Below are 115,343 nucleotides of genomic sequence, written 5' to 3' on the forward strand. Positions count from 1 at the left end.
CCGATGTGCGGGTGCGGTCGCACGTCGATGCCCTGGCCGGTGATGAATTCCGCCGGCCCCATCTGGTCGAGGAAGACGAAGGGCCCGACCATGCGCCGGCCGGCGGCGGGCAGGGCTCGGCGCACCTCGAAGCCGCCGAGGTCGCGGGCCCGCGGGACGATCACCGTCTCGATGGCCGGGTTGGGCTGGGGCAGGCTGGACCGCTCGTCGGTCGGCGTCATGGCGGGCTCCTCGCTCGTTGCGGGTCTGACACCAAGATAGGTCGGTCCGCCGCCGTCGTCTGGAGCCCGATCCGGTGCACGTATTGTTCACGGCTCGTGGCCAATACCTGCTCGCCCCAAGGCCTGCGAAAGCCGCGCGGCGCAGAATGGGGTCGCGCGGTCGTCCGAAATACGTTTGCTTTAAGCAAATACACACTCCTGCATATTACACATCGTATGGTCGCCTGAATGACGTGGAGTGGCCGAACATGCGCTGGATCACCGGCTGGATTGCGGATCGCCGGACGACGACCAAGATCGTGTCGTCCTTCGTGCCGATCCTGGCGCTCGGCGCCGCCGTCGGAATGACCGGCCTCCACTTCGTCGACGGTCTCCAGACCCGCATGGAGCGGACCGCGCGCACCACCGACAGCGTGAGCGGGCTCCAGAAGCTGGCGACCGACGTGAACCGTTTCGCCATGGCGCCGGACGCCGCCCTGGCGCGCGGCATCGACCTCGCCATTCGGGAGCAGGCGGTGCGCCTCGACCAGCTTCGCGCCCTGATGCCGAACGCCGAGGAGATGCGCATGCTCGACCTGGCGGCGAGCTCCGTCAGCGCCCTGAAGGCGCGGACCGAGGAGGCGGGCACAGCCCGCGCCGACCTGATCCGCGCCACCAACGCAATGGAGGACGCCGCCGCGGCCGCCCAGCGGGCGAGCGTCGCCCTGTCCGACGCCGCGACCCGTTTCGACCGGGACGGCAGCCGCAAGGATCAGGTCGCCCGGGACGCGGTGAAGAGCGCGGCCCGCCTGGTCGCCGCGGCGACCGAGATCGAGACCGCCAGCCGATCCCTCGCGGTCCGTCTGGTCGGACCCGAGGATCCGGCGGATGCCGCCGCCCTGGAGGGCTACGGCCCCGCGGCCGGCAAGGCGGTCCGCAAGGCGCGCGCCGTCGCCGGTTCCGCGGCCGACGACCTGAAGGAGACCGAGGCGCTGATCGCATCGGCCAAGGACGCGCTCGGCCGCGCCGGCTCCGGCGATGTCCTCGCCCGTCTGGCCGCCGCCGGAACCCTCGCGCGGGTGGAGACGGCGGCCGCCGGCCTTCGCATCACCGCGACCGCCGCGCTCGTCGGCGCCCTCGACGGCGCGGCCACCGCCGACGGGCTCGCCGTCGCCCGAAAGGGGATCGTGGACGGCGCCAGCAAATATGCCGCCGCGAGCCAGAAGCTCGTGCTCGACGCCCTCCTGCACGCCACCACGCGCACTGCGGAGACCCGCGCCAGCCTCGGCGCCCAGGTGGACCAGGTGCGCCAGATCGCCGACGTCGTCTCCACCGACGCGGCCGCCGTGCCGGAGATCGCCGGCCTGTCGACCATGGTGCGGCCGCATCTCGACGCGGTGATCGCCGACGCCGACGCGCTTCTCGTCGCCGACAAGGCCGCAGAGGCGAGCCTGCAGGCGGTGAACAGCGACCTCGCCCGCGCGTCCGCCGTCCTCACCCAGCTCGCCGCCCTCGAAAAGGCCGCCGCCGCCGCCGATCGGACGGCGGCCGTCACGGGCATCGGCGCGGCGCTCGGCGCGGCCGTTGTGCTCAGCCTTCTGATCGGCACCGCCCTCGTGCTGATGATCCCCCGCCCGCTCCGCACCCTGACGGGCGCCATGGAACGTCTCGCCGCCGGCGACACCGACATCGCGCTCGCCGGCGAGCGGCGGCGTGACGAGATCGGCGACATGAGCCGCGCCGTGGCGGTGTTCCGCGACAACGCCCTGGAGCGCCAGCGGCTGGAGGCCGACGCCGCCCGGGACCGCGAGGCGCGCGAGGCCCGGCAGCAGACCGTCGAGGCCCTCGTCCGCCGGTTCGAGGAGCAGGCGGAGGACCTGCTCGGCTCCGTCGGGGCCAGCGGAGCGGCCTTGCAGGCGACCGCGGACCGGCTCGGCGGCATCGCGTCCGCCACGGCCGCCCGGGCCGTGTCGGCGCGGAACGCCTCCGAGGAGGCGTCCGTCAACGTCCAGACCGTGGCGAGCGCGTCGGAGGAACTGTCCGCCTCCATCGAGGCGATCTCGTCCGACGTCCAGCGGACCATGTCGATCGTGGAGGCGGCCCGGTCGCGGGCGGCCCGCACCAACGAGCAGGTGGAGGCCCTCTCGAACGCCGCGACGCGGATCGGCGACGTGGTAAAGCTCATCTCGTCCATCGCCGAACAGACGAACCTGCTCGCCCTCAACGCCACCATCGAGGCGGCCCGGGCCGGCGAGGCCGGGCGCGGCTTCTCGGTCGTCGCCGGCGAGGTGAAGAGCCTGGCGGGGCAGACCGCCAAGGCCACGGAGGAGATCGCCACCCAGGTGGCGGCCATCCAAACCTCCACGGCCGACGCGGTCGGCGCCATCGAGGCGATCGTCGAGACCATGCAGGAGATCGACCGGCGCACGGCGGAGATTTCCGCGGCCGTCGCCCAGCAGGGTTCGGCCACGGTGGAGATCTCCTCCAACGTCCACCACGCGGCCGCCGGCACCTCCCGCGTCGTGGCCGACATGGACGACCTCAACACCGCCGTCGAGGAGACGTCCGAAAGCGCGGAAGCGGTCCAGAAGGCCTCTGCCGGCATGCGGGCCACCGCCGACGAGCTGAAGGCCGCGATCGGCGGCTTCCTCAGGGGCGTCGCAGCCGCCTGACAGGCGATCCCGCCGGTGCTGGAGCATTCTCCGATCAAGTTGCACGACTTGATCGCCGAGAGAATGCTTCAGCTTATTCAAGCTGGAGCGATGTCTTATCAACCTGACATTGTCGTCAGGTCGGAAAGCGCTCCAGGCTGCCCCGGCGGGCCACCTGGACGGCGCGCCTAATGGCCAAGCCGAAGCTCCGGAACAATCCGCCGGCCTTTGTGTTCATCCCTGCGTCGCCACCGACGCAAAGAGGGATACGCACATGGCCAACACCGGCCCCATCAACCGCGGCACCGAATCGGCCGCCGTCACCGGTACCGGCACGAGCGCCGACGCCGACACCCGCCGCCTGCAGGATGAACTCGCCGAACTCCGCCGCGAGCTGACGCGCGTGTCGTCGCTGGTCGGCGACATCGCCACCAACCGTTACGAGGCCGCCAAGGAGCGCGCCGCCGGCTATGCCGAGGAGGCCGTCCGCCAGGGCGCCGTGCTGCGCGACGAGGCCTATGCCCGCGCCGGCGCGCTGGAGGCGGAAGCCGAGCGCACCATCCGCGAACGGCCGCTCGCCGCCGTCGCGATCGCGGCCGGCGTCGGCTACATCATCGGCCTCATCTCACGCTCGCGGTGACCTCATGCTGGGACCGCTCGTCTCCGCCCTTGCCCTCGCCCAGGCCAAGCAATCGGCCGAGCGGGCCGTCCGGTCCCTGGTGCTCGGCGTCGCCATGGCCGTGGTCGGCCTGGCGGCGGCGGGCTTCCTCGTCGCCGCCATCGTGATCGCCCTTTCCCGGGCGGTCGGACCCATCTGGGCCTGCCTGATCGTCGCCGTCGTGTTCGGCCTCATCGCGGGCGTCCTTCAGATGGTGCGCTCGTCCATCAGGCGCCAACGTTCGACCGGACCCGGGGCGCTCGCCATGCTGGGCGGCCTCGGGGCCGGCGCCGCGGCGGGCTCGCGGGCCGGCGAGGCCGCGGCGGACGACGCCCTGCCGTTCCGCCGCCGCACGGCCGGGCGCAGCCCCTTCCTCACCAGGAAGGCGCTGCTGGTGCCGGCAGCAGCCTTCCTGGCGGCGCTCTTCGTCGCCCGCCGCTGACCGGCGGGCCGGCGCAGGACCATGGTCGAGCGTCCAGGACGTCAGGGCATTCTGCGATCGAGTTGCACGACTGATCGCCGAGAGAATGCTCCAGCTTGCTGAATCTGGAGCGATTTCTCGTCGACCTGACGATACCGTCAGGTCGGAAAGCGCTCTAGACGATGTCCTGGACGCTCTCCTTGGCGACCGTCTTCTGCCGTTCGAAGATGAAGAGCCCGGCCGCTATGATGATGCCGGCGCCGATGAGCATGTTCGTCTTCGGCACGTCGCCGAAGATCAGATAGCCGAACACGATGGCCCAGAGCAGCAGCGTGTACTGCAGCGGCGCCACGACCGCCGCCGGGGCGAGCTTCAGCGACCGGTTGATCAGGATGTGGGCCGACATGGCCACGATGCCGAGGCCGGAGAGGAGCGCCATGTCGATCGCCGTCGGCGTCACCCAGCCGAACGGCGCCATGACGGCGCCGGCCACCAGGGCGCCGGCCGTCTGCCAGAACACGAGCGTGGTGTCGGGCGTCGCCCTCAGCTGACGGCTCTGCACCACCATCAGGGCGTAGCAGAGGCTGCCGACGATCGAGATGATCGACGGCCATGACAGCGTCTCCCCGGACGGCGCGAGCACGACCAGGACCCCGATGAAGCCGACCAGGATGGCGGTCCAGCGCCGCCAGCCCACGCGCTCGCCGAGCAGGAAGGGCGACATGGCGGCCACATAGATCGGACCGGCCAGATAGAAGCTCATCACGTCGGCGATCGGCAGATAGACCACCGCCCAGTAGAAGAGCGTCACCTCCACGGTGGAGCAGATCACGCGCACCACCTGGATCCCGGGACGCTCCACCTCCACGAGCCGGCGCACGCCGGTGCGCAGGATCATGGGCGTCATCACGACGAGGGCGGCGAGGCTGCGGATCAGAAGCACCTGCCCCACCGTGTAGGTGGCGACCAGCCACTTCCCCATCACGTCGTTGAGGGCGAACATGAAGTCGCCGAGGAGCATCAGCACCACGCCGAGCGCGATGGTGTTCTTCTGGCGGTCGAGGGAGGTGGCGATCTGGGCGAGCACGATGGACGGATCCCGCGAAACGGCGGTCCGCGCGGCGCGGCGGACGCCCCGCCGCACCTATCAGGTCTTAGTGCCTCGCGCGAGCGGTCAGTTTTGCTCAGGCCGGGTCAGGGTGCGGCGCACCGCGTCGGCCCAGCCGGCGAGCTTCAGCGAGCGCACCTCGTCGTCCATGACGGGCAGGAAGCGGCGGTCGAGCCGCCAGCTCTTCGAAAAGCCGTCCCGGTCCGGCCACACGCCGGCTTGCCGCCCGGCCAGCCACGCCGCCCCGAGGGCGGTCGTCTCCAGCACCGTCGGCCGGTCCACGCAGGCGTCGAGGAGATCGGCGAGGCGCTGCATGGTCCAGTCGCTCGCCACCATGCCGCCATCCACCCGCAGCACCGTGTCGGCGCCGCCGGACCAGTCGCGCCGCATGGCGTCGAGAAGGTCGCGGGTCTGGTAGCAGACCGCCTCCAGGGCCGCCCGGGCGATTTCGTTCGGGCCCGTCGCGCGGGTGAGGCCGTAGATCGCCCCGCGGGCGTCCGCGTCCCACCAGGGCGCGCCGAGGCCCGTGAAGGCCGGCACCAGGTAGACGTCCTGGCCCGGGTCGGCCGCGTCGGCCATGGGGCCGGTCTGGTCCGACCGCTCGATGATGCGCAGGCCGTCGCGCAGCCACTGGACGGCGGCGCCCGCCACGAAGATGGAGCCCTCCAGAGCGTAGGTCGTCCGCCCGTCGAGCCGATAGGCGATGGTGGTGAGGAGGCGGTTGCGGGAGGGCACGAAGTCCGGGCCCGTGTTCAGCACCGCGAAGCAGCCGGTGCCGTAGGTGGACTTCATCATGCCCGGCTCGAAGCACGCCTGGCCGACGGTCGCGGCCTGCTGGTCGCCCGCGATGCCGAGCACCGGCACGGCGGCGCCGAACAGCCCCGGATCGGTGGTCCCGAAGGCGGCGGCGCTGTCCATCACGTCCGGCAGCATGGCGCGGGGCACGCGCAGGAGCCTCAGAAGGTCGTCGTCCCAGTCGCCGCGACGGATGTCGTAGAGGAGCGTGCGCGAGGCGTTGGTGGCGTCGGTGGCGTGCACCTTGCCGCCGGTGAGCCGCCACAGGAGGAAGCTGTCGACGGTCCCGAAAGCCAGGCGCCCGGCCTCCGCCCGGGCGCGGGCGCCGGACACGTGGTCGAGGATCCAGGCCACCTTGGTGCCGGAGAAATACGGGTCGAGGATGAGGCCGGTCCGGTCCGAGACGGTCGGCTCCACGCCGTCGGCCTTCAGCCGGTGGCAGATCTCGGCGGTGCGGCGGTCCTGCCACACGATGGCGTTGTGGATCGCCTTGCCGCTGTCCCGATCCCACACGACGGTCGTTTCGCGCTGGTTGGTGATGCCGATGCCGGCGAGGTCCGCCGCCGACAGGCCCGCGTCCGCGAGGGCGAAGCGCACCGTCTCCACGGTCGTCCGCCACAGGTCCTCCGGATCGTGCTCCACCCAGCCGGACGCCGGGAAGTGCTGCGGGAACTCCTGCTGGCCGAGGCCGCGCACCCGATAGGCGTCGTCGAACACGATGGCGCGGGTCGACGTGGTGCCCTGGTCGATGGCGAGAATGAAGCCGCTCATGGTGATCCTCCCCGAGCCGGCGGGGGACTCCCCTCCCCTCGCCCGCCGCTGCTTTTGCTTCTTGAGTCGAACTGTCAGTCGGGCTGAAACGAAAGTCAATCGAAACTGAAGCGAAAGTCTGCCGGGCGGGGGAGCATCACCGGTCGATGCGGGTGGAGAGCAGGATCGATGAGGTGGTCCGATCCACGCCCTCCAGGGCGCCGATCCGATCGATGATGGCGTCGAGCTCGCTGACGGAGGGGGCGGACACCACGGCGATCATGTCGAACGGTCCGCTTACGGAATGAAGTTGCCGCACCTCCGGCAGCCGCCGCAGCGCCGCCTCCACGCCGGCCGACGCCTTGGGGTGGCACGCGATGGTGATGTGCGCCCGCACGGACCGGCTCTCCACCTCGCCGGCGAGCTTCACCGTGTAGCCGACGATGATCCGGCCGCTCTCCAGACGGGCGAGCCGGGCGGTCACCGTGGTGCGCGACAGGCCGAGCCGCCGGGCGATCTCCACCGTGGAGGCCCGGGCGTTCTCCCGCAGCAGCGCGAGCAGCGCCTTGTCGGTGTCGTCGATCTGCATAACGACAACTCTAGCTGGACAGACTGCACAGATCCAGCCGCGTCTTCGTCCATACGCGCCTTGCAATTCGACAGCACCCTCGCTGAGGCTCAAGGCTTCGACAGATCATTCGAGGAGGACGGGATGAAGAAGGACGTGGTGGTCATCGGTGGCGGCAAGATCGGGTCCACGATCGCCGGCATGCTCATCGGCAGCGGCGACTATGCGGCGACCGTGGTGGACCGGTCGCGCGAGGCTCTCTCCCGCATCGACGTGCCGGGCGACGTGGAGACCGTGGCGCTCGACATCGAGGACACGCTCGGCCTGACCCGCCTCCTCAACGGCCGCTTCGCGGTCCTGTCCGCCGCCCCGTGGCACCTCACCATCCGGGTGGCCGAAGCGGCCCGGGCGGCGGGCGTGCACTACCTCGATCTCACCGAGGATGTCGCCACCACCCGACGGGTGAAGCAGCTGGCGACGGACGCCTCGACGGCCTTCGTGCCCCAGTGCGGGCTCGCCCCCGGCTTCATCTCCATCGTAGCGTCGGACCTGATCAAGCGCTTCGACGCGGTCGACAGCGTGCGGATGCGCGTCGGCGCCCTGCCGCAATTTCCGTCCAACGCCCTCAACTACAATCTCACCTGGTCCACGGACGGGGTGATCAACGAGTATTGCGAACCCTGCGAGGCGGTGGTGAACGGGGTTCTCCGCGAAGTGCCTCCGCTGGAGGAGCGCGAGGAATTCTCCCTCGACGGCGTCGCCTACGAGGCCTTCAACACCTCCGGCGGGCTCGGCACCCTGGCCGAGACGCTGGCCGGCACGGTGCGGACCCTCAACTACAAGACCATCCGCTACCCGGGCCACGCCGCCATCATGAAGGCGCTTCTCAACGACCTCCGTCTGCGCGACCGACGCGACATCCTGAAGGACATCCTCGAGCAGGCTGTGCCGACGACGCTCCAGGACGTGGTGATCGTGTTCGTGACGGTCAGCGGCACCCGCAACGGCCGGCTGGTGCAGGACACCTACGCCCACAAGGTCTACGCCCGGCCGGTCAACGGCATTCTCCACTCGGCCATCCAGGTGACCACCGCCGCCGGCATCTGCGGCGTGCTCGACCTTCTGGCGGACGGCGCGATGCCGTCGCGCGGCCTCGTCCGCCAGGAGGACGTGCCTTTGAAGACCTTCCTCGCCAACCGCTTCGGCCAGGTCTACGCTGCCGAGGACGGTCTCGCCCACGCGGCTTGAGGCGCAACGGATTGGATCGCGAACGGGGCGGGTCAGGAGTTTTCCTGACCCGCCCCGTTTCTCGTTGTGAGGGACCGGAACCGTCGGCGCTGGGCGCGTCCGTCAGGAACGCTAGAGACAGCCAAGCCGTCGCGACGCTGCGGAGATCCCGCACGACATGTCGTTCGGATGCACATCGCAAGCACATTCCACCGTCAGGCTAAAGCTTCCGCCTGCTACTCTGGTGTTCTTTACTGGAACGGCAAATCACCTTAGGGTCCCGCCCGATCGAACTGCCGCCAGTATGAGCGTTAGACTATGCCGTGCATGCAACGAGCCTTGACCCGTGTCGTCATTTACGTCGGACTGTTGGGATTGGTGGCTGGTTGTTCCGGTGGCGGTGGCGGAGGAGGTGATGGCGACAGCACCGCGTCCACGCCCGCGCTCCAGGCCGTCCTCGATCGGTTCGTCAGCGCGGGCGCCGCGTCGGCGTCCTATCTGAGCGCCTTCAACGAGACCGCGGCCGACCAGGTCCGGTCGTCGGCGGAATTCGCCGCGCAGGATCGCAGCGTCCTCATTCAGAGCAGGCCGTACGACACCTTCTCCTACGACGCGATCAACGCCGAATATCCGCTGTCCGTCAGCCTGACCGGCGCCGGCCAGACCATTGCGGTCGTGGACAGCGGGTTCCGGCTGACGCATGACGAACTGGCGGGGAAGACCCTTTCCACCTTCGGCAGCTTCAACGCCGAGGACCATGGCACGGGCGTCGCGGCGGTCGCGGCGGGCAGTTGGGACGGTCGCGGCATGATGGGCGTCGCTCCAGGGGCGAGCCTTCATCTCTCCTCCTACCGGCTTGGCTTCGCCGGCCGCGCCGACGCCACCCTCGACGCTCTGAACAAGGGCGCGGTGGTGCAGAACAACTCCTGGGGCTTCGTGGACCAGAGCGGCCGGACGATACCCATCTCGTCCGTCCAGGCATACCTTGCGGCCAATCCGGGCGAGAGCGTCGCCGCCGCCATCAGTGCCACGGTCGGCGGCTCGGAAGCGGACATCACCAGGTATATCGACGCGCTCCGCGCCTTCACCGACCGGGGCGTCGTGGTCTTCGCGGCCCCGAACGAGACCGACACCGCCAGCCTCTCGGTGCTGGACGCGCTTCCGATCGTCGTGCCGGATCTTCAGAAGGGCTGGCTCGTCGCCACCAGCAGCGACGCGAGCCTCTCCGGCGACGAGGTGGTCTCGGCCCGCCGCCTGTCGGCCGCGTGCCTGGAGATGGCGCACAGCTGCCTGGCCGCGGAAGGCGTCGTCTACACGGCGGACGCCACCTCCGACACGGGCTACAGGCTGGCGTCCGGGACATCCTATGCGGCCCCGCAGATCTCGGCCGGCGTCGCGCTCCTGGCACAGGCCTTCCCGAACCTGCCGGCGAGCGATCTCCGCCGCCGGCTGCTGGCGAGCGCCAACAACCGGTTCTATGGCCACACGGGCGAGACCGACTTCGGCAACGGGGTCGTCCACGGCTTCAACGAGGAGTTCGGCCACGGCTTCATGGACCTGAAGGCCGCCCTCCTGCCGATCGGCGGCGTCGGCCTGCCGACCGGCAACAGCGCCTATGGCGGGATCGCACCACTCGGCTCGGCCCAGGTGTCGGCCGGGCCCGCCTCGGGCGACGCGCTGGAACGGGCTCTCGAAGGCCAGTCGATCACGGTGTTCGACCGGTTGGGCACGGACTTCGCGGTCTCCGCCATGGCGCTCTACGGCGGCACCACCGCCTCCACCCTCTCCGAGCGCCTGGACCGGTTCGCCGCGCCGGAGCGCCGGGTCGGCGGCACGGCGCTGGCCTCCTTCGCGCTGTCGGCGGGCGGGGACGACGCGGGCTGGGGCTGGAGCCTTCATGCGGGCGAGAGCACCGACCTCCTGCACCACCTCGGACTCGTGGCGTCCGAGACCGCCCTTCCGGTCGGCCCGGCGTCGCTCGCGGCCCTTGCGCCCGACGCATCGGCGGTCGGCATCAAGGCCGAGCTCGACGCCGACACCTCCGTGTCCGTGTTCAGCGTCTCCAGCGCGTTTACCGAGGAGAGCTGGTCGACGGAGGCCGACGGCGTCACCGCGTCGGGCGGCGGCGTTTCGCTGTCCCAGACCATCGGCGCGTCGACGCTGTCCTTCGGCGCCTCCTTCCTGACCGAGTCCGACGCCCTCCTGGGCTTCGCGGTGGACGACCCGTCCGGCGATCTCGACGCCCTGTCCGGCAGCCTCAGTCTGGGCTTCTCCACGCCGCTGCCCATGGAGGACACCTCGCTCATCCTGTCGGCGGAATTCGGCATGGGCGAAAGCAGCGGCGACGGCATGGTCCGGCAGACCGGGACGGCCGCGTTCAGCACCTTGGGGGCGGCGATCCGGACCAGGTCCGTGTTCGGCGTGAACGACGCCCTGACGCTGTTCGCCCGCCAGCCGCTGCGGATCGAGAGCGGCTCCGTGGACGTGATCGTGCCGAGCGGCCGGACCCTCGACGGCACGGTTACCGAACGGGCGCTTTCGGTGGACCTCACCCCGTCCGCGCGCCAGGTCGACCTCGGTTTCGAGTATTCCGCGGCTCTCGGCGACCGGACGCAGGTGCGCTTCGGCGCGGCCCTGTCCCACAACGAGGAGCACGTGGCGGGCGAGACGGGCCTCAGCATCATGGGGGCGCTCCGCCAGACGTTCTGACGACCGGGCGGTCGCTCCCGCACGCGCCAAGGCCCGGAGCGGACCATCTGTCGCGTTCGGGCCGGCTCGGCTATGGTCGCCCGCCCTGCCCCCGTTCGGATGCCAGCCGATGACCGCCTCGTCCCTCGACGCCCTTCTCGCCGACCTCCTCGACCAGGAGCGGCGGCTCGTCTTCCCGAGCTTCGACAACGACACGGCCATCGACCTCGGCCTCGCCATCGTGGCCGAGGCGCGCCGGCGGGGCCTCGCCGTCACCGTGGACGTGACCCGGGTCGGCCAGCAGATCTTCCACATGGCCCTCCCCGGCACCAGCGCCGACAACGACCAATGGGTCGCGCGCAAGACCGCCGTCGTGATGCGGTTCGGCCACTCCTCCTACTACATGGGCCGGAAGGCGGTGCAGAAGGGCGTTCCGTTCCACGAGGCCCACCTGGTGGACCCGCTCGCCTATGCGGCCCATGGCGGCTGCTTTCCGGTCACCGTGGCGGGCACCGGGCTCGTCGGAACGGTCACGGTGTCGGGCCTGCCCCAGGAGGAGGACCACGCGCTCGTTGTCGCCGTCCTGGAGCGCTTCCTCGTAGACCGGTTCGGCGGCTGACACCATTTCCCGGCGCCGGCGGGAATGACAGCTCCCGTCGGGCCGTTCTCTACCGGGGCGTCCGCCGGCGGTCTAACCGTCCGATTGGCGCGCCGGCATACGGCCGGAGTTGAAGCGGCGCGAGCCGCCCGACGCGTCGTGTCTTTTGCGGGGCACTGCCGCTCCTTCGGCGTGCATTCATCCAGTATTCATCTTCGTCATACTTGGCGCGCCTCGGCCTGCGTCTTGCCGCAATCGGCCTTTTTGCAGCGCCGATGGCGCCGTCGCGCGCGCTCTTTTTCCTCCGACGCTCGCTCTTCTCTGCACGGCTATCGATCCGTCAGGAACCAACCGACAGGTCTGCGGTTCTTTCCGCACTGTTCGTCCGAGTTGAGAAAGCGAAGACCATGGACAAGAAGAAGCAGCGCCTGCTCGCGGGCGTGTTCGCACCCGTGATGCTGTTCGGCGGCGTCGCCGCGGCCGGTCCGGCCGAGGGTCCCCTCCTGTTCGCCCAGGCCGAGGATCCGCTCCTGGTGCCGCCGCCGGGCGCCGACGAGCCGGAGGAGCAGAACCGCCGCCAGTCCGAGCCCGAACCGGAGGCCGAGGCACCGGCCGAAAGCGAGGCGCCGGCCGAGGAACCCGCCGCCGAGGAACCGGCTGCGGAAGAGCCGGCCGCCGAAGAGCCTGCAGCGGAAGAGCCTGCTGCCGAAGAGCCTGCTGCCGAAGAGCCAGCCGCTGAAGAGCCTGCTACGGAAGAGCCCGCTGCCGAGGAGCCTGCTGCCGAGGAGCCCACCGCGGAACAGCCGGCCGCCGAGGAGCCCGCTGCCGAACCGGAGGCGGAGGAGCCCGCCACGGAGGCGCCCGCGTCCGACGAGCCGCCCGCGCAGAACCGGACCGGCGAGCAGCCGGCCGAGGATGCCGGCGAGACCGAGGGCGACGCCCCCGCGACCGAGGAGGCGCCCGCCACCCAGTCCTCCCCGGAGGAGTCCGAAACCCGGTCCGAGGATCCCGCGGCCGATGCGCCCGAGGGCGAGACGAGCGGCGAATCCGACCGCGACGCCGGGACGACGAGCGAGCCGGAGGCCGGGACCGAGCGCACCGGCGAGGCCGATCCGTCCGAACCGGAAGCCCAGCAGCGCCGGAGCACCGTCCGCGAGGAGCTTCGCCGGCGCCAGCAGGAAGGCGAGCCGACCGATCAGGCCGAGGACACCGAACGGGCCAACGAGCCTGCCGCCGAGACCGATCGCGCCGCCGACCAGCCGGAAACGGACACGGAACGCACGGCCGACCAGCCGGAGACCGATACGGACCGGACCGACACCGAGCGCGCCGGCGACCAGCCGGCCGATGCGCCGTCCGCCGCCGCCGCGGACGAGGACCCCGCCCGCACCGAGGAACGGCGAGACCGGATCCAGGTTCTGGAAGACCGGCGCGAGCAGCGCCTGGAGGAATTGGAGCGCGACCTCGACGAGGATGAGCGCACAGCCCGAAGGGAGGAACGCCGGCGCGACCGCGAAGCCCGCATCCGCGACCGCGAGGAGCGCCTGCGCGCTTTCGAGCAGCGGGACGTGGAGCGCCTGGAGGACATCCGCCGCAGCCGCGAGGAGCGGCGCGACGCGGCCGGCCGGATCATCATCGAGGAGCCGGGCGACCGCCGGATCATCCGCACCGAGGATCGCACGATCATCCAGTACAACGAGATCGACCGGCTCGGCTTCGGCGCCGAGGACGTGACCACTGACCGCGACCGGGACGGTCGCACGGTGACCACCATCGTCCGGCCGGGCGGCGTGCGGGTCATCACCGTCACGGACGAGGAAGGCCGCGTGCTTCGCCGCGTCCGCCGCGCGCCGGACGGCGACGAGTACGTCCTCTTCGACAACACCCGCTTCTACGAGCGCGACCGTGATCGGGATCGGGACTACGAGGACTACTATGTGGTCGACGTGCCGCCGCCGGTGATCGACATCCCGGAAGACGAGTATATCGTGGAAGCGGACGAGGCCTCGCCCGACCTCATCTACGACGCCTTCGCGGCGCCGCCTGTCCAGCGCGTCGAGCGGCGCTACAGCCTGGAGCAGGTGGTGAACACGCCGGCGCTCCGCGAGCGGGTGCGCCGGGTGGACATCGACACCATCACGTTCGACACCGGGTCGGCGCGGGTGAACGAGGACCAGATCGGAGCCCTTGAGACGATCGCCGACGCCATCCTGAACGTCCTGAAGAAGAACCCCAACGAGGTCTTCCTCATCGAGGGCCACACGGACGCGGTCGGCGCCGACATCGACAACCTGTCGCTGTCGGACCGGCGGGCCGAGGAGGTGGCGTCGCTCCTGACCGAGTACTACGACGTTCCGGCCGAAAACCTGACCACCAAGGGCTACGGCGAGCAGTACCTTAAGGTGGACACGGAGGGCGCCGAGCGTGAGAACCGCCGCGTGACCATGCGCCGGATCACCGACCTTCTGCAGACCAGCCAGGCGCAGTAAAGCCGGCGCGCCGAAGCCGCACGGGAAGGCCGTCCGCTCCGGCGGGCGGCCTTTTTGGCGTTGTCCGGCGTTCTTGGGCGATCAGGCCGGTCGGGACTCGACAAGTTGTCGCGGCCGTCCCACAAAGACGCTTTGGAAGTGGGCGACGGCCGTCGCCCGGGAGGCCGATCTTGGAAATCAAGTGGCTGGAGGATTTCGTCAGCCTCGCCAACACGCGCAGCTTCTCCAAGTCGGCGGTGGAGCGCCACGTCACCCAGTCGGCGTTCAGCCGCAGGATCCAGCAGCTGGAGCAGTGGCTCGGCGTGCCGCTCGTGGACCGGTCCACCTACCCGACCACCCTCACCGCCGAGGGCCGCCGGTTCCGCGAGACCGCCGAGGAGGTGCTGCGGCTCCTCTACGTGGAGCGATCGCAGCTCCGCTCCGGCCGCCTGCCGACCCAGAACACCGTCACCCTCTCCACCCTGCACGCCCTCTCGATCAACTTCTTCCCCACCTGGCTGAAAGCCGTGGAGGAGGGCTTCGGGCCGATCAACGCCCGGCTCATCACCGACAATTTCCACGATTCCGTGCGGGTGTTCGCGGAGGGCGACTGCGACTTCCTGCTCACCTACGTGCACAACAGGGTGCCGGTGCTCCTCGACCCGGAGCGCTATCCGTCCCTGGAGCTCGGGGCCGACCGGCTGGTTCCCGTCTCCGCGCCCCTGGAGGACGGCCGGCCGCGCTACACCCTGCCGGGCACGCCGGACCGGCCGGTGCCGACGCTCAACTACCTGCCGGAGACCTTCCTCGGCAAGCTCGTCGGCATCCTGGTGGCGGAACGCGGCGAGACGCTGCATCTCGCCAGCATCTACGAGAACGCCATGGCCGAGGCGCTGAAGATGATGGCCATCACCGGCCGCGGCGTCGCCTGGCTTCCGGAGAGCAGCGTGCGCCAGGAGATCAAGGCTGGCGTCCTGGTGGCGGTGGACCCGAGCGTGTCCGTGGAGATGCGCATCCGCATCTACCGTTCCATGGACAAGGTCCGGCCCACGGTGGAGCGCCTCTGGCGCTTCCTGAAGGACCGCGCGGCGGTGCCGGCCGTCGCCTGACGGGAACGGTGAAGATTCTGCTTCCCATCCAGGCAGGCCTTATATTTAATCAAGCTTCACGCCGATGTGGACAAGCTGCGCTTGCACAGCGGCCGACTGGTTTCCCATGAAAATTCGGAATTGGAAATATCTAAATCGAATTGGATACGGAAACCGCTGGCGTACTATCCAACCTGGTCCCTTGAGGACCGAAGCAAGATCAAACCGGCAGGGAAACTTTCATGGTGTATCGTAAGTGGAAGACGGCAGCGCTCGGGGCGGCGATGATCCTCGGTACGGCCGCCGCGTCGTCAGCGGCGACCCTTGACGAGGTTAAGGCGAAGGGCTTCGTCCAGTGCGGCGTGAACGCGGCGGGCCTCCAGGGCTTCGCGGCGCCGAACGACAAGGGCGAGTGGAGCGGCTTCGACATCGACATCTGCCGCGCGGTCGCGGCCGCTGTGTTCGGCGACGCCACCAAGGTGAAGTTCACGCCGCTGACCGCCAAGGAGCGGTTCACCGCGCTCCAGTCCGGCGAGATCGACGTCCTGTCGCGCAATTCGACCTGGACCATGTCCCGCGACACCCAGCTCGGCATCGTGTTCACGGGCGTGAACTACTACGACGGCCAGGGCTTCATGGCCAAGAAGTCCCTCGGCGTCTCGTCCGCCAAGGACCTGAACGGCGCGTCCATCTGCGTCCAGTCCGGCACCACGACCGAACTGAACCTCGCCGACTGGTTCCGCGCCAACAATCTGCAGTTCAATCCGGTGGTGTTCGAGAAGCAGGAAGAAGCCGACGCCGCTTATGATTCCGGTCGCTGCGACGCCTACACCACCGACGCGTCCGGCCTCTACTCAATCCGTCTGAAGCTCGCCAATCCGGACGAGCACGTGGTGCTGCCGGAGATCATCTCCAAGGAGCCGCTCGGCCCGTCCGTCCGCCAGGGCGACGACCAGTGGGCGCTCATCGTCAAGTGGGCGCTGTTCGCCATGGTCAACGCCGAGGAACTCGGCGTCACCCAGGCCAACGTGGAGGAGCAGAAGACCGGCTCCGCCAATCCGGAGGTCAAGCGCCTGCTCGGGACCGATGGCGACTTCGGCAAGTCGCTCGGCCTCACGCCCGATTGGGCCGTGAACGTCATCAAGGCCGTCGGCAACTACGGTGAGAGCTTCGAGCGCAACGTCGGCCAGGGCTCGCCCCTGAAGATCGCGCGCGGCCTCAACGAGTTGTGGTCCAAGGGCGGCATCCAGTACGCGCCGCCGGTCCGCTGAGCAGGCCGGATCCTTCCGTACGACGTCCAGGCATCGTCGCGACCACCCTGCTGCGGGTGGTCGCGACGACACCGCCCGGGCATCCCTTGATCGTCGCCCGGTTCATCGCGCGCGGGCGGCCGCCGACGAGGTCGAGCCATGACGCTGCGTGACGCTGCCCCGTCCACTCCGTTGTCCGGCCAGAGGGGGTCCGGATCATCCTGGCTGTACGATCCGACGATTCGCGGCATCGTCTTCCAGGTGCTCCTGGTCGTCGGTCTGGCGCTGTTCGGCTGGTGGGTCGTCCACAACACGATCGTCAACCTGCGCGCCGCCAACATCGCGTCCGGCTTCGACTTCCTGAGCACGCGGGCGGGCTACGACATCGCCCAGAAGCCGATCGACTACACGATCGACGACACCCACGGCCGCGCCTTCCTGGTCGGCCTCCTCAACACCCTCGTCGTCGCGGCGATCGGCGTCGTCCTCGCCACCGTCCTGGGCTTCTTAGTCGGCATCGCCCGCCTGTCGCCCAATTGGCTCCTCGCCAAGGTGGCGTCGGTCTACGTGGAGACCTTCCGCAACATCCCGCTGCTCCTGCAACTGCTGTTCTGGTACAAGGCCGTGCTGTCGGTGCTGCCGGGACCGCGCCAGGGCCTCGCGCTGCCCATGGGCAGCAACCTCTCCAACCGCGGTCTGATCATCCCGCGTCCGGTCATTGGCGAGGGCTTCGAGTTGGTCGTCGGCGCCGTAGCGGTCGCCCTGGCGGCGGCCTTCGGCCTGTCGCGCTGGGCGCGGGCCCGTCAGATGGCCACGGGCCAGAGCTTTCCGTCCGGTCTCGCGGGTCTCGCCCTCGTCGTCCTGCTGCCGACCTTCGCCTACGTGCTCGCAGGCATGCCGATCACGCTCGAATATCCTGAACTGAAGGGCTTCAACTTCGCCGGCGGTCTGGTGCTGAAGCCGGAGTTCATGGCTCTGCTGCTCGGCCTCACGATCTACACGGCGTCCTTCATCGCCGAAGTGGTGCGCGCGGGCGTCCTCGCCGTTTCGCACGGCCAGACGGAAGCAGCCTACGCGCTCGGTCTGCGGCCCAGCCGGACGCTGCGCCTCGTGATCGTCCCGCAGGCCATGCGGGTGATCATTCCGCCGCTCACGAGCCAGTATCTGAACCTTACCAAGAATTCCTCGCTAGCGGTCGCGGTCGGTTATCCGGATCTCGTCGCGGTCTTCGCCGGGTCGACTCTGAACATCACCGGCCGCGCCGTGGAGGTGATCTTCATCACCATGTCGGTCTACCTGGTGATCAGCCTCCTGACAGCCGCTTTCATGAATTGGTTCAACGCGCGCGTCGCACTGATCGAACGCTGAGGCACCGATGACAGACGTAGCCTCTCCCGGCCCGGACGCCCGCTCCGCCATCTACGTGCGCGGCACCTTCGTTCCGCCCTCGCCGCCGCCGGGGTCCACCGTCGGCCCGTTCGGCTGGGCCCACAAGAACCTCTTCTCGTCGCCGTTCAACATCGCGGCGACGATCCTGACGGCGCTGTTCCTGGCCTGGGTGGTGCCGCCGCTCCTCGACTGGCTCATCTTCGACGCCGTCTGGACGGGTGAGAACCGGGAAGCCTGCCTGCCCGTGGACGGCCGGGAGGTCGGCGCCTGCTGGGCCTGGGTGCAGGCCAAGTTCGGCCAGATCCTCTACGGCCGCTATCCGCTGGACCAGCGCTGGCGGGTGGACCTCACCGCCCTCCTCTTCGTCGCCGGTCTCGTGCCCCTGGCAATACCGAAGGTGCCGTACAAGCGCGAGAACACCATCCTGATGCTGACGGCCTTTCCGGTCGCCGCCTTCATACTACTCTACGGCGGCTTCGGCCTGCCCGTGGTTGAAACCGCTCTCTGGGGCGGCCTTCTGGTGACCCTGGTGGTGGCTGTCACGGGCATCGTGGCGTCCCTGCCGCTCGGCATCCTGCTCGCGCTCGGCCGCCGGTCCAAGCTGCCGATCGTGAAGACCGTCTCGGTGATCTTCATCGAGTTCTGGCGCGGCGTGCCGCTCATCACCGTCCTCTTCATGGCGTCGGTGATGCTGCCCCTGTTCCTGCCGTCGGGCGTGAACTTCGATAAGCTGCTGCGGGCGCTGATCGGCGTCGCGCTGTTCTCGGCCGCCTACATGGCGGAAACGGTTCGCGGCGGCCTACAGGCCATTCCAAAGGGCCAATACGAGGCCGCGGCCGCCATGGGCCTCGGCTACTGGCAATCCATGCGGCTCGTCATCCTCCCGCAGGCCCTCAAGATCGTGATCCCGGGAATCGTGAACTCCTTCATCAGCCTCTTCAAGGACACCTCGCTGGTGCTGATCATCGGTCTCTTCGACGTGCTCGGGATCATCCAGCTGAACTTCAGCGATGCGAACTGGTCGGCGCCGACGGTTCCGGCGACCGGATTCGTGTTCGCCGCCATCGTTTTTTGGATCTTCTGTTTCGGCATGTCACGCTACTCTCAGTACATGGAGCGCCGACTCGAGACCGGCCACCGCCGCTGACGGACCCTAGCGGACCGCAAAAGGCGTGAATGACCAACAAGAACGCAGGGAACAGGACGTCATGACCAACATCGCCGCCGAAGACCTCTCCGCCGACCGCTCCAAGATGACCGTCGGATCACAGGTCGCCGTGGAAATGATCGGCGTCAACAAGTGGTACGGCGAGTTCCACGTGCTTCGGGACATCAACCTGACGGTCCGCAAGGGCGAGCGCATCGTCATCTGCGGTCCGTCGGGCTCCGGCAAGTCCACCATGATCCGCTGCATCAACCGACTGGAGGAACACCAGAAGGGCCAGATCATCGTGGACGGCACCGAACTCACCAACGATCTGAAGAAGATCGACGAGGTGCGCCGCGAGGTCGGCATGGTGTTCCAGCACTTCAACCTGTTCCCGCACCTCACCATCCTGGAGAACTGCACCCTGGCGCCGATCTGGGTGCGCAAGATGCCGAAGAGGCAGGCCGAAGAGGCCGCCATGGAGTATCTCGCCAAGGTGCGGATCCCCGAGCAGGCGCACAAGTATCCGGGCCAGCTGTCCGGCGGTCAGCAGCAGCGCGTGGCGATCGCCCGCTCGCTCTGCATGAATCCGAAGATCATGCTGTTCGACGAGCCCACTTCGGCGCTCGACCCGGAAATGGTCAAGGAAGTGCTGGATGTCATGATCTCGCTTGCCGAGAGCGGCATGACCATGCTGTGCGTCACCCACGAGATGGGCTTCGCCCGGCAAGTGGCGAACCGGGTCATCTTCATGGACCAGGGCCAGATCGTCGAGCAGAACGACCCGGAGGCCTTCTTCACCAACCCGCAGCACGAACGGACCCGGCTCTTCCTCAGCCAGATCCTGCACTGACCGCGGACCGCGCCGCAAGGACGAACGGAAAGGGCCGGAGCGATATCCCGCTCCGGCCATTTTCTCATCGGGGTCCGGCGCCTTCGGCTCACCCGTAGCGCTTCTCCAGGATGTCGAACAGGGCGCGGATCACCTGGGCCTCGCCGCCGTCCGGCTGGCCCGGCTTGGCGGACGGGGTCCAGGCGAAGATGTCGCCGTGGAGCCAGGTCTTCGCCTGCTCCACGAAGCGGCCGAGGAAGAGGGCGGCCGTGATCGAGCCCGCGAACCCACCGGCCGTGACGTTGTTCATGTCCGCCACCTTGGACGACAGCAGCTGGTCGTAGGCCGGCCAGAGCGGCATCCGCCAGAGCGGATCGTTGACCCGCAGCGACGCGGCCGCCAGATCCGCCGCGAAGGCGTCGTCGCGGGTGTAGACCGGCGGCAGGTCCGGCCCGAGGGCCACGCGGGCGGCCCCGGTCAGGGTGGCGAGATCGACGAGAAGGTCCGGCGCCTCCTCGTCGGCGAGCGCGAGCGCGTCGGCGAGGATCAGCCGCCCTTCCGCGTCCGTGTTGCCGATCTCCACGGTCAGGCCCTTGCGGCTGCGGTAGACGTCGCCCGGCCGGAAGGAGCGGCCCGAGATGGCGTTCTCCACGATCGGCGTGATCACCCGCAGGCGGACCCGCAGACCCGCCTCCATGATCATCTGGGCGAGGCCCAGCACGTTGGCGGCGCCGCCCATGTCCTTCTTCATCAGGAGCATGCCGCCGTCGGACTTGATGTTCAGCCCGCCGCTGTCGAACACCACGCCCTTGCCGACCAGGGTGACCTTCGGGTCGCGCTCGTCACCCCACACGGCGTCGACGATCCGCGGCGCCGAAGCGCTGCCGGATCCCACCGCGTGCACCAGCGGGAAGCCGTGGGCGAGGAGGTCGTCCCCGACGATCTCGTTCACCCGGGCTCCGTGCCGATCCGCCACGGCCCGCACGGCCGCCGCGAGATCCTCCGTGCCCAGGTCGTTCGCCGGCGTGTTGACGAGATCGCGGACCAGGTAAACAGCCCGGGCCGCCCGGTCGAGCGCGCGGGCGTCCACCGTGGAGGGCACGACGAGCCGCGGCGCGCCTTCCTTCGGCTTGACGTAGCGGTCGAACCGATAGCTGCCGAGCGCGAACGCGAGCACCGCCAGCGGGAGATCGCCCTCGAAGGTGGCGAGGCGATAGAGCCCCGGCGGCAGCGCGGTCGCAAGCTTGCCGACCAGGAAGGGCGAGCGTGCCTTGTCGCCGGCCTTGCCGAGGCCGAACAGCACCGCGGCGGGAGCGCCCGATCCGTCCGGCACCATCAGGTGACTGCCGGCCGCCGCCTTGAAGCCGTTCGCCGACACCCAGCCGGCAGCCCTCTCGCCAAGCGCCGCCACGGTCTCCGGCAGGGCCTCCTCGGTGATCACGTGGACGGACATGGCGGGTTCGACAGTATCGGCGGCGACAAGGGCTGGCAGCAAGATCGATCTCCTCACGGGGGGCGGGTCGCCAGGGCCGTGGGGCCGGCGGCCGGGCGGCGATCATGACGGTGCGGACGCCCGCCCGCAAGCCGCCGCGCTCCCCCGCCGCCAGCGCGACCATCGGCAGAAGCGACAGGTCGGGCGGCCGGGTTAACCAGTCATTAGGGTTAACGGATTATGCCTGAGAGCCACAGACCGCCGCTCCGGATCGACCGATGCCCATGCTCGCCCGCCGTCGCCTTCCCACTCTCGCCGCGCTCCTCCTGCCGGTCGCCGCGGCCCTCGCCGGCTGCCAGTCGGGATCGGCGGTCGGCAGCCACGGCGGCGTCACGGTCACCGGCTCGACCAACCTCTCCGACCAGCAGATCGCGGAAGCCACCCGGATCTGGGGCGGTCGCTACGACAAGGACCCGAAGGACAAGGCCACCCTCCTGAACTTCGCCGCCGCCCTTCGGCTGAACGGCCAGGCCGACCAGGCGGTCGCGGTCATGCGCCGGGGCGTGCTGGCGCACCCGAAGGACCAGGAGGTCGCCGCCGCCTATGGCAAGGCGCTCGCTGCCAATGGCGAATTCGAATCGGCCCTGCGGGTGATTCGGGACGCCCAGACGCCCGAGCGTCCGGACTGGAAGCTGCTGTCGGCCGAAGGCGCCATCCTGGACCAGATGGGCCAGACCATGGAGGCCCGCACCCTCTACGAAAAGGCGCGCGTGCTCGCACCGGAGGAGCCGAGCATCCTCAACAACCTGGCGCTCAGCCATCTTCTCGCCGGCGATCTCACCCCCGCCGAAACGCTGCTCCGGCAGGCGGCCGCCTCGCCGCGCGCGAACAGCCGGATCCGCCAGAACCTCGCCCTCGTGATCGGCCTCCAGGGGCGCTACGCGGAAGCCGAACAGGTTGCCGCCGCCGAGATGGACCCGACCCAGGCGGCGGCGAACGTCGCCTATCTGAAGAGCATGATGGCCCAGGCCAACACCTGGAACCAGATCAAGGCTGCGGACAAGAAGAAGACGTCCTGACCCTCGTCCCGGACGGAAGGCACCAAGGCTTCGCCGGGCCGCGCTCAAGCGTCTCGCTCAAGCGCTCCGGACCGGGGCGGCGCACCCCGCCGCAGCGGGCGGAGCTTGATCCGCCGGCCCGGCCTTGCGAAAAGGCCGCCATGCCGCCCGCCCTTCCCCGCCTGCCGATCGACGACGCGCTCCCGGAGCTTCTGCGCACCCTCGCGTCCCGCCCGCGCGCCGTGCTTGTGGCGCCGCCCGGCGCCGGCAAGACGACCCGCGTGCCGCTCGCCCTTCTCGGGGAGCCCTGGCGCGGCGACGGGCGCATCCTCCTCGTGGAGCCGCGCCGCATCGCCGCCCGGGCCGCCGCCGCCCGCATGGCCGACAGCCTGGGCCAGAGCGTGGGCGAGACGGTCGGCTACCGGGTGCGCCTCGACAGCCGGGTTTCCGCCCGCACTCGGATCGAGGTGGTCACCGAGGGCGTGTTCACCCGGATGATCGTGGACGATGCCGCCCTCGACGGGGTGGCGGCGGTTCTCTTCGACGAGTTCCACGAGCGAAGCCTCGACGGCGACCTCGGCCTCGCGCTCGCGCTCGACAGCGCGGAGGCCCTGCGCGACGACCTTCGCCTCCTCGTCATGTCGGCCACGCTCGACGGCGCCCGCGTCGCCGGCCTCCTCGGCGACGCGCCGGTGGTGGCGAGCGAGGGGCGCGCCTTTCCGGTGGAGACCCGCCATAGCCCCCGCGACCCGCTGGTCCGCTTCGAGGACCAGGTGGCGAGCCTCGTCCTGAAGGCGCTCGCCGAGGACGCCGGCTCCGCCCTCGTCTTCCTTCCCGGCCAGGGGGAGATCCAGCGCGTCGCCGAACGACTGAAACAGCGCCTGCCGGCGGATGCGGAGCTCGCCCCGCTTTACGGCGCCCTCACGCCCGCCGAGCAGGACCGGGCCATCCGCCCGGCGCCGCCGGGCCGGCGCAAGGTGGTGCTCGCCACCTCCATCGCCGAGACCTCGCTCACCATCGAGGGCGTCCGCATCGTGGTGGACGGCGGTCTCGCCCGGGTTCCCCGCTTTGAGCCGGGCACGGGCCTCACCCGGCTGGAGACGGTGCGGGTCTCGCGCGCCGCGGCGGACCAGCGCCGGGGACGCGCCGGGCGCACGGAGCCGGGCGTCTGCTGGCGGCTCTGGGCCGAGGGCCAGACCGCCGCCCTGGAGCCGTTCGACCGGCCGGAGATCCTGGAGGCCGACCTTGCCTCCCTCGTGCTGGATCTCGCCGCCTGGGGCGTCCACGATCCGGCCGCCCTCGCCTTCCTGGACCCGCCGCCCCGACCGGCCTGGGACGAAGCCGTGAAACTCCTGAAGGGCCTTGACGCCCTCGACGACGATGGCCGACCCACCGCCGCCGGTCGGGCGCTCGCCCGCCTGCCGCTTCATCCGCGGCTCGCCCACATGGTGGTGGAAGCGGCGCGGGAGGGCGAGGCGCGGCTCGCCGCCGACATCGCGGTCGTCCTCACCGAGCGCGGCCTCGGCGGCGACGGCACCGATCTCGCGGACCGGCTCCGGCGCTTCCGGTCGGACCGCTCCCCGCGCGCGGAGGACGCCCGCCGGCTGGCGGTCCGCTGGGTGGCGGCCGCCGGCGGCGGACGGGTCCAGGATGGAGGCCGTCTCGAGGACGCCGGCCGCCATCTCGCCAGGGCCTATCCGGACCGGGTGGCCCAGGCCCGCGGCGCGCGTGGCGGTTTCCGACTCGCCAACGGCCGGGGCGGGTCCCTGGAGGACCACGACCCTCTCGCCCGCGAGGCCTTCCTGGTGGTGGCGGATCTCACCGGCACCGCCGAGAAGGCGCGCATCCGGCTTGCCGCCGCCCTCGACCGGGCGGACGTGGAGGCGGTGTACGCCGGCCGCATCCGCGACGGCGTGGTGGTGGCGTGGGACCAGGCGGCCCGGGCCGTCCGGGCACGCCGTGTGCGCCGCGTGGAGGCGCTGGTGCTCGCCGAGGAGCCGGCCCCCGTGCCGGCCGGGGCCGGGACGGCGGAGGCGCTCGCCCTCGGGATCAAGGACATCGGGGTGGACCGGCTGCCCTGGTCGAAGGACCAGAAGGCGCTCCGCGGCCGCGCCACCTTCCTGCGCGAGACCGTCGGAGAGCCGTGGCCGGACCTTTCGGACGACGCGCTCCGGGAGGCCCTGCCGGGCTGGCTGGCGCCACACCTTTTCGGCCTGTCGCGCTTCGACGAGGTGGATGCGGGCGTCCTGGCGGCGGCGCTCGACGGCCTCCTGCCCTGGTCGCTCCGCCAGGAGATGGACCGCCTGCTGCCGAGCCATTTCGAGGCGCCCACGGGCAGCCGCGTGCCGATCGACTACGGGGCGGAAGGCGGCCCCGCCATCACGATCCGGGTGCAGGAACTGTTCGGCCTCGACCGGCACCCGAGCGTCGCCGGCGGGCGCGTGCCCCTCGCGGTGGTGCTGACATCCCCCGCCCATCGGCCGATCCAGACCACCAAGGACCTGCCGGGCTTCTGGCGCGGCTCCTGGCGCGACGTCGCCAAGGACCTCAAGGGCCGCTACCCCCGCCACCCCTGGCCCGACGACGCCCTCGCCGCGCCGGCGACGACGCGGGCAAAGCCAAGAGGCACGTGAGGCTGGCGATTTCCGGGGACGACGGGCCCGGAGACGTGCGCAGTCTTGAAGTCCGCTTCCGTCATCCCGGCGAACGCTGGGAGCCGATTGAGGCCGGCATCATCCGCGACGGCTCGCCCAATCCCGCCGCCAGCTGGATCCCGACCTTAGCCCGGATGGCGGTCACGCACGAGCGCCGTCCGGAGGAGCGCTTCCGCCGCTTAACAAGTCCCGCTCTCACACCGTGATCTTCGCCCGCACCGCGTCCTCGTCCATGGTGTCCTTGGTGCCGGACATGATCACCTCGCCCCGGTCCATCACGACGAAGCGGTCGGCGAGGTCCTTGGCGAAGTCGAAATACTGCTCCACCAGCACGATCGCCATGGTGCCCTGGTCGCGCAGGTAGCCGATGGCCCGGCCGATGTCCTTGATGATGGACGGCTGGATACCCTCCGTCGGTTCGTCCAAGACCAGGAGGCGCGGCCGGGTCACGAGGGCGCGGCCGATGGCAAGCTGCTGCTGCTGACCGCCCGAGAGGTCGCCGCCGCGCCGCTTCAGCATGTCCTTCAGCACCGGGAAGAGCTCGAACACCGTCTCCGGCACATGCCGATCCTTGCGGGCGATCGGCGCATAGCCGGTCTCCAGGTTTTCCTTCACGGTGAGAAGCGGGAAGATGTCGCGGCCCTGGGGCACGATGGCGATGCCTTTGCGGGCGCGGTCGTGCGGCGTGAGACGGGACACGTCGGCCCCTTCCCAGACGATCCTGCCGCCGGAAATGCCCTGCAGGCCGACGATGGCCCGCATCAGCGACGTCTTGCCGACGCCGTTGCGCCCCATCACGCAGGTGACCTTGCCGGGTTCGGCCACCAGCGACACGCCGCGCAGCGCCTGAGCGGCCCCATAGTGCAGGTTCACGGCTTCAACGTTCAGCATCGGGTCTCACCTGCGGTTCTCGTCGGTCTAACCGGATGGGCGGGAATCGAACGTCGCGCCCGCCCCACCCACCCCCACCCTGCCCTCCCCCGCAAGGGGGGAGGGGGGAGCCTCTTTCCCTATCGGTGCACGCAGCAGAAGGGGCGCCGCAATCGACCGAATGAGCGCCCGAACAGGCCCTCCACCCATCCACCCATCGTCCCCTCCCCCCTTGCGGGCGAGGGACAGGGTGGGGGTCGCCGGCCGCATCCGCACCCGGTCTCCGGCTGCACCGGCATCCGGTCGTCGACCGAACCCGCCGCCCCTCACCGTCCCAGATACACTTCCACCACTTTCGGATTGCTCGACACCACGTCGAGCGAGCCTTCCGCCAGCACGGACCCCTCGTGCAGCACCGTCACTTTCACGCCGAGATCCCGCACGAACGTCATGTCGTGCTCCACCACCACCACCGACTGGGTCTTGGCGATCTCCTTCAGCAGGAGGGCGGTCTCGGCGGTTTCCGCGTCGGTCATGCCGGCGGCCGGCTCGTCCACCAGCAGCAGGCGCGGCTCCTGGGCGAGCAGCATGCCGATCTCCAGCCACTGCTTCTGGCCGTGGCTGAGGCGGGCGGCCAGCATCGCGCGCTTGTCGGTCAGGCGGGTGGTGGCGAGGAGTTCGTCCACCCGGGCGGCCTCCGCCTTCGTGGTCTGGTGGAACAGGGTTGCGAAGGCGCCGCGCTTGGCCTTCAGGGCGAGGACGATGTTGTCCTCCACCGTGTGGCTCTCGAACACGGTGGGCTTCTGGAACTTCCGGCCGATGCCGAGATTGGCGATCTTGGCCTCGTCCAGCCGGGTCAGGTCCGTCGAGCCCTCGAACAGCACGTCGCCGGTGTCGGGCTTCGTCTTGCCGGTGATGATGTCCATCATGGTGGTCTTGCCGGCGCCGTTCGGGCCGATGATGGCCCGCATCTCGCCGGGCTCCAGCACCAGGGACAGGTTGTTGATCGCCTTAAACCCGTCGAACGCCTTGTTGACGCCGTCGAGATAGAGGAGCGTGCCGGCGGCTTTGTCGGTCATGGGTCGGGCTCCTTACTCGGCCGGTTCCGCCGCGAGGGCGGCGGGGGTGGCGGGCCGGCGTCGGTTCGCCCAGAAGGCCTGCACGGTCCCGACGATGCCCTTCGGCAGGAAGAGCGTGACCACGATGAAGAGGGCGCCGAGGGCGAACAGCCAGAGCTCCGGCAGGACGCCCGTGAACCAGGTCTTGCCGAAGTTCACCGCCACAGCGCCCACGATCGGGCCGATGAGGGTGCCGCGGCCGCCGACCGCCACCCAGATCACCGCCTCGATGGAGTTGGCGGGTGCGAACTCGGACGGGTTGATGATGCCGACCTGCGGCACGTAGAGCGCCCCGGCGACGCCGGCCATCATGGCCGAGAGCGTCCAGACGAAGAGCTTGTAGTTCTCCACACGGTAGCCGAGGAAGCGGGTGCGGCTTTCCGCGTCGCGCACGCCGACCAGCACCTTGCCGAGCTTGGACCGGGCGATCGCGGAGGCGATGAAGAAGGCGAGCGCCAGGAAGAGCACCGTCAGGGCGAACAGGGTGGCGCGCGTCGTGTCGGCCTGGACGTTGTAGCCGAGGATGTCCTTGAAGTCGGTGAGGCCGTTGTTGCCGCCGAAGCCCATGTCGTTGCGGAAGAAGGCGAGCAGCAGCGCGTAGGTGAGCGCCTGCGTGATGATGGAGAGGTAGACGCCCGTGACGCGGGAGCGGAAGGCGAACCAGCCGAACACGAAGGCGAGCGCCCCGGGCACCAGCAGCACCATCAGGGCGGCGAACCAGAACATGTCGAAGCCGTACCAGAACCAGGGCAGCTCCTTCCAGTTCAGGAAGACCATGAAGTCCGGCAGGATCGGGTCGGCGTAGACGCCCCGGGTGCCGATCTGGCGCATCAGGTACATGCCCATGGCGTAGCCGCCGAGGGCGAAGAAGGCGCCGTGGCCGAGGGAGAGGATGCCGCAATAGCCCCAGACGAGGTCGACCGCGAGGGCGAGCAGCGCATAGGCGAAATACTTGCCCATGAGCGTGACCGCGTAGGTGGGCACGTGCAGCGGATGGTCGGCCGGAAGATAGAGGTTGGCGGCCGGCACCAGGAGCGCGATGGCGACCAGGATGGCGACCACGATCCGCGCCCGGGTGTCGAAGCCGTTGAGGAGGAAGCCCGTGATCATGCCTCGATCGCCCTTCCCTTGAGCGCGAACAGGCCGCGCGGTCGCTTCTGGATGAAGAGGATGATGAAGACGAGGAGCAGGATCTTGCCGAGCACCGCCCCCGCGTAGGGCTCCAGGAGCTTGTTGGCGATGCCGAGCGTCATGGCGCCGACGAGCGTGCCCCAGAGATTGCCGACGCCGCCGAACACCACCACCATGAAGCTGTCGATGATGTAGCCCTGGCCGAGGTTGGGCGAGACGTTGTCGATCTGGCTGAGGGCGACGCCCGCGATGCCGGCGATGCCGGAGCCGAGGCCGAACGTGAAGGCGTCCACCCACGGCGTGCGGATGCCCATGGCGCTCGCCATCTGGCGGTTCTGGGTCACGGCCCGGGTCTGCAGGCCGAACGGCGTGCGCTTCAGGACGAGCATCAGGCCGGCGAACACCACGAGGGCGAACACGATGATCCAGAGCCGCGACCAGGTGACGGCGAGTTCTCCCACCGTGAAGGAGCCGGACATCCAGGACGGATTGCCGACCTCCCGGTTCTGGGCGCCGAAGATGGTGCGCACCGCCTGCTGCAGCATCAAGGAAACGCCCCAGGTGGCGAGCAGCGTCTCCAGCGGCCGGCCATAGAGCCAGCGGATCACCGAGCGCTCGATCAGGACGCCGACGCCGCCCGACACCAGGAAGGCGAGCGGCAGGGCGATCAGGAGCGAATAGTCGAACAGGTCCGGCGCGGAGGTGCGGATCACCTCCTGCACCACGAAGGTCACGTAGGCGCCGATCATCACCATCTCGCCGTGGGCCATGTTGATCACGCCCATCACGCCGAAGGTGATGGCGAGCCCGATGGCGGCGAGGAGGAGCACGGAGCCGAGCGAAAGGCCGTAGGTGATGTTCTGCGCCGCGTCCCAGAGGAGAAGGCTGCTCTCGATGGAGGTCGAGGCCTTGCGGGCGGCCTCGCCGACGGCGCCGTTGGCGCCCGTGTAGGACGCCAGCATGGCGAGGGCGTCGCGGCCGCCGAGATCGCCGATGGTCTCGATGGCGGCCAGCTTGTCGGCCTCGGGCAGGTCGGATTCCAGCACCGCCGCGGCGCGGGCGGCGACCATCACGACCTTGATCCGCTCGTCCGTCTCGGCCGCGATGGCGGCGTCGAGCGCCGGGATGGCGGCGGCGTCCTTCGACTTCATCACCGCCTCGGCGGCGGAGCGGCGGACAGCCGGGTCGTCGCTGCGAAGGGTCAGCGTGCCGACGGCCGCCGCGATGGTCCGGCGCAGGCGATTGTTGACCCTGATCTTCTCCACGGCCGCCTTCGGCGCCGTGCCGAGGTCGGCGCCGGTCACCGGGTCGGTCAGCTTGAATTCCCGCCCGGCGGCCTCTGCCTTCACGACCGCCTTGTCGGTCTTGCGCACGAAGAGGTCGCCCTCGCCAAGCGCGTCCAGGATGGCGGAAACGCGGCCGTCGCCGGTGGCGGCGAGGGACCCGATGGCCGCGTCGGCCTCGTCGAAGCCGCCGACGCCCAGCTGGTTGACGAGCCGGGTCAGGTCGGCGTCGGCGATCACGGTCGCGGCCGGCGCCGCGACGGCGGACAGCATCAGCCAGAGGGCGGTGATCAGGACCGAAAAGTAGCGCATGGGTTCACCCGCTCCTGCTTCCCCCGCCGCAGCCTCGGCGGACGGCGCGACACCGGGCGGGGCGTTCACCCCTCCCGGCGCCATGAGCCATGCAAGCGGCCCGCCACGAAGCGGGCCGTCGCTCGTTCAGGTCGGCCTCAGCCGCCGCACTTGCCGGTGACGACGTTGAAGTTGCCGCACGACATGGGCTTGCGCCAATCGGAGATCAGGTCCTTGGAGCCGTCCAGGTAGTCGGACCACTCGTCGCCGACCACGAGGCCGTCGGTCTGCGAGACGATGTCGAACTGGCCGTCCGCCTGGATCTCGCCGATCAGCACCGGCTTGGTGATGTGGTGGTTCGGCATCATGGCCGAGTAGCCGCCGGACAGGTTCGGCACGGAGACGCCGATCAGGTTGTCGATCACCGGGTCGGTGTCGGTGGTGCCGGCCGCCTCGACCGCCTTCACCCACATGTTGAAGCCGATGTAGTGGGCTTCCATCGGGTCGTTGGTGACGCGCTTGTCGTTCTTCACGTACGCCTGCCAGCCCTCGATGAACGTGGCGTTCACCTCGGCGTCGACCGACTGGAAGTAGTTCCAGGCGGCCAGATGGCCGACCAGCGGGCCGGTGTCGAGGCCGGCGAGCTCTTCCTCGCCCACCGAGAAGGCGACGACCGGGATGTCCTCGGCCTTGATGCCCTGGTTGCCGAGCTCCTTGTAGAAGGGCACGTTGGCGTCGCCGTTGATGGTCGAGACGACGGCGGTCTTCTTGCCGGCCGAGCCGAACTTCTTGATGTCGGCGACGATCGACTGCCAGTCGGAATGACCGAACGGCGTGTAGTTGATCATGATGTCCTCGGCGGCGACGCCCTTGGACTTCAGGTAGGCTTCCAGGATCTTGTTGGTGGTGCGCGGGTAGACGTAGTCGGTGCCGGCGAGCACCCAACGCTCCACGCCCTCTTCGGCGGCGAGATAGTCCACCGCCGGGATCGCCTGCTGGTTCGGGGCGGCGCCGGTGTAGAACACGTTGCGCTCGCTCTCCTCGCCCTCGTACTGGACCGGGTAGAAGAGGATCGAGTTCAGCTCCTTGAACACCGGCAGCACGGACTTGCGCGACACCGAGGTCCAGCAGCCGAACACGACGGAGACCTTCTCCTTCTCGATCAGCTCGCGCGCCTTCTCGGCGAAGAGCGGCCAGTTCGACGCCGGGTCGACCACCACCGCCTCGAGCTTCTTGCCGAGGACGCCGCCCTTCTTGTTCTGCTCCTCGATGAGATAGAGGATCGTGTCCTTGAGGGTGGTCTCGGAGATCGCCATGGTGCCGGACAGCGAGTGCAGCACGCCGACCTTGATGGTGTCCTCCTGGGCGGACGCGGCGGACAGCCCCGTCGCGGCCATGAGCGAGAAGGCAAGGGCGCCGACGAGGCCCTTGGACGGACGAATGCTCTTCATCTGATGTCCCCCTGTTGTGCGATCCTCATGGCAGGTCGGCTGGGCCGCGCTGCTCGAGGGGGGACTTTGGACAAGGGGACCGTCGCCGGGTATACGTCGATTGCCGCAAATCGTGACCTGCCCCAAAAGCAAGCAACTGCACAGATGCGCGCCAGCTCGTGCCCAAACCGCTCCCTTGCCGGGGCGGAAGGCCGGGGCGGCATCTTGCGCGGCTCTTGCATGGGGGAATGCCCCCGCGGGGCCTGCGGCGACGACCGGCGCGCCCGCCGGCGCCGCGGCGGGACACGGCGGACGTTCCCGCCGCGGACAGATCCGGGCGGCCGGTGGAGACCTTGGAAAGCGGCATGGCGGGACGGCAGCGCATCATCCCGGTGAGACGGCGGTACAACCAGTGGGTCGCGAACGAGACCCTGGAGGACTATGCCCTCCGGTTCACCGCCAAGCGGGCCCGGCGCTGGTCCGCGCCGCGGGTGGCGCAGACCGCCATCGGGGCCATCTCCTTCCTGGCGCTGGAGGCGATCGGCGGGGCCATCACGCTCTCCTACGGCTTCACCAACGCGGTCGCCGCCATCCTGATCGTCGGGGCGATCATCTTCGTCACCGGCCTGCCGATCGGCACCTATGCGGCGCGCTATGGCGTCGACATCGACCTCCTCACCCGCGGCGGCGGGTTCGGCTACATCGGCTCCACGGTCACGTCGCTGATCTACGCCACCTTCACGTTCATCCTGTTCGCCATCGAGGCGGCCATCATGGCGACGGCGCTGGAGCTCTGCTTCGGCGTGCCGCTCTGGCTCGGCTACATCCTCTCCTCGCTCGCCGTCATCCCGCTCGTCACCCACGGCATCGCGTGGATCAGCCGGTTCCAGCTCGCCACCCAGCCGCTCTGGATCGTCCTCAACCTGCTGCCGCTGCCTTTCATCCTGATGAAGGATTGGGGCACCGTGAGTCTCTGGACGAGCTTTCCGGGCCTTGCTCCGCCCACCGACGGTGGCGACGGCTTCGATCTCCTGCGCTTCGGCGGCGCGGCGTCCGTCATCCTCGCCCTCCTGCCGCAGATCGGCGAACAGGTGGACATCCTGCGCTTCATGCCGGCGCGCACCTCCGCCAACAGCCGGAAGACCCGGGCGACATGGCTGCTCGCCCTCGTCGCCGCCGGCCCGGGCTGGATCATCCTCGGCATCCCGAAGCTCCTGTTCGGGTCCTTCCTGGCGGTCGTGGTGCTCAACGCCGGCGTCGGCGCGGACCACGCGGCCGAGCCGGCCTACATGTACAAGGTGGCCTTCGACTACGTCTTCCCGACCGAATGGGTGGTGCTCGCCTGCACGGCCCTCCTGGTGATCGTGTCGCAGCTGAAGATCAACGTGATGAACGCCTACGCCGGGTCGCTCGCCTGGTCGAACTTCTTCTCCCGACTCACCCACAGCCATCCCGGCCGCGTGGTGTGGCTGATGTTCAACGTCGCGATCGCGCTCCTGCTAATGGAGCTCGGCATCTACCGGGCGCTGGAGCAGACGCTCGGGCTCTTCGCCATCGTGGCCGTCGCCTGGCTCGGCGCACTCGTCGCCGACCTCGGCATCAACAAGCCCCTCGGCCTCTCGCCGCCGGGCGTGGAGTTCAAGCGGGCCCACCTCTACGACGTGAACCCGGTCGGCGTCGGCGCCATGGTGGCGGCGATCGCGGCGGCGCTCGCGGCCCTCTCCGGCGTGTTCGGGCCGGAAGCGCAGGCGCTCGCTCCGTTCGTCGCCCTCGCGGTCTCGCTCGTCACCGCCCCCTTGATCGCCGCCGCCACCCGCGGCCGCTACGCCCTCGCCCGCAAGCCGCGTCGGGCCTGGGCCGGCCAGGGGCAGATCGAGTGCCGGGTCTGCGAGAATCCGTTCGAGCCGGAGGACATGGCCTTCTGCCCGGCCTACGCGGCGCCGATCTGCTCGCTCTGCTGCTCGCTCGACGCCCGCTGCCACGACCTCTGCAAGCCGAAGGCGCGGCTGCAGAACCAGGTGATCACCAGCCTGCAGGCCGTGCTCCCCCGGCGCGCCGCCGAGCGGCTCAGCCCCAGCCTCGTCCAGTACGCGGGCGGCATCCTGCTCTGGGTGGCGGTGATCAGCCTCGTGCTCGGCCTCATCCACGCCCAGGTGCCGCCGGGCGACCCGGCCCAGCTCGCCACCGTGGAGCGGGCGCTCTGGGGCGCCTTCTTCGTGCTCCTCATCGTGGCCGGCATCGTCACCTGGTTCTTCGTGCTCGCCCAGGAGAGCCGCCGGGTGGCCCAGGAGGAGTCGGCCCGGCAGACCACGCTCCTCCTCCAGGAGATCGAGGCGCACCGGCGCACGGACGCCGCACTCCAGCGGGCCAAGGAAGTGGCCGAGGCCGCCAATCTCGCCAAGAGCCGCTACGTGGTCGGCCTCAGCCACGAACTCCGCACCCCCCTCAACGCGGTGCTCGGCTACGCCCAGCTGATGGAGCGCGACCCCAGCCTGCCGGCCACCCCGCGCGGCAACGTCGGCATCATCCGCAAGAGCGCGGAACACCTGTCGCGCCTCATCGAGGGCCTCCTCGACATCTCCCGCATCGAGGCGGGCCGCCTGCAGATCCAGCGCGCGGAGGTGCGCATCGGCGACCTCATCGATCCGCTGGTGGAGATGTTCCGCATGCAGGCGACCGGAAAAGGCCTGGAGTTCCGCTACCTCAGGGCGGAGAACCTGCCCGAGGTGGTGCGCGCCGACGAGAAGCGGCTGCGCCAGGTGCTCATCAACCTCCTCTCCAACGCCATCAAGTTCACCGACGCCGGCCACGTGACGCTCCGGGTCGCCTACCGCAGCCAGATCGCCACGATCACGGTGGAGGACAGCGGCATCGGCATCCCGGAGGAGGACCTCGCCCGGGTGTTCGAGCCGTTCGAGCGCGGCGCCCAGGCGCGCGCCCAGGCGGCGCCGGGCCTCGGCCTCGGCCTCACCATCACCAAGATGCTGGTGGAGCTGATGGGCGGCGAGATCGCCCTGGAGAGCGGCCCGGCGGGCAGCGCCTTCAAGGTCCGCCTCATGCTGACCGCCGTCAGCGACCCCCGCCCGGCCCAGGCGCCGGCGGCCCGGGTGGTCGGCTACGTGGGCGACCGGCGGACCGTGCTCGTCGCCGACGACGACGCCACCCACCGGAGTCTCGTGCGCGACATCCTCACGCCGCTCGGCTTCGCCGTCCTGGAGGCCGCGGACGGGCCCGGCTGCCTGTCGCTCGTGGAGGCGATCCGGCCGGACCTCTTCCTTCTCGACGTGTCCATGCCGGGCATGAGCGGCTGGGATCTCGCCCGCGCGCTCCGGGCCGGCGGCCACGACGCCCCCATCCTGATGCTCTCCGCCAACCTCGGCGTCGGCACGGACGCGGCTGAGGCGGATGCCGCTTGGGACGGCACCATGTCGAAACCCTTCAGCCTCGCGGCGCTCCTGGAGCGGATCGGCGCGCTCACGGGGCTCACCTGGGTGGAGGAGACGGACGGCGCCGTCGGCACCCGGCCGGCGGTGGTGCCCCCTGGAGCCGTGGCCTCGCCGGGCTCCATGCACGTGCGGGAACTGGTCCAGCTCGGCCGGATTGGCTATGTGCGCGGCATCGAGGCCAAGCTCGCCGAGCTCGAGGCGGACGAGGCGGCGCGACCCCTGGTGGAAGACCTGCGCGACTACCTGAGGCGGTTCGATTTCCGCGGCTATCTCAAGCGGCTGGAGGCGCTCGATGACGGCGGGTGACCCGGTCTCCCGGCGCGACACGGTGCTGGTCGTGGACGACTCGCCCCAGACGCTCCGGCTCCTCACCGACGCCCTCGACGAGACGGGCGCCATGGTGCTGGTCGCCCTCGGCGGCGAGGAGGCGCTGGAACTCGTGCGCCAGATCACGCCCGACATCATCCTGATGGACGCGGTCATGCCCGGCCTCGACGGGTTCGAGACCTGCCGGCGCCTGAAGGCCGGCCCGCTCGCCCACGTGCCGGTGATCTTCATGACCGGCCTCAGCGAGACCGAGCACATCGTGAAGGGCCTGGAGGCGGGCGGCGTGGACTATGTCACCAAGCCGCTCGTCATCGACGCCCTGCTCGCCCGCATCCGGGTCCATCTCGCCAACGCCCGCGCGGCCCAGAGCGCCCGGGCCGCCCTTGACACCGCCGGCCGGCACCTGCTGGCGACCGACGGCGAGGGCCGCGTGCGCTGGTCCACGCCGCAGGCGGCGCGGCTCCTCGTCACGGCCCTTCCCGGCGAGGACGACCGCACCCTCCTTCCCGACGAGGCGATCGCCTGGCTGAAGGGCCTGGCCGGCGGCGAGGTCAGCACGTCCTTCGACATCCCGGTGCCGAGCGGGCCGCGGCTCACCCTCTCCTTCGTCGGCCGGGTCGGCGGCGACGAATACCTGTTCCGGCTCACCGGCGAGGACCTGGACGCCCGCACGCTCCTGCTGCGCGAACGCTTCCAGATCACCAACCGGGAGGCCGAGGTTCTCCTCTGGATCACCCACGGCAAATCCAACCGGGACATCGCCGAGATCCTAGGCCTGTCGCCCCGCACGGTGAACAAGCACCTGGAGCAGGTCTATGCCAAGCTCGGGGTGGAGAACCGCTCGTCGGCGGCGGTGGTGGCCCTCCGGGCCCTCGGCGACCGATGACGACGCGACTTGGGCCCGGCCGACGCCACGCGGCCGTTCCGCCGGACCACCATTCGGTATACACACGGGTTTCCCATAAGCGGGATCCATCAGGAGCCACTCCATGACGTCCACCACGCCGACACCGGACCGCCGCACCATCGTGCTGACCGGCGCCAGCCGCGGCATCGGCCATGCCACCGTGAAGCGGTTCTCCGCCGCCGGCTGGCGCGTCATCACCTGCTCGCGCCACCCCTTCTCCGACCGGTGCCCGTGGCCCATGGGACCGGAGGACCACATCCAGGTGGACCTGTCCGACCCGGAGAACCTCGGCAACGCCGTCGCCGAGATGCGTCAGCGCCTGGAAGCGGACGGGGGCCGGCTCGACGCGCTGGTCAACAACGCCGGCATCAGCCCGAAAGACGAGGGCGGCAAGCGCCTCGATTCCATCGCGACGCCCATGCACCAGTGGCGCACCGTCTTCCAGGTGAACTTCTTCGCTCCCATCCTGCTCGCCCGGGGCCTCTTCCACGAACTGAAGCGGGCCGGCGGCTCAGTGGTGAACGTCACGTCCATCGCGGGCGCTCGCGTCCACCCGTTCGCGGGCTCGGCCTATTCCACCTCCAAGGCCGCGCTCGCGGCGCTGACCCGCGAGATGGCGGCCGACTTCGGGCCCCACGGCATCCGGGTGAACGCCATCGCGCCCGGCGAGATCGACACCTCCATCCTCTCGCCCGGCACCGAGAAGATGATCGACGACATCCCGCTCCGCCGCCTCGGCCAGCCGGCCGAGGTCGCCGACACGATCTTCTATCTCTGCACCCAGGCGTCGTCCTATGTGACCGGCGCGGAGATCCACGTGAACGGCGGCCAGCACGTCTGAGCCGAGGCATGGTGATCCGGGCGCGCGCGCCCAGGGTTGTCGATAGAGGCCGGGCCCGACGGATCGGCTGGCCCGGCGTCTGCAAGGTCGAATGAAAAAAGGCCGGACGGGGCGCCCCCGTCCGGCCTTTCGTCTCATCCGTCCAGGCTCATCCTCGGCCGGGATCCACGCCGGGTCCCTCACCCGAGGCCCGGGATCCGGCCTCAGCCGAGCGCCGCGAGCGCGCGCTTGGCCATCACCTTCACGAGGTTCGCCCGGTAGGCGGCGTCGCCGTGAATGTCGGAGAGCATGCCCGACGGGTCCAAGGAGAGGCCATCGAGGGCCGACGGCGACAGATCGGAGGCGAGCGCGGCCTCCGCGTCCATCCAGCGGAACACGCCGTCCGAGCCGGCGCCCGTCACCGCCACGCGCACGCCGTCGCCGGTCACCGCCACGAACACGCCCGTCATCGCATAGCGCGAGGCCGGGTTGGCGAACTTGGCGTAGGCGGCCTTCCGGGGCACCGGGAACACGAAGCGGACGATGATCTCGTCCTCCTCGAGCGCCGTCGTGAACATGCCGGCGAAGAAGTCGTCCGCCGGGATCTCGCGCTTGGTGGTGACCACCGTTGCGCCGAGACCGAGCACGGCGGAGGGATAGTCCGCCGCCGGGTCGTTGTTGGCGACCGAGCCGCCGATGGTGCCCAAGTGGCGCACGTGCGGGTCGCCGATGCCGCCCGCCAGCTTGGCGAGCGCCGGGATCGCGGCCTTCACGTCCGCGGAGGTGTGGACCTCCGCGTGCGTGGTGCCGGCCCCGATCGTGACCGTGCCGCCGGAGACCGTGATCCCCTTCAGCTCGGCGATCCGGCCGAGGTCGATCAGGTTGGCCGGCGCGGCGAGCCGCTGCTTCATGGTCGGGATCAGGGTCTGACCGCCGGCGAGCAGCTTCACGTCCTCGGCCGAGGCGAGGAGCGACGCCGCCTCCTGGACGGTCGACGGCCGGTGATAGGTGGTCTGGTACATGAGGTCCGTCCTCCGTCAGGCCGCGTTGATCGCCGCCCACACCTTGGCCGGCGTGGCGGGCATGGAGAGGTTGTTGTTGCCGATGGCGTCCGTGATGGCGTTGATCACGGCCGGCGGCGAGCCGATGGCGCCCGCCTCGCCGCAGCCCTTCATGCCGAGCGGGTTGCCCGGGCAGAGGGTGGTGACGTGGTCCACCTTGAAGGACGGTACGTCGTCGGCGCGCGGCATGCAGTAGTCCATGTAGGAGCCGGTCAGCAGCTGGCCGCTCTCCGGATCGTAGGAGACGCCCTCCATCAGCGCCTGGCCGATGCCCTGGGCGAGACCGCCGTGAACCTGGCCTTCCACGATCATCGGGTTGATGATCCGGCCGAAGTCGTCGACCGCCACGAACTGGACGATCTCGGTCTTGCCGGTGTCCGGATCGACCTCGACCTCGCAGATGTAGGTGCCGGCCGGGTAGGTGAAGTTGGTCGGGTCGTAGAAGGCGCTCTCCTTCAGGCCCGGCTCCATGCCGGCGGGCAGGTTGTGGGCCGTGTAGGCGGCCAGCGCCACCTGGAAGAAGGGCAGCTTCTTGTCGGTTCCGGCCACCTTCAGTTCGCCGTCCTCGATCACGATGTCGGCCTCGGAGGCCTCCATCAGGTGGGCGGCGATCTTCTTGGCCTTGGCCTCGACCTTGTCGAGCGCCTTGACGATCGCCGACATGCCGACCGCGCCGGACCGCGAGCCGTAGGTGCCCATGCCGAACTGCACCTTGTCGGTGTCGCCATGGACGATCTGGACGTTGTTGAGGCCGATGCCGAGCCGCTCGTTGACGAGCTGGGCGAAGGTGGTCTCGTGGCCCTGGCCGTGGCTGTGGGAGCCGGTGAGGATCTCCACGGTGCCGACCGGGTTCACCCGCACCTCGGCGGATTCCCAGAGCCCGACGCCCGAGCCGAGCGAGCCGACCGCCTGGGACGGCGCGATGCCGCAGGCCTCGATGTAGCTGGAGAAGCCGATGCCGCGCAGCTTGCCGCGGGTCTTGGCCTCCGCCTTGCGCGCCGGGAAGCCGGCGTAGTCGACGGCCGCGAGGGCCTTGTCGAGGTTGGCCTCGAAGTCGCCGGCGTCATAGGTGAGGATGACGGGCGTCTGGTAGGGGAACTGGCGGATGAAGTTCTTCCGCCGGAGCTCCGCCGGGTCCATGCCGAGCTGGCGCGCCGCCGTCTCCACCAGCCGCTCCACGATATAGGTGGCCTCCGGCCGACCGGCGCCGCGATAGGCGTCCACCGGCGTGGTGTTGGTGTAGACCGCCTTCACGTTGGTGAAGATCGCCGGGATCACGTACTGGCCCGACAGGAGCGTGCCGTGCAGGTAGGTGGGCGTCGCCGACGAGAAGGTCGACATGTAGGCGCCGATGTTGGCGATCGTGTCGGATCGGAGCGCCAGGAAGGTGCCGTCCTCGGCGAGCGCGAGCTTCGCCTTGGTGACGTGGTCGCGGCCGTGGCAGTCGGTCAGGAAGGCTTCCGTGCGGTCGGAGGTCCACTTCACCGGCCGGCCGCCGATGCGCTTGGACGCCCACAGGCAGGCGGTCTCTTCCGGGTAGATGTAGATCTTGGCGCCGAAGCCGCCGCCGACGTCCGGGGCGACCACGCGCAGCTTGTGCTCCGGCGCGATGCCGACGAAGGCGGAGAGCACCAGGCGCGCCACGTGCGGGTTCTGGCTCGTGGTGTAGAGGTCGTAGTGCTCCTCGGCCTCGTCGTAGTAGCCGATGGCCGAGCGCGGCTCCATGGGGTTCGGCGACAGCCGGTTGTTGATGATGTCGAGCTCCACCACATGGGCGGCCTTGGCGAAGGCGGCCTCGGTGGCCTCCTCGTCGCCGAGCACCCAGTCGAAGATCAGGTTGCTGGGGGCCACGTCGTGGATCAGCGGCGCGTCCGCGTCCATGGCGCGGGCCGGGTCGACCACGGCCGGAAGGATCTCGTAGTCCACCTCGACCAGCTCCGCGGCGTCGCGGGCCTGGGCCTTGGTCTCGGCGATCACGAGGGCAACCTGGTCACCCACATGGCGCACCCGCTCGTGGGCGATCGCCGGATGGGCGCCCGCCTTCATGGGCGTGCCGTCGCGCGAATGAATCATCCAGCCGCAGATCAGGCCGCCGATGCGGTCGCCGGCGAGATCGGCTCCGGTCAGGATCTCGATCACGCCCGGTGCCGCCTTGGCGGCCGTGGTGTCGATCGACAGGATCTTGGCGTGGGCGTGGGGCGAGCGCACGAACACCCCGTAGGTGGTGTCCTTCAGGACGATGTCGTCCGTGTAGCGGCCCTTGCCGGTGATGAAGCGACGGTCTTCCTTGCGGGTGACGCGCGCGCCGATGCCTTCAACTCCCATGGGTTCCTCCCCTTGTGGCCTTCGAAGGTCCCCTCCCCCGCCCGTCGGCGGCCGGCCCCGTCGCGCTCCCTCCCTCGGAGCGGTGGACGGCTGCGGCGCCGCGGCGGGGCCTCCAGGGTCCCTTCCGGGTGACGTCTGGTTATTCGGCGGCCTGGCGCATGCCGGCCATCTCGGCGGACGCGGCCTGGATGGCCTTCACGATGTTGTGGTAGCCGGTGCAGCGGCAGATGTTGCCCTCCAGCTCGTGCCGGATGGTCTGCTCGTCGAGCGCGCCGCCGCGGCGGTTGATCATGTCCACCGCCGCCATGATCATGCCGGGCGTGCAGAAGCCGCACTGCAGGCCGTGATGCTCGCGGAAGGCCGCCTGCACAGGATGCAGCTGGTCGCCGGTGGCGAGGCCCTCGATGGTGGTCACCGTGGAGCCGTCCGCCTGGGCGGCCAGCATGGTGCAGGCCTTGACGGCCCGGCCGTCCACGAGGATCACGCAGGCGCCGCACTGCGACGTGTCGCAGCCCACGTGGGTGCCGGTCAGCCCCAGATTTTCGCGCAGGTACTGCACCAGCAGCGTCCGGTCCTCGACAGTGGCCGTGACGGCCTTGCCGTTCACGGTCAGGGAAATGGTGGCCATCTGCTTCCTCCCTTTTGAGCTTTTGCCTGGTCCGGCTGCGCGGCTCTCCGCTCCCGCCCGCAGCCCGACCTAAATCGATATGATGAGCGCCGCGTCCCAGTCCAAGGTGGGCCGGGCGATCCGCGTCAGAGCGCGCCGATGATCAGGATGACGGCGAGCACCGCGAGGGCGATCAACCCCCACAGCATGGGGCCGGACGGGCCGGACTTGATGGCGGCGGTCTCGACCCGTGTTTCCGCCTTGCGCTCGGCGGCCTCGGCCGCATGGACCACGCGGTCGAGCGCGTCCTCCTTCACGGCAACCTGGCCGCCGTCCCGCTCGGCGGGCGACATCGGGGCCGAGGCGGGCGCCGCGCCGGTGGTGGTCGCCGCCATCGTGGCCGGGGCTGGAGTGTCCGCCACCACGGCCACGGGGGTCGCGGCGGCCGCGGCCGCCCCGACCTTGGCCGAGAACGCCGAGAAGAACTGGTCCGCCATCATCTTGGCGGTGCCGTCGATGAGCCGGCTGCCGAGCTGGGCGAGCTTGCCGCCCACCTGCGCCTTGGCGGTGTAGCTGAGGACGGTGTCGGCGCCGTCGTCGGCGAGCGACACGTCCGCCCCGCCCTTGGCGAAGCCGGCGACGCCGCCGCTGCCTTCGCCGACGATCGAATAGCTGGTCGGCGGGTTGAGGTTCTCCAGGCGCACCTTGCCGGAGAACTTCGCCTTCACTGGGCCGATCTTCGCCACCACGGTGGCGACCATCTCGTCCCCGGTCTTCTCCAGGCTCTCACAACCGGGAATGCAGGCCTTCAGCATGTCCGGGTCGTTGAGGGCCTCCCACACCGCCTGTCGAGGCGCTGGAATGCGATATTCCCCGGTCATGTCCATGTGTGCACCTCCCACTGCGAGCCGTTCGGCTTCTTGTCGACGGCGCGAACGGTAGCCTCCGCTTCCCCTCCGCGACCATTGTACTTTCGGTCTCCGCCGGGCCGCCGCCCACGACCGACGGCAGCCTAAACCGCGTCGGCACGCCGCGTCTCCCCTGCCCTTGCGTAAAATCATGACGATCCGCATACTTTTCGGCACGAGAACAGCGGACGCGAACGTCCGGCCGGTGGGAGGACCATGGGCGTGCCGAGCCCGACCGAGGGACGGGATTTCTCGTCCGGCATCAAGACCCTGTCCGTTGCGGACGCGCCGCTCGACGCGGCCGTCGCCGCCGTGGGCGAGCGGCTCGACACGGCGTCCACCGGCTTCCTGATGGTCTTCTTCTCGGCCAGCTACGACGCCGTGGAACTCGGCGCCGCCTTCCGGCGCATCCTGCCCGGCGTGCCGGTGGTCGGCTGCTCCACCGCCGGGGAGATTTCCGCCGAGGGCCTCAGCGACGGCGGCCTGGTGGCGATCGCCTTCCCGCGCGCGGGCTTCGACATCGTGTCCGGCGTGATCCCGGACCTCAGCCGCCTCGGCATCGACCGGGGCTCGGAAGCCGTCACGTCCCTGAAGGCCGACCTCATGCGCCGCCGCCCGGACATGCAGCCGGGGCGGACCTTCGCGGTCAGCCTGATCGACGGCCTCTGCATGCGCGAGGAGGCGGTGGTCTCGGCCATCGACTGGGCGCTCGGCGAGATCCCGCTCGTGGGCGGCTCCGCCGGCGACGGCCTGTCGTTCCGGGCGACCAGCCTGCTCCACGACGGGCGCATCCACACGGACGCGGCGATCCTGATCCTCGTCCACACGGACCACCCGTTCAAGGTGTTCAAGACCGACAACTTCCGGCCGACCGGCCAGCGCCTGGTGGTCACCGCGTCCGACCCGGAGACCCGGACGGTGTTCGAACTGAACGCCGAGGTGGCCGCCGACGAATACGCCACCCATGTGGGCATGGAGGCGGACAGGCTGTCGCCCTTCGGCTTCGCGTCCCACCCCATGGTGGTGCGGGTCGGCGGCGAATACTTCTGCCGTTCGCTCCGCTGCACCAACCCGGACGGCTCGCTGTCCTTCTTCTGCGCCATCGACGACGGCGTGGTGCTCACCATGGCGGAGCCGGTCGACCTCGTCAGCAGCGTGGAGGCGGCGCTCCAGAAGCTCGACCGCGACCTCGGCGGCATCGACTGGATCCTCGGCTTCGACTGCGTGCTCCGGCGCCTCGACGCCCAGAACCGGCAGGTGGCGCACCGGATCTCGGAACTCTACAAGCAGCACAAGGTGTTCGGCTTCAACACCTACGGCGAGCAGTTCCGCACCATGCACCTGAACCAGACCTTCACGGGCGTCGCCATCGGCCGCGGCGGAACGGTCCGATGACCGACGGGCCGGCCCGCCCCCTCCGGTCCGGCCGCCCGGCGGCCCCGGTCGCGGTCACCGAGATCGACGACCGGGAAGCGGCCCTGCGCGAGCGGATCCGCCGGCTGGAGAAGATCAACGCCGCCCTCATGGACCGGGTGGAGCGGTCCACCGACGCCCACGGCAACGCCTACTCGCTGTTCCAGACCGCCATCAACCTGGATCTCCAGGTGCGGGCCCGGACGGAGGAACTGACCGCCGTCCTTCATCGCCTGGAATTGTCGAACGAGGAGCTGCGCCGCGCCAAGGAGGAGGCCGAGCAGGCCAACCTCTACAAGACGCGCTTCCTGGCCGCCGCCGGGCACGACCTCCTGCAGCCGCTGAACGCCGCCCGGCTCACCGTGTCGGCGCTCACCGAGGTGCAGACGACCGAGGAGGGCAGCCGCCTCGCCGGCCAGGTGGACCGGGCACTCTCCTCCATCGAGGATCTCCTAAAGACCCTCCTCGACATCTCCCAGCTCGACGCCGGTGTCCTGAAGGCGGAGACGAAGACGGTCCAGCTCCAGGAGATCCTGTCGGCGCTCGCCTCCGACTTCGGGCCGATCGTCGCCAAGAAGGGCCTCGCCTTCCGGGTGCGGCCCACCACGGCGGTGGTGCGCACCGATCCGCTCCTCCTCCGGCGCGTGCTCCAGAACCTCATCTCCAACGCGATCCGCTACACGCCCGCGGGCGGCGTCCTCGTGGGCGTCCGTCCGGGGCCGGGCGCGGCGGCGCGCATCACCGTGGCGGACACGGGAATCGGCATCCCGCCCGGCGAGCACGAGCTGATCTTCGAGGAGTTCCACCGGGGCCACCTGCCGAAGGGCGACGGCTCCGCCGGGCTCGGGCTCGGCCTCGCCATCGTGCGGCGCATGGTCCAGGCTCTCGGCCACCGGCTCTCCTTCCGGTCCAAGGAGGGGCGCGGTACCGCCTTCACGGTCACGGTGCCGCTCGCGGCGGCCGAGGACGTGCCCGTTCCGGCCCAGGAGACCCGCGCGGCCCTCAAGACCTTCGGCGTCGCCGACGCCAAGGTGCTGGTGGTGGAGAACGACGACGCGGTGCGCTCCGCCACGGAGGTGCTGCTCGCCCGCTGGAGCTGCCGGGTTTCGGCCACCCGCACGGTCGGCGAAGCGGCGGACCTGGTGGGTTCGGACGGTCCGCCCGACCTCGTCCTGGCGGACTATCACCTGGACAACGGCGAGACCGGCCTCGATGCCATCGAGCGGGTGCGCCAGCTCGCCGGCCGACCGGTCCCGGCGGTGGTGGTGACGGCCGACGGCGGCGCGGCGATCGCCCGGCGGGTGCGCGGGGCCGGCTGCGAGCTGATGCAGAAGCCGGTGAAACCGGCGGAACTCCGGGCCCTGATGGCCCATCTGCTCGGCTGAGGGTCGGCCAGCCGGGCCGGTGTGCCGGCAGGACCGCGCAAGCGGCGACCGCCGGACAGCGGGCGGATCAGGTCTCCTGATCGGCGAGCACCTGGTCGAAGTCGATCTTGGAGGCTTCGATCACCGCCTGGGTGCGGCTGTAGACGCCGAGCTTGCGCAGGATTTCCGACACGTGCGCCTTGACGGTGGTCTCGCCGACGTTGAGCTCGAAGGCGATCTGCTTGTTGAGAAGGCCCTGGCGCAGCATCTTCAGCACGCGCACCTGCTGGGGCGTCAGCGTCTTGAGGCGCTGGATGCGCTCGGCCCGGCTCGGGTCCTGGGTCTCGCCAGAGGGCTCCAGGCCGGCGGGCACGTAGACCGATCCGGTCATGACCTCGCCGATGGCGCGGCCGAGTTCGTCCCGGCGCACGGATTTCGGGATGAAGCCCGCCACTCCGTAGGAAAGCGCCTCGCGTACGATCCGGGCGTCCTCCAGGCCCGACACCACCACGATCGGCAGGCGCGGGTGCGCGGTCCTGAGGCGCAGGAGCCCGTCGAACCCGTGGACGTCCGGCATGGAGAGATCGAGAAGGGCGAGGTCCACCGAAAGGCCCGCGCCGAGCAGGTCCTCGGCGGCCTGGATGCTGTCGGCCTCGCGGATCTCAGCGCCGGGCCAGTCCCGGCTGATGACGCTCTGCAGCGCCTCCCGGAACAGCGGGTGATCGTCGACGATCAGGAATCGGGTCATCGCGGCCATGCCAGACGGAAACGGCCGCCGTCCAGTGACGGCGACCGCTTGAGCATAGGCCCCGACGAAGGCGAGGAACAGCCGCCCTTCGGAGGAGACGGGCGGCCTCGGCCGTCAGACGATCCTGGTGATCTCTTCCACGTCGAAGCGCGGATTGCGCGGGAAGAGCGAGCTCCTGTCGCCGTAGCCGACGTTGATGAGGAGGTTGGAGCGCCAGGTGGTGCCCTCGAGGAACGCCTTGTCCACGCCGTCCTTGTTGAAGCCGCCCATCGGGCCGGTGTCGAGGCCGAGGGCGCGGAGGGCGACGATCAGGTAGGCGGCCTGGAGCGTCGCGTTGTAGGCGGCGTAGTCGACGGCGGCCTGGCCCTGGAACCAGTCCTTGGCGCCCGGGGCGTGCGGGAAGGTGCGGATCAGCGTTTCGGTGAAGGCGATGTCCTGGGCGACGATGATGGTCGCCGGCGCCTTCAGGGTCTTGGCCCGGTTGCCCTCCGAGAGGTGCGGGGCGAGGCGGGCCTTGGCCTCCTCGGACTTGACGATGACGAAGCGGCCCGGAACGGCATTGACGCCCGTCGGCCCGAGTTCGGCGAGGCGGATCGCCTCCAGCAGCATCTCGTCCGCGACCGGCTGGTCGAGGAAGGCGTTGTAGGTGCGGGCTTCGCGGAAGATGAGGTCGAGACCGGCGGCGTCGAGCGGGACCAGCGACTTGGAGACGGAAGCGTCCATTGACGGAATCCTCGAAGGGAAAGAGATCGGGGCCGATCGACAGGCGACCGGCTTCGCTTCCCTATTTCGTTCCGCGGCGCGAAATGGACCAGTCCCGAACCGGTCAACTCATCGTTCACGCTTCGTGGACAGCCGACGGAGAAACGGCCGGATCGGGCTTCCGATCCGGCCGTCCATGTCCGTATTTGCGTTCGCAAGCCGGTCAGGAGACGGCGCGAACCTCCTGCACGTCGGGCAGGAAATGCTTGAGAAGGTTCTGGATTCCGTGCCGCAGCGTGGCCGTCGAGGACGGGCAGCCGGCGCAGGATCCGCGCATGTTGAGGTAGACGACGCCGTCGCGGAACGACCGGAACGTGATGTCGCCGCCGTCGGCCGCGACCGCCGGCCGCACCCGGGTCTCGAGCAGTTCCTTGATGGTCGCCACCGTCTCGCCGTCCGCCGGATCGAAATCCTCGTCGCCCGGCGCCTCCTCCTCGTCGCCGGCGTTCAGGATCGGCCGGCCGGAGACGAAGTGCTCCATGATGGCGCCCAGCACCGCCGGCTTCAGGCGCGGCCAGTCGGCGTCGGTCTTGGTGACGGTGATGAAATCGTAGCCGAAGAACACGCCCGTGACGCCCGGCACCTGGAACAGGGCCTCGGCGAGCGGCGATTCGGTCGCCTCCTCGGGAGAGCGGAACTCGCGCGGGCCGCCGTCCAGCACGACACGGCCGGGCAGGAACTTCAGCGTCGCGGGGTTGGGCGTCGCCTCGGTCTGGATGAACATGGGTCTGGTCTCCCTCAGGCGGGCTTTCAGCTCAGCCTGGAATAATTCCAAGGTGAATGTAGCGAGTCCGGCGCGCTGTTCAAGCGGCAAGCGCCTCGCGACCGATCCGGCGCGGGCGCTTGCCGGTCCGGCGACCGTTCCCGGGAGGAGCGCGGCGGGTCACGCGACGGCGGTGATGTCCTCGTCGGAAAGGCCCGCCGGCACGATGGTGACCGGGATGGAGAAGCCCGCTCCGCCCTTGGCGGCGATCGACGACACGAGCGGCCCCGGGCCGTCCGGCCCGGACGAGGCGGCGAGCACCAGGATGGCGATGTCCTGGTCCTCCTCGATGAGGGAATTGATGGCGTCGGCGGACTTGCCTTCGCGAATCACAAGCTCCGGGTCGATGGCGGCGAGCACGCGCACCTTCTCGGCATAGTCGGCGAGGCGGGCTTCCGCCTCGTCCATGGCCTCGGCGCGCATGATCGATTCCACCCCGCGCCAGTGCTGGAACTGCCCCGGCTGGATCACGTAGAGGAGAACCAGCACGCCGCCGGTGCGAGCCGCGCGCGAGGCCGCGTAGACGACCGCCCGCTCGCACTCGGGCGTCTCGTCCACGATGGCGAGGAACTTGCGGCGGTGCCCTTCTTCGCGGGCGAGACGTTTCGATACCATGGCCGCCAGTTTACCGGGCAGTCGGCGCCGGCGGCAAGGGCATGCCGCCGCCGGCCGCTCCCATGCTCCACACGTCCGCTCAGCGCAGGAAGCCCACGATGTCCTTCACCTGGTCCATCACCGGCCGGGCGATGGCGGAAGCGCGGGCGCCGCCTTCGGCGAGCACGCCGTCGATGTAGGCCGGGTCGGCCATCAGGTCGCGCATGCGGCCGGTGATGGGCGAGAGCGTCGCCACCGCGAGGTCGGCGAGCGCCGGCTTGAAGGTGGAGAACTGGGCCCCGCCATAGTCCCGCAGCACGTCCTCCCGGGTGCGGTCGGAGAGCGCCGCGAAGATCGTGACGAGGTTCTCCGCCTCGGCCCTGCCCTTCAGGCCCTCCACCTCGGACGGCAGCGCGTCCGGGTCGGTCCGCGCCTTGCGGATCTTCTGGGCGATGGCGTCCGCGTCGTCGGCGAGCGCGATGCGCGAATAGTCCGACGGATCCGACTTCGACATCTTCTTGGTGCCGTCGCGAAGGCTCATGACCCGCGGCGCCGGCCCCTGGGTCAGGGGCTCCGGCTGCGGGAAGAAGCCCGCCTCCGGGTCGTGGCCGTTCGCCGCGATCGAGGCCGCGAAGTCGTTGTTGAACTTGCCGGCGATGTCGCGGGCGAGTTCCAGGTGCTGCTTCTGGTCCTCGCCCACCGGCACGTGGGTCGCCCGGTAGACGAGGATGTCCGCCGCCATCAGGGTCGGATAGGCGAACAGGCCCACGGAGGCGTTCTCCCGGTCCTTGCCGGCCTTCTCCTTGAACTGGGTCATCCGGTTGAGCCAACCCATGCGGGCAATGCAGTTGAACACCCAGGCGAGCTCGGCGTGTTCGGCCACCCGCGACTGGTTGAACACGATGTGCGCCTTCGGGTCGATGCCCGACGCCAGGAAGGCCGCCGTGACCTCGCGGATCTGCTTCTTCAGCTCCACCGGGTCCTGCCAGACGGTGACCGCATGGAGATCGACGACGCAATAGATGCAGTCGTGGGTCGCCTGCATCTCCACGAAGCGCTTGATCGCCCCGAGGTAGTTGCCGAGGTGGAGATTGCCGGTGGGCTGGACGCCGGAAAAGACGAGAGGCTTGAACGCCATCGATGGACCCTGAAGGCCGGAGACACTGTCGAGCGCGCCCTTATGCGCGAGACCGCCGCCCAACTCAAGCCTCCGGCTCCGGCCGGGGCCGCTGCAAGGCGCCGAAAGCGCGGGCCGGCCGGGCGGCCCCGTCAGGCGTCGGCACCCGGCTTGGTCGGCGCCCCCTTGGCGGCCCGGCGCGCCAGGACGGCGCGGCCGTATCGCTTCACGTCCACGGCGCCGGTGAGCACGGTAGCGAGCCCGTAGACGCCCATGCCGCCCGCGCAGAGGGCGAGGAGCGCGAGCCCGGCGGTGAGCTCGGACGGACTATCGAGAAAGGGCGCGAGCGTCCGCTTGCCGGCGAGGAGCGCGCCGCCCATGGCCAGGCTCGCCCCGGTGAGGAGCAGGAGCCGCCGCGTCAGCAGCCTGTCGCCGACGAAGTGGCCGCGGCGCACCAGCGTGGCGAGCAGGAGGACGGCGTTCACCCAGGCGGCGAGGCTGGTGGCGATCGCGATCCCCACATGGCCGACGAACGGCACCAGGGCCAGCGAGCCGGCCACGTTCACCGCCACCGACCAGCCGCCCTGGATGGTCGGCGTGCGCGTGTCCTCGCGGGCGAAATAGCTCGGCTGGAACACCTTGATCGCCACGAAGGCGGGCAGGCCGGCGGCGAAGGCCGCGACCGCCAGAGCCGTCGCGGCCGTGTCCTCCGGCGTGAAGGCGCCGCGTTCGAACAACACCCGCATGATCGTGTCCGGGATGGCGATCAGCGCCACGGTCGCCGGCAGCGTCAGCGCCATGGCGAACTCCAGCGCCCGGTTCTGGGTCGGGAAGGCGCTCTCCGCGTCGCCGGAGCGCAGGCGCCGGGTCAGGTCCGGCAGCAGCACCACCCCGATGGCGACGCCGATGACGCCGAGCGGAAGCTGGTAGATGCGGTCCGCGTAGTTGAGCCACGACACCGCGTTCGGGATGAAGGACGCGATCGCCGTGCCGATCACGATGTTGATCTGGGTGATGCCGCCGGAGATCACGCCCGGAATGCCGAGCGTCACCAGCCGGCGCACGTTGGGCGTCACCCGGGGCCGCCGGAGCGAGACCGGGAAGCCGATGAACCACAGGCTGCCCGCCACCGCGAGGAGTTGGGCGAAGCCGGCCGCGAACACCGCCCAGGAGAGCGCGTAGGCGGCCGTCTGCGTGCCCGCCCAGCCCTGCCACCAGATCAGGCCGAGCACCGCCACCAGCACCACGTTGAGGAGCGACGGCGCGAAGGCCGCCACCGCGAACCGCCCGAAGGACTGCAGCATGCCCGCCGCCATGGCGGTCAGCGACATGCAGGCGAGATAGGGGAACATGATCCGCGTCATCAGTTCCGCGTCGGAGAACTTCTCCGGATCGGCGGCGAAGCCCGGGGCCAGCAGGTAGACGAGAAGCGGCGCGGCGAGCTCGGCGGCGGCCGTCACGACGACGAGGGCCAGGAGGAAGACCGCCAGGATCTCCTCCGCCAGCCGCCGCGCCCCCGGCTGGCCATCCTCCGCCAGGGCCCGGCTGAACAGCGGCACGAAGGCGGCCGAGAAGGCGCCCTCGGCGAACAGGCGCCGGAACAGGTTCGGGAGACGAAAGGCGACGAAGAAGGTGTCGGCGATCGGCCCGGCGCCGAGCATGGACGCCATGAACATGTCGCGGACGAAGCCGAGCACCCGGCTCGTCATCGTGGCCATCCCGACCGTCGCGAAATTCTTCAGAAGGGACATGCCTCGACCCCGCAATCCGGCGCGGCCGCACTCCTACCCCGATCCGCCGGCCCGGAAAAGCGCCCCGGCGCGGCGACCGCCGCGATTGGCCTTCTTCGCCGGGGCGGCGCTTCGACCACAAGGGCCTAGTACTTTCGTCTGAAAGCCGGGCCGGGACCGCTGCTGCTGCAGCGCAAAAGAGCAGACGAGCGCCTGTTTTCGCGTCAGATGACCGAAGATCAAGCGGATTCAGAGCATTCCCGACCTGGATCATGACGGAGTCGCATAACCGCCATGCATTATTGCTGCGTTGCAAAACGCACCCAAACGCGGCATATCTGAACTCGCGACGGTTCGCCGTCGCATGCCCTCCTTGGGCGTTTCCTCCCTAAGACTTCAGGCCGCGCAAGCGGCCTTTTTTTTGCGCGCCGTTCTTTGCACCGGCGGCGTGCCTGCTTGCGTGCGGGACGACGGGTCGTTCCTCGGCCGCCGTCGGTCGTTGCCGGGCCGAACGACCCGTCCGGGCGCAGATTTGTAAGACAGTCAAGCCCCGATTCGGAACAAGCTCCCGCGCTCCCCGTTGGCTACGCGATCCCGTGCAACAACCGAAGCCACGGTCGAGGAGCCAACACCCATGAGTACGCCAACGTCACCGAACCCGGGGTCCGGAACGTCCGCAACGACGGGCCGGCCCGAGGACGCGCACCTTTCGTCCGGGAACACCACGTCCGGGTCCTCCACGACCGGGTCTTCCACCTCCGGTTCGTCCGCGTCCGGATCCGCGGCCGGTCAGGCCGGCGAGACCTTGCGCCAGACCGCCGAGCAGGCCCGCGAGCAGGCGCGCCGCATGGCGGACAGCGCCAAGGAGCAGGTCCGCGACCAGGCCGAGCGCGGCAAGGCGGCCGGCGCCGACGCCATCCACAACGTGGCCGAGGCGGCCCGGTCGGCGGCCGAGAGCCTGGACCAGTCGTCGCCCCAGTTCGCCCATTACGCCCGCGAGGCGGCGTCCATGGTGGACAACGTTTCCGAGGCGATCCGCCAGCGCAGCACCGCCGACCTGATCCGCAGCGTGGACCAGTTCGCCCGCCGCGAGCCGGTGGCCTTCTTCGGCGCGGCGCTCGCCGTCGGCTTCGTGGCTGCCCGCTTCCTTGGCAGTTCCGCCCGCCACAGCCACCCGTCGGACCGCATGGGCTCCACGGGCTATGGTGCCGGCTCCACCGGCTACGGCTCGGAAGGCTACGGCCCGGAGAGCTATGGCTCCGCCGGTCGCGGTCCCATGGGCCGCGGCGCCATGGACCGCGACGATCCGACCGGCTATGGCGCAGGGCGCTCGGTCTATGGCACCGGCAGCGGCTACGACTCCGGCCGGTCCGGCTCGTTCGGCACCGGCTCCCCGGCCGGCAAGACCGGGTTCCCGACGGGTGCCGGCCCGGGTTCGGAAAGCGGCCGCTCGTCGCCGGGCTTCTCCTCGCCCGGGTCGTCCACCCCTTCGCCGGACCCGATCCGCTCGGCAGGCCTCCACACGGAGAGCCCTGGCCAGACGCCGAAGCCCGCCGGCTCCAGCACCCTCGGCTCGGGCAGCGCCTCGTCGGTCGGCGACGGCGGACCGTCCACGGCCAGCGGCGCGCCGGGCTCGACGCCCGACCGCAAGATCACCTGACGGAGGCCTGACATGGACACTCATCGGGACACCCATCGGGACACCCAGCGGGACATTCACCGCGACACCCACCGGGACGGTCAGCGGTCCGTCTTCGATCTCTTCGGCGACCTCGTCGAACAGACGTCCACCCTCTTCCGCAAGGAAGTGCAACTCGCCAAGGCGGAGGTCTCCGAGAAGGTCGGCCAGGTCGGCAGCGCCATCTCGCAGGTCGGCATCGGCGCCGTCTTCATGGTGGCGGCCCTCGTGCTGCTCCTGCAGGCGATCGTCTACTGGCTCGCCTACTTCGACGTGCCGGAGCGCGTCGGCGCCCTCATCGTCGGGATCGTGGTGGCCATCATCGGCGCCGTGCTCCTGAAGAAGGGCTCCAACGCCGTCAGCGCCGCCAACCTCGCCCCGGTTCGGACGACCGAGCAGCTCCAGCGGGATGCGGCCGTCGTCAAGGAGAAGACTCGATGAGCACCACCTACAGCAACGGCAACGGCCACGAGAACCGGGACCCGGACCGCATCGAGAACGAGGTCGAGGAGGCGCGCGCGCGTCTGTCCATGACGCTCGACCAGATCCGGGAGCGCATGTCGCCGGGCCAGATCCTCGACCAGGTGCTGGACTACAGCAAGGAATCCGGCGGCGGCATGTTCGCCAAGAACCTCGGCCGCTCGGTGCGGGACAACCCGCTGCCCGTGCTCCTGATCGGCGCCGGCATCAGCTGGCTCCTGACCGCCGACCGGTTCGGCCACCGGTCCACCTTCCCGATGGGCCACGCCGGCGGCACCGACCGTGACGGCGGCCTCGGCTCCGTCGCGCCCTACGGCGTCGACACGTCCGGCTCGTCGTCCCGCGAGGGCATCGGCAGCCGCGTCTCCGGCATGGCGAGCGGCGTCGGTCATGCGGCCTCCAGCGCCGGCGCGTCCGCGTCGCACGCCTATTCGTCGGCCACGGACCGGGTGTCGTCGGCCGCCAGCCGCACCGCTTCGGCGGTGTCCGGCGCGGCCGAGCGGGCCGCGTCCGCGGTCTCCAGCGTCGGCGAGCGGGCCTCGTCCGCCTTCTCCGGCGCCCGGGACGGCGTGTCGTCGGCCTATGGCGGCGTCTCCTCCGGCGCCTCGCACGTGGGTTCCGGCATCCGCGACGCGGCCTACGCGGCCGGCAACCGCGCGTCCGCCTTCGGCAGCCACGCCGCCGACCTCGGGTCCCATGCCCGCCAGTCGTTCGGCCGGGTGATCGACGACCAGCCGCTGATTCTCGGCGCCATCGGCCTCGCGGTCGGGGCGGCGCTCGGCGCCCTGCTGCCGTCGACCCGCACCGAAGACCGGATGATGGGCGACACCGCCGACCGGCTGAAGGACGAGGGCTATGCCGCCGCCCGCGATTACGGCGAGCAGGCCCGCGCCGTCGCGTCCGAGACCCTGTCGGAGGTCAACCAGACTCTCGACGAGCGCGGGCTCAACACCCAGAACCTGACCGAGGCCGCAGGCGCGGTCGCGGACCGGCTGAAGTCGAAGGCCGAGAGCGTCGCCGGCCAGGCGGGCGTCTCCACGTCGGGCTCGTCCGGCCGGTCGTCCGGCGCCGGCTCGTCCGCCGGCGGTTCGGGCGCGTCGACGGTGTCGTCGGGCGCCGCCGGCTCCTCGTCGGGCCTCGGCTCCACCGGCTCCTCGTCCATGGCGTCCGGCGTCGGCTCGTCCTCCACGGGCACCGGCCTCCACGGCGGCTCGTCCGGCATGCAGGCGGGCGGACGCCCGGATCCGACCAGCGGATCGAGCCCGGCCAGCGGGTCGGGCGTGACCCCGAAGCCGCAGGATGCGGCCGGCGGGGCGAAGAGCGACAAGGACAGCGCATACGTGAAGCCGGCCGTCGGCACCACCCCGCCGAACGCCACGACCGACACCAAGCGCGGCAACCCGACCGACCGCACCCCGTCCTGACCGGGCGGCCCGGCCCTTGACAACGACGGGCGGCGTCTCCTTCGAGGCGCCGCCCGTTCCATTGGGTGCTAACGGGATACGGTCGAGGCCGGACCCCGACGCGGGCCTGGACGGCCGCCGGTCGCCCGTCCGCACGCGGCGGCCCGGAGCCCGGCCCGCCGCGCAGATCCTTACGACCCGGCGTCGAGCCACCCGGTGGCGGCGCGGATCCGGTCCGGCTCGGCCTCCAGCGCCGCGCCGACCACCACCTTCTCCTCCTTCACGGTCACGTCGGGGACGGACAGGCCGGGACCGGTCAGGTCGGCCGCGAAACCGTCCGCCGTGCCAGCGTCTTCGAACGTGAAGGCGATCGCCTGGGGCCCGAGGTCGATCCGGGACACCTTGGCGGCCTTCGCCAGCACCCGGAGCCTCAGCACGTCCAGAAAGGCGGCCGCGGGCGGCGGCGGCGCGCCGAAGCGGTCGCCGATCTCCTCGGCGAAGCCGTCCACCGCCCCCGCGTCCGACAGGCCGTAGGCCTTGGCGTAGAGGTCGAGGCGCACGTCCGGCTCCGGCACCCAGTCGGGCGGGATGCGGCCGAGATCCACGCCGCGGATCTCCGGCGGCGGCCGTTCGTCGACCGCCTCGCCCTTGGCGCGGCGGAGCGCGACCTCCAGCATGCGCCGGTAGAGGCCGGCGCCGATCAGCTTCACGTGGCCGGCCTGGTCCTCGCCGAAGAGGTCGCCCGCCCCGCGCTGGTCCAGATCGGACGCGCTGATGGCGAAGCCGGCGCCCAGCTGGTCGAGCGCCACCAGGGTCTCCAGGCGCTTCAGGGTCGCGGGCGCCAGCTCGCCGTCCGGGTCGGTCGTCAGGAGCGCCATGCCGCGCCGGGTGCCGCGGCCCACCCGGCCGCGCAGCTGGTGAAGCTGGGCGAGGCCGAACCGGTCCGCGTGCCAGACCAGGATGGTGTTCACCCGCGGCATGTCGAGGCCGCTTTCCACGATCGACGTGGCGAGGAGCACGTCGCCCTCGCCCCGCCCGAATTCGATCAGGGTCCGGTCGATCTCGTCGGCCGGCAGTTTCGCGTGGAGCATCCGCACCGAGAGCTCCGGCGCGATGGCCGCCAGCCGGTCCGCCATGGGCTCCAGGTCCTCGATCCGGGGGCAGACCACGAAGCTCTGGCCGCGTCGCCGCGCCTCGGCGCGCAACGCCTCCGCCGCCACCGTGTCCGACCAGGACAGGACGCGGGTGGCGATCGGCCGGCGCAGGGCCGGCGGGGTCGCCACGAGGCTGAGGTCGGTGAGGCCGGCGAGCGCCGACTGAAGGGTCCGGGGGATCGGCGTCGCCGTCAGGGTCAGCACGTGGACGCCCTTGCCGAGGGCCCGCAGCGCCGCCTTCTGGGCCGCGCCGAAGCGCTGCTCCTCGTCGATCACCAGGAGGCCGAGGTCGGGGATCTCCACGCCTTTGCCGGCGACCGCGTGGGTGCCGACCACCACGCGGGTCGAGCCATCCTTCAGCCCCTCCTTCACGGCCTTGGCCTCCGCCGGCCTGGCGAACCGCGACAGGTGGCCGACGGTCACGCCAAGTCCTCTGAACCGGTCGCGCACGATCGAGTCGTGCTGGCGGGCGAGCACGGTGGTGGGCGCCACGATCGCCACCTGCCGGCCGCTGAACGCGACGGCGGCGGCCGCGCGGAGCGCCACCTCCGTCTTGCCGTAGCCGACATCGCCGCAGACGAGCCGGTTCATCGGCCGCCCGGAGGCGAGGTCGGCGAGCACGTCGTCGATCGCCCTCGCCTGGTCGGCGGTCTCCGTATAGCCGAAACGGGCGGCGAACCGGTCGTAGCGATCCTCCGGCGGGCGGATCACCGGGGCGGTCTCCCGGCTCCGCGCCTCGGCGGCCGCGGTCAGCCGCTCGGCCGCTTCGGCCAGCGCCGCCTCCACCTTGGCCCGCCGCTTGGGCCAGGCCTCGCCGCCGAGCCTGTCGAGGGTCACGGCGTCCGCGTCGGCGCCGTAGCGCCAGATCCGGTCCATGTCGGCGACCGGCACCATCAGCACCGCCCCGCCGGCATACTCCAGCCGCACCGTCTCGCCGGCATCGCCGGCCACCGCCTCCAGTCCCCGCAGGATGCCGAGCCCGTGGTCGATGTGGATCACCGCGTCGCCCACCGTGAAGCCGGCGTCGATCAGCACGGCCTCGGCGGCGGAGCGCTCGTCCCGGTGCCGCCGCGCCCGGCGGCCGAGCACGTCGGCCGCCGCGATCACCGTCACCGCCTCATCGTCGAGCCGCGCCCCGGCGCCAAGATCCACCGTCGCGGCGAGAAGCGACCCGGGCCCGGCAGCCAGCACCGCCGACGCGGTTTCCACCCGCTCCGGCGTGCGGCCGAGGCGGCGGGCGAGCGCCGCCACGTCGGCCTCCTCGCCGGCGATGAGCACCCGGTCGCCCGCCTCGAGGGCCGCGGCCACATGGTCCCGGAACGCCCGGATCCCGTCCCGGCGCGCCGCGAACCGGGGCACCGGCCCCGCCCGTCCGAGTGCAGCGAGAGGCTCGACCGCCGAAAGCGCCCGCTCCACCTCGTCGCGCGGCACGGTCAGCCGGGCGGTGCGCTCGTCCTCGTCGGCCTGGGCGAGAAGCGCGGCCGCGCGCCGTCGCACCGTCGGCTCCGTCCAGACCGTCGCGGCCGGCATCAGGCCGAACAGGCTGTCGAGCCGGTCGTAGAGCGCCCCGAGGCGGGCCTCCGGCACGCTGTCCTCGTCCGGTTCGGCGTCCTCGGGCAGCACGGCCTCGGAGGCGGGCGCCAGCGTCACCGTCTCGATGCCGTTGCTGGTCGTCCGCTGGGTGGCCGGGTCGAACCGGTGGATACCCGCCACCCGGCCGTCGTCGTGGTCGAGCCGGAACGGCTGGGCCTCGCCGGCCGGGTAGACGTCGATCACCTGGCCGCGGACCGCGACCTCGCCGGGCTCGTCCACCCGGTCGTCGAAGGCCCAGCCGGTGCGGGTCAGGAACCGCCTCAGGGCCGCCTCGTCGAACGGCTCGCCCACCGCGAGCGTGAAGGAGGCGGCCGCCATCACGTCGGCGGGCGGCAGCATCTGCACCGCCGCGTCGGCCGTCGTCACCACCATCCGGCCCGTGGTCGCCGGCCGGGCGAGCCGCCGGAGCGCCGCCACGCGCCGGCCCATCACGGCGCGGGACGGAGCCACGGCTTCGCCGGGCGGCACATCCCAACGCGGCAGGAGGATCACCTCCGCGCCGGGCGCAAGGGCGGCCACCGCCTGGGCCAGCGCCGTCGCGCGGGTCTCGTCCGCGGCCATCACCAGGTGCTCGCCGCCGGCGGAAAGGCGGGCCGCCAGCCGCAGGGCGAGCGCCGCGTGCGGGATCGGGCCGGTCGGCCGGGAGCGCGCATCGGGGGCGGCGGGGGCGATGGTCTCGGCCACCCGCGCGGCGGAACTCGGTTCGGATCCGTCTGCCATGAAGTCTCAGCCTTCCCGGGAGCGCTCCGCGGGCCGGCGGTCCCGCTGGCGGGCCCGTCCGGTCGACCGGGCCGCGCTCCGATCTCGTGACGTCCGGAGCTCATGCCGCCCGCGAGGGCCGAAGCCATCGCGGGCATGCGGCCCCGGAGCCCCGGTCAACGTGCGCCGGAACCGCCCGTTCCGTGCCGGCGGACCGGCCCCTCGCCGGCTCCCGCACGAACCGGGCGTCCGGAACCGCCCCCGGCCCGCCACGTTGAGAAGCAACCCCCGCCTCCCCGCGAACGCCAGGAGTCCCCCGTGCCGAACGACCCTCATGCGCTCACCGTGACCCTCAGGGTCAACGGCGAGGAGACGCGGTTCGACGTCGATCCCCGCACCACGCTGCTCGACGCCCTGCGCGACCGGCTCCATCTCACCGGCACCAAGAAGGGCTGCGGCCTCGGCCAGTGCGGCGCCTGCACGGTGCACCTCGACGGCCGCCGGATCGTCTCCTGCCTCACCCTCGCCGTGATGGCGGACGGGGCGAGCGTCACCACCATCGAGGGCCTCGGCACGCCCGATGCGCTCCACCCCATGCAGGAGGCCTTCGTCGCCTGCGACGCGTTCCAGTGCGGCTACTGCACCCCCGGCCAGATCATGTCGGCGGTGGCGCTCCTCCAGGAGGGGCATTGCGGCAGCGACGAGGAGATCCGCGAGCACATGAGCGGCAATCTCTGCCGCTGCGGCGCCTACGCGAACATCGTGGACGCCATCCGGACCGTCGCGGGGGCAACCGACCGAAGCGGCGCCGCCGTCCCCAGCCGCGAGGACGCCTGAGCCATGCGCGCCTTCACCTACGAGCGGCTTGACGCCGCCACCGGCGCCAGCCGCCGCGCCGACCACCCGGGCACCACCTACATCGCAGGCGGCACGGACCTTCTGCAGCTGATGCAGGAGGGGATCGCCCATCCGCGCGCCCTCCTCGACGTATCGCGCGTCGGCACCACCGGCGTCACGGCCCAGCTCGACGGGATCCGGATCGGCGCCGCCACCCGCCTCGCCGACGTGATCGAGGATCCGATCGTGGCCGAGCGGCTGCCCCTGGTCGCGGAGGCGCTCGCCGCCTCCGCGTCGCCCCAGGTGCGCAACATGGCGACGATCGGCGGCAACCTTCTGCAGAAGACCCGCTGCCTCTACTTCCGGGACGTCACGACGCCCTGCAACAAGCGCGAGCCCGGCTCCGGCTGCCCCGCCCAGGCGGGCCAGAACCGGCTGAACGCGGTGTTCGGCGGCAGTCCCCACTGCATCGCCACCCACGCGTCCGACCTCGCGGTCGCGCTCGTGGCGCTCGACGCCGAGGTGATCGTCGAACGGGCGGGCGGCGAGAAGTCGATCCGGCTGGACGACTTCTACCGCCTGCCCGGCGACACGCCCTATGTGGAGACAGCGCTGGAGCCCGGCGACCTGATCACGGCGGTCTTCGTTCCGATCCAGGCCACGAACCTGCCGGGCCGCTACCTGAAGGTCCGCGACCGGGCGAGCTTCGAATGGGCGCTCGTCTCCGCCGCCGTCGCCCTCGTGGTAGCGGACGGCGAGGTGGTGGCGGCCCGGGTCGCCGCCGGCGGCGTCGGCACCAAGCCCTGGCGGCTGCCCGCCGTGGAGGACCGGCTCGTCGGCCGGCCGATGGACGTCCAGACCCTGCAGCTCGCCGCCGAGGCGGCCGCCGACGGCGCCGATCCGCGCCCGGGCAACGCCTTCAAGGTCCCGCTTCTCGTCAACGCCGTCGCGCGCGCCCTTGCGGCCACCGCCGACCAGGAGGCCAACCGATGAACGCTCCAACGCCCGCCATCGGCCAGCCCGTCAGCCGGGTCGACGGTCCCGCCAAGGTGACCGGCACGGCCCGCTACGCCGGCGAGTTCGCGCCGGACGGCCTCGCCTATGCGGCCGTGGTCACGTCCACCATCCCGAAGGGCCGGATCCGCCGGATCGACACGACCGCCGCCGAAACCATCCCGGGCGTGCTCGCGGTCGTGTCGCACCTCAACGCGCCGAGCCTGCCCTACCACGAGATGGAGAAGCGCCCGCAGGTGGATCCGAAGTCGGGCGACCAGCTGCAGGTGTTCCAGGGTCCGGACATCCTCTTCAACGGCCAGCCGGTGGCGGCCGTGGTGGCGCAGACCCAGGAGATCGCCGACGCCGCCGCCAGCTGCATCGGCATCGCCTACGAGGAGGCGGAGGCCCGCACGGTGTTCGATCCGGGCCGCGGCCGGGAGCCGAGCGAGGAGACGGCCAAGGGCGGCCGTCCCGGCGCGTCCGGCCGGGGCGATGCGGACGGGGCGCTGGCGGGCGCCGCCGTCACGGTGGACGCCGCCTACGTGCAGGCGCGCGAGCATCACAACGCCATCGAGCCCCACGTCACCATCGCGTCCTGGGAGGGCGACAGGCTCACCCTCTACGACAAGACCCAGTGGGTTCAGAACGTGGTCGACGAGATCGCCCACGTGTTCGGCATGGACAAGGAGAAGATCCGGGTCATCTCGCCCTTCGTCGGCGGCGCGTTCGGGTCGGCGCTCCGCACCTGGCCGCACGTCACCATCGCGGCGATCGCCGCCCGGATGGCCGGCCGCCCGGTGCGGGTGGAGCTCAGCCGGCGGCAGCTCTACAACGCGGTCGGCTATCGTCCGCATACGGAACAGCGCGTGCGGCTCGGCGCCGACCGGGACGGCAAGCTCACCGCGATCGTCCAGGAGGCCGCCGCCCAGGTGGCCACCTACGAGGAATATGCCGAGACCACGCTCCAGCCGGCCGAGACCACATATTCCTGCCCGAACGTCCGCACAGCCTACCGGCTGGTCGAGATGGACGTGAACTCGCCCTGCCCCATGCGCGGCCCGGGCATCGTCACCGGCCTCTACGCCCTTGAGGCCGCCATGGACGAACTTGCCTTCGAGCTCGGCATGGACCCGGTGGAGCTGCGCCTGCGCAACCACGCGGACACGAACGAGAAGACCGGCCAGCCCTGGTCGTCGAAGGAGCTGCGGACCTGCTACGAGACCGGCGCCGAGCGGTTCGGCTGGGCGAACCGGATCCCCGAGCCCCGCTCCATGCGGGTCGGCACCGAGCTCGTCGGCTACGGCATGGCGACCGCCATCTACCACGCGGACCGGGGCGCGGCCGAGATGCAGGCGACGGTCTTCGCCAACGGCACCGCCGTGATCCGCTCGGCCGCCTCCGACATGGGCCCGGGCACCTACACGTCCATCACCCAGATCGCCGCCGACGCGCTCGGCCTGCCAGTGGACGCGGTCCGGTTCGAGCTCGGCGACAGCGACCTGCCGACCGCGCCGGTCCACGGCGGCTCCATCACGCTCGCGAGCGTCGGCACGGCCGCGTCCGCCGCCTGCGAGGCCCTGAGGGACAAGCTCGACCGGCTGCCGGCCAAGGGCGGCTCGATCGCCGAGACCCTGCGGGCGAACAGCCTCGACCGGCTCGACGCCAAGGGCAAGGCCGCGCCCGGCGAGGAGACCAAGACCCACGCGAGCTCCGCCTTCGGGGCGGTGTTCGTGGAGGTGCGGGTGGACGAGGGCCTCGGCGCCGTCCGGGTCAAGCGCATGGTCGGCGCCTATGACGTCGGCCGCGTGGTGAACCCGAAGATCGCCCGCAGCCAGTGCATCGGCGGCATGATGGGCGGCATCGGCATGGCGCTGATGGAACAGGCCGAGTGGGACGAGCGGTTCGGCAAGGTGATGAACGCCAATCTCGCCGAATACCTCGTGCCGGTCTGCGCCGACACGCCGGACCTCGACGTAGTCTTTGTCCCCGGCGAGGATACCATCTTCAACCCGCTCGGCGCCAAGGGCCTCGCCGAGATCGCCATCTGCGGCGTCGCCCCGGCGATCACCAGCGCGGTCTTCCACGCCACCGGCCGGCGGATCCGCCACATCCCGATCATGGCGGAGCGGGTGATCGGCTGAAGACCGTCGCGGTTGAGGCGATTGCCTCAGCCGTCACCTTTCGGTGAGGCGGACGCTTCGTCACGATCCGGTCCACCTGGATCCTGTATGGAAACGGGCCGGCCTCACCGTTGACCGAGTCCTTGCCCGGCCCGGCCGGCCCGCTCTTCCGATCCGAACGGCTTCGTCCGGGCGGCATCACCTGATCGTCCGCGCGCGGCCCCGGCCCTCCACGCGACCCCCGCATTCGCGGCGGGCCACCGCCCGCCGCCCACGGACCCGACATGGATACCCGACCCGAAACGAACCGACCGGCCGCCGCCGAGACGCTCTCCTTCGCCGAGTTCGTCGGCATCGTCGCCCTCATGATGGGCCTGACGGCGCTCTCGATCGACTTCCTGCTGCCGGCCTTTCCGCCCGTCGCGGACAGCTACGGCATCACCGACACCAACCAGCTCCAATGGCTGGTCTACAGCTACATGATCGGCTTCGCCGTCATGCAGCTTGTCTACGGGCCGCTTTCCGACATCGTCGGCCGCCGGCCGGCCGTCATCGGCGGCACGCTGGTGTTCGCGGCCGGCTGCGTGCTCGCCCTGTTCGCGCCCAGCTTCGCCGTCCTCATCGCCGGGCGCGTGGTGCAGGGCATGGGCGCCGCCGCCGCCCGGGTGCTCGCCGTCTCCATCGTGCGCGACCGGTTCGGCGGGCGGGACATGGCGCGGGTGATGTCGTTCGTGATGATGATCTTCATCATCGTGCCGATCTTCGCCCCGGCCCTCGGCGGGGTGGTGCTGGCCTTCGCCGACTGGCACATGATCTTCGCCGTCATGTTGGGCCTCGGGGCCGTCCTCCTGATCTGGTTCGGCCTGCGCATGCCGGAGACGCTGCACCCGGACTACCGGATGCCCTTCTCGGTCCGGCGGATCGGCGACGCAGCCGTCCGCACGATCACCAACCGCACGGCGTTCGGCTATTCCACCGGCATGGCGCTCATGTCCGGCTGCCTCATGGGATACATCGGCTCGGCCCAGCAGATCTTCGAGACGGAGGTCTACGCCCTCGGGTCCTGGTTCCCGCTCGCCTTCGCGCTGGTCGCCGGCGCCATGGGGGTCGCGTCCTTCCTCAACTCGCGCTTCGTGCCCCGCTTCGGCATGCGCCGGATCGCCCACGGGGCCCTCGTCGGCTACGTGGGCGTCGCGCTCCTGCAGGTCCTCAGCGCCGTCGCGACGGGCGGGCACCCGCCGCTCGTCCTCTTTCTCGTCCTGATGGCGGCGAACAACTTCCTGTTCAGCCTCATCCTGCCGAATTTCAACGCGCTCTCCATGGAGCCGCTCGGCGCCGTCGCCGGCACCGCGTCGTCGCTGATCGGCTTCTACACCACGCTCGGCGGCGCGCTTCTCGGCCTCGCCGTCGGCCAATCGTTCGACGGCACGGTCACGCCTCTCGTGACGGGCTTCCTGGTGCTCAGCATCGCCACCTTGGCCGTCACTCTCTGGACCGAGAAGGGCCGCCTGTTCCAGGCCCAGACGCCGCTCCCGCCCGGCCGCTGAGGCGAAACCGGACCGATCCGGCGGCGTCGGCGGGACGGTCAGGAGGGCGGGGGCGTCTGCTCCGCCGGCCGGCGCGCCCGGCCGGCACGGGCCGCCAGCATCTCGCCCAGCGTCACCGGCCGGTAGCCCCAGGCGTCCACGCCCACGTCGATCTGGCGCGGCACCGCCTTCAGCTTGCCGTGGCTGTGGCCGTGGAGGTCCACCCAGCCCTTGCCCATCTTGTTCCAGGTGCGGAACGGGTAGTGGCAGAGGACGAGCCGGACGCCGTCCAGCTCCATCTCGTGATAGTGCCGCGCGCTCGCCCAGCCGGCGGCCTCCACCGTCTCCGGCCCGTCGTTGTTGCCGATGATCAGGTGCTTGTCGCCATGAAGGACCGCGAGCAGCCGGTCGATCCGCCCAGGCGGGCGGCCGAGCACTACGTCGCCCAGGTGCCAGACCGTGTCGCCGGGCGCCACGCGCTCGTTCCAGGCCTCGATCAGGGCGGCGTCGTGGGTGGCGAGGTCCGGGTAGGGCCGCCGGTCGATCCGCAGCACCCGCGGGTCGGCGAAATGGGTGTCGCTGGTGAACCAGACGGTCATCGTGTCCCCATGTCCGCCCCCGTGTCCGCCCCCGCGGCCCGACCCTCGGCCCGCCTCGCGGGCGGGCTTCGCGCCTCCATTCCTCCGCGCAGCCCGCCTTGCGGGCGGGCTTCGCCCATCCGCCCTCCTGCTCAGCCGGCCTTGCGGGCGGGCTTGGCCTCCGGCGTCTCGTCGAAGGCCTGCTTGATCCGCCGGCGGATCGTGGACTGCCGGCCGGTCGCCTGGATCTTCAGGTTCGTCAGGTCGGTCACGTAGAAGACGTCCACCGCCCGCTCGCCGAAGGTCGCCACGTGGGCGGAGGCGATGTTGAGGTTGAGGTCCGACATGGCCCGGGTGAGGTCGTAGAGAAGCCCGGGCCGGTCGAGGCCCGACACCTCGATCACCGTGAACCGATCCGACAGCGTGTTGTCGAGCGTCACCTCGGTCGGCAGCTGGAAGGCCTTCGGGGCCTTGCGGGACGCCACCCGGCGGGCGACCGCCTCCGGCAGGCGCTCGCGGCCCTCCAGCGTCGCCTCGATCAGGGCGCAGATCCGCTGCGCCCTCCGCTGCTCGTCCGCGTCGTCGGCGAACTCGCGGCCGATCACCATGGTGTCGAGGGCGAGGCCGTCCGTCGTGGTGAAGATCTGGGCGTCCACGATGTTGGAGCCCGCCGCCGTGCAGGCGCCCGCCAGCGTGGAGAGAAGCCGCGGGTGGTCGGGCGCCACCACGGTGATCTCGGTCACCCCCTCGAACGGCTTCGTCTTGAAGGTGGTGGCGAGCCGCCGCCCGGCCTCGTCGGTCCGGCGCAGGAGCGCAGCGTGGTCCACCTTGTCGGCGAGGTCCACCCGCAGCCAGTAGGGCGGATAATGCCGCTCGAAATAGCGCTCGCGCTCGGCCTCGGGCCAGTCGGTGAGCCTCGCCGCCAGCTCGCGCTTGGCAGCCGCCACCCGCTGGCTGCGGGAGAGCTGCGAATGGCCGCCGAGGAGGTAGGGCTCGGTCTCGTAGTAGAGCGTGCGCAGGAGCTGGCCCTTCCAGCCGTTCCACACCCCCGGCCCCACCGCCCGGATGTCGGCGACGGTCAGGATCAGCAGCAGCTTCATCCGGTCGAGCGTCTGCACCACGGCGGCGAAGTCCCGGATGGTCTTGCGGTCGGCGAGGTCGCGCGATTGCGCCGTCATGGACATCACCAGGTGATGCTCCACCAGCCAGGCGGCGAGTTCGCTCTCGCTCGTCGAGAAGCCCATGCGGGCGCCGAGCTTGCGGGCGATGCGGGCGCCCGCGACCGAGTGGTCCTCTGGCCGGCCCTTGGCGATGTCGTGCAGGAAGAGCGCGAAGTAGAGCACCTTGCGGTGCTGCAGCGACTGCATCAGCTCGATGGAGAGCGGGTTCTTATCCGCCTGCTCGCCGCGCTCGATGGAGGCGAGGATGCCGATCGCCCTCAGGGTGTGCTCGTCCACCGTGTAGTGGTGGTACATGTTGAACTGCATCATCGCCACGACCTTGCCGAAGTCCGGGATGAAGCGGCCGAGGACGCCGGTCTCGTTCATCACACGGAGCACGGTCTCGGCGTGGTTCTTGGAGGTCAGGATCTCCAGGAACAGCCGGTTCGCCTCCTCGTTCTCGCGCAGGTCGGCGTCGATCAGGCGCAGCGACCGGGTGATCAGCTTCAGGGCGTCCGGGTGGAAGGCGAGGTCGTGCCGGTCCGCCACGTGGAAGATGCGGACGAGGTTCACCGGGTCGCGGACGAACACGCCCTCGTCCGCCACCATCAGCCGGTCGTGGTCGACGATGAACTGCGGGACGGCGGCGATCGACTTCTTCCGCCGGCGCCCCACCCGGCCGAACATGCGGTCGAGCACCGGGATCGGCTTGGCGTGGGTCTCCTCCAGCGCCGCGCAGAAGATGCGCGTCAGGTCGCCGATGTCCTTGGCGACCAGGAAGTAGTGCTTCATGAAACGCTCCACTGGCGACAGGCCGGGGTGCTCCTGGTACCCGAGGAGATGGGCGATCTCCCGTTGCAGCTCGAAGCCCAGGCGGTCGTCCGGCCGGCGGGTCAGGAAGTGCAGGTGGCAGCGCACCGCCCAGAGGAAGTCCTCGCATTTGTGGAAGCGGTTCATCTCCGCCCGCGAGAACACGCCGAGGCGCACGAGGTCGTCCGTGGTCGGCACCTCGTAGAAGTATTTGGAGATCCAGAACAGGGTGTGGAGGTCGCGAAGGCCGCCCTTGCCCTCCTTGACGTTCGGCTCCACCAGATAGCGCGAGGCGCCCTGGCGCTTGTGCCGCTCGTCCCGCTCGGCGAGCTTGGCCAGGATGAACTCCGGCCCGGTGTCCTTCACCACCTCGGCGGAGAAGCGCTTCACCATCTCGGCGAACAGCGCCTCGTCGCCCCAGATCCAGCGGCATTCCAGGATGGCGGTCCGGATGGTCATGTCGGAGCGGGCGAGCCGCACGCACTCGTCCACCCGCCGGGTGGCGTGGCCCACCTTGAAGCCGAGGTCCCACAGCATGTAGAGCACGTACTCCACCACGCTCTCGCCCCAGGGGGTCTGCTTGTAGGGCAGGAGGAACAGGAGATCGAGGTCGGAGCCGGGGCCGAGCGTGCCGCGCCCGTAGCCGCCCACGGCGGTCACCGTCATGCGCTCGGCCGACGACGGGTTGTCCACCTTGAACACCCGCTCGACCGCGTGGTCGTACACGATCCGGATCACCGTATCGACCATGTGGGACAGGCGGCGCGCGCAGAGGAGGCCCTTGCGGTCCTCCACCAGCAGGGCGCGGGCCTGGTCGCGCCCCTCCTGGGTCACCCGCTTCAGGACCGACAGGATCGCCGGCCTGGGATCGCTGGTGCGGTGGTCCCGGCGCGATCCGGTGAGATCGTCGCACAGGGACGCGATCTCCCGCCGGACGGCGGTCTCGTCGATCAGGACGTCGATGTCGTGGGTCTTGGCCATGGAAGGGTCGTCAGTCCGTCGTCCGTCAAACCGCCGGACCCTACAGTCAGTTGCGTCGCTTCGCCAGAAGGCGCGCCGCAGCCGGGTCACCAAGGCTCGTCCGGCCGGCCTGGCGGATCGCCGTCACCGGACACCCGCGTCAGGCGTCCCTCTCGTCGCCCGGCAGCGGCGCGTCGATGGTGCAGACGAGGCCCTCGCGCTCGAACAGGATCTTCACCGCGCCGCCGAGCTCGCGGGAGAGGCCCTGCTCGATCAGCCGCGACCCGAACCCGCGCCGCGTGGGCGGCGTCACCGGCGGGCCGCCGCTCTCGCGCCACCGGAAGATCAGGTAGCGCCCGTCCGCCCGGCCGTCCACCCGCCAGTCGATGGCGACGCGCCCCTCGGGCTCGCTGAGCGCCCCGTACTTCACCGCGTTGGTGGCGAGTTCGTGGAGCGCCATCGCGAAGGAGAGCGCCGTCTGCGGGCCGAGCCTCACCGAAACCCCCGTCACGTCGAACCGGTCAGCCCCGTGGGGCGCCAGCGCCCCGGCCACCACGGCGGTCAGGTCCGCCCCTTCCCAACGCTCGCGCGTCAGCACGTCGTGGGCCTGGGCGAGCGCCACGATGCGGCCGGTGAAAGCCTCGCGCGCGGTCTCCGTGTCGGTGGTGGATCTCAGGCTCTGGGCCGCGATGGAGTTGACGGTCGCCAGCGTGTTCTTCACACGGTGGTTCAACTCGTTGATCAGCAGCCGCTGGTGCTGCTCCACCTGGTGGCGCTTGGTGATGTCGTCGAACACGGCGAGCACGCCGTCCACCGCGCCGTCGTCCCGGACCGGAATGGCGTTGACGGACAGGATCCGCCGGCTGCCGTCCGCCTGGTCCACGATGGCGTGCTCGAAGCCCAGCACCGTCTCGCCCCGAAGCGCGCGGCTGACCGGGAGATCATCGTCGCGCAGCGGCGATCCGTCCAGGTGCGCGTTGCCCCAGGCGGGCCCGTCGAAGCGGCGGTTCTCGGTCTCGTGCGGGGTCAGCCGCAGCAGCCGGCACGCCGCCTCGTTGGCGAAGCCGATCCGCCCGTCCCGGTCCACCTCCAGAATGCCGACCGGCGAGTGGTCGAGCACCCTCTGGAGCCGCGCGTTGGCGGTCGCCAACGCCTCCTCGGCTCGGTTGCGCGCCTCGGCGCGCTTGGCGAGTTCGCGCGCCGCGCCCGAGATGGCCTTGCCGATCAGGTTGATCTCATGGTTGGTCGTCTCCACGGGCTGGCGCAGCGGCGCCGACTGGCCGAGCGCCACCGCCGAGGCGGCAAGCTCGGTCATCGCGTTGGCGAAGCGCTGGCCGAACCAGATCGCGGCGGCGAGCGCCACCGCCAGCCCGGCGACCGCCGCCGCGCCGAGCCACAGGAAGGTCCGCTTCAGCGGCGCTTCCACGGACGCCACCGACACGCCCACCGCCGAGCGCCAGCCCGTGATCGGCGACCGCACGTAGGCCGACAGCACCGGGATGCCGTCCTTGGTGACGCCCGTCCAGACGCCCTCGGTCCCGGTGGCGCGGAGCCGGAGATCCTCGGTGGCCTTGGTGCCGACGAAGCGTTCGGCCTGACGCGACCGGGCGATGATGGTGTCCTGGCGGTCGATCAGCGCGCCGATCCAGTCGGGCGGCAGGTTCTCCGCCGACAGCACCTCGGTCAGGCGCGTCGCCGGAATCCGCATCACCAGGTGCCGGCCGTTCGGCCGCGTCTCGTCGAGCGGCACCACGATGCCGACCACCGGCGTCGTCCCGTCGTCGTCGACGGCGAGGTCGAGGAAGCGATCGCGCGGCACGGACAAGACGTTGGCGCGCCGGTCCGAGGCCGATCCGGGCGGCCGGCTGTCGATGGCCACGCGGCCGTCCGCCTCCACGAGGATCACCCGCGCCTGGAGGACGGCCGCTGTCGCCGTCACGGCGTCCGTGAGGTCCACGCTGCCGCCCGGCTGGGCGGCGGTCGCCCGGATCAGCCGAAGCCCGTCCTCCAGCGATCGCATCTGCCGGTCGACGGTGGCCGACACCCGGCGCGCCACGTCGAGGGCGAGGCCCTGGTAGCGCTCACGCTCGCTGGTCGCGTAGCTCACGCCGAGGACCGCGGCCGCGGCGATCAGCGGCAGCAGGAGGAGCGCGGTCAGGATGATGAGATGGACGCGCGTGGAGAACGCATGCCGCGCGGGCTTCACCGTCATCACCGCGACCACCTCCGCTCGCGCCGTCACCATGGCGCGACCCCAATGGTGACGAAAGCAAGGTTGCTCGCAAGTAAAAGTTCACATCTGGCAGCAAGGCGCGGGAGACCCGCCCGTTCAGACGTCCCCGAACCCGGACAGCCGGTTCACGAGACCGGTCTCCCAGCCGAGAATCGCCTTCTTGCGGGTGATTCCCCAATGGTATCCGCAGAGGTCGCCCTGGCGGCCGAGCACCCGGTGGCAAGGCACCACGAAGGAGATCGGGTTTCGGCCGACCGCCGATCCCACCGCCCGGGCGGCCTTGGGGTTGCCGATGTGGCGCGCGATGTCCGAATAGGTGGTCGCCTTGCCGAGCGGGATGCGCAGGAGCGTCTCCCACACCCGGACCTCGAAGTCCGAGCCGATGAAGACGAGCCGCAGCGGCCGATCGTGGGACCAGTGGCCCGGGTCGAAGATCTGCCGCGCGAAGGGCGCCGTCACGGCCGGGTCCTGCACGAAGGCGGCGGCCGGCCAGCGCTCGGCCATGTCGGTGAAGGCCTTCGCCTCCTCGCCCGGATCCGCGAAGGCGAGGCCCGCGAGCCCCCGTTCGGTCGCCATCAGGAGCGCCGTGCCGAATGGCGAGGCGTGGTAGCCGTAGGCGATCGTCACGCCGCCGCCGCGCGCCTTGTAGGCGCCCGGGCTCATGGCCTCGTGGGTGACGAACAGGTCGTGCAGCCGCCCGGGGCCGGACAGGCCGACCTCGTAGGCGGTGTCCAGGATGGACGCGCTGTCGTCCAGCATGCGCCGGGCCTGGTCCAGCGTCAGCGCCTGCACGAAGGCCTTCGGCGTCAGCCCGGCCCAGCGGGTGAACACCCGGTGCAGGTGGTTGGGGTCGGTGCCCACCGCGTTCGCGATGGCGTCGAGGTCCGGCTGTTCGCGCCAGGACTCCGAGATCACCCGGATGGTCGCCCGCACCAGCGCGTAGTCGCCGCCGTCCAGCGCCACCGGCTCCGCCATCCGCATCTCCTTGAGCGGGTTCCGCCCTTCCTCCATGAAGGGTCCTGACGAACCCGAGACCGCAAGATCCATCGTCGCTCTCCTTGTCGGATGCAAGGAGGCTAGACCGCGCGCCGGGCTCGGGCCACCCGATTTCCACACGTCCGGCGCGCCGCCCGCCGGCCGGCGGCCATCGGACCGGTCAAGGCCGCTCAGGCCCCCGCCGGCAGCGCGTCCGGGCCGCCCCGCCGGGCGGTGGCGAGCGCCTTGGACAGTGCCTCCGCGAAGGTTTCCCGGTCGGGCGGATTGAGGAAGTCGCCGAGGCCGACGGCCTTGCCGTGGGAGACGAGCTCCATCGCGACGACGCCCTCGTCCTCCAGCCGCGTCACCTGCAGCCGCGCCCAGAGCGGGTTGAGGTGGTGCTCCTCGGTCCGGCCCTTTGGCGACACCCGGACCACGTGCACGTCCGTCACCGACACGTGGACCTCCTCGAAGGCGCGGGCGGCGTCGTAGTTGATGCGGAAGGCCACGTAGACGAGAAGGACGTCGAGGCCGAAGAACCAGAACACCGGCCATGCGCCGATGACCAGGAACATCACGCCCGACACGAAGCAGAGAGCGCCGACCACCAGCATGAGCACGAGGAAGCCCCGCGGTCCGAGCGACCGGTAGGGTGTCAGCCGCGCCGAGAAGAAAGGTGTGTCCGCCGCGGACGGATCCGGGGTGGTCGGATTGTCTGTCGTCATCGGGGACGATTATAGAGGAGGCATGCGCCGCGCAAAGTCCCCCCACGCCGAAGCTTCCGCCCCGTCCGCCGCCGACCGGGCCGATGCGGTCGTCCCACCGGAGGCCGCGCCGGCGGCAGGCCGCAAGCGCGGCCGGACGGCGCCCGCCGGAACGACCCCCGCGAAGACCGCGAAGGACGGCTCTCCCGGAAAGGCGCGCCCTGCGCGGGTGCGCAAGCCGAAGGCGGTCTATTCGCCGGAGGAGGTGGAGGCCATCTTCGCCCGCTTCCGCGCCGCGGAGCCGGAACCGAAGGGCGAGCTGGAGCATGTGAACGCCTTCACGCTCCTGGTCGCGGTGGTGCTCTCCGCCCAGGCCACCGACGCGGGCGTCAACAAGGCCACCCGGGCGCTCTTCGCCGTCGCCGACACGCCGGAGAAGATGCTCGCCCTCGGCGAGGAGAAGGTGCGCGACCACATCAAGACCATCGGCCTCTTCAACACCAAGGCCAAGAACGTGATCGCCCTTTCCGAAGCGCTCGTGCGCGACCACGGCGGCGCGGTGCCGGCGGACCGGGCGACGCTGGAGACGCTGCCCGGCGTCGGCCGCAAGACCGCCAACGTGGTGCTGAACATGGCCTTCGGCCAGCCCACCTTCGCGGTGGACACGCACATCTTCCGCCTCGGCAACCGCCTCCTGCTGGCGCCCGGCAAGACGCCGCTGGAGGTGGAGCTCGCCTTCGAGAGGATCGTCCCGGAGCCCTACAAGCTCCACGCCCACCACTGGCTCATCCTGCACGGGCGCTACGTCTGCAAGGCCCGCAAGCCGGAATGCGAGCGTTGCGTCATCTATGATCTTTGTAAAAGTCCGGACAAACGACTCGTCATACATGAACCGGACCCGCACTGAATAAACGATCGTGATCGGCTTAGGGTTCCTACGGACATGACATCAATTACGATGTCAATTCTGCATTAAGCTTCGACTTGCATGCTCCTCATGCGTCTTCGGAGCCACCGAGTTCCAGAGTATCCGGATGGTCGGGGTCCATCGGGACTTTGCGGTGCCGACGAGGAATTGTGAGCATCGGGGGATTCCATGACAGTCCTTGACATATCGCGCCAGGTAAGCGCCTTCAGCATCGGCCCGCAGGAGCGGGCTCTCCTCGACAGCCTCAAGCCCGTGATCTCCAGCAACCTGGAAAGCATGCTCCTCCGCAGCCGGGAGCGGTTCTCCGCCTGGCCGGAGATCGTCGCGGCCCTGTCCGAGCCGGACGTCCACCATGTCCGGCGCGAGCACTGGAACCGGGCGCTCAGCGGCGAATACGGCAGCGACTTCGTCCGCTCGGCGCTCACCTTCTCGGCGACCTTCCTGAAGAAGAACATCCCGTCCTACAGCATCATCCTCTGTCATCACGCCATGCTGGAAGTGGCCCGGCCGCTGATCCACGCCAGCCTCGACACCGGCCGGCGGCTGTTCGGCTCGCGCACCGTGGACGCCGACAGAGCCTTGGAGGTGATGGCGCGCGCCGCCTGGCTGGACGTCGAGGTGCTCCTGGAGGCCTATACGATCGCCGGCGTGGAAGCCCGAAGGGAGTTTCTCGGCCGGCTCGCCGACGATTTCTCCCAAAAGGTGCTGACGCTGGTGGACGGGGTCGCCGGGTCCGCCCGCGAGATGGAGCAAACGGCCCGCGCCATGACCGAAACGGCGGAGTCCACGTCCAAGGTCTCCACCGCCGTCGCGGCCGCGGCCCAGCAGGCGTCCGCCGGCGTGGAGATCGTCGCCGGCTCCACGGAGGAGCTCGGCAAGTCGGTCCGCGAGATCGCCGAGCAGGTCAGCCGCTCGGCGCACGTCGCCGCCGAGGCGGTCGCCCACGCCAACACCACCAGCGGCACCATCCTGACGCTCTCGCAGGCCGCGGACCGCATCGGCCAGATCGTCGGCCTCATCGCCGACATCGCGTCCCAGACCAACCTCCTCGCCCTCAACGCCACGATCGAGTCCGCCCGCGCCGGCGAGGCGGGCCGGGGCTTCGCCGTGGTGGCGGCGGAGGTGAAGGGCCTAGCCGGCCAGACCTCCGGGGCGACCGGCGAGATTTCCCGGCAGATCCAGGAGATGCAGTCGATCACCGCCACGGTGGTCAACTCGATCGAGACGATCCGGGGCGTGATCGAGAAGATGAACCAGGCGTCGATCACCATCTCCACCGCCGTGGAGGAGCAGGCGCAGGCGACCCGCGAAATCGCCGCCACCACCCAGCAGACCGCCAACGGCACCGCCGAGGTCACCGCGCGCATCGTCGCCGTTGAGGAGGCCGCCCGGGACACTGGCGCCGCCGCCTCCCAGGTGCTGAGCTCCGCCACCGCGCTCGGCAACGACGCCGCCACGCTGAAGGACGAGGTCGCCCGCTTCCTCGCTTCCATCCGCATGGCGGCCTGAGGGCCGTCGGCAGAGAAGCGGCCGGCCCGGCGTTCAACCGGCCGGCCGCCTGCCTTGGCGCTCAGCCGATGGCGTCGAAGGCCGCGAAGGCCGCCATGTTGACGATGTCGCTGTCCTGGCTGCCGAGCGGCATGATCTGCACCGGCTTGTCGAGGCCCACGAGGAGCGGCCCGATCACCGTGGCCGAACCCAGTTCCTGCAGCATCTTGGTGGCGATCGAGGCCGAGTGGAAGGCCGGCATCACCAGCACGTTCGCCGGCCCGGTCAGGCGGCAGAACGGGTAGAGCGCCATCTTGTCCGGGTTGAGGGCCACGTCGGCGGCCATCTCGCCGTCGTACTCGAAGTCCACCCGCTGCCCGTCCAGGATCTGCACCGCCTCGCGCACCCGGGCGGACCGCTCGCCCTCCGGATGCCCGAAGGTGGAGAAGGCCAGCATGGCGACGCGCGGCTCGTGGCCGAGCCGGCGGGCGAAGCGGGCCGCCTGCACGGCGATGGCGGCCAGTTCCTCCGCCGTCGGCATGTCGTGCACCGCCGTGTCGGCGATCAGCACGGTCCGGCCGCGGCAGAGCGCGATGGAGACGCCGATCACCCGCTGGCTGGGCTTGGCGTCGATCACCCGGCGCACCTCCTCGAGCACGACCGAATAGTTGCGCGTCACGCCCGACACCATGGCGTCCGCGTCGCCCATGGCCACCGCCACCGCGCCGAAGAAGTTGCGGTCGGTGTTGACGAGGCGCACGCAGTCGCGATGGAGGAAGCCCTTGCGCTGCAAGCGGGCGTAGAGGAAGTCCGCGTAGTCCTTGGTGCGGCTGGAGAGCCGGGCGTTGCGGATCTCCAGGCCCTCCCGGCCGACGTCGATGCCGGCCGCCGTCGCCGTGGCGCGGATCTGGTCCTCGCGGCCGACCAGGATGGCGGTGCCGAGCCCCTGGGCGGCGAAGCTCGCGGCGGCGCGCATCACCTGCTCCTCCTCGCCCTCGGCGAACACCACGCGCCGGGGCCGCTGCTTCACCTTGGCGAAGATGCGCTGCAGGGTGCCGGCCGCCGGGTCGCGCCGGGCGGAGAGCTGGTGCCGGTAGTGTTCCCAGTCGACGATCGGCCGCCGGGCCACCCCCGTGTCGATCGCCGCCCGGGCCACCGCCTCCGGCACGGTGGAGATGAGGCGCGGGTCGAACGGCACCGGGATGATGTAGTCGCGCCCGAAGCGCGGCCGGATGCCCCGGTAGGCGGCCGCCACCTCGTCGGGCACGTCCTCGCGGGCGAGAAGCGCCAGCGCCTCGGCGGCGGCGATCTTCATCCGGTCGTTGATGGTGGTCGCCCGCACGTCGAGGGCGCCGCGGAAGATGTACGGGAAGCCGAGGACGTTGTTCACCTGGTTCGGATAGTCCGACCGGCCGGTCGCCACGATGGCGTCCGCCCGGATGGCGCGCGCCTCTTCCGGGGTGATCTCCGGGTCCGGGTTCGCCATCGCGAAGATGATCGGGTCCGGCCCCATGGAGCGCAGCATGTCGGCGGTGAGCGCGCCCTTCACCGAAAGGCCGAAGAACACGTCCGCGCCGACCAGCGCCTCCTCCAGGGTCCGGGCGTCGGTCTCCACCGCGTGGGCGGACTTCCACTGGTTCATGCCCTCGGTGCGGTCCTTGTGGACCACGCCCTTGGTGTCGCAGAGGATGACGTTCTGGTGCGGCATGCCCATCGCCTTGACGAGCTCGATGCAGGCGATGCCCGCCGCGCCCGCGCCGTTGCAGACGAGGCGCGCGGTCCTGATGTCCCGCCCCGTCAGGTGCAGGGCGTTGATCAGGCCGGCGGTCGCGATGATGGCGGTGCCGTGCTGGTCGTCGTGGAAGACCGGAATGTCCATCAGCTCGCGCAGGCGGCTCTCGATGATGAAGCACTCCGGCGCCTTGATGTCCTCCAGGTTGATGCCGCCGAAGGAGGGGCCGAGGTAGCGCACCGCGTTGACGAACTCGTCCACGTCCTCGGTGTCGAGCTCCAGGTCGATGCTGTCCACGTCGGCGAAGCGCTTGAAGAGCACCGCCTTGCCCTCCATCACGGGCTTCGACGCCAGCGGCCCCAGGTTGCCGAGGCCCAGGATGGCGGTGCCGTTGGAGATCACCGCCACCATGTTGCCGCGCGCCGTGTAGTCGAAGGCGAGCGACGGGTCCTCGGCGATCTTGCGCACCGGCACGGCGACGCCCGGCGAATAGGCGAGCGACAGGTCGCGCTGGGTCGCCATGGGCTTGGTCGGCATGATCTCCAGCTTGCCGGGCCGCCCCTGCGCGTGGAAGAGCAGCGCCTCCTGCTCGGTGAAGCTCAAGGTCTTCTTGTCGTCCGCCATGCCCGCCCCAATGGTCTCCGGCCGCGCGCGGCCCAGGAAAAAGGTGGCGGACCATACGCGCCCGATCGACTTCCCTCAACGGGTCCGAAAGGACGGGGACGTTTCCCCGCAAGGACACATGGAGCGGCCGGCGGCAGGCGAGAACCACCCTCCCCCTCGCGGGGAGGGTCGCACGCGAAGCGTCCGGGGTGGGGCCGGCGGCCATCGAGCCCGACCGACCGTCACCTCCTACCGGTCGATCACCAGGTCGCTCGTGGGCTTGGAGCAGCAGGGCAGGAACAGGCCGGCGTCGATCTCGCGCTGGCGGATGCCGCCCTTGTGGGTCATCTCCACCGTGCCGGACACGAGCTTGGACTTGCAGGTGCCGCAAAGGCCGGCGGTGCAGGAGGCCGGCAGCCGGACGCCGGCTTCGCGGGCGGTGGCGAGCACGAACTGGTCGGCGCGCACCGGCACGGTCTGGCCGATCTTCTGGAAGGTGACGCTGTAGGTCGGCACCGCCGGGGCGGCCTCCTCCGCGGCGATCACCTCGGCGGCCACCGCCGGCTCGTCGGCCGTGAGGGTGGCGAAGTCGAAGCTTTCCTGGTGCCAGGCGGCGTCCGGCAGGCCGAGGCCGGAGAGGACGCCGCGGGCGGCCTTCATGAACGGATCCGGCCCGCAGCAGTAGACCTGCCGCTCGGCCGCGTCCGGCACCACCAGCCGCAGATAGTCGGCCGAGAGCCGGCCGAGCGGGCCGGACCAGCCCGGCTCGCCCTCCGCCCGCTCCGGCAGGTGGACCACCCGGAAGCCCGGCAGCCGGGCGGCGATCAGGTCCAGCTCGGCACGGAAGATGATGTCCTTCGGCGTCCGGGCGGCGTGGAAGAAGACGACGTCCACGGGCCGGCCCACGTCAGCGAAGGCGCGGCTCATGGACATCAGCGGCGTGATGCCGGAGCCGCCGGAGAGGAAGAGATACTTCTCCGCCGGGGCCGCATCCGCGCAGGTGAAGTCGCCCATGGGGCCGACGGCCCGCACGGTCATGCCGGGCTTCAATGTGTCGTGCAGGTGGTTGGACACAGGGCCACCCGGCACCCGCTTGACGGTGATCGACACCGTGTGCGGGCGGAGCGGAGAGGACGCGAGCGTGTAGCAGCGGTTCACCGTCTCGCCGCCCACGTCCACGTCGAAGGTCAGGAACTGGCCCGGCTTGTAGGCGAACCGGCGCGGCTCCGGCGCGGCGAAGACGAAGGTCTTCACATCGTGAGTCTCATCGACCACGGCGACGCAGACGAGGCGGTCATCGGCCTCCGCGTCCCAGACGGGGCCATCAGGGGCGAGATGCGGTGCGAGGTCGACGGGTGTGGCCATGCGGGGCGGGACTCGGGGACGTGTAAGGGTGAACGAGGGCGTCGGCGTTTGTGGCTGCCGGCCCCCTCTCCGGCTCTCTCTCGCAAGGGGGGAGAGGGGCGGTAGGCGGTTCCGGCGCTCCGGCGGCGAGGCGCTCGCCACCGGGCCATAACCAGCGGATGGAAGCGACCGAGGGCGCATCTCGGCCTGTCCGGGGACAGGCGCCGGGTCCGGCGGTCGTCGCTCAGCCGAGATAGGCGGAGAGGCGGCCGGTGTACCAGGCGACGAACTTCTCCACGAGCCCCTCGGTGTAGGGGCTGTAGGGGCCGGGCTCGTAGGCCGGGCTCTTCACGCCCGAATGCTGGATGCCGACGAGGTCGCCGTCCTGGGCGTTGGTGGCGATCCAGACTTCCGTGAGGCGCTTCAGGTCGTAGTCCACCCCTTCCACCGCGTCCTTGTGGACGAGCCACTTGGTGCGCAGCAGCGTGCGGTCCGGCGACAGCGGGATCACCGAGAAGGTGACGATGTGGTCGGCCATGAAGTGGTGCCAGCTGTTCGGCTGGGTCCAGAAGGACAGGCCGCCCATCCTCGGGTTGGTGAGGGTGCCGAGAAGCTTCGTCGACGCCGCCTTGGTGTCGAGGGTCTGGCTCTCGCCGGCCCGGTCGATCGGCAGGCGCTCGGTGCGGAAGCCGGTCACCCGGTCGGCGAGATGCTCGATCTCCCGCGACGGGAAGCCGGCGCCTTCCCACTCGCCGTGCAGGTCGGTGACCATGCAGGCGTAGCGGTTGGCCTCCTTGGCCTTCGCCTCGTCCATGCTCTCCGGCGAGAAGCCGAAGCCGTACTCGAACAGCGGCACGGTGAGTTCCGGATGATTGCCCGCGCAGTGGTAGCACTCGCGGTTGTTCTCCATGGTGATCTTCCAGTTGCCTTCCTCGATGAGGTCGGTCTGGTAGGCCACCTTGGCGTCGCGGATCGCGTGCGGGGCGAGGTAGGGGCCCATGGCGGCCGCCATCTCGTCGATGTCCGTCGGGGGCGTGTCGGCGAGGCAGATGAAGAGCAGGCCCTCCACCGACTTCAGGTGCACGGGCTTCAGCCCGTGGCAGGACGTGTCGAACTCCGGACCCATGTGCTCGGCGTGGAGGAGCGGGCCGTCCAGGTCGTAGGTCCAGGCGTGGTACTTGCAGACGAGCTTGCCGACGGAGGTCTTCTCGTCGTGGACGAGTCGCGCCCCGCGATGCCGGCAGACGTTGTGGAAGGCCCGGATCACCCCGTCGTCGCCGCGCACGATCAGGATGGACGCGCGGTCGATGTCGACCACCATCACGTCGCCCTCGAAGGGCACGTCCGGCTCGACGCCCACGTAGATCCAGTGGCGGAAGAAGATCGCCTCGATGTCGAGGTCGAAGATCTCCGGGCTCGTGTAGAACGGGGCCTCCAGGCTGTGGCCGGGACGGCGGCGGGCGAGGAGGACGCGAGGGGATTCGGGGCTGCGGTCGAGCATCGGGCGGATCTCCGGCCGGTCCGCTCAGGGGGCCGGCGCTGCCAGACATTTGGTCACGACGGCTGGGCGGCGACTTGTCGGAATGCGACATTTCTGTCGCGTCCGAACCGACATGTCGGGGGTCCGCCCCGCTATTCGAACAGGCGTGTGCCGGCGATCTCCATGCCGAACCGGCCGGATGCGACGGCGATGGCGGTTTCGTCCTCCCCGGCCATGGGCTTGCCCTTGTGGCGGATGTCGGACGGAGTGACACCGTGGAGCGCCTTGAAGTGGCGCGAGAAGTGGGCGCAGTCGGAGAAGCCGGCTTCGAGCGCGATGTCGGTGACGGACCGCTCCGTGTTGTCCAGGAGCCAGCGGGCGTACTTCAGCCGCAGCGACCGGTAGAAGGCGGCCGGCCGCATCCCGAGCACCGCCTGGAACAGGCGCTCCAGTTGGCGGGTGGACAGCTGGAGCCGTGTGGCGATGTCCGCGATGAGGAGCGGATCGGCCAGGTGCTGCTCCATCAGCAGAAGGGCCCGGCGCACGCGCTCGTCCGCGATGGTGTCGGCGAGCGGCGGGTGCGGCTGGGCGGCCGTGCCGGGACGGGCCTGCTCCAGCACCATGATCTGCCGGCTCTTCTGGGCGACCGCCCGGCCGAGGGAGCGCTCCACGATGAAGGACGCGAGGTCCGCCACCGAGCCGCCGCCCGGGCAGGTGATGCGGTCGCCGTCCACCACGAACAGCCGGTCCGCGACCGGGTGGTGGTGCGGGAACTCGTTGAGGAAGTCCTGGTAGTGGTACCAGTTCACGCAGACGCGCCGGCCGGTCATCAGGCCCGCGCGGGCGAGGATGAAGGACCCGGTGCAGAGGCCCACCAGGGTGACGCCGGCGCGGGCCGCCTGGCGAAGGTAATCCACCGTCGCCTCGTCCACCTGCTTGCCCGCGTGGAGGATGCCGCCGACGATGCAGATGTAGTCGAACCGCTTGGGGTCCACGAAGCCCGAGGTGCGCGAGACGCTGACGCCGCAGGAGGCGCGCACCGGCTCGGGCTTGGAGCCCATGATGGTCCACTGGCAGTTGATCGGCCGGGACAGGTCGCCCTCGTCCGCCGCCAGGCGAAGCTGGTCGACGAAGAGCGAGAAGGCCGACAGGGTGAAGTTGTCGGCCAGAATGAAACCGACACTCAGCCGCGGCCGTCCCTGCGACGCCGCCGGCGCGGCTGGGAGGCGCTGACGCCCCTCGCGCATCTGCATTTACACCTCCCCGATCCGGCTTGGCCTGGGCGCGCACCCCCGTTTTGTTATGATCGCGCGCACCGCGTGGCCGACGCCACCATCCTGATGATATCGAAGGTCCACTCCCAAGATAGTCTTTTTGTGGCAGCCGTTCCTCTTGGCCCGGAAAATAGTCGCCAAGAGGATCGGCCGCCGCTCAGTCGAACTCGCGCCGGGCCTCGTTCAGGAAGGCCACGACCCACTCGGCGAAGGTGCGCCAGCATTCCAGGCGGAAGCTGTCGGGCCCGGTCCGCCAGAGGACGACTTCCACCTTGCCGAGGATGGTGCGGGTCGCCATGCCCACCGGGAAGGCGGAAAGAGACAAGTCGAGCGGGCAGCCGTGATTGAGCACATAGGCGGCCGCCGGCCCCGAGACGGCGAGCGCCACGTTGCGGTGGCTGATGTCCACGACCGCATGGGGCACGCCGGCGAGCGCCGTCTCCAGGGCGGCCGGCAGGGTGGCCGCCTCGGCCTCCGGGGCGATCACCAGCCACTCGTCCGGGCCCAGCCAGAGCGCGGCGCGCCCGCCGGCCTCGGCCGCGCGGCAGACGTCCGTCGGCAGAGGAAAGCCCAGCGCGCCGGCCGCCGCCTCGGCGACGCCGGGCCGTCCGCGCACCGACAGGCGAGTCGCCGGCGGCAGCGGCTCCAAGGCGCAGGCCGCCGCGGCCCGGGAGGCGAGCGGCAGGCCTTCGAACACGGAGCGGCGGAGCGCCGGCTCCTTCAGGGCGACGTCAGCCATTGAGGCGCGCTCCTTCGTGGTCGTAGAAGACGGGCTCCACCACCTTGGCGGCGATCACCCGGTCGGGCATCGGGATGTGGATCGTCTCGCCGATGCGGGCGCGACCGCCCTTAACCATGGCGAGCGCGATGGAGCGGTCGAGCGTCGGGCTCTCGTAGGACGAGGTGACGTGGCCGATCATGCGGGCCGGGACGTGGTAGTCCGGCTCGGCGACGATCTGGGCGCCCTCCTCCAGCACGGTGGCCGGATCCTCGGTGAGCAGGCCCACGAGCTGCTTGCGGTCCGCCACCGCCATGGACGGACGGGCGAGCGCGCGCTTGCCGACGAAATCCGGCTTGGCCTTGCCGACCGCCCACGAGAGGCCGACGTCGTCCGGCGTGGCGGTCCCGTCCGTCTCCTGGCCGACGATGATGTAGCCCTTCTCGGCGCGGGCGACGTGCATGGCCTCGGTGCCGTAGGGCGTGATGCCGTAGGGCTGGCCGGCCTCGAAGACCGCCTGCCAGACGGCTGCGCCATAGTCGGCCGGCACGTTGATCTCGAAGCCGAGTTCGCCGGTGAAGGACACCCGGAACAGGCGGGCCGGCACGCCGCAGACGCGGCCCTCGGCGACGCTCATGTGCGGGAAGGCCTCCGGCGAGAGGTCGATCCCGTCGACGAGCGGCGCGATGACGTCGCGCGCCTTCGGGCCCTGGACGGCGATCACGGCCCACTGCTCGGTGACCGAGGTCAGCCAGACGTCGAGGTGCGGGAATTCGGTCTGGAGATAGTCCTCCATATGGTTGAGCACGCGCGGTGCGCCGCCGGTGGTCGTGGTCACGTGGAAGCGGTCGGCCGCGAGGCGGCCGATGACGCCGTCGTCCATCACGAAGCCGTCCTCGCGCAGCATCACGCCGTAGCGGCAGCGGCCGACGCCGAGCTTCGCCCAGGCGTTTGTGTAGAGAAGCTCCATGAACTTGGCCGCGTCCGGGCCGACCACCTCAATCTTGCCGAGGGTGGAGGCGTCGAACATGCCTACCGACGACCGCATGGCCTTCACCTCCCGGCGGACGGCGGCGTGCTGGTCCTCGCCCGCCCTCGGATACCACCAGGCGCGCTTCCACTGGCCGACGTTCTCGAACGGCGCGCCCCTCTCCACCGCGAAGGCGTGGCTCGGGGTCTTGCGCACCGGGTCGAACAGGTCGCCCCGCGAGGCGCCGGCGAACGACCCGAAGGTGACGGGCGTGTAGGGCGCCCGGAAGGTGGTGAGGCCGATCTGCGGGATGGGCGACTTGATGGCGTCCGACACGATGCCGAGGGCGTTCATGTTGGACGTCTTGCCCTGGTCGGTCGCCATGCCGGTGGTGGTGTAGCGCTTCACGTGCTCGATGGAGCGCAGGCCCTCGCGGGTGGCGAGCTTCAGGTCCTTGGCGGTCACGTCGTTCTGGAAGTCCACGAAGGCCTTCACGGCCGACGGGCTGCGGCTGTGCGGCACGGCGCCGAGATGGCCGCCGGCGGTGCTGTCGCTTCCCTCGACCGCGAAGGCGCGGGCGGCGGGCGCGCGGGTGCGGGACGCCTTGGCGGCGCTCTCGCCGGCGGCAAAGCCGTCCGCCAGCACGGCGGCGAGGTCGAACACGCCGTTGCACGCGCCGGCGGAGCGCTCCTTCTCCACGGACACCGACGGCACGTAGGCCTGGAGCGCGTCGTCGAAGCGCAGCTTGCCGCGCGACTGGGAGAAGAGGTGGACCGTGGGCGTCCAGCCGCCGCACATCAGCAGCGCGTCGCAGGCGACCGGCTCGGGCGCGTGGGCGCCGCCCCGGCCGTCCAGCCGGCCGAGGTGGGCGGCCTTCACCCGCAGGCGGCCGCGGGTGCCGGTCACGGCGGTGCCGGCCTCGATGCGGATGCCGGCGGCCCGGGCGGCCTGCACCAGGGCGCCGTCCGGATTGGGGCGCATGTCGGCCACGACGGCCACATCGATGCCGTGGGCCTTGAGGTCGAGGGCGGTGCGGTAGGCGCTGTCGCACGCGGTGGCGATGACCACGCGCTTGCCGACCGAGGCGGCCCAACGGTTGGCATAGGCGCGGGCGGCGTCGGCGAGGAGGATGCCCGGCCGGTCGTTCTCCGGGAAGACGAGCGGGCGCTCGATGGCGCCGGTGGCGAGCACCACCTCGCCGGCCCGCACCTGCCAGAGGCGCTCGCGCGGCAGCTTCGGGTCCGGGTTGGCGAGATGGTCGGTGACGCGCTCCAGGAGGCCCAGCATGTTGTGCGGGTAGTAGCCGAAGGCGGTGGTGCGGGTGAGCACCTGGACGCCCCTGGCCTTCAGGGCCGCGAGCGTCTCGGCCACCCAGGCGGCGGCGGGGCGCCCCTCAATGGTGGCGGTGACGTCGTGGAGGAGCGAGCCGCCGACCTCCGGCTGCTCGTCGGCGAGCATCACCCGCCGACCGCTCTCGGCGGCGGCAAGGGCGGCCGCGAGCCCGGCCGGGCCGGCGCCGACCACGAGCACGTCCACGTGGGCGTAGACCTGGGTGTAGCGGTCCGCATCCGGCGCGGTCGGGGCCTTGCCTAGGCCGGCCATGGCGCGGATCTTCGGCTCGTAGACCGTCTTCCAGAAGGACTTCGGCCACATGAAGGTCTTGTAGTAGAAGCCCGCCGGCAGGAAGCGCGAGAAGAGGTCGTTGACCGCGCCGGCGTCGAAGCGCAGCGACGGCCAGCGGTTCTGGCTCTCCGCCACCAGGCCGTCGTGGAGTTCCACGACGGGCGCGCGGAGGTTCGGCGTGTAGCGGTCCTGGGTCGCGCCGACCCCGACGAGGGCGTTCGGCTCGTCCGGGCCTGCAGTCAGGAAGCCGCGCGGCCGGTGGTACTTGAACGAGCGGCCCATCAGGTGGACGCCGCTCGCGATCAGCGCGGAGGCGAGCGTGTCGCCTTCGAAGCCCGGGTAGGCGACGCCGTCGAAGGTGAAGCGGACGGGCTTCTGCCGGTCGATCCGGCCGCCCTTGGGAAGGCGGAAGGGCGCGCTCATCGGACGGCTTCCTTCTTGAGGGCGTCGAGGTCCGGACGGGGCTCGCCGGCCTTGTAGGTGGTCACGAAGAAGTCCGAGACGGTGTCGCGGACCGCGTTGAAGAAGCGCCCGCAGCCGTGCACATGGCGCCAGCGCTCCACGGTGAGGCCCTTCGGGTTCGACCGCATGTAGAGCCGGTCGGCGACCTGCTGGTCGTCGAGCGCCTCGGTCGCGGCCGGCCGGGCCACATGGGCTTCGCCGCCGTAGCGGAACTCCAGCTCCGGGCGGTCCCCGCAGATGGGGCAGCGGATGATCAGCATGGGCGGGCTCCGGGGGACGGGGCAGTGGCGAGTGGTTCGGCGAAGGCGGCGGGGACAGCCCCCACCCCAACCCTCCCCCTCAAGGGGGGAGGGGGTGCGGCAGCGCGGTTCAGGAAGTCGGGGCACGCCCGCCCCAAGCGCGTCGGAGCCCCCTCCCCCCTCGAGGGGGAGGGTTGGGGTGGGGGGGCCAACGCTCGACGATTGGACACCATCTTCCCCCTCCTCAGTGCGCCACCGCCGCCGCGGCCGCCTCGTCGATGAGGTAGCCGTCGCGGAAGCGGTCGAGGGTGAAGGGGGCGTTGATGCGGTGGGGCTCGCCGGTCGCGATCGTGTGGGCGAAGACGTTGCCCGAGCCGGGCGTCGCCTTGAAGCCGCCGGTGCCCCAGCCGCAGTTCACGAAGAGGCCCGGGACCGAGGTCTTCGACAGGATGGGCGAGCGGTCCGGCGTCACGTCCACAATGCCGCCCCAGTTGCGCAGCATGCGCATGCGCCGGAACATGGGGAAGAGCTCGCAGATGGCGTCCAGCGTGTGCTCGGTGATGTGGAGCGCGCCGCGCTGGGAATAGCTGGTGTAGGCGTCCGTGCCGGCGCCGATGACGAGCTCGCCCTTGTCCGACTGGGAGATGTAGGCGTGGATGGTGTTGGACATCACCACGCAGGTGAAGGTAGGCTTCACCGGCTCCGACACCAGCGCCTGCAGCGGATAAGATTCCAGCGGCATGCGGACGCCGGCCATGTTCATGACGACGGACGTGTGCCCGGCGGCGACCACGCCGACCTTCTTCGTGCGCACCGTGCCCTTGGTGGTCTCCACCGCCTCGATGGCCCCGGTGGCGTCGCGCCGAATGGCGGTGACCTCGCAGTTCTGGATGATGTCGACGCCCATGGCGTCCGCCGCGCGGGCATAGCCCCAGGCGACGGCGTCGTGTCGGGCCGTGCCGCCGCGCCGCTGGAGGGCGCCGCCGAAGATCGGGTAGCGGATGTTGTCGGAAATGTTCAGCTCGGGACAGAAGGCCTTGCACTCTTCCGGCGTCAGCCACTCGTTGTCGACGCCGTTCAGCCGGTTGGCGTGGATGTGCCGCTTGGCCGACTGCACGTCGTGCACCGTGTGGGCGAGCATCATCACGCCGCGGGCGGAATACATGACGTTGTAGTTCAGCGCCTGGGAGAGGTCGTCCCAGAGCTTCACCGCGTGGTCGTAGAGGGCCGCGCTCTCGTCGAAGAGATAATTGGAGCGGATGATGGTGGTGTTGCGGCCCGTGTTGCCGCCGCCGATCCAGCCCTTCTCCAGCACCGCCACGTTGGTGATGCCGTGCTCCTTGGCGAGATAGTAGGCGGTCGCGAGGCCGTGCCCGCCGCCGCCGATGATGACGACGTCATAGGCGGGCTTCAGGGCCGGCTGGCGCCACAGGGGCTCCCAGCTCTGGTGTCCGCCGAAGGCTCTGCGCAGGAGCTGAAGGGCCGAATAGGTCTGCATGGCGGAACCACCGTCGCTGTCGGATACGTGCGGCGGATCATTTGCCGGAATGCCCGGAAACCGAAAGCAGGGAGACGGCGGGCGAGTTGAACAAAAGCGACATGGATGTCGCCTCTGGACGGAGACGCGCGGCTAAGGCCGGTCACGCCGCCGGCGGTGCCCGCTCCGTCCGCCGTTCGGCGCCCTCACACGCCCGTCGCGAGCATCTCCTCCAGGCGCTTCAGGACTGCGGCCCTCTCCTCGTCGGTGAGCGGATTGGTCTCGAAGAGGTCGGCGGTCTTCAGGCCTTCGATGGCCAGGAAGGCGATGAGGGAGAGGCAAGGGTCGCCGGCGGCGCGGAAGCGGTCGGCGAGCGCCTGGTTGCGGGCGCGCAACGGGTCGAGGAGGCCCGGATTTTCGGCGATGGCGGCGAGGAAGCCGGACGGCGGGCGGGCCCGGCAGACCGCGTCCGCGGCGGCGGCGGCCACGAACGCGCAGGCGGCCCGGTTGGGCGCCTCGCCCAGGGCGGCCTCCGCCTCGCTGCGGCGGATGTCCAGGTCGATGATGTGGCTGGCGACGAGCGCCTTCAGGAGGTCCGTCTTGGTCGGGAAGTTGTAGAGAAGCCCGCCCTTGGAGATGCCGGCGCGCTCGGCCACCGCTTCCAGCGACAGGTGTCCCGCGCCGACCTCGCCCACCAGTTCCACCGCCGCCGCCACGATCCGCTCGCGCGAGGACGGCCGACCGCGCTTCTTCGCGACCCCGGCCGAGCCCGAAGCAGCGGCCGTGGCGCTCTCCGTCGCCGCGCGTTCGGTCGCGACGTCCTTGATCGCGGCGCCTGTCGTCACCGCGTCTGCGTCGACGGACGGGTTGGAACTCGCGGCGGATTTCCGGCCGCGCGAGGGAGCTTGAGCGGAACCGGACGCGGCGCCGCGACGTTGTTCACTGGAAATTGAAGCCAACAGGGTGTCCCATACGGTTTTTGCATATGCAATCTGCAGCACAGCAGATTGACAGAACCGTCCGGACGGTACAGTTATTGCCCCGAGATCGCAAGCCCTGCCCCGGCCTCCGTGCCCGGAGCAGCGTTTCGGTGCTTTCGTTTCAACCGCCAGGTTTCCTCCGGCCGCGCGCCGTCATGGGCGCGAACGGGACATTCTCATGATCAAGAGATTCATCATCGCCATCGTGCTGCTGGTCATCGTGTGCGGCGGCATCGTGGGCTTCAACATGTTCCGCGCGAAGATGATCGGCGACTTCTTCGCCAACATGCCGCAGCAGACCATCACCGTCTCCACCATGGAGGTGAGGCCGGTGCGCTGGGAGCCCGGCATCGAGGCGGTCGGCACCGTCCTCGCGCGCAACGGCGTCGACGTGGCGAGCCAGACGAGCGGCGTCGTCAGCGAGATCCTGTTCAAGGCCAACGACCGGGTCGAGGCCGGCACCGTTCTGGTGCGCATCGAATCCGACGTGGAGCAGGCCGAGCTGATCGCCGCCCGCGCCGCCGTGAACCGCGACCAGCAGAGCCTCGATCGCGCCCGCCAGCTCGCCACGCGCGGCGTCAACTCCACCGCCACCCTGGAGGAGGCGCAGGCCCAGCTCGACACCTCGCGCTCGACCCTTGAACGGCTGCAGGCGGTGCTGGAGCAGAAGGAGATCAAGGCTCCCTTCGCCGGCACCCTCGGCATCCCGCGGATCGACATCGGCCAGTTCATCTCCGCCGGTTCGGTGATCGCCACCCTGCAGGACCTGGACACCATGAAGGTGGACTTCACGGTCCCCGAGCAGCAGCTGCCCTCCATCCGCATCGGCCAGCCCGCGGTGTTCGGCCTCACCCAGAACACCCTGACCTACGCGGGGCAGATCACCGGCATCGATCCGAAGATCGACCCGGCGTCGCGGCTCGTGTCGGTCCAGGCGGAGGTGGACAATTCGGACGGTCAGCTTCGGCCGGGCCAGTTCATCAACGTGCGCGTCAAGCTGCCGACCGAGGATAACGTGGTGGCCCTGCCCCAGTCGGCCGTGGTGACGTCGCTCTACGGGTCCTACGTCTACGTGCTGCAGGAGAAGCCCGCGGACGCCGCCGCGGCGCCCGCCCCCGCGGCGGCCCCGGCCGGCACGGCGAACGCCCAGGAGGGCGAGGCGCCCGCCGCCCCGTCGCTCGTCGCCCGGCAGGTGTTCGTCACGGTCGGCCGGCGGAACGCCGGCCAGATCGAGGTGACCGGCGGGCTCGAGCCCGGTGTCCAGGTGGTGACGGCCGGCCAGAACCGCCTCTCCAGCGGCAGCCCGGTCGTCGTCGACAACACCGTGGATCCGTCGAAGCCCGGCCAGACCCGGGTCCCGGCGAACGGCGCCGCCGCCCCGACGGGCCCCGAGGCGTCCGCCGCCGGCAGCGCCGCGGGCCCGGGCAGCGGCGCGCCCGGCACGGAGAACGGCGGCGCGGCCGGCGGCGTCTCCGGCACCACGGGCACCGGCGGCGCTTCGGCCGCCGGCACGGCCACGGGCGAGACCGGCTCCACCGGAACGGCCAGCGGGAGCTGAACGTCATGAACTTTTCCGAGATCTTCATCCGCCGGCCGGTGCTGTCCATCGTGGTCAGCCTTCTGATCCTGCTCGTCGGCGCGCAGGGCATCCTCAACATGTCCATCCGGCAGTATCCGGAGGTCGAGGAGACGGTCATCACCATCACGACCGTCTACCCGGGCGCTTCGCCGGACCTGATGCAGGGCTTCATCACCACGCCCGTCGCCAAGGCCGTGTCGTCGGCCGAGGGCGTGGACTACGTGACCTCGTCGAGCCGCCAGGGCCAGTCCCAGGTGTCGGTGCACATGCGCCTCAACACCGATCCGGACGCCGCCCTCACGGAGGTGACCGCCAAGGTGCAGCAGGTGCGCGGCACCCTGCCGACCGAGGCGGAGGACCCGGTGATCGTGAAGGGCACCGGGCAGCAGTTCGCGCTCATGTACCTGGCCATCCAGTCGGAGAACATGAACGCCCGCGAGATCACCGAATTCATCAACCGGGTGATCCAGCCGCGCCTCTCCACGGTGGAGGGCGTCGCGGACGCCCAGATCCTGGGCGGCCAGGAGTTCGCCATGCGGGTCTGGATCGACCCGGTGCGGCTCGCCTCCCGCCAGGTGACCGCCACGGAGGTGCTGGCCGCCATCCAGGCGTCCAACTTCCTGTCCGCGCCCGGCAAAACCAAGAACGAGTACGTCGCCTACCAGATCGAGACCGAGACGACCCTCCAGTCGCCGGAGGCGTTCGGCGCGCTGCCGATCCGCTCCAACGGCGACGAGGTGGTGCGCCTGCGCGACGTGGCGACCGTGGAGCTCGGCGCCGAGAACGCGGAGGTGTTCGTCCGCTTCAACGGCCTGCAGGGCGTCTTCATCGGCGTGTTCCCGACGCCGGCCGCCAACCCGCTGGACACGGCGGCGGCGGTGGCGGCGGAACTGCCGGCCATCCAGGAGACGCTGCCCCAGGGCACCAACATCTCGCTCGTCTACGACTCCACGGAGGCCATCTCGGCGTCCATCGAGGAGGTGTTCAAGACCATCGGCGAGGCGGTCCTCATCGTCATCGGCGTGATCCTGCTCTTCCTCGGGTCGTTCCGCTCGGTGGTGATTCCCATCGTCACCATCCCGCTCTCGCTCATCGGCGTCTGCTTCTTCCTCTACGGCCTCGATTACTCCCTGAACACGCTGACCCTGCTCGCCATGGTGCTGGCCATCGGCCTCGTGGTGGACGACGCCATCGTGGTGGTGGAGAACATCCACCGGCACATCGAGGAGGGCATGAAGCCCATGTCCGCGGCCATCACGGGCATGCGGGAGATCTTCGGGCCGGTGGTGGCGATGACCATCACGCTCGCGGCGGTCTACGCGCCGATCGGCTTCACCCAGGGCCTGACCGGCTCGCTGTTCCGCGAGTTCGCGTTCACGCTCGCCGGCGCGGTGATCATCTCCGGCTTCGTGGCCGTCACCCTGTCGCCCATGATGTCGGCCCGGCTCCTGAAGCACGGCGGCACCAGCCGGTTCCAGCGGGTCGTCGACCGGACCTTCGACCGGCTCGCCGGCTGGTACGGCCGGCGGCTGGAGGGCTCGCTCCTCTACCGGCCGGTCACCCTGCTGGTGGTCGTCGCCCTCCTCGGCACGTCCGTCTTCCTCTTCCTCAACACGTCGTCGGAACTGGCGCCGGAGGAGGATTCCGGCGCCGTGTTCAGCCTCGTCACCGGGCCGCAGTACGCGACCGCCGAATACACCGCCATGTACGCCCGCCAGATCGACGAGATGGCCAAGGCGGTGCCGGAGCTGGAGGCCCGCTTCCAGATCGTCGGCGGCGAGAGCGCCAATTCCGGCTTCGCGGGCTTCGTCATGAAGCCGTGGGGCGAGCGCGAGCGCACCCAGCAGGAGATCCAGCAGGAGCTGCAGGGCATCGTGAACAAGTCGGCCGGTCTCCAGGCCTTCGTGTTCGCGCTTCCTTCCCTGCCGGGCTCCGGCGGCGGCCTGCCGGTGCAGGTGGTGCTGCAGTCCACCAACGAGGCGGAGCGGGTGTTCGAGCTCGCCGAGGAGATCAAGAACCGCGCGATGGAGAGCGGTCTCTTCATCGTGGTGCAGAACTCCCTGTCGTTCGAGACCCCGACCGTGCGGCTCGTCATCGACCGCGACCGGGCGGCCGCCCTCGGCGTCACCGTCTCGGAGATCGGCAACACGCTGAACATCCTCGTCGGCGAGGGCTCCGTGTCGAAGTTCGACCGGGACGCCCGGGCCTACGACATCATCCCGCAGGTGCCGCAGCAATACCGGATGAACCCGGAGAACCTCGGCGACTTCTTCGTCCGCAGCCAGTCGGGCGCCATGGTGCCGCTGTCGGCCGTGGTGCGCATCTCCACGGAGGCGTCGGCCCCGGCGATCGAGCAGTTCAACCAGCTGAACTCCTCGACCCTGTCGGCGCTGCCGCGGCCGGGCGTCACCACCGGCGCGGCGCTGCAGGAGATCCAGCGGATCGCCTCAGAGCTGATGCCGGACGGCTACTTCCTGGAGTATGCTGGCCAGTCGCGCCTGGAGGTGGAGGCGGGCAACACCCTCCTCGTCGCCTTCGGCCTCGCCGTGCTGATCATCTACCTGGTGCTCGCCGCCCAGTTCGAGAGCTTCCGCGACCCGTTCATCATCCTGATGTCGGTGCCGCTGTCGGTGTTCGGCGCCATGGTGCCGCTCAATCTCGGGCTCGGGACGCTGAACATCTACACCCAGGTGGGGCTGATCACCCTCGTCGGGCTGATCACCAAGCACGGCATCCTGATGGTGGAGTTCGCCAACCAGCTTCGCGAGGAGCGCGGCTACTCCCGCCGCGACGCCATCGTGGAGGCCGCCAAGGTGCGTCTCAGGCCGATCCTGATGACCACCGCCGCCATGGTGCTCGGCGTGGTGCCGCTCATCATCGCGGACGGCGCCGGCGCGGCGGCGCGCTACTCCATCGGCCTCGTGATCGCCACGGGCATGTCGGTCGGAACGCTGTTCACTCTCTTCGTGGTGCCGATGTTCTACACCTTCATCTCCGAAAGCGACGAGCGCCATGCCGCGAAGGCGAACCGGGCGAAGACCCTGGAAGGTCACGGCGAGGCCCACGACGGCCACGGGCAGCACGGGCAGCCCGTGCCGGCGGAGTGATCCGGACAGGCGAGACGACAAACGGAAACGGCGCGGGAGCGATCCCGCGCCGTTCCTGTATGGACGAGCGATCGACCTGAAGAGGCCCGCCGGAACAGCGAACAGGCTCCGGCGTTCCGCCAAAAAAGCAAACAGGCTCCGGCGTTCCGCCGGACGGGCGGATGGGCCCTCAGAGCGCCGCCAGGTCACCCTTGGCGAGAACGAGTTCGGACAGATGGGCGCCGAACGGGCGCTCCTCGCCGATACCGGTGCCGCAGGCGACGGAATGGCCGGCGGAGACCTCCACGCTCTGGCTGGCGCCGAGGGTCACGTCGACGATGTCGGTGACGCCCTCGCGGCTCTCGCCGACCACCATCATGACGGCGCAGAGGCCGGCCGACGCGAACACCACGTCGGAGGCCCAGCCGGGCACCTCGGCGGCGGTCACGGTGGTCTCGGCCGGAGACAGGAAGGAGGCGCCGCCGATGGAGGCGATGCCGGCCGCTGTGGAGAAAATGAAGGTCCCCGCGGCCGCGAAGGCCGCAACGCGATACGGGATTTTCATGGGTCCGACCGGGGAGTGCCCGGCTCCGATCAATGAGCACTAATGACAATAGGCTACAAGACTTTACGCAACGTGATCATGATCGCACGAAACATACGCGATGCAATGGTCCAAAATGATGATTAGTTAATCTTTGGTCCGAAGTAAATTTACTTCAAATGTCCGACCCGACGTCGTCGGACCCTCGATAACGCGGCCTCTCGGAATCCGTTCCGCCGGACGCGGCAGCGGGTCGCCCATCGGCCTAAGCGACTGACGTGCAAGCCCGTTCAGATCCGGACGGTCGCGTCCGCCTCGTCGGTCGGCTGTGTCGTGAAGCCGCGCACGCTGGCGATCGGCTCGGCGTCGCGCGGGATCTCCACGGCGCTCGTCACATAGGCGGTCACCAGTTCGGCGACCGAGCGCAGCGCGTGCATGTGGGTGCGCTCCCACCCGTGGGAGGCGTCCACCCCGAAGGTGATGAGCGCCGTGCGCACGTCCGCGCCCGCCTCGATGGCCGAGGCGCTGTCGGAGCGGTAGTAGCGGAAGATGTCCGTCTGGTGCCGGATGTCCTCCTCGGCGCAGAGACGGATCAGCTTGCGCGTCAGGTGGTAGTCGAACGGCCCGGTCTGGTCGGCGACCGCGATGGTGACGCCGAACTCGTCCGAGGCCTGGCCCGGCGCGACCGTGCCGTTGTCGATCGCCACCATGGAGGCGATGTCGTGGGTCAGCACCGACGACGCGCCGACGCCGATCTCCTCTGCGATGGAGAACAGGAAGAAGGTGTCCACCGCCGGGCGGACGCCGGCCTCCCGCAGGGCCTTCATGGCCGCCAGCATGGCGGCGACGCCGGCCTTGTCGTCCAGGTGGCGGGACGCGATGAAGCCGTTGGCGAGGAATTCCGGCTGCGGGTCGATCGCGACGGTGTCGCCGACGCAGAAGCCGAGCCGCCTGAGATCCTGCTGGCCGCGGGCGAGCGCGTCCACGCGCAGTTCCACGTGCGGCCAGCCGACCGGGGCGGTGTCCACCTCCTCGTTGTAGGTGTGGCCGGAGGCCTTCAGCGGCAGGATGGTGCCCCGGTAGCCGCCCTTCTCGGTGAACACGGTGCACCGCGCGCCCTCGGCGAACCGGGCGGACCAGTGGCCGATGGGCACGACCTCCAGCCGGCCGTTCTCCTTCAGGCGCTTCACCTGGGCGCCGAGGGTGTCCACGTGGGCGATCACCGCCCGGGCGCCCTTCTCCATGTCACCCTTGAGGGTGGCCCGGATGGCGCCGCGCCGGGTCATGGCGACGGCGTAGCCGAGGGTCTCGATCTCGGCCGAGATCCAGCGGACCACCTGGTCGGTGTAGCCGCTGGGGCTCGGGATGGCGAGGAGGTCGGCGAGGCGGTCGCGCAAGTACCCGGTGTCGATGGCAAGTCTCGGCATCCGTGCGTCTCGGGTCTTTCCGTCACGAGGGGTGGAGCGGGATCAGGTCAGGCGTTGCCCTGGGCATTGTCCCGGGCCTTGCGCTGGACGGCGCGGACCGCGGCCGGCACGGACTGGGGGAACAGGAGGTCCACGAAGCGCTCCGCCGTCGGCTGGGGCTCATGGTTGGCGAGGCCCGGCCGCTCGTTCGCCTCGATGAACGCATAGGCCGGATCGTCGGGCGACTTCACCAGGAAATCGATGCCCGCGACCGGGATCGGGATGGCCTTGGCGGCCCGCACGGCCGCCTCCACGAGCGCCGGATGCACGATGTCGGTGACGTCGTGGATGGTGCCGCCGGTGTGCAGGTTGGCGGTGCGGCGCACGACCACCTCCAGGCCGTCCGGCAGAACGTCGTCGAGGCCGTAGCCGGCCTTCCGGACGCAGCGCTCCGTCTCGCCGTCGAGCGGAATGCGCGACTCGCCCCCGGTGGCGGCGGCGCGGCGGCGGCTCTGGCGCTCGACCAGGTCCCGTACGGTGGACTTGCCGTCGCCCACCACCCGGGGCGGCCGGCGGAGGGCCGCGGCGACGACCTTGTAGTTGATCACCACCAGGCGGAGGTCCTCGCCGGTGACGCATTCCTCGATGATCACCCGCTCGCAGACGGTGCGGGCCACCGCCACGGCCTCCTCCAACTGCTCGGGCGTCTCGATGCCGACGGCGATGCCCCGGCCCTGCTCGCCCCGGGCGGGCTTCACCACCACGCTGCCGACCTCCTTCAGGAAGGCGGCCCGGGCCTCCGGGTCCGTGGTCTCGATCTGGCGCGGCACGCTGAGGCCCGCGCGTTCCATGACCCGGCGGGTGACCGCCTTGTCGTCGCAGATGGAGACGGCGACCGCGGACGTCAGCTCCGACAGGCTTTCCCGGCAGTGGATCGACCGGCCGCCGTAGATCAGGCGGAAGAACCCGCCCTCCGCGTCCGTCACCTCCACGCCGATGCCGCGCCGGCGGGCCTCGTCGATGATGATGCGGGCGTAGGGGTTGAGCTCGGCCTCCGGCATGGGGCCGACATAGAGCCGTTCGTTCACGAAGTTCTTCCGCTTCAGGGTGAAGAGCGGCACCCGGCGGAAGCCGATCTTCTCGTAGAGGGCGATCGCCTCGGCGTTGGTGTGGAGGACGGAAAGGTCCATGTAGGCGGACCCGAGGGCCTTGAACCGCCCGGCCAGGTGATGGACGAGCGCCGCGCCGATGCCCGGCACGGCCGCCTGCGGGTCGACCGCGAGACACCAGAGCGACGACCCGCCCTCCCGGTCCGCGAAGGCCTGCACGTGGTCGACGCCCATCACGGTGCCGACGATGGCGCCGCTCATCGCGTCCTCGGCGACGAGCACGCGCACCACCCGGCTCTCCTTGTTGGCCTCGAACCATTCCGGCGGGATCTGCACCATGCCGCGGGCGGCGTAGATGCGGTTCACCTCCACGGCGTCCTCCCGGTTGGCCACGGGGCGGATGGCGAAGCCGCGCACGGACTTGCGGGAGCCGCGATAGGTCGGAAGGTCGAGCCGAAAGGTGTGCGACGGGTCGAGGAAGAGTTCCTGCGGGGCGGCGGCGAGCGCCACGTGGGGATCGCGGATGTAGAAGGCGATGTCGCGCCGGTCCGGCCCCTCTTCGCGCAGCGACGCGGCGAGCTCGGCCGGATCCTGGAAGGTCTGGCCGAACAGCAGCCGGCCCCAGCCGCAGTCCACCACCACGTTCTGCTCGCTCTCGCCGCCGTCCTCGCCGGGGAAGGGCGGGTGGAAGGACTGGGCGCGCAACCGGCGGAAACGGTGGGCGACGGCCCCGCGGCCGCGGGAAAGGATGCTGCTCATCGTCAAGTCTCCTGGTCGCTCGTCGACGCGGGGCGCGCTGGCCGTCCGCATCGGTCCTGTGTCGACGGCCCGGCGGCCGGCCGGCGGGCGCCGGTCGGGTGCCGCGGCGGCCGGGCCGTCCGCTCGTGTCCGGACGCCCTCAGGCGATCCCTTGCGTCTGCAGCCAGAGCTCCAGCGTCGCCACCTGCCAGAGCGACGAGCCGCCGAGCGGCGTGATGGCGCCCTTCGGGTCGGCGAGCAGCCGGTCGACGGCGCTCCGCCGGAACAGGCCGCGCTCGCGGGCGGCGCGGGATGAGAGCGCGTCGCGCACCATCTCCAGCACCGGGCCCTCGATGTATTTCAGCGCCGGAACCGGGAAGTAGCCCTTCGGCCGGTCGATCACCTCGCTCGGGATCACCTTGCGGCCGACCGCCTTCAGCACCTTCTTGCCGCCGTCGCCGAGCTTGGCGGAGGGCGGGATGCGGGCGGCGAGCTCCACCAGTTCGTGGTCGAGGAAGGGCACGCGGGCCTCCAGCGAGGCCGACATGGTCATGTTGTCGACCCGCTTCACCGGGTCGTCCACCAGCATGACGGTGCTGTCGATATGAAGCGTCTTGTCGACCGGATCGGGGCTGTCGACCGCCGCCATGTGGCGGGCGACGAAGTCGGCCGCCGCCGGATCGGCGAGCGCGCCCGGCTCCAGCATGGCCTCCAGCTCGGCGCGGCTGCGGTCGCCGAAGACGCCCATGTAGTCGGACGCCACGTCGTTGGAGCCGGCGAGCTTCGGATACCAGTGGTAGCCGGCGAACACCTCGTCCGCCCCCTGCCCGCTCTGCACCACGGTCACATGCTTGGCGACCTCCCGGGAGAGGAGGAAGAAGCCCACGTTGTCGTAGGACACCATGGGTTCCGACATGGCCCGGAACACGTCCGGCAGGGCCTGGATCAGGTCCGTGGACGGCACGAAGATCTTGGTGTGGTCGGTGCCGTAGTGGCGGGCTATCAGGTCCGACCACTTGAACTCGTCGCCCTCAAAGTCGTCCACGGTCTCGAAGCCGACCGAGAAGGTCTTCAGGCCCTGCTGGCCGGCCTCGGCGAGGAGGCCGACGATCAGGCTGGAATCGAGGCCGCCGGAGAGAAGCACGCCCACCGGCACGTCCGACACCATGCGCCGGTCTACGGCGCGCCGGAGGGCGGCGAGCACCGCCTCCTCCCACTCGGCCTCGGGCCGGCGGATGTCCGCCTCGGTGCGGGCGAAGGAGAGGCGCCAGTAGACGTGGTCCTGGTGGCGGCCGTCCCGCTCGTAGACGCGCACGGTCGCCGGCGGCAGCTTCCGCACGCCCTTCAGCATGGTGTGGGGCGGCGGCACCACCGCGTGGAACGTCATGTAGAATTCGAGCGCCACCGGATCGATCGACGTGTCCACCTCGCCCGCCGCCACCAGGGACGGCAGCGTGGAGGCGAAGCGCAGCCGGCCGGGCGTTTCGGCGAGATAGAGCGGCTTGATGCCGAACCGGTCGCGCACCAGGGCGACGCGGCCGGTGTCGCGCTCGTGGATCGCGAAGGCGAACATGCCGAGGAAGCGCTTCGGGGCATCGACGCCCCAGGCGGCCCAGGCCTTCAGGATCACCTCGGTGTCGCCGCCGGTAACGAAGCGATGGCCGAGGCCTTCCAGCTCCTGGCGGAGCTCCCGGTAGTTGTAGATGCAGCCGTTGAACGCGATCGTCAGCCCGAGCTCGGTGTCCTGCATCGGCTGGGCGGACCGCTCGCTGAGGTCGATGATGGCGAGGCGCCGGTGCCCGAAGGCGACCCGGCCGTGGGCCACCACGCCGACCCCGTCGGGCCCGCGCTCCACCATGCACGCGCCCATGCGCGACAGGGCCGCGACATCGGCGTCGCGACCGTCGAAGGTCACCTCTCCGGACAATCCACACATGGGGGCTCGTCGTCTCCTGCGCTCGTCGTCGATGAGGACGAAATGCCGGAGGGAGGGGATGGTTCCTGGGAAAAGCCGAAGCGGAGCAGCGGCGGACGGCGGGAATTCGGCGCTTACGCGACGTTCTGCTCGCCGGGCTTCACCTGCCAGATGTTCTGCCGGTTGCGAATCTCGCGGGGCGCCGGGCCGAAGTAGGTGGGCGTCTTCACGAAGTCGCGCGGGGACAGGATCACGCTCTGGATGCGCTGGTAGAGCGACTTGGCCGAAATCGGCTTGCAGAGGAGTTCGTGGATGCCGAGCCGGCGCGCCTCGATGATGCGGCTGCGCTCCGTGTGACCCGTCACCATGATGATCGGGATGTAGGCGAAGGGGTTGGACGGCGAGCGGATCATCCGCACCATGTCGGCGCCGTCGAGGATCGGCATCACCCAGTCGAGAATGAGGATGTCCGGGTTGGCGCGGTCCATGGCTTCGAGGCCTGACGCGCCATCCTCCGCCTCCACGATGCGGCGCGCCCCGAACCCCTGCAGCATGGTGCGCAGGATGGTCCGCATGTAGGCGCTATCTTCCACGACCAGGAAGGTCAGGGACGACAGATCGAGTTGCACGAAGGGGCTCCTTGACTGGCGTCCAGGATGGCAGTCAAACATGAACAACGGGTTAGGTCCCGCCCGTCGGGCGAGCGGAACCGGCCGCCGGGTGGCGCGTCGAGGAAAATGACCATCGGCGAAAGGAAACCTTTACCGTCCCGTCCGCATCGTGAGGTGATCGGGCCCGATCGCCGTTCGGTCCCGGCGTCGGCGCGGCTAGGCTCGTGCGGTTCCGGCCGAACGCGTGCGGCGGGTGGACGCGGATCGGTTGACGCCGATCAAGGACGGCGTAAGTAAAGCCTGGAATTCTGCGCTTCTCGTGTTTTGCCGGCCGGTGGGCCGTGAGCGGCAAAACGGCTTTCGATAGGCGGCTGGGGACTGTATAAGTTCGGTCGCGACCGGGGGTACGGATCGGATCATGGATTACACCACTTTCTTCGAAGACGCGGTTCGCGCCCTCAAGGACGAGAAGAGATACCGGGTCTTCGCCGACCTGGAGCGCATGGCGGGCCGCTTCCCGCACGCCAAGTGGCATCGCGGCGACGAGAGCCGCGAGATCGTGGTGTGGTGCTCCAACGACTACCTCGGCATGGGCCAGCATTCCGCCGTGATCGGCGCCATGACCGAGACCGCCGAGCGCATGGGCGCCGGCGCGGGCGGCACGCGCAACATCTCCGGCACCAACCATCCGCTCGTCCAGCTGGAAGCCGAACTCGCCGACCTCCACGGCAAGGAGGCGGCGCTCGTCTTCACCTCCGGCTACGTCTCCAACGAGGCGGCCATCTCGACGATCGCCCGGCTGCTGCCGGACTGCCTGATCCTCTCCGACCAGCTGAACCACGCCTCCATGATCCATGGCGTGCGCTCCTCCGGCGCCGCCAAGCAGGTCTGGCGCCACAACGACCTCGGCCACCTGGAGGACCTCCTCAAGGCCGCCGGCCGCGAGCGCGCCAAGCTGATCGTATTCGAGAGCGTCTATTCGATGGACGGCGACGTGGCGCCGATCGAGCGCATCGCCGACCTCGCCGACGAGTACAATGCCTACACCTACATCGACGAGGTGCACGCGGTCGGCATGTACGGGCCGCGCGGCGCCGGCATCTGCGAGCGCGACGGCGTGATGGACCGCATCGACGTGATCGAGGGCACCCTCGCCAAGGCCTACGGCACCATGGGCGGCTACATCACCGGCACGTCGGCCCTCGTCGACGCGGTGCGCTCCTACGCGCCGGGCTTCATCTTCACCACCGCCCTGCCGCCGGGCCTCTGCGCAGCGGCGGTCGCCTCCATCCGGCACCTGAAGGAGAGCCAGGCGGAGCGCGACGCGCACCAGCGCCAGGCGAACCTCACCAAGGCGGTGCTCGCCGCCGCCGGCTTGCCGGTGATGCCGAGCGAGACCCACATCGTGCCGGTGCTCGTGGGCAATCCGGACCTCTGCAAGCAGGCGTCCGACATCCTCCTTGAAAAGCACGGCATCTACATCCAGCCGATCAACTACCCCACCGTGCCGCGCGGCACGGAGCGGCTGCGCATCACGCCGACCCCGTACCACCACGACGGCCTCGTCGATCACCTCGCCGACGCCCTCGTCGACGTGTGGCAGACCCTCGGCCTGCCGCTGAACACGCCGCAGACCGTGGCCGACGAGGACGACGGCGTGGTCATCCGCCGCCAGATCTTCCGCGCGGCGGGCGGGTGAGCGCGATCGACAGCCTGGTCAGGTAATCAAGGCGGGCTCCGGCCCGCCTTTTGTCGTCGCGATCAGGCGAAATCGTCTGGTTTGACGTCGCGCGCTCGCAGGCAAACCGCCTCCTCCCTCACAGATCGTCGTCCTGGATGGCGCGCCAGGCGGCGCCGTCCAGGTCCTCGTACTGGTTGGTCCGGAGCGACCAGAGGAAGCCGGCAAGGCCGAGGAGGCCGAGGCTGAGGGCAATGGGGACGAGATAGACGAGGATGCTCATCGGGCGGTCTCCCGGATGGTGGCCGGCACGGGGCAGGCCTCGGCGGCGGGCGCCGGCCGCGCCGGGGCGGCGGGCCGGGCGACCCGGCGCAGGCGGAGGGCGTTCACGGTGACGATCAGCGACGAGCCCGACATGGCGAGCGCCGCCACGAGCGGCGTCACATGGCCGGCCACGGCGACCGGCACGGCGATCGCGTTGTAGACGACCGCGATCCAGAGGTTCTCGGTCATCAGCCGGCGAGCCGCCCGGGCGACCTCGAGGGCGACCCGCACGGGCGCCAGGCGCTCGCCGAGAAAGACCGCGTCGGCGGCGGACTGGGCGAGGTGGGCGCCGGAGACCGGCGACAGCGACACCGGCGCGGCGGCGAGCGACGGCGCGTCGTTGAGACCGTCGCCCACCATCAGAACCGTCCGCCCTGCGGCCTTGAGGGCGTTCAGCCGGGCGATCTTCGACGCCGGAGTCGCCTCGGCGATCCACTCATCCACATGGAGCACCCGGGCCACCTCCGCCACCGCCTCGGCGCGGTCGCCGGAGAGGATCTCGATGGCGCAGCCGAGCTTCCGCAGCGCCGCGACGGTCGCCTTCGCGTCCGCCTTCAGGGTCTGGGCGAGCGCGAACACCACCGGTTCCGCCGCCCCTTCCCGGTAGGCGATGAAGGAGGCGGTCGGATTGAGGCTCTGTTCCATCAACCGGCGCACCTGCGAGACGGCGCAGAAGTCGAGGCTGCCGAGGCGCGCGGTCCGCCCTTCCACCATCGCCTCGACGCCCTCGCCCGGATGCTCGGTCACCTGTTCGGCCGGCTTCACCGCGCCGCCGGCCTTGGCCAGCGCCCGGGCGAGCGGATGGCGGCTGGCGAGCGCCACGGCGGCGGCCCGGCGGAGCACGTCCGCGTCCACCGCGTCCGGGCCGACGAGGGTCGGCTCCGGTGTCGTCAGCGTGCCGGTCTTGTCGAACACGATCGTGTCCACGGCGGCGAGCCGCTCGATCGCGTCGCCGGCGTTGAGGAGGACGCCGTTGCGGAAGAGCCGCCCGGCGGCCACCACCTGCACGGCCGGGATGGCGAGGGCGAGGGCGCACGGGCAGGTGATGATCAGCACCGCGATGGCGATGACGAGGCTGTCGTTCCACGGCAGGCCCGCGATCATCCAGCCGACGAAGGTGAGCGCCGCCGCCGAATGGACCACCGGCGCATAGAGGCGCGCGGCCTTGTCGGCGAGCCGCAGATGGGCCGACTTGGCGCTCTCCGCCTCGCCGATCAGCCGTTCGATCTCGGCGACGAGCGTCCCGTCGGCGGCGGCGGTCACCGTCACGGTCAGGCTGCCGAAGCCGTTCACGGTGCCGGCGTGGACCATGTCGCCGGCACCGACGCGGGCCGGCACGGTCTCGCCGGTGACGAGGCTGGTGTCGAGTTCGGACGCGCCGGTCTCCACGCGCCCGTCCACCGGCACCTTCTCGCCGGGGCGGACCAGCACCCGGTCGCCCGGCCGGACGCGCGAGACGGGGACCTCCACGAGCCCGCCGTCGGGCTCCACCCGCACGGCGCTGTCGGCGCGCAGCACCGCCAGCGTCTCCGCCTCCACGGCGGTGCGCCGGCGCATGTTCTCGTCGAGAAAGCGGCCGAGGAGGAGGAAGAAGAGCAGCATCAGCGCCGAATCGAAGAAGGCCTCGTGGGCGTGGGTCAGGGTGTTGACGAGCGAGAGCCCCATGGCGAGCGTCACGCCGATCGTGATCGGCACGTCCATGTTGACGGCGCGCCGGCGGATGGCCGCGATGGCGCTCTCGTAGAAGGGCGCCGCCGCATAGGCGACGCACGGGATGGCCACGAGGGCCGACATCCAGTGGAAGAAGTCGCGGGTCTCGGGTGTGATGTCCGTGACGTTGCCGGACCAGACCGACACGGACAGAAGCATCACGTTCATCGCCCCGAACCCGGAGACGCCGAGGCAGCGCAGCAGCCGGCGCGAGGTCTCCGACGGCCGGGCGATGCCGGTCGGGTCGAACGGCCGGGCCGGATAGTGCAGCGCCTCCATGCGGGCGAGGATCGCGTCCGGGTCCACCGTGGCCGGGTCGTAGACCACCGCCACGCGCCGGTTGGCGAGGTTCACCCGGGCCGACGCGACGCCGTCCAGGCGGCCGAGGCCGCGCTCGATGTCGCCCATGCAGGCGGCGCAGGTGATGCCCTCCACCGCCAGCATCAGCCGCCGGCGGCCGTCGGCGTCCGCGGTCGTGAAGGCGTCCCAGTCGCGACGGGGCGGCGTCGCGGCGACGGCGGCAACCATGCCGGGTTCGGAGGCGAGCGTCGACATGTCAGCGTCTCTTCAGGGCTTCAGGAACAGGTGGTTCCGGCTGCGGAACAGGCGCTCGCCGTCCCGGCTCGCCTCCACCTCGAGGATCCACTGGCCGGGCGCCACGTCGGCGACGAGACCCGCATAGGTGCCGTCGGCGCCTTCGGTCAGGGTCACGGACCGGTCGCGGGAGGCGGCCGTCGGGTGCTTCAGGATCGCCTCCACGGTCAGGTCGCGTTCCGCGCGGCCGCCCGGCGCGTGGAAGGCGGCGGTCACGGCTGCGCCGCGCGCCGCGATGCGGGCGTCGAGGTCCACGGTCCAGTGCCGCGTCTCCTGGGCGCGGGCGGCGTCGCGCTCGGCCTCGAACTGCTGGCCGGCCTTGTAGGAGCTCGCCACCTCCAGCCCCGGGAAGGACGTGAGGGCGAAGTAGATCAGCGCGCCGTTGGCGGCGAAGATCACGAAGAAGAAGGCGAGCACCCAGGCGAGGACCCGGGTGCCGGTGACGGGACGGTCGGCGGGAAGTGCGGCGGCCATGGGCGATGGTCTCTCGGGCGACGGGGCGGCCGGCTCGGCCGCGGGTTGAAGCGGGCGGGCGGCGGCCCGTCGGGAGCCGCCGCCCGCCGGTCGGAGCGCCCTCAGGGCAGCTTGAAATAGTCGCGGGCGGTGGCGGTCTCGCCGCCGGCGATGTCCACGATGCGGAACGTCACCGGCGTGGAGGCCTCGGTGACGGCCCCGCGCGGCACGGCCACGTGGACGCGCAGCTCGCGGGTCGTGTCCGGCGGCACGATGACGAGCGGCACGCCGTTGATGGTCTGGTCGACGCCCACCGCGTCGATGGCGGCGCCCTCCGGCAGGCCCTCGACCGCCAGGGTGAAGGACCGCTCCTCCGTGCGCTTGTTGAGGAGGCGCACGGTGAAGCCGTTGCGCACCCCGCCGTCGGAAAGCTGCACCGCGATCGGGTTGCGGTCGTGGAGCACGCTCACGTCCTGGAAGCTCCGGGTGGCGAGGCCGTAGAGCATGACGCCGCCGACGATCGCCATGACGACCACGTAGAGCACGGTCCGCGGGCGCACGATCCGGTAGATCGGCGGCTTGCCGGCCTCCCGGCGGTCGATGTTCATGTCGGTGTCGTAGCCGATCAGCCCCGGCTCGCGGCCGACCTTGGCCATCATGGTGTCGCAGGCGTCGATGCAGAGGCCGCACTGGATGCAGCCGAGCTGGCTGCCGTCGCGGATGTCGACGCCGGTCGGGCAGACGAACACGCAGGCGTTGCAGTCGATGCAGTCGCCAGCCTTCTCGCCGGCGGCGCGCAGCTTCTCCGCCGTCTTGACGGAGGTGCGCGGCTCGCCCCGGTCGGCCCGGTAGGTGACGTTGAGGGCCCACTCGTCGGTCAGGGCGGCCTGGATGCGCGGCCACGGGCACATGTAGAGGCAGACCTGCTCGCGCATGTGGCCGGCGAGCGTGTAGGTGGTGAAGGTCAGGATGCCGATCCAGACGTAGACGGCGAGCGGCGCCTGGTGGGTGATCAGCTGGTGGACGAGGGTCGGCGCGTCCGCGAAGTAGAGCACCCAGGCGCCGCCGGTCCACCAGGCGATCATCAACCAGCCGAGGTGCTTCATGGTGCGGCGAGCGATCTTCTCGCCGGTCCACGGGCCCTTGTCGAGCAGCATGCGGTCGCGCCGATCGCCCTCGGTCAGGCGCTCCACCCACAGGAAGAGGTCGGTCCAGACGGTCTGCGGGCAGAGATAGCCGCACCAGACCCGGCCCGCGACCGCGTTCATCAGGAAGAGCGCGACGGCGGCCAGCACCAGCAGGCCGGTGATGTAGTAGACCTCCTGCGGCCAGATCTCGATGAAGAAGAAATAGGCGCGCCGGCCGGCGAGATCGATCAGCACCGCCTGGTCGGGCGCGTTCGGGCCGCGGTCCCAGCGCACGAACGGCAGGAAGTAGTAGATGCCGAGCGTGATGAACAGCACCGCCCACTTGATCGTGCGCAGGCGCCCGTGCACGGCCGCCGGGTAGATCTTCTTCGCCGACGCGTAGAGGACGTCTTCGCCCCCGGCCGTCTCGTCGTGATCGACGCGCATGTCCGTCCAACTCCTCGAAGCGACGGCCAGGGCTTCGCCGACGGCCTGTCGCGGGTGGACTATGGTCGAGGCCGGCGGGGGCGGCATTGACTTTGGTCAAATGACGGAAGGCTGCTGGACGGACCGGGCGGTCGGATCTCTCACGCTTCATTCCAGGCCTGCGCTCTGCCATCCTGCGCCGGTCCAGGCTCTCAGGGAGGACGTCATGGCGGACGAGATCGTGCTCTACACCAATCCCATGTCGCGCGGGCGGATCGCCCGCTGGATGCTGGAGGAGGTCGGCCGGCCCTACCGGACCGAGATCGTGCCGTTCGGGCCGACCATGAAGACGGCCGAGTACCGGGCCACGAACCCCCTCGGCAAGGTGCCGGCGGTCGTCCACGACGGAGCGGTCGTGACCGAGTGCGCCGCCATCTGCGCCTATCTGGCGGACGCCTTCCCGGACGCCGGCCTCGCGCCGACGGCCGCGGAGCGGGCCGACTACTATCGCTGGATGTTCTTCGCCGCCGGGCCGCTGGAGCAGGCGCTCGTCAACCGGGCGCTCGGCGTGGAGGTGCCGGCGGACAAGCGCGGCATGGTCGGCTACGGCGCCTACGACACCATGATGGACACCCTGGAGACGGCGGTCACGCGCCACGCCTTCGTGGCCGGCGACCGGTTCACCGCCGCGGACGTCTACGTGGGCTCGCACATCGGCTGGGGCCTTCGCTTCGGCTCGATCGAGGCCCGCCCGGCGTTCGAGGCCTATCTCGCCAAGATGACCGCGCGACCCGCCTGGCAGCGCGCGAACGCCCTCGACGACGCGGCGATGGCCGCCCTGCAGCCGCCTCCGGCCTGAGCAGGCCGCGCTCCTTCGCCTGGAACGGACAACGGCGGGGATCGCTCCCCGCCGCCCTACCGTCGTCCGCCAGGATGACGGTCGCGGTCAGCTGCCGCCGCCGAGCGCGTGGACGTAGACCGCCAGCGACTTGACCGTCACCGGGTCGAGACGGCCGTCCCAGGCGGGCATCACGCCGCGCCGGGCGTTGGTGATCGTCTCCACCACGGTCTTCTCGTCCGAGCCGTAGAGCCAGATCGCGTCCGCGAGGTTCGGGGCGCCCATCTCGGCCATCCCCTCGCCCTTCTCGCCGTGGCAGCTGGCGCAGTTCTCCGCGTAGACGGTGCCACCCGTCGCGAGGTCGGCGCCTTCGGGCACCGGCAGGCCGGAGAGGGAGCGCACGTAGCTGGCCACCGCCTTGATCTGGTCCCTCTCCAGGAGACCGTCGCGGCCGAAGGCCGGCATGTCGGAGATGCGGCTCTCCTCGTGGGTCGACCGGATGCCGACGGTGATGGTCTGGTGGATGGCGTCCAGCGAGCCGCCCCACAGCCAGTCGTCGTCCTGCAGGTTCGGATAGCCCTTGGAGCCGGTCGCGCCCGAGCCGTGGCACGGGGCGCAGTTGTCGCCGAAGGCCGCCTTGCCGTTGGCCATGGCGAACTCCAGGAGCTTCGGATCGCCCTGGATGGTCTCCAGCGTCGCGTCCGCCAGCCCCTGGCCGGCCTGGAGCCGGGCCGCGGCGCCTTCGGCCACCGCGGTCAGCGCCGCCTCGCGCTGCGAATAGCCGAGGAGGCCCTTGGTGTAGCCGGTCAGCGTCGGCCAGGACGGGTAGACCAGGAAGTAGCCGAAGGACCACACGATCGTGGCGTAGAAGACGTAGAGCCACCAGCGCGGCAGCGGATTGTTCAGTTCCTTGATGCCGTCCCACTCGTGACCGGTGGTGGTCACTCCGGAGACGTGATCGACTTCATGGTGAGCCATGGCTCAATCCTCCCGGAGCGGGATGTGCGCGGCCTGGTCGAAGCTGGCCTTGTTGCGGGGCCGGAGCGCGTAGACGAGGACGGCGAGGAAGAGAAGGACGAAGTAGACGAGCCCGCCCTGCTGGGCGACCGCGGCGATGGTTTCGTAGGGAATGGACATCGCGGGATCTCCTCAGCGCAGGTTGGCTTTGTCGTCGTAGACCTTGAAGTCCACGAACGTGCCGAGGTGCTGGAGATAGGCGACCAGCGCGTCCATCTCGGTGACCTTCGACGGGTCGCCGTCGAAGTCGCGCACGACCGCCTTCGGATAGCGGGCCAGGAAGGCCTCCACGTCGCCGTCCGGGTTCAGCTGGGCGTGCAGGTCCAGGCGGGCGTTCTCCACGTGCTCCGTCGTGTAGGGCACGCCCTCGATCTGCAGGACCTTCAGGTCGTCCGCGATGCGGTCGGCCTTCAGCTCGCTGGTCAGGAAGGGATAGCCCGGCATGATGGAGGCCGGCACCACCTGGCGCGGGTCGATGAGGTGCGCCACGTGCCACTCGTCGGAATACTTGCCGCCGACGCGGGCGAGGTCCGGACCGGTGCGCTTGGAGCCCCACTGGAACGGCTTGTCGTACTGGCTCTCCGCCGCCAGGGAGAAGTGGCCGTAGCGCTCGATCTCGTCGCGCATCGGGCGCACCATCTGGCTGTGGCAGAGGTAGCAGCCTTCGCGGACGTAGATGTTGCGGCCGGCCAGTTCCAGGGGGGTGTAGGGCCGGATGCCCTCCACCGTCTCGATGGTGCTCTTCAGGTAGAAGAGCGGGACGATCTCCACCAGGCCGCCGATGGCCACCACCACCAGGATGCCGACGGTGAGGAGGATCGAATTCTTCTCGAAGATCGCGTGCTTGTCGAAGAGGGACATGTCTCTCGCCTCCGTCACTCGGCCGGAGCCAGGGCCACACGGCCGGCGGCGGCTTCTTCAGCCTCGCCGAAGCGGATGGTCATGTAGATGTTGTAGGCCATGACCAGCGATCCCAAGAGGAACAGGACGCCGCCGAGAGCCCGGATGAGGTAGTAGGGATGCATCGCCTCCACGGTCTCGATGAACGAGTACTGGAGGAAGCCGAGCTCGGTGTAGGCGCGCCACATCAGGCCCTGCATGATGCCCGCCACCCACATCGCCGAGATGTAGAGGACGATGCCGAGGGTGGAGACCCAGAAGTGCCAGTCGACGAGCTTCAGGGAGTAGAGCTGCTTGCGGTTCCACAGCCACGGCACGAGGCAGTAGATGGCCCCGAAGGAGATGTAGGCGACCCAGCCGAGCGCGCCGGAATGCACGTGGCCGATGGTCCAGTCGGTGTAGTGGCTGAGGCTGTTCACCGCCTTCACGGACATCAGCGGGCCCTCGAAGGTGGACATGCCGTAGAAGGCGATGGACACCACCATCATGCGCAGCACCGGGTCGGTCCGGAGCTTGTCCCAGGCGCCCGAGAGCGTCATCAGGCCGTTGATCATGCCGCCCCAGGAGGGCATCCACAGGATGATCGAGAAGGTCATGCCGAGGGTGGAGGCCCACTCCGGCAAGGCCGTGTAGTGCAGGTGGTGCGGACCGGCCCAGATGTAGAGGAAGATCAGCGCCCAGAAGTGCACGATCGACAGCCGGTAGGAATAGACCGGCCGGCCGGCCTGCTTCGGCACGAAGTAGTACATGATGGCCAGGAAGCCGGCGGTCAGGAAGAAGCCTACCGCGTTGTGGCCGTACCACCACTGGACCATGGCGTCCTGGACGCCGGACCAGACGATGTAGGACTTGATGCCGAACACCGACACCGGGATGGTGGCGTTGTTGACGAGGTGGAGCATCGCGATCGTCACGATGAAGGCGAGGTAGAACCAGTTCGCCACGTAGATGTGCGGCTCCTTGCGCTTCCACAGCGTGGCCAGGAAGGCGAACAGGTAGACCACCCACACGATCGTGAGCCACAGGTCGGCATACCACTCCGGCTCGGCGTATTCCTTGCCCTGGGTCGCGCCGAACAGGTAGCCCGTACCGGCGATGACGATGAAGGCGTTGTAGCCGAGGATGATGAACCAGGGGGTGACCTTGCCCGGCATGCGCGCCCGGCAGGTGCGCTGCACCACGTAGAAGGACGTGGCGAGGAGCACGTTGCCGCCGAAGGCGAAGATCACCGCGGAGGTGTGCAGCGGGCGCAGCCGGCCGAAGGTGGTCCACGGCAGGTCGAGGTTCAGCGCCGGATAGGCGAGCTGGGTGGCGATGATGACGCCGACCAGGAAGCCCGCGATGCCCCAGACGAGCGCCGCGATGGTGCCGAACTTCACCGGGCCGAAGTTGTAGTTCGGCTTGCCGTCGATCTCCTGCGGGGCGACCTCGCCCTGATCGTCGAGATGGCTCTTGACGATGAGGAAGACGCCGCCGGCCGAGAAGACCGCGCCGAGGAAGGCGTGAAAGCCCATCACCGGGTCCACGGCCTTGCCGGCGATCAGCAGGCAGACGAAGGAAAGAAGCCCCAGGAAGGCGACGTAGGCGCCTTCCTCGAGCGACATGAGAGGCGTGGACCTCTGCGCTGTCATGATTGTCGCCCCTAGTTGACGGTCGAAACGAACGAGCACACCGGGAAAGGGACCCGGTTGATCAGGTGCGACCCTAGGGAGGGCGAACGGAAGCGGCCTTGACTCAGATCAACGCCGCGGCCGCGAGCGGTTGAAAGCGGGCGGCTTTGCCGGCCCGCCGCCGTCCGCTTCCGCATTCATGCGGATGGCACCGCTCGGTTTCTTCGGCCGGATGTCGGCTCGGGCGGGGGCCGGCCGTCCTCCGGCGGCAGGGCGGCCGAACCGACCGTCGTAAGGCCGGCCTTTCAGCCAGGCAGGAGGAGGATGAGATGACCACCGAGGACACACGCCGCGACGCCATGATTATGGAGCCCGTGGGCGAGCGCGAGCTCCACATCGCCCGGACCTTCCGGGCGTCGCCGGAGACCCTGTTCGACGCCTGCGCGCGGCCGGACATCCTGAAGCGGTGGCTGACCGGCCCTCCGGAGTGGACGCTCGCCGTCTGCGACGTGGATCTTCGGCCCGGCGGCCGGTTCCGCTATGTCTGGCGCGCGCCGGATGGCCGGGAGGTTGGAATGGGCGGCGCGTATCTGGAGATCGAGCGGCCCCGCCGGACCGTCCACACGGAACTCTTCGACGAGGACTGGACCGGCGGCGAGACGGAGGTGGTTACCACGTTTGACGACCACGGCGACGGCCGGACCACGCTCCGCTACGGGATCCGCTACTCGTCCGCCGCCGCCAGGGACGGCGCGGCGGCGACGCCCATGGCGGACGGCATGGCGGCGAGCTTCAACGCCCTCGAGCGCATCCTGCCGACCCTCTAGGCCCGCTGGCGCCGTGGCAACGGGCTCGAGGCTCCGGTCCGCCGGCGATCACGTCCGCCGACCGCCCACGCTCCGGGCGGTCGTCTGGTCCCAGTCGGGGCCGAGCACGAAGCGGGCGAACAGGGGCACCACGATGGTCATGCCGACGAACCGGGCGAGGTGGTGGGCGGCCACGAAGGCCGGGTCCACGCCGAGCACGAAGGCCAGGATGACCATCGCCTCCAGACCGCCGGGCGCGAAGGCGACCAGCACCTGGCCGAGCCCGATATCGGCGAGCTCGGCGACGATCACCGCCCCGGCGAGGGAGGCCGCGAAGGCCACCGCGAAGGCGCCGACGCCGGTCACGATGGTGCCGATCACGAGGCGGAGGGACGTGCCGGCGAAGCGCAGGCCCAGAAAGGCGCCAAGCGCCACGAAGGCCGGCAGCTGGATCGCGGCCGGCAGCTGTCCCTCCACGAGGCCGACCCCGTGCAGGAGGCTGCTCGCCACGAAGGCCCCGATCAGCACCCCGGCCGGCATCCGGGCCAGGGTCGCCAGAACGGAGCCCACCGCGCCCGCGACGGCGAGGAGGACGAGCGGCACCAGGCCAGTGACCACGGCGCCGGCCGACGACGCGCCGACCGGCGCCTCGAAGGAGGTGACGAGCCCGGGCAGGACCGCCACCAGCATGAAGAGCCGCATGGACTGGGACAGCGCCACCTTGCGCATGTCGGCCTTGCTCACCTCCGCGGTGGCGAGCGTCATGGAGAGCGCGCCCGGGATGGAGCCGAAATAGGCGGTGGCCGGGTCCCAGCCGGCGACCTTGCGCAGGAAGCCGTAGGTCGCCAGCGTCACCGCCGCGACCGTGCCGACGAGGCCGACGAGGCTGATCGGCCAGCTGCCCATCCGGTTCAGGATGTCGGGCGTGACGCCCGCCCCCATGGAGACGCCGAGCACCATGTAGACGAGGTCGCGCAGGCGGGCCGGCACCTTGGCGTCGAGCCCGAGGAGCGCCGCGACGCCGGTGGCCACCATGGCGCCCGAAAGCCAGGCGGCCGGCAGGCCGAGCGCCGCGAAGGCCGCGCCGCCGGCGGCCCCGATGGCGAACACCAGCGCGAGGGCGCCGAGGGCGCGAGGGGGCATGGGCGACCGCGCGGTCATCGGCGGCAGGATCCGTGGCGAGGTTCGGGGCGGGGTTCGGGGCTGGCCGATCGGATGAAGGGACCGGGGCCGCGTTCGCCACGGGTTTGACCTTCGTCAAGGCGCCCGGCGTCGAAACCGGCGACCTTCGTCCCCATGAACGCACCTGTCATCTCGTCCGTCTCGCTCTCCGAGCTCGCCCGCCGCACCGTGCCCCGGTACACCTCGTATCCGACGGCGCCCCACTTCTCAACGCGGGTGGACGCGGGAGTCCATGCCGCATGGCTGATGCGCGCCGGCCGCCGGGCCGATGCAGTCTCGCTCTACCTTCACGTGCCCTTCTGCCGCTCCATCTGCCACTATTGCGGCTGCACCACGAAGGCGTCGCTGAAGGACGGGCCGATCCTCGCCTATGCGGAGACGCTGCGCCGGGAGATCGCCCTCGTGGCGGAGCTCACCGGGCCGGTGGAGGTGTCGCACATCCACTGGGGCGGCGGCACGCCGAACCTCCTGCCGCCGGCCGCCTTCGAAGCGATCGTGGAGGATCTGCACCGCCGCTTCCGCATCCGCGACGACGTGGAGCACGCGATCGAGCTCGACCCGCGCCACGTGACCCGGATGGACGCGCGCCGCCTGATGGCGGCCGGCGTCACCCGGGCGAGCCTCGGCGTCCAGGACCTCGACCCCGGCGTCCAGGCGGCGATCGGCCGGATCCAGCCGCTGGAGGTGGTGGAGGCGGCGCTGGCGGCGCTCCGGATCGCCGGCATCCACGACGTGAACTTCGACCTCATGTACGGCCTGCCCGGCCAGACCCGCGAGACGATCCGCCATACGGCCATGAACGCCGCCGGCCTCGCGCCGAGCCGGATCGCGCTGTTCGGCTATGCGCACGTGCCCTGGTTCAAGCCGAACCAGAGCCTCATCGACGAGGCGAGCCTGCCGGACGCGGACGCCCGCATCGAACTCGCCCGCGTCGCTCGGGAGACCATCGACGCCTTCGGCTACGAGCCGATCGGCATCGACCACTTCGCCCGCCCGGACGACCCGCTGACGGCGGCGCGGGACGCCGGCACGCTCCGGCGCAATTTCCAGGGCTATACGACCGATGCGGCCGCCACGCTGATCGGCTTCGGCGCGTCCTCGATCGGGCGGACGCCCGAGGGCTTCGCCCAGAACGCCCCCGACACGGCCGGCTGGCGCCGGGCGATCGAGGCCGGCCAGCTCGCCACCGTGCGCGGCAAGGCGTTCGAAGGCGAGGACCTGATGCGCGGCGAGGTGATCGAGGCGCTGCTCTCCGTGTTCACGGTGGATCTGTCCGCCGCCGCCGCGCGCCACGGGGCCGATCCGGCGACCTTTTCCGAAGGGCTCGACCGGCTGGCGCCGCTCGTGGAGGCGGGCTGGGTGGCGGTGGACGGCTGGACGGTTCGGATCGAGCGGCAGCCGACGGAGATCGCCCGGCTCGTGGCGAGCGCCTTCGACGCCTACCTCGGCACGGGCGGGCGTCACTCCGTGGCGGTCTGAACGGACAGCCGATCAAAGCGCTCGGCCGGTCCGCACCGGATCCGCAGCCGGACGGTCGCGAGAACGGCCGCATTGAAAAGAAAGCGCTCCGGCCATGCCTTCGGGAAGGCAGGGCGGAGCGCCAGGGGGCCTCTCCGTGGAGGCGGCGGGTCGGCGCGGGAGGAGGACGCGGACCCGGGACACGCGGTCGATCGGCGGATGCCCGATCAGTGGATGCCGGTGAGCTTGCAGACCCGGCAGACGCTCGCCATGCGGATGCGGTCGTTCTTCTCGATCGAGATGACGCCGCGGCGCTTCATGTCGGAGAGGACGCGGCTGACCGTCTCGATCGTGAGGCCGAGATAATCCGCGATCTCCTGGCGGGTCATGCGCAGAACCACCGTCTGCTCGTCGCCGCCGACCGCCGGGCCGACGCAGCCGACCACGCCGCGCTTCGGCACGAAGCGCATCAGGAAGCTCGCCACCCGCTCCTGGGCGGACTTGCGGCCGAGGAGCACCGCATGGGAATGCAGCGACTCGATCCGCGTCATCAGGCAGCGGTTCACATGGGTCTGCAGGTCGCGGGACCGCTCCACGTCGCGGCGCTCCAGGACGCGCACGTCCGAGCCGGTCAGCGTCTCGGCGGAGCAGTCGTAGAGGCCGGTCATGGAGAGGCCGATCAGGTCGCCGGCGGAGACGATGTCCACCACCTGGCGGCGGCCGTCGGCGAGGAGCCGGTAGAGCATCACCTGGCCGGAGACGACCTCGTAGATGTGCTCGGCCGGGTCGTCCTCGTGGAAGAGGATGTCGTGGGCGTCCCGGGTCTCGACCCGGGTGCGGGCGCTCGCCAGGAACTCGGCCCAGGCGGTGTCGGCCGGCAGGGTGCGCCGACGGGTGCCCGCGTAGCGGCCGGTGCCGGGCTGGCGCGGCACGTCCGCGACCTCGGCCCGCGCGGCCTCGGCGTTCATCTTGACATCGAGAAACATGATCCCTCCTCGGGGCCGCGGAAGCGGCCCGCGTCGAGAGGAAAGCCGGACCGTCCGCCCCGTCCGTCCACGGGATATGCGGGCCGCCACCCGGGGCGGCTGACGCCGCCGCCGGATCCGGTGCGTCTTGGTCCGTCCGACCGCCTCGCACCGCAAGCTTCACTCTGGACCGGAGGTTAACCCGTGGATCGCCCGTAAAAAATTCGGTCGCATACGTAAGCCGCGCTACGTAAGCACTTGCCCGAAGGCCTCTTTTCACAACGGCCGAGGCAGCGCTTCCAGGAACGGCGGGGCAGGGTGCGGGCGGCGGGATCCAGGGCCGCGCCAGGTCGGGCGTGAACCGCCGACGGCCGCGGTCAGCCGGCGATCGCCTCGAACCAGTCGGCGGCGGGCGGCTTGCGCAGCACCTGCACGGGGCTGAGGCCGGCGATCTCCCGCTCGATCAGGCGGGACGACTTGCCCGAGATCACCACCACGCGGGGCGGATCGGCGAGCGCGCCCAGCCACTGGATCAGCGTGGCGCCGCTCACACCCGGCAGGCCGAGGTCGATCACCACCGTGTCGGCGCCCGACGGCGGGCCGGCGAGCAGGAAGGCCTCGCCGGACGAGAAGGCGCGCACCTCGAACCCCGCGGCCGAGAGCAGGCCTCTCAGGGCGTCGGCGACAGCCGCGTCATCTTCCACGATCAGAAAGGCCAAGGGTCCGCTCCGCAACGCCGCCCTCCGGCGGGAGGGCTCGCACGGGACACAATGCGCCTTTCGGGTCGCGATTATTATCCGTTTTCGCCCGTATTCGCAGTCAGCACGATGCGCACCAGGTCGGCGGCGTTGCGGGCGCCGAGCTTTTCCATGATGCGGGCGCGGTGCACCTCGATGGTGCGCGGCGAGATGCCGAGCCGGCGCCCGGCCTCCTTGTTGGAGGCGCCCGCGGTGATCTCCTTCAGGACGTCCTGCTCGCGCGGGGTGAGAAGGTCCGATCCGGGAAAGTGCGGATGGTTGGCGGGTTTCCCAGCCCGGGCGGCGGCGGCCGCGATGGCGTCGCGCACCCGCGTCACCACCGTGTCGGCGTCGAACGGCTTCTCGATGAAGTCGATGGCGCCGAGCTTGATGGCGCTCACCGCCATCGGGATGTCGCCCTGGCCGGAGATGACGAACACCGGCGCCGGGAAGGAATTCACGTCGAGCGCCTTCAGGACGTCGAGGCCCGACCGGCCGGGCATGTGCACGTCGAGGAGCACGCAGGCCGGCGTCTCGCCGCGCACCGCCTCCAGGAAGTCGTCGCCGTTCTCGAACGAGCGCGCCTGGAAGCCTTCCAGATCGAACACGACCGTGAGGGCGTCGCGGATCGACGCGTCGTCGTCCACGATGAAGATGGAATCCGTGGTCGTGTCGCCCATTGTCAGCCGTCCCCTTGTTCCGTCGTCCCGTCGTTGCGTTCGCCCATCGGCAGCGTCAGCGTGAACACCGCCCCCTTGCCCTCGCCGCCGGCGGCGACGCCGAGGTCGCCCCCGTGGTTCTGGGCGATCGAGCGGGAGATGGCGAGGCCGAGGCCCATGCCGCTCTTCTTGGTGGTCGAGAAGGTGCGGAACAGGGTCGCCGCCGCGTCCGGCGCGATGCCCGGGCCGCTGTCCTCCACCGAGACGAACGCTTCGGTCTCGGTGCGGCCGACGCGCACCTCCACCCACTTGTCGCGGCTGTCCCGGGCCACTTCCACGGCGTTGCGCAACAGGTTGAGCACGATCTGCTGGATCTGGATCGGGTCCGCGTCCACCGCCACCGGCTCGTGCGGGAACAGCCGCCGGATGGTGACCGTGGAGCCCTGGGCCACGAAGGCGGTCAGGTCCACCGCCTCGTCCACCACGTCCACGAGGTTGATGCGGCTGCGCTCCGGGTCGCGCTTCTCCACCATCTGGCGCATGCGCTGGATGATGCCGCCGGCCCGCTCGGCCTCCATCAGGGCCTTTTCCATGATGGCGCGGATCTGGTCGGGCTTCAGGGGCTTGCCGCTGTCGGCCCGGGTCTGGCGGATGATCGCCTGCAGGTAGAGCATCAGGGCGGTCAGCGGCTGGTTCAGCTCGTGCGCCATGGCGGCGCCCATCTCGTCCATGGCGGAGAGACGGGTCATGTGCATGATCTGCGCCTGCAGCTGGGACAGGCGCTGCTCGGTCTGCTTGCGCGACCGGAGGTCGCGCAGGATGCCGATGAACTGGCGGCCCTCGGTGGTCGGGGCCTCGCCGACGGAGAGTTCCACCGGGAAGATGGTGCCGTCCCGGTGCATGCCGGCCACTTCCCGGCCGATGCCGATGATCCGCCGCTCGCCCGTCCGGCGGTAGTGCGAGATGTAGCGGTCGTGCTCCACCGCGTAGCTCGGCGGCATGATGATCTTGACGTTCTGGCCGATCGCCTCCTCGGCCGTGTAGCCGAACAGCCGCTCGCAGCTTTTGTTGAAGGCCAGGATCACGCCCCGCTCGTCGATCACCACGATGCCGTCGGCCGCCGTGTCGAGCACGCTGGCGAACCGGGCCTCCGAGACGGGAGAACGGTCGGGCCGGGCATCGGTCTCGGTCTGGAAGGCGCCGGAATCGGTCAAGAGCGGTCGAACCTCGTCGCGTCAGGCATGCGGTCTTCGGCAGATCATATCATCTGTTTCGTGGTCTCCAACCAGTGCTTCAGGCGGTCCGACGCGGTGCGCAGACGCTCCTCGCCGCGGGCGACGCAGATCCGCATGAAGCCCGCGCCGGCGCCGCCGAAGGCGGTTCCGGGCGCGATCCCGACGTTCGCCTCGTCGACGAGGCGCAGCCCGAGCCGGCGGGTGTCCGGCTCGCCGTCGATGGCGAAGAAGATGTAGAAGGCCCCGTCCGGACGGGCGAAGCGCACGCGGCTAGTGGACGCGAGCGCGTCCGACACGATGCCGATTCCCTTGGCGACGCGCGCCACCTGGTGCGCGACGAAGCTCTCGCCGTGCTCGAGCGCCGCGATGCCGGCGCGCTGCATGAACACCGCCGTGCCGGAGGAGGAATACTGGATCAGGTTCACGAAGGTGCCGACCAGCGCCGGCGGCACCTCCAGCCAGCCGATCCGCCAGCCGGTCATGCCCCAGTTTTTGGAGAAGGTGTTGACGAACACCACCCGGTCGTCCTCCTCGATGATGTCGTGGAAGGACGGCGCCACGCCGCCGCCGTCCTTGAAGTGGAAGCGGCCGTAGATCTCGTCGGCGACGATCCAGAAGCCGTGCCGGCGGGAAAGGTCGAGGAGGGCCTTCAAGGTCTCCCGGTCGGCGGTCCAGCCGGTGGGGTTCGACGGGGAGTTGACGAACAGCACCTTCGTGCGCGGGGTCACCGCCGCCGCCAGCCGATCGACGTCGAGTACCCAGCCGGAGTTGCCGAGCGTCATCGGCACCTCCACCGGCGTTGCGCCGCGCACCCGGGTGGCGCCGTCGAAGTTCGGCCAGGCGGGCGTCGGGATCAGCACCTCGTCGCCCGGTCCCGCGAAGGCGGCGAGCGCCAGCTGGATGGCGTGCATGCCGCCGTTCGTCACGATGAAGCGCTCCGGCGAGAACGGCCTGCCGAAGAGGCCGCCGTGGACCCGGTCCGAATAGGCGGCGAGCGCCGCGCGCAGCTCCGGGATGCCGGTCTGCATGGTGTAGAAGGTCTCGCCGGCCGCCAGCGACCGGGTCGCCGCCTCGGATATGAAGGGCGGGGTCGGCAGGTCGCCCTCCCCGGCCCAGAGCGGCACGATGCCGGGCTTGTTGAACCCGTGCACCATCACCTCCACGATGCCGCTCGGCGGCGCGTCCAGCGCTTCGCGGGTCAGGGCATCGCGCCAGCGGGAATCGAGCGTCATGGTCGGGGGTGTCCTGGGGTTCGACGTCAAGGCCCCGCCTTGATAGCCGGGTCCGCCGACCGAGCAAAGGGCCAAACCCTTGTTTCCACGGGGTGGCCCGACGGTCAGGGCCGGCGCGCCAGGAGGTCCCGGATCTCCATCAGGAGCTGGACGTCCTGCGGCGTCTCCACCACCGCCGGCGCG

General features: G+C 70.5%; 88 protein-coding genes and 1 pseudogene (2 of these 89 running past the window's edge). 34 read left to right on the top strand and 55 right to left on the bottom strand.

The annotated features are described in order from the left end of the window. On the bottom strand, positions 1–221 hold the beginning of the coding sequence (locus HND91_RS09015; RefSeq protein WP_181706230.1) for a pirin family protein. It extends 685 nt beyond the left edge of the window; only the first 221 of its 906 coding nucleotides appear in the window; its start codon is at positions 219–221; its stop codon lies off the left edge, out of view. A 248-nt stretch (positions 222–469) separates the two neighbouring features. Here HND91_RS09015 and HND91_RS09020 point away from each other — a divergent pair, with 248 nt between their 5' ends. The 3 genes from HND91_RS09020 to HND91_RS09030 all read left to right on the top strand — a co-directional run bounded on the left by HND91_RS09020 (position 470) and on the right by HND91_RS09030 (position 3,951). After that, positions 470–2,872 carry a methyl-accepting chemotaxis protein gene (locus tag HND91_RS09020; protein ID WP_181706231.1) on the top strand — a complete coding sequence of 801 codons (2,403 nt, stop codon included), beginning with the start codon at positions 470–472 and terminating at the stop codon, positions 2,870–2,872. A 253-nt stretch (positions 2,873–3,125) separates the two neighbouring features. Next, on the top strand, positions 3,126–3,491 hold the full coding sequence (locus HND91_RS09025) for a glycine zipper domain-containing protein (RefSeq protein ID WP_181706232.1): 366 nt from the start codon (positions 3,126–3,128) through the stop codon (positions 3,489–3,491). A 4-nt stretch (positions 3,492–3,495) separates the two neighbouring features. Next, positions 3,496–3,951, top strand: coding sequence for a phage holin family protein (locus HND91_RS09030; RefSeq protein WP_181706233.1), 456 nt, complete (start codon positions 3,496–3,498; stop codon positions 3,949–3,951). Between the two features lie 154 nt (positions 3,952–4,105). Here HND91_RS09030 and HND91_RS09035 read toward each other — a convergent pair whose 3' ends face one another. From HND91_RS09035 to HND91_RS09045, 3 genes are all read right to left on the bottom strand, one after another. Further along, entirely contained in the window at positions 4,106–5,020 is a 915-nt protein-coding gene (locus HND91_RS09035) for a DMT family transporter (protein ID WP_425485431.1), read from the bottom strand. 84 nt (positions 5,021–5,104) lie between these two features. Continuing rightward, positions 5,105–6,604, bottom strand: coding sequence for a glycerol kinase GlpK (gene glpK / locus HND91_RS09040; RefSeq protein WP_181706234.1), 1,500 nt, complete (start codon positions 6,602–6,604; stop codon positions 5,105–5,107). A 136-nt stretch (positions 6,605–6,740) separates the two neighbouring features. Continuing rightward, positions 6,741–7,172 carry an Lrp/AsnC family transcriptional regulator gene (locus HND91_RS09045; protein WP_181706235.1) on the bottom strand — a complete coding sequence of 144 codons (432 nt, stop codon included), beginning with the start codon at positions 7,170–7,172 and terminating at the stop codon, positions 6,741–6,743. A 123-nt stretch (positions 7,173–7,295) separates the two neighbouring features. Between HND91_RS09045 and HND91_RS09050 the strand changes: the two genes are divergently transcribed. The 9 genes from HND91_RS09050 to HND91_RS09090 all read left to right on the top strand — a co-directional run bounded on the left by HND91_RS09050 (position 7,296) and on the right by HND91_RS09090 (position 19,859). Continuing rightward, positions 7,296–8,399, top strand: a complete 1,104-nt coding sequence (locus HND91_RS09050; RefSeq protein WP_181706236.1) for a saccharopine dehydrogenase family protein — start codon at positions 7,296–7,298, stop codon at positions 8,397–8,399. A 357-nt stretch (positions 8,400–8,756) separates the two neighbouring features. Continuing rightward, entirely contained in the window at positions 8,757–11,087 is a 2,331-nt protein-coding gene (locus HND91_RS09055; RefSeq protein WP_181706237.1) for a S8 family serine peptidase, read from the top strand. Positions 11,088–11,196: 109 nt separating this feature from the next. Continuing rightward, positions 11,197–11,685 carry a heme-degrading domain-containing protein gene (locus tag HND91_RS09060; RefSeq protein WP_181706238.1) on the top strand — a complete coding sequence of 163 codons (489 nt, stop codon included), beginning with the start codon at positions 11,197–11,199 and terminating at the stop codon, positions 11,683–11,685. A 386-nt stretch (positions 11,686–12,071) separates the two neighbouring features. Continuing rightward, complete coding sequence (locus tag HND91_RS22660; RefSeq protein ID WP_181706239.1) at positions 12,072–14,153, top strand: OmpA family protein; 2,082 nt, start codon at positions 12,072–12,074, stop codon at positions 14,151–14,153. A gap of 170 nt (positions 14,154–14,323) precedes the next feature. Continuing rightward, positions 14,324–15,241: a LysR family transcriptional regulator gene (locus tag HND91_RS09070; protein ID WP_181706240.1), complete on the top strand. Its 918-nt coding sequence runs from the start codon at positions 14,324–14,326 to the stop codon at positions 15,239–15,241. A gap of 221 nt (positions 15,242–15,462) precedes the next feature. After that, the gene (locus HND91_RS09075) at positions 15,463–16,491 is read left to right on the top strand and encodes an amino acid ABC transporter substrate-binding protein (RefSeq protein ID WP_181706241.1); all 1,029 of its coding nucleotides are present in this window, start codon (positions 15,463–15,465) and stop codon (positions 16,489–16,491) included. Positions 16,492–16,629: 138 nt separating this feature from the next. Continuing rightward, a complete protein-coding gene (locus HND91_RS09080) occupies positions 16,630–17,838 on the top strand; it encodes an amino acid ABC transporter permease (protein ID WP_181706242.1) in 1,209 nt (402 codons plus the stop codon). A gap of 7 nt (positions 17,839–17,845) precedes the next feature. Continuing rightward, positions 17,846–19,006, top strand: coding sequence for an amino acid ABC transporter permease (locus tag HND91_RS09085; protein ID WP_181706243.1), 1,161 nt, complete (start codon positions 17,846–17,848; stop codon positions 19,004–19,006). Positions 19,007–19,067: 61 nt separating this feature from the next. Further along, a complete protein-coding gene (locus HND91_RS09090; protein WP_181706244.1) occupies positions 19,068–19,859 on the top strand; it encodes an amino acid ABC transporter ATP-binding protein in 792 nt (263 codons plus the stop codon). An 88-nt stretch (positions 19,860–19,947) separates the two neighbouring features. Here HND91_RS09090 and HND91_RS09095 read toward each other — a convergent pair whose 3' ends face one another. Next, the gene (locus HND91_RS09095; protein ID WP_425485432.1) at positions 19,948–21,330 is read right to left on the bottom strand and encodes a leucyl aminopeptidase family protein; all 1,383 of its coding nucleotides are present in this window, start codon (positions 21,328–21,330) and stop codon (positions 19,948–19,950) included. A 218-nt stretch (positions 21,331–21,548) separates the two neighbouring features. Between HND91_RS09095 and HND91_RS09100 the strand changes: the two genes are divergently transcribed. Both HND91_RS09100 and hrpB read left to right on the top strand, forming a co-directional pair. Continuing rightward, positions 21,549–22,349, top strand: coding sequence for a tetratricopeptide repeat protein (locus HND91_RS09100; protein WP_181706245.1), 801 nt, complete (start codon positions 21,549–21,551; stop codon positions 22,347–22,349). Between the two features lie 140 nt (positions 22,350–22,489). Then, positions 22,490–24,961, top strand: a complete 2,472-nt coding sequence (gene hrpB / locus HND91_RS09105; RefSeq protein ID WP_181706246.1) for an ATP-dependent helicase HrpB — start codon at positions 22,490–22,492, stop codon at positions 24,959–24,961. Positions 24,962–25,177: 216 nt separating this feature from the next. Here the strand turns inward: hrpB and urtE are convergent, their stop codons facing one another. From urtE to urtA, 5 genes are all read right to left on the bottom strand, one after another. Beyond that, positions 25,178–25,873, bottom strand: coding sequence for an urea ABC transporter ATP-binding subunit UrtE (gene urtE, locus HND91_RS09110; RefSeq protein WP_181706247.1), 696 nt, complete (start codon positions 25,871–25,873; stop codon positions 25,178–25,180). A 305-nt stretch (positions 25,874–26,178) separates the two neighbouring features. Beyond that, positions 26,179–26,931, bottom strand: coding sequence for an urea ABC transporter ATP-binding protein UrtD (urtD, locus tag HND91_RS09115; RefSeq protein ID WP_181706248.1), 753 nt, complete (start codon positions 26,929–26,931; stop codon positions 26,179–26,181). Positions 26,932–26,943: 12 nt separating this feature from the next. Then, positions 26,944–28,080, bottom strand: coding sequence for an urea ABC transporter permease subunit UrtC (gene urtC, locus HND91_RS09120; RefSeq protein WP_181706249.1), 1,137 nt, complete (start codon positions 28,078–28,080; stop codon positions 26,944–26,946). Beyond that, entirely contained in the window at positions 28,077–29,696 is a 1,620-nt protein-coding gene (urtB, locus tag HND91_RS09125) for an urea ABC transporter permease subunit UrtB (RefSeq protein WP_181706250.1), read from the bottom strand. The genes urtC and urtB overlap by 4 nt, the downstream gene beginning before the upstream one ends. A gap of 137 nt (positions 29,697–29,833) precedes the next feature. Continuing rightward, positions 29,834–31,072 (bottom strand): urea ABC transporter substrate-binding protein, encoded by a 1,239-nt coding sequence (gene urtA, locus HND91_RS09130; RefSeq protein ID WP_425485433.1) that lies wholly within the window; start codon positions 31,070–31,072, stop codon positions 29,834–29,836. A 398-nt stretch (positions 31,073–31,470) separates the two neighbouring features. Here urtA and HND91_RS09135 point away from each other — a divergent pair, with 398 nt between their 5' ends. The 3 genes from HND91_RS09135 (at position 31,471) to HND91_RS09145 (ending at position 36,626) form a co-directional block, all read left to right on the top strand. Then, positions 31,471–34,857: a hybrid sensor histidine kinase/response regulator gene (locus HND91_RS09135; protein WP_181706252.1), complete on the top strand. Its 3,387-nt coding sequence runs from the start codon at positions 31,471–31,473 to the stop codon at positions 34,855–34,857. Continuing rightward, a complete protein-coding gene (locus tag HND91_RS09140; protein WP_181706253.1) occupies positions 34,844–35,764 on the top strand; it encodes a response regulator transcription factor in 921 nt (306 codons plus the stop codon). The genes HND91_RS09135 and HND91_RS09140 overlap by 14 nt, the downstream gene beginning before the upstream one ends. Positions 35,765–35,867: 103 nt before the next feature. Next, the gene (locus tag HND91_RS09145) at positions 35,868–36,626 is read left to right on the top strand and encodes an SDR family NAD(P)-dependent oxidoreductase (protein ID WP_181706254.1); all 759 of its coding nucleotides are present in this window, start codon (positions 35,868–35,870) and stop codon (positions 36,624–36,626) included. 203 nt (positions 36,627–36,829) lie between these two features. On the opposite strand, the gene HND91_RS09150 is transcribed toward HND91_RS09145, so the two are convergent. The 4 genes from HND91_RS09150 to HND91_RS09165 all read right to left on the bottom strand — a co-directional run bounded on the left by HND91_RS09150 (position 36,830) and on the right by HND91_RS09165 (position 41,485). Next, complete coding sequence (locus HND91_RS09150) at positions 36,830–37,627, bottom strand: FAD binding domain-containing protein (protein WP_181706255.1); 798 nt, start codon at positions 37,625–37,627, stop codon at positions 36,830–36,832. Between the two features lie 15 nt (positions 37,628–37,642). Further along, the gene (locus tag HND91_RS09155; RefSeq protein WP_181706256.1) at positions 37,643–39,991 is read right to left on the bottom strand and encodes a xanthine dehydrogenase family protein molybdopterin-binding subunit; all 2,349 of its coding nucleotides are present in this window, start codon (positions 39,989–39,991) and stop codon (positions 37,643–37,645) included. A gap of 139 nt (positions 39,992–40,130) precedes the next feature. Continuing rightward, positions 40,131–40,619, bottom strand: coding sequence for a (2Fe-2S)-binding protein (locus HND91_RS09160; RefSeq protein WP_181706257.1), 489 nt, complete (start codon positions 40,617–40,619; stop codon positions 40,131–40,133). A gap of 125 nt (positions 40,620–40,744) precedes the next feature. Beyond that, the gene (locus HND91_RS09165) at positions 40,745–41,485 is read right to left on the bottom strand and encodes an SRPBCC family protein (protein ID WP_181706258.1); all 741 of its coding nucleotides are present in this window, start codon (positions 41,483–41,485) and stop codon (positions 40,745–40,747) included. 237 nt (positions 41,486–41,722) lie between these two features. On the opposite strand from HND91_RS09165, the gene HND91_RS09170 reads away from it, so the two are divergent. Continuing rightward, positions 41,723–42,901: an FIST N-terminal domain-containing protein gene (locus HND91_RS09170; RefSeq protein WP_181706259.1), complete on the top strand. Its 1,179-nt coding sequence runs from the start codon at positions 41,723–41,725 to the stop codon at positions 42,899–42,901. A gap of 128 nt (positions 42,902–43,029) precedes the next feature. Then, positions 43,030–44,304 (top strand): hybrid sensor histidine kinase/response regulator, encoded by a 1,275-nt coding sequence (locus HND91_RS09175; RefSeq protein ID WP_246329398.1) that lies wholly within the window; start codon positions 43,030–43,032, stop codon positions 44,302–44,304. A gap of 67 nt (positions 44,305–44,371) precedes the next feature. On the opposite strand, the gene HND91_RS09180 is transcribed toward HND91_RS09175, so the two are convergent. The 6 genes from HND91_RS09180 to murJ all read right to left on the bottom strand — a co-directional run bounded on the left by HND91_RS09180 (position 44,372) and on the right by murJ (position 50,018). After that, positions 44,372–45,040 carry a response regulator transcription factor gene (locus HND91_RS09180; protein WP_181706262.1) on the bottom strand — a complete coding sequence of 223 codons (669 nt, stop codon included), beginning with the start codon at positions 45,038–45,040 and terminating at the stop codon, positions 44,372–44,374. Positions 45,041–45,145: 105 nt separating this feature from the next. Then, the gene (locus HND91_RS09185) at positions 45,146–45,754 is read right to left on the bottom strand and encodes a malonic semialdehyde reductase (RefSeq protein ID WP_181706263.1); all 609 of its coding nucleotides are present in this window, start codon (positions 45,752–45,754) and stop codon (positions 45,146–45,148) included. Between the two features lie 202 nt (positions 45,755–45,956). After that, a complete protein-coding gene (locus HND91_RS09190; RefSeq protein WP_181706264.1) occupies positions 45,957–46,517 on the bottom strand; it encodes a NifU family protein in 561 nt (186 codons plus the stop codon). A gap of 159 nt (positions 46,518–46,676) precedes the next feature. After that, positions 46,677–47,171 carry a universal stress protein gene (locus HND91_RS09195; RefSeq protein WP_181706265.1) on the bottom strand — a complete coding sequence of 165 codons (495 nt, stop codon included), beginning with the start codon at positions 47,169–47,171 and terminating at the stop codon, positions 46,677–46,679. 79 nt (positions 47,172–47,250) lie between these two features. After that, positions 47,251–48,288 (bottom strand): tryptophan--tRNA ligase, encoded by a 1,038-nt coding sequence (gene trpS / locus HND91_RS09200; protein WP_181706266.1) that lies wholly within the window; start codon positions 48,286–48,288, stop codon positions 47,251–47,253. 131 nt (positions 48,289–48,419) lie between these two features. Continuing rightward, on the bottom strand, positions 48,420–50,018 hold the full coding sequence (gene murJ, locus HND91_RS09205) for a murein biosynthesis integral membrane protein MurJ (RefSeq protein WP_181706267.1): 1,599 nt from the start codon (positions 50,016–50,018) through the stop codon (positions 48,420–48,422). Between the two features lie 784 nt (positions 50,019–50,802). On the opposite strand from murJ, the gene HND91_RS09210 reads away from it, so the two are divergent. From HND91_RS09210 to HND91_RS23035, 3 genes are read left to right on the top strand one after another with little or no spacing between them, the layout of a single operon-like run. Continuing rightward, positions 50,803–51,657 (top strand): hypothetical protein, encoded by an 855-nt coding sequence (locus tag HND91_RS09210; protein WP_181706268.1) that lies wholly within the window; start codon positions 50,803–50,805, stop codon positions 51,655–51,657. Positions 51,658–51,669: 12 nt separating this feature from the next. After that, positions 51,670–52,116 (top strand): phage holin family protein, encoded by a 447-nt coding sequence (locus HND91_RS09215; RefSeq protein WP_181706269.1) that lies wholly within the window; start codon positions 51,670–51,672, stop codon positions 52,114–52,116. Next, positions 52,113–53,579: a DUF3618 domain-containing protein gene (locus HND91_RS23035; protein ID WP_181706270.1), complete on the top strand. Its 1,467-nt coding sequence runs from the start codon at positions 52,113–52,115 to the stop codon at positions 53,577–53,579. The genes HND91_RS09215 and HND91_RS23035 overlap by 4 nt, the downstream gene beginning before the upstream one ends. Positions 53,580–53,749: 170 nt before the next feature. Here the strand turns inward: HND91_RS23035 and HND91_RS09225 are convergent, their stop codons facing one another. Further along, positions 53,750–57,025: a helicase-related protein gene (locus HND91_RS09225; RefSeq protein WP_181706271.1), complete on the bottom strand. Its 3,276-nt coding sequence runs from the start codon at positions 57,023–57,025 to the stop codon at positions 53,750–53,752. Positions 57,026–57,322: 297 nt separating this feature from the next. Here HND91_RS09225 and HND91_RS09230 point away from each other — a divergent pair, with 297 nt between their 5' ends. The 4 genes from HND91_RS09230 (at position 57,323) to HND91_RS09245 (ending at position 62,504) form a co-directional block, all read left to right on the top strand. Continuing rightward, positions 57,323–57,841 (top strand): (2Fe-2S)-binding protein, encoded by a 519-nt coding sequence (locus tag HND91_RS09230; protein ID WP_425485427.1) that lies wholly within the window; start codon positions 57,323–57,325, stop codon positions 57,839–57,841. Positions 57,842–57,844: 3 nt separating this feature from the next. Next, positions 57,845–58,834, top strand: coding sequence for an FAD binding domain-containing protein (locus tag HND91_RS09235; RefSeq protein ID WP_181706273.1), 990 nt, complete (start codon positions 57,845–57,847; stop codon positions 58,832–58,834). Continuing rightward, complete coding sequence (locus tag HND91_RS09240) at positions 58,831–60,978, top strand: xanthine dehydrogenase family protein molybdopterin-binding subunit (protein WP_181706274.1); 2,148 nt, start codon at positions 58,831–58,833, stop codon at positions 60,976–60,978. Before HND91_RS09235 ends, HND91_RS09240 begins: the two co-directional genes overlap by 4 nt. A gap of 263 nt (positions 60,979–61,241) precedes the next feature. After that, positions 61,242–62,504: a multidrug effflux MFS transporter gene (locus tag HND91_RS09245; protein WP_181706275.1), complete on the top strand. Its 1,263-nt coding sequence runs from the start codon at positions 61,242–61,244 to the stop codon at positions 62,502–62,504. Positions 62,505–62,542: 38 nt separating this feature from the next. Here HND91_RS09245 and HND91_RS09250 read toward each other — a convergent pair whose 3' ends face one another. From HND91_RS09250 to HND91_RS09270, 5 genes are all read right to left on the bottom strand, one after another. Further along, positions 62,543–63,082, bottom strand: a complete 540-nt coding sequence (locus HND91_RS09250; RefSeq protein ID WP_181706276.1) for a metallophosphoesterase family protein — start codon at positions 63,080–63,082, stop codon at positions 62,543–62,545. 131 nt (positions 63,083–63,213) lie between these two features. Further along, positions 63,214–66,012 (bottom strand): [protein-PII] uridylyltransferase, encoded by a 2,799-nt coding sequence (locus HND91_RS09255; RefSeq protein ID WP_181706277.1) that lies wholly within the window; start codon positions 66,010–66,012, stop codon positions 63,214–63,216. A gap of 139 nt (positions 66,013–66,151) precedes the next feature. Further along, positions 66,152–68,236, bottom strand: a complete 2,085-nt coding sequence (locus tag HND91_RS09260; protein WP_181706278.1) for a sensor histidine kinase — start codon at positions 68,234–68,236, stop codon at positions 66,152–66,154. 84 nt (positions 68,237–68,320) lie between these two features. Next, positions 68,321–69,205, bottom strand: a complete 885-nt coding sequence (locus HND91_RS09265) for a methylated-DNA--[protein]-cysteine S-methyltransferase (protein ID WP_210272649.1) — start codon at positions 69,203–69,205, stop codon at positions 68,321–68,323. A gap of 185 nt (positions 69,206–69,390) precedes the next feature. Beyond that, on the bottom strand, positions 69,391–69,924 hold the full coding sequence (locus HND91_RS09270) for a DUF2244 domain-containing protein (protein WP_181706279.1): 534 nt from the start codon (positions 69,922–69,924) through the stop codon (positions 69,391–69,393). Positions 69,925–69,946: 22 nt separating this feature from the next. Here HND91_RS09270 and nth point away from each other — a divergent pair, with 22 nt between their 5' ends. Next, the gene (gene nth / locus HND91_RS09275; RefSeq protein WP_181706280.1) at positions 69,947–70,810 is read left to right on the top strand and encodes an endonuclease III; all 864 of its coding nucleotides are present in this window, start codon (positions 69,947–69,949) and stop codon (positions 70,808–70,810) included. A 189-nt stretch (positions 70,811–70,999) separates the two neighbouring features. Beyond that, entirely contained in the window at positions 71,000–72,340 is a 1,341-nt protein-coding gene (locus HND91_RS09280; protein WP_181706281.1) for a globin-coupled sensor protein, read from the top strand. A 61-nt stretch (positions 72,341–72,401) separates the two neighbouring features. Here the strand turns inward: HND91_RS09280 and HND91_RS09285 are convergent, their stop codons facing one another. From HND91_RS09285 to HND91_RS09325, 9 genes are all read right to left on the bottom strand, one after another. Next, positions 72,402–74,675 carry an NADP-dependent malic enzyme gene (locus tag HND91_RS09285; protein WP_181706282.1) on the bottom strand — a complete coding sequence of 758 codons (2,274 nt, stop codon included), beginning with the start codon at positions 74,673–74,675 and terminating at the stop codon, positions 72,402–72,404. Positions 74,676–74,903: 228 nt separating this feature from the next. Then, complete coding sequence (locus HND91_RS09290) at positions 74,904–76,019, bottom strand: FAD-binding oxidoreductase (RefSeq protein ID WP_181706283.1); 1,116 nt, start codon at positions 76,017–76,019, stop codon at positions 74,904–74,906. A 223-nt stretch (positions 76,020–76,242) separates the two neighbouring features. Continuing rightward, complete coding sequence (locus HND91_RS09295; protein ID WP_181706284.1) at positions 76,243–77,499, bottom strand: aromatic ring-hydroxylating oxygenase subunit alpha; 1,257 nt, start codon at positions 77,497–77,499, stop codon at positions 76,243–76,245. 131 nt (positions 77,500–77,630) lie between these two features. Then, entirely contained in the window at positions 77,631–78,731 is a 1,101-nt protein-coding gene (locus tag HND91_RS09300) for a GlxA family transcriptional regulator (protein ID WP_246329381.1), read from the bottom strand. A 178-nt stretch (positions 78,732–78,909) separates the two neighbouring features. After that, complete coding sequence (locus tag HND91_RS09305) at positions 78,910–79,491, bottom strand: sarcosine oxidase subunit gamma (protein ID WP_181706285.1); 582 nt, start codon at positions 79,489–79,491, stop codon at positions 78,910–78,912. After that, positions 79,484–82,486, bottom strand: a complete 3,003-nt coding sequence (locus tag HND91_RS09310; RefSeq protein WP_181706286.1) for a sarcosine oxidase subunit alpha — start codon at positions 82,484–82,486, stop codon at positions 79,484–79,486. Before HND91_RS09310 ends, HND91_RS09305 begins: the two co-directional genes overlap by 8 nt. Then, entirely contained in the window at positions 82,483–82,785 is a 303-nt protein-coding gene (locus HND91_RS09315) for a sarcosine oxidase subunit delta (protein WP_181706287.1), read from the bottom strand. The genes HND91_RS09310 and HND91_RS09315 overlap by 4 nt, the downstream gene beginning before the upstream one ends. Positions 82,786–83,008: 223 nt before the next feature. Continuing rightward, a complete protein-coding gene (locus tag HND91_RS09320; RefSeq protein ID WP_181706288.1) occupies positions 83,009–84,262 on the bottom strand; it encodes a sarcosine oxidase subunit beta family protein in 1,254 nt (417 codons plus the stop codon). Positions 84,263–84,447: 185 nt separating this feature from the next. Beyond that, entirely contained in the window at positions 84,448–85,086 is a 639-nt protein-coding gene (locus HND91_RS09325) for a TetR/AcrR family transcriptional regulator (RefSeq protein ID WP_181706289.1), read from the bottom strand. Positions 85,087–85,399: 313 nt separating this feature from the next. Between HND91_RS09325 and HND91_RS09330 the strand changes: the two are divergent. Together HND91_RS09330 and HND91_RS09335 are read left to right on the top strand one after the other, a co-directional pair. After that, a pseudogene (locus HND91_RS09330) lies at positions 85,400–86,557 on the top strand (efflux RND transporter periplasmic adaptor subunit); the annotation flags it as partial. Between the two features lie 227 nt (positions 86,558–86,784). After that, positions 86,785–89,907, top strand: a complete 3,123-nt coding sequence (locus HND91_RS09335; protein ID WP_181706291.1) for an efflux RND transporter permease subunit — start codon at positions 86,785–86,787, stop codon at positions 89,905–89,907. Positions 89,908–90,076: 169 nt separating this feature from the next. Here the strand turns inward: HND91_RS09335 and HND91_RS09340 are convergent, their stop codons facing one another. The 5 genes from HND91_RS09340 to HND91_RS09360 form a co-directional block, all read right to left on the bottom strand. Then, complete coding sequence (locus tag HND91_RS09340; RefSeq protein ID WP_181706292.1) at positions 90,077–90,451, bottom strand: hypothetical protein; 375 nt, start codon at positions 90,449–90,451, stop codon at positions 90,077–90,079. Positions 90,452–90,720: 269 nt separating this feature from the next. Continuing rightward, positions 90,721–91,857, bottom strand: coding sequence for an osmoprotectant NAGGN system M42 family peptidase (locus HND91_RS09345; protein ID WP_181706293.1), 1,137 nt, complete (start codon positions 91,855–91,857; stop codon positions 90,721–90,723). Positions 91,858–91,904: 47 nt separating this feature from the next. After that, a complete protein-coding gene (ngg, locus tag HND91_RS09350) occupies positions 91,905–93,704 on the bottom strand; it encodes an N-acetylglutaminylglutamine synthetase (RefSeq protein WP_181706294.1) in 1,800 nt (599 codons plus the stop codon). A 139-nt stretch (positions 93,705–93,843) separates the two neighbouring features. After that, positions 93,844–95,619 carry an N-acetylglutaminylglutamine amidotransferase gene (locus HND91_RS09355; protein ID WP_181706295.1) on the bottom strand — a complete coding sequence of 592 codons (1,776 nt, stop codon included), beginning with the start codon at positions 95,617–95,619 and terminating at the stop codon, positions 93,844–93,846. A gap of 113 nt (positions 95,620–95,732) precedes the next feature. Next, positions 95,733–96,227 (bottom strand): response regulator, encoded by a 495-nt coding sequence (locus HND91_RS09360; RefSeq protein WP_181706296.1) that lies wholly within the window; start codon positions 96,225–96,227, stop codon positions 95,733–95,735. A 400-nt stretch (positions 96,228–96,627) separates the two neighbouring features. Here HND91_RS09360 and hemA point away from each other — a divergent pair, with 400 nt between their 5' ends. Beyond that, positions 96,628–97,908, top strand: coding sequence for a 5-aminolevulinate synthase (gene hemA, locus HND91_RS09365; protein ID WP_181706297.1), 1,281 nt, complete (start codon positions 96,628–96,630; stop codon positions 97,906–97,908). Positions 97,909–98,026: 118 nt separating this feature from the next. Here hemA and ccoS read toward each other — a convergent pair whose 3' ends face one another. From ccoS to ccoG, 4 genes are all read right to left on the bottom strand, one after another. Then, positions 98,027–98,170 (bottom strand): cbb3-type cytochrome oxidase assembly protein CcoS, encoded by a 144-nt coding sequence (gene ccoS / locus HND91_RS09370; RefSeq protein WP_181706298.1) that lies wholly within the window; start codon positions 98,168–98,170, stop codon positions 98,027–98,029. Next, a complete protein-coding gene (locus tag HND91_RS09375) occupies positions 98,167–100,476 on the bottom strand; it encodes a heavy metal translocating P-type ATPase (RefSeq protein WP_246329383.1) in 2,310 nt (769 codons plus the stop codon). The genes ccoS and HND91_RS09375 overlap by 4 nt, the downstream gene beginning before the upstream one ends. Before the next feature lie 12 nt (positions 100,477–100,488). After that, on the bottom strand, positions 100,489–100,989 hold the full coding sequence (locus tag HND91_RS09380; RefSeq protein ID WP_181706299.1) for a FixH family protein: 501 nt from the start codon (positions 100,987–100,989) through the stop codon (positions 100,489–100,491). 101 nt (positions 100,990–101,090) lie between these two features. Continuing rightward, positions 101,091–102,542, bottom strand: coding sequence for a cytochrome c oxidase accessory protein CcoG (gene ccoG / locus HND91_RS09385; RefSeq protein WP_181706300.1), 1,452 nt, complete (start codon positions 102,540–102,542; stop codon positions 101,091–101,093). A 205-nt stretch (positions 102,543–102,747) separates the two neighbouring features. Between ccoG and HND91_RS09390 the strand changes: the two genes are divergently transcribed. Next, positions 102,748–103,380: a glutathione S-transferase family protein gene (locus HND91_RS09390; protein ID WP_181706301.1), complete on the top strand. Its 633-nt coding sequence runs from the start codon at positions 102,748–102,750 to the stop codon at positions 103,378–103,380. 87 nt (positions 103,381–103,467) lie between these two features. Here the strand turns inward: HND91_RS09390 and ccoP are convergent, their stop codons facing one another. Genes ccoP through ccoN form a run of 4 tightly spaced genes read right to left on the bottom strand, consistent with a single transcriptional unit; the run spans position 103,468 to position 106,907 of the window. Next, positions 103,468–104,337, bottom strand: coding sequence for a cytochrome-c oxidase, cbb3-type subunit III (ccoP, locus tag HND91_RS09395; RefSeq protein WP_181706302.1), 870 nt, complete (start codon positions 104,335–104,337; stop codon positions 103,468–103,470). 3 nt (positions 104,338–104,340) lie between these two features. Continuing rightward, entirely contained in the window at positions 104,341–104,496 is a 156-nt protein-coding gene (locus HND91_RS09400; protein ID WP_181706303.1) for a cbb3-type cytochrome c oxidase subunit 3, read from the bottom strand. 12 nt (positions 104,497–104,508) lie between these two features. Then, on the bottom strand, positions 104,509–105,237 hold the full coding sequence (ccoO, locus tag HND91_RS09405; protein WP_181706304.1) for a cytochrome-c oxidase, cbb3-type subunit II: 729 nt from the start codon (positions 105,235–105,237) through the stop codon (positions 104,509–104,511). Between the two features lie 14 nt (positions 105,238–105,251). Continuing rightward, complete coding sequence (gene ccoN, locus HND91_RS09410; RefSeq protein ID WP_181706305.1) at positions 105,252–106,907, bottom strand: cytochrome-c oxidase, cbb3-type subunit I; 1,656 nt, start codon at positions 106,905–106,907, stop codon at positions 105,252–105,254. Between the two features lie 308 nt (positions 106,908–107,215). On the opposite strand from ccoN, the gene HND91_RS09415 reads away from it, so the two are divergent. Next, a complete protein-coding gene (locus HND91_RS09415; protein ID WP_246329384.1) occupies positions 107,216–107,713 on the top strand; it encodes an SRPBCC domain-containing protein in 498 nt (165 codons plus the stop codon). 48 nt (positions 107,714–107,761) lie between these two features. On the opposite strand, the gene HND91_RS09420 is transcribed toward HND91_RS09415, so the two are convergent. After that, on the bottom strand, positions 107,762–108,853 hold the full coding sequence (locus HND91_RS09420) for an AbrB family transcriptional regulator (RefSeq protein WP_181706306.1): 1,092 nt from the start codon (positions 108,851–108,853) through the stop codon (positions 107,762–107,764). A gap of 135 nt (positions 108,854–108,988) precedes the next feature. On the opposite strand from HND91_RS09420, the gene hemN reads away from it, so the two are divergent. Continuing rightward, positions 108,989–110,353, top strand: a complete 1,365-nt coding sequence (gene hemN, locus HND91_RS09425; RefSeq protein WP_181706307.1) for an oxygen-independent coproporphyrinogen III oxidase — start codon at positions 108,989–108,991, stop codon at positions 110,351–110,353. 206 nt (positions 110,354–110,559) lie between these two features. Here the strand turns inward: hemN and HND91_RS09430 are convergent, their stop codons facing one another. The 6 genes from HND91_RS09430 to mscL form a co-directional block, all read right to left on the bottom strand. Next, on the bottom strand, positions 110,560–111,318 hold the full coding sequence (locus tag HND91_RS09430; protein WP_210272635.1) for a Crp/Fnr family transcriptional regulator: 759 nt from the start codon (positions 111,316–111,318) through the stop codon (positions 110,560–110,562). Positions 111,319–111,674: 356 nt separating this feature from the next. Next, the gene (locus tag HND91_RS09435; RefSeq protein ID WP_210272636.1) at positions 111,675–112,016 is read right to left on the bottom strand and encodes a response regulator; all 342 of its coding nucleotides are present in this window, start codon (positions 112,014–112,016) and stop codon (positions 111,675–111,677) included. Between the two features lie 74 nt (positions 112,017–112,090). Next, entirely contained in the window at positions 112,091–112,714 is a 624-nt protein-coding gene (locus tag HND91_RS09440; protein ID WP_181706308.1) for a response regulator transcription factor, read from the bottom strand. 2 nt (positions 112,715–112,716) lie between these two features. Then, entirely contained in the window at positions 112,717–113,907 is a 1,191-nt protein-coding gene (locus HND91_RS09445; protein WP_181706309.1) for a two-component system sensor histidine kinase NtrB, read from the bottom strand. Positions 113,908–113,951: 44 nt separating this feature from the next. Continuing rightward, the gene (locus HND91_RS09450) at positions 113,952–115,160 is read right to left on the bottom strand and encodes a pyridoxal phosphate-dependent aminotransferase (protein ID WP_181706310.1); all 1,209 of its coding nucleotides are present in this window, start codon (positions 115,158–115,160) and stop codon (positions 113,952–113,954) included. Positions 115,161–115,264: 104 nt separating this feature from the next. Beyond that, positions 115,265–115,343, bottom strand: partial view of a large conductance mechanosensitive channel protein MscL gene (mscL, locus tag HND91_RS09455; protein WP_181706311.1) — the 3' portion only. It continues 338 nt past the right edge of the window; the window shows 79 of its 417 coding nt (coding positions 339–417); its start codon lies beyond the right edge, outside the window; the stop codon is at positions 115,265–115,267.

This window comes from Chthonobacter rhizosphaerae (assembly GCF_013839525.1).
Taxonomy (GTDB): domain Bacteria; phylum Pseudomonadota; class Alphaproteobacteria; order Rhizobiales; family Pleomorphomonadaceae; genus Chthonobacter; species Chthonobacter rhizosphaerae.

Excerpts from the sequence above, each read along its gene's own strand:
- HND91_RS09375 (WP_246329383.1), bottom strand. The coding sequence starts at position 100,476 with ATGTCGACGCTCGCCTCCGAACCCGGCATGGTTGCCGCCGTCGCCGCG.
- trpS (WP_181706266.1), bottom strand. The coding sequence starts at position 48,288 with ATGGCGTTCAAGCCTCTCGTCTTTTCCGGCGTCCAGCCCACCGGCAAT.
- HND91_RS23035 (WP_181706270.1), top strand. The coding sequence starts at position 52,113 with ATGAGCACCACCTACAGCAACGGCAACGGCCACGAGAACCGGGACCCG.
- HND91_RS09215 (WP_181706269.1), top strand. The coding sequence starts at position 51,670 with ATGGACACTCATCGGGACACCCATCGGGACACCCAGCGGGACATTCAC.
- HND91_RS09295 (WP_181706284.1), bottom strand. The coding sequence starts at position 77,499 with ATGCTCGACCGCAGCCCCGAATCCCCTCGCGTCCTCCTCGCCCGCCGC.
- HND91_RS09135 (WP_181706252.1), top strand. The coding sequence starts at position 31,471 with ATGGCGGGACGGCAGCGCATCATCCCGGTGAGACGGCGGTACAACCAG.
- HND91_RS09400 (WP_181706303.1), bottom strand. The coding sequence starts at position 104,496 with ATGTCCATTCCCTACGAAACCATCGCCGCGGTCGCCCAGCAGGGCGGG.
- HND91_RS09420 (WP_181706306.1), bottom strand. The coding sequence starts at position 108,853 with ATGACCGCGCGGTCGCCCATGCCCCCTCGCGCCCTCGGCGCCCTCGCG.
- HND91_RS09300 (WP_246329381.1), bottom strand. The coding sequence starts at position 78,731 with ATGCAGATGCGCGAGGGGCGTCAGCGCCTCCCAGCCGCGCCGGCGGCG.
- HND91_RS09160 (WP_181706257.1), bottom strand. The coding sequence starts at position 40,619 with ATGGCCACCATTTCCCTGACCGTGAACGGCAAGGCCGTCACGGCCACT.
- HND91_RS09195 (WP_181706265.1), bottom strand. The coding sequence starts at position 47,171 with ATGGTATCGAAACGTCTCGCCCGCGAAGAAGGGCACCGCCGCAAGTTC.
- ccoP (WP_181706302.1), bottom strand. The coding sequence starts at position 104,337 with ATGGCTCACCATGAAGTCGATCACGTCTCCGGAGTGACCACCACCGGT.
- HND91_RS09320 (WP_181706288.1), bottom strand. The coding sequence starts at position 84,262 with ATGCAGACCTATTCGGCCCTTCAGCTCCTGCGCAGAGCCTTCGGCGGA.
- HND91_RS09310 (WP_181706286.1), bottom strand. The coding sequence starts at position 82,486 with ATGAGCGCGCCCTTCCGCCTTCCCAAGGGCGGCCGGATCGACCGGCAG.
- HND91_RS09245 (WP_181706275.1), top strand. The coding sequence starts at position 61,242 with ATGGATACCCGACCCGAAACGAACCGACCGGCCGCCGCCGAGACGCTC.
- hrpB (WP_181706246.1), top strand. The coding sequence starts at position 22,490 with ATGCCGCCCGCCCTTCCCCGCCTGCCGATCGACGACGCGCTCCCGGAG.
- ccoO (WP_181706304.1), bottom strand. The coding sequence starts at position 105,237 with ATGTCCCTCTTCGACAAGCACGCGATCTTCGAGAAGAATTCGATCCTC.
- urtD (WP_181706248.1), bottom strand. The coding sequence starts at position 26,931 with ATGACCGACAAAGCCGCCGGCACGCTCCTCTATCTCGACGGCGTCAAC.
- urtB (WP_181706250.1), bottom strand. The coding sequence starts at position 29,696 with ATGCGCTACTTTTCGGTCCTGATCACCGCCCTCTGGCTGATGCTGTCC.
- urtC (WP_181706249.1), bottom strand. The coding sequence starts at position 28,080 with ATGATCACGGGCTTCCTCCTCAACGGCTTCGACACCCGGGCGCGGATC.
- HND91_RS09025 (WP_181706232.1), top strand. The coding sequence starts at position 3,126 with ATGGCCAACACCGGCCCCATCAACCGCGGCACCGAATCGGCCGCCGTC.
- HND91_RS09390 (WP_181706301.1), top strand. The coding sequence starts at position 102,748 with ATGGCGGACGAGATCGTGCTCTACACCAATCCCATGTCGCGCGGGCGG.
- HND91_RS09270 (WP_181706279.1), bottom strand. The coding sequence starts at position 69,924 with ATGACGACAGACAATCCGACCACCCCGGATCCGTCCGCGGCGGACACA.
- HND91_RS09170 (WP_181706259.1), top strand. The coding sequence starts at position 41,723 with ATGGGCGTGCCGAGCCCGACCGAGGGACGGGATTTCTCGTCCGGCATC.
- HND91_RS09340 (WP_181706292.1), bottom strand. The coding sequence starts at position 90,451 with ATGAAAATCCCGTATCGCGTTGCGGCCTTCGCGGCCGCGGGGACCTTC.
- HND91_RS09345 (WP_181706293.1), bottom strand. The coding sequence starts at position 91,857 with ATGCCGAGACTTGCCATCGACACCGGGTACTTGCGCGACCGCCTCGCC.
- HND91_RS09415 (WP_246329384.1), top strand. The coding sequence starts at position 107,216 with ATGACCACCGAGGACACACGCCGCGACGCCATGATTATGGAGCCCGTG.
- HND91_RS09285 (WP_181706282.1), bottom strand. The coding sequence starts at position 74,675 with ATGGCGGACGACAAGAAGACCTTGAGCTTCACCGAGCAGGAGGCGCTG.
- HND91_RS09450 (WP_181706310.1), bottom strand. The coding sequence starts at position 115,160 with ATGACGCTCGATTCCCGCTGGCGCGATGCCCTGACCCGCGAAGCGCTG.
- HND91_RS09265 (WP_210272649.1), bottom strand. The coding sequence starts at position 69,205 with ATGCGGATGGCGGAGCCGGTGGCGCTGGACGGCGGCGACTACGCGCTG.
- ccoS (WP_181706298.1), bottom strand. The coding sequence starts at position 98,170 with ATGAGCATCCTCGTCTATCTCGTCCCCATTGCCCTCAGCCTCGGCCTC.
- HND91_RS09020 (WP_181706231.1), top strand. The coding sequence starts at position 470 with ATGCGCTGGATCACCGGCTGGATTGCGGATCGCCGGACGACGACCAAG.
- HND91_RS09355 (WP_181706295.1), bottom strand. The coding sequence starts at position 95,619 with ATGTGTGGATTGTCCGGAGAGGTGACCTTCGACGGTCGCGACGCCGAT.
- HND91_RS09290 (WP_181706283.1), bottom strand. The coding sequence starts at position 76,019 with ATGGCCACACCCGTCGACCTCGCACCGCATCTCGCCCCTGATGGCCCC.
- nth (WP_181706280.1), top strand. The coding sequence starts at position 69,947 with ATGCGCCGCGCAAAGTCCCCCCACGCCGAAGCTTCCGCCCCGTCCGCC.
- HND91_RS09335 (WP_181706291.1), top strand. The coding sequence starts at position 86,785 with ATGAACTTTTCCGAGATCTTCATCCGCCGGCCGGTGCTGTCCATCGTG.
- HND91_RS09165 (WP_181706258.1), bottom strand. The coding sequence starts at position 41,485 with ATGGACATGACCGGGGAATATCGCATTCCAGCGCCTCGACAGGCGGTG.
- HND91_RS09100 (WP_181706245.1), top strand. The coding sequence starts at position 21,549 with ATGCCCATGCTCGCCCGCCGTCGCCTTCCCACTCTCGCCGCGCTCCTC.
- urtE (WP_181706247.1), bottom strand. The coding sequence starts at position 25,873 with ATGCTGAACGTTGAAGCCGTGAACCTGCACTATGGGGCCGCTCAGGCG.
- ccoN (WP_181706305.1), bottom strand. The coding sequence starts at position 106,907 with ATGACAGCGCAGAGGTCCACGCCTCTCATGTCGCTCGAGGAAGGCGCC.
- HND91_RS09250 (WP_181706276.1), bottom strand. The coding sequence starts at position 63,082 with ATGACCGTCTGGTTCACCAGCGACACCCATTTCGCCGACCCGCGGGTG.
- HND91_RS09225 (WP_181706271.1), bottom strand. The coding sequence starts at position 57,025 with ATGGCAGACGGATCCGAACCGAGTTCCGCCGCGCGGGTGGCCGAGACC.
- HND91_RS09085 (WP_181706243.1), top strand. The coding sequence starts at position 17,846 with ATGACAGACGTAGCCTCTCCCGGCCCGGACGCCCGCTCCGCCATCTAC.
- HND91_RS09080 (WP_181706242.1), top strand. The coding sequence starts at position 16,630 with ATGACGCTGCGTGACGCTGCCCCGTCCACTCCGTTGTCCGGCCAGAGG.
- ccoG (WP_181706300.1), bottom strand. The coding sequence starts at position 102,542 with ATGCGCGTCGATCACGACGAGACGGCCGGGGGCGAAGACGTCCTCTAC.
- urtA (WP_425485433.1), bottom strand. The coding sequence starts at position 31,072 with ATGGCCGCGACGGGGCTGTCCGCCGCGTCCGCCCAGGAGGACACCATC.
- HND91_RS09260 (WP_181706278.1), bottom strand. The coding sequence starts at position 68,236 with ATGGTGACGGCGCGAGCGGAGGTGGTCGCGGTGATGACGGTGAAGCCC.
- HND91_RS09185 (WP_181706263.1), bottom strand. The coding sequence starts at position 45,754 with ATGGACGCTTCCGTCTCCAAGTCGCTGGTCCCGCTCGACGCCGCCGGT.
- HND91_RS09150 (WP_181706255.1), bottom strand. The coding sequence starts at position 37,627 with ATGTACCAGACCACCTATCACCGGCCGTCGACCGTCCAGGAGGCGGCG.
- HND91_RS22660 (WP_181706239.1), top strand. The coding sequence starts at position 12,072 with ATGGACAAGAAGAAGCAGCGCCTGCTCGCGGGCGTGTTCGCACCCGTG.
- HND91_RS09030 (WP_181706233.1), top strand. The coding sequence starts at position 3,496 with ATGCTGGGACCGCTCGTCTCCGCCCTTGCCCTCGCCCAGGCCAAGCAA.
- hemN (WP_181706307.1), top strand. The coding sequence starts at position 108,989 with ATGAACGCACCTGTCATCTCGTCCGTCTCGCTCTCCGAGCTCGCCCGC.
- HND91_RS09255 (WP_181706277.1), bottom strand. The coding sequence starts at position 66,012 with ATGGCCAAGACCCACGACATCGACGTCCTGATCGACGAGACCGCCGTC.
- ngg (WP_181706294.1), bottom strand. The coding sequence starts at position 93,704 with ATGAGCAGCATCCTTTCCCGCGGCCGCGGGGCCGTCGCCCACCGTTTC.
- HND91_RS09145 (WP_181706254.1), top strand. The coding sequence starts at position 35,868 with ATGACGTCCACCACGCCGACACCGGACCGCCGCACCATCGTGCTGACC.
- HND91_RS09075 (WP_181706241.1), top strand. The coding sequence starts at position 15,463 with ATGGTGTATCGTAAGTGGAAGACGGCAGCGCTCGGGGCGGCGATGATC.
- HND91_RS09235 (WP_181706273.1), top strand. The coding sequence starts at position 57,845 with ATGCGCGCCTTCACCTACGAGCGGCTTGACGCCGCCACCGGCGCCAGC.
- HND91_RS09045 (WP_181706235.1), bottom strand. The coding sequence starts at position 7,172 with ATGCAGATCGACGACACCGACAAGGCGCTGCTCGCGCTGCTGCGGGAG.
- HND91_RS09180 (WP_181706262.1), bottom strand. The coding sequence starts at position 45,040 with ATGGCCGCGATGACCCGATTCCTGATCGTCGACGATCACCCGCTGTTC.
- HND91_RS09140 (WP_181706253.1), top strand. The coding sequence starts at position 34,844 with ATGACGGCGGGTGACCCGGTCTCCCGGCGCGACACGGTGCTGGTCGTG.
- HND91_RS09380 (WP_181706299.1), bottom strand. The coding sequence starts at position 100,989 with ATGGCCGCCGCACTTCCCGCCGACCGTCCCGTCACCGGCACCCGGGTC.
- HND91_RS09090 (WP_181706244.1), top strand. The coding sequence starts at position 19,068 with ATGACCAACATCGCCGCCGAAGACCTCTCCGCCGACCGCTCCAAGATG.
- HND91_RS09430 (WP_210272635.1), bottom strand. The coding sequence starts at position 111,318 with ATGTTTCTCGATGTCAAGATGAACGCCGAGGCCGCGCGGGCCGAGGTC.
- HND91_RS09315 (WP_181706287.1), bottom strand. The coding sequence starts at position 82,785 with ATGCTGATCATCCGCTGCCCCATCTGCGGGGACCGCCCGGAGCTGGAG.
- HND91_RS09305 (WP_181706285.1), bottom strand. The coding sequence starts at position 79,491 with ATGGCTGACGTCGCCCTGAAGGAGCCGGCGCTCCGCCGCTCCGTGTTC.
- hemA (WP_181706297.1), top strand. The coding sequence starts at position 96,628 with ATGGATTACACCACTTTCTTCGAAGACGCGGTTCGCGCCCTCAAGGAC.
- glpK (WP_181706234.1), bottom strand. The coding sequence starts at position 6,604 with ATGAGCGGCTTCATTCTCGCCATCGACCAGGGCACCACGTCGACCCGC.
- HND91_RS09155 (WP_181706256.1), bottom strand. The coding sequence starts at position 39,991 with ATGGGAGTTGAAGGCATCGGCGCGCGCGTCACCCGCAAGGAAGACCGT.
- HND91_RS09050 (WP_181706236.1), top strand. The coding sequence starts at position 7,296 with ATGAAGAAGGACGTGGTGGTCATCGGTGGCGGCAAGATCGGGTCCACG.
- HND91_RS09060 (WP_181706238.1), top strand. The coding sequence starts at position 11,197 with ATGACCGCCTCGTCCCTCGACGCCCTTCTCGCCGACCTCCTCGACCAG.
- HND91_RS09190 (WP_181706264.1), bottom strand. The coding sequence starts at position 46,517 with ATGTTCATCCAGACCGAGGCGACGCCCAACCCCGCGACGCTGAAGTTC.
- HND91_RS09440 (WP_181706308.1), bottom strand. The coding sequence starts at position 112,714 with ATGGGCGACACGACCACGGATTCCATCTTCATCGTGGACGACGACGCG.
- murJ (WP_181706267.1), bottom strand. The coding sequence starts at position 50,018 with ATGTCCCTTCTGAAGAATTTCGCGACGGTCGGGATGGCCACGATGACG.
- HND91_RS09240 (WP_181706274.1), top strand. The coding sequence starts at position 58,831 with ATGAACGCTCCAACGCCCGCCATCGGCCAGCCCGTCAGCCGGGTCGAC.
- HND91_RS09175 (WP_246329398.1), top strand. The coding sequence starts at position 43,030 with ATGGACCGGGTGGAGCGGTCCACCGACGCCCACGGCAACGCCTACTCG.
- HND91_RS09280 (WP_181706281.1), top strand. The coding sequence starts at position 71,000 with ATGACAGTCCTTGACATATCGCGCCAGGTAAGCGCCTTCAGCATCGGC.